Raw genomic sequence first — 89,837 nt, 5'->3', positions numbered from 1 at the left:
CCGGCGGGATCTTCGGGGCCGGCGGCACCGGCGGTAGCGGCGGCTCCGGCCAACCCAATGGCGGAGCGGGCGGGGCCGGCGGCAACGCCGGAATGCTTGCCTTCGGAGCCGCCGGCGGAGCCGGCGGCAGCGGCGGGTCGAGCACCGAAACCGGTGGGGCCGGCGGTGCCGGCGGCAACGCAGGGTTCCTGTTTGGTTCCGGTGGCACCGGCGGCACCGGCGGGACGGGCGGCGCCGGCGGCAGCACTACACAGCAAGGGGGCGCCGGCGGGGCCGGCGGCAGTGCCGGCCTCCTCAGCGGCTCCGGTGGCGCGGGTGGCGCCGGCGGTGCCGGTAGCAACGAGAATGGCGCAGGTACCGGCGGTGTCGGCGGTAATGGCGGCAAAGCCGGGGTGAACGGCAACGGCGGTGACGGCGGCGCCGGCGGCAGCGGCGGACAGACGACCGGCACCGGCGGCAACGGCGGCAACGGCGGCAACGGCGTTTTCATCGGCGACGGCGGCAACGGCGGTAACGGTGGAACCGGCAACACCGCGGGTAAGGCCGGCAAGGGCGGCACCAGCGGGGTCCTGATCGGCGAAGACGGGATCACCGGCTTGGTGCAGTAGCCGACACTTCCCTAGCGGCCGGCCCCGCGCGCGCAACCGCGCGCGCGGCGCCGGCGAAAGCGACGGCCACCTCGACGGTGACCACGACGTCAAGCGCGTCCACCACACACCGCGTGGCGAAGACCCGCATCTGTCGACCCACGGCCGCCGCGCGGTCGCAGGCCGGCGTCGGGCCGTGCGGCAGCCACGCCGCGGCGGCCAGTGCGGCAAGGTCGGCGGCCGCCTGCGCACGGTGACGAGCCACCACCGCCGCACCCAGATGCGCACCGGCCGCGGTGGTGCACAGCAACACCGCGACCATGGCGGCCGCCAACACCGTGACCGAACCCCGCTCACCGCGGCTCCGCAACAGAGATGGCGTCGGCGCCGATATCCAAGCCAGGCAACAGGTTTGAATGCGCGATAACGCTGGCGACCAGGAACTGGCCATCCCGGTGCAGCTGCACCCGGGCCGCTGGTGGCGCGATTCGCCGTGCCACCTCGACAGCCACGCGTTCGTCGCCGCGCGCGGCCAGCCGGGCCGCCTCGCGGGCGGCGTCGATACATCGCACCTGCATCGACACCGCAGTGATTCCGGCCAGACACAGCACCAGAACCACCACCAGCGTGGCGATCGCCAGCGCCGCCTCAACGGTGCTCGAGCCGGCACTCGACGCTAGACCTTGGTCGACAGCGCGCGACCGATGATGTGGTTCAACGCCGAGACAATGGAATCGCCGGTGACGACCGTGTAGAGGATCGCGCCGAAGGCCGCCGCCGCAATGGTGCCGATAGCATATTCGACGGTGGACATGCCGGACTCGTCGGTGGCCAGCAGCGTCATGCGCGTCACCAGCACCTGAAACATGTTGCGCATCAATGGTTCCCCTCTGTTGTGAGCTCATAGCAGCCCTGACTGAAAAACTCGGCCGGCCAGTCCGGCCACCACCGGAACAATCCCCAGGCAGACGAACGCCGGCAAGAAGCACACCCCGAGCGGACCGGCGATCAGGACCCCGGCGCGCTCGGCTGCCGCGGCGGCCGCATGCGCGGCGTCCTGGCGGGACTGAGCGGCCAGCTCGATCACGCCGTCGGCCAGCGCCGCACCTGAAGAGGCCGATCGCCGCGCCAGGCGCAGCAGTGCCTCGGTCTGAGCGTCGATCCGATCGGCCGGCAAGTCCGGCGGTGCCGACCAGGCGACGCCGGGCTCGGCACCAAGCACCAGCAAGTCGGCAGCCCTTGACAAGACCCGGCCCAGCCGCGGTGGCGCGGACACGGCGGTCGCAGTCGCGGCTGTCGCGACCGCCATTCCGGCCGTCAGGCACACGGCTAGCACGTCCAGGCTGGAAGCAACTCCGAGCGGGTCCGGGCCGGGCTTGGGCATTGGGCGCCTCCGGCGTGCTGACACCGGCATTCGGGCGCGGGCCCGCGCCAGCGAGGGCCCGGCACCGATCCATAGTGCCGCCGCCAGCAGCAGTGCCGCGGCGTTCACGGCGCGACCCGATCGGTTATCCGGTCTGACCACAGCAGCCCGCAACAGGCCAGCACCACGCCGGTCACCAGCAGCCAGCCACCCGCGTGGCCATGCAACAGGAAGCTCAGCGGACGCGCTCCGATCAGTTGCCCGAGCAGAACTCCGAGCAGCGGCAGCCCGGCCAGGATGGCCGCAGTGGCACGCGGGCCGGCCATCCCCGCGGCCAACTTATCCGAAAACCGTTGCCGCGCAGCGATATCGCGCTGCGCGGCGCGCATCAGGGTGGATATCGCCAAGCCGTGGTCGCTGGCCAGCTGCCAGCAGACCGCGAGCCGCTCCCACTGCGCGGGAAGGGCCGACGACAACGCCGCCGCGCGCAACCCGCCGCTGACATCTGCGCCCAACCTGGCGCGCGCCGCCACCGCACGCAGGGCGGCCGCAACAGAGCCCTCGGTCTCGTCGGCGGCAACGCTGAACGCCTGCACCGGATGGGCACCGACGCGCAACTCCCCGACCAACACGTCGAGGGCCGATTCCAGCGCCTGTCCCTCCTGCGTTGCGTGCCTGGCCCGGCGGCGACGCCGGTAACGCAGAGTCACCGTCGCGCCTACGATCAACACCGCCAAAACCGTCGCCAACGGCATCCACACGACTGCGCCGACCAACACGCACACGCAACAGCACACACTCCAGCGCGTGCCGGGCAGCCAAACCAAACGACGAACGGCCGGCGTGAGCCGCCGTCCCGGCGACGAGGGCAGCACCAGCAGTGCCAACGACAACATCAGCGCGCCACCGTTCATGCCGGCAACCGGCTTCGCAGCAGCTGGCGCAGATCCGTGGCGTGCGCGGTCAGCCCGTCGTCGGCGTGCCATGCGGTGACGGCGTGGACCAGCCCGCTTTCGGCTTGGCGCAGCAACGCGATCTCATCGAGCCGACGCCGTCCTTCCCGGTCGCGCACGACGTGCAGCAGCACTTGGACCGCCGCTGCGAGCTGACTGTGCAGTGCCGCCCGATCGAGTCCGCCGAGTGCGCCCAGCGCCTCCAGCCGAGCCGGGACTTCGCCCGGACTGTTGGCGTGCACGGTGCCCGCGCCGCCCTGGTGTCCGGTGTTCAGCGCCGCCAGCAGATCAACCACCTCGGCTCCTCTGACCTCCCCGACCACGATCCGGTCGGGCCGCATCCGCAACGCCTGCCGAACCAGCTGGCGCACTGTCACCTCACCCACGCCTTCGACGTTGGCGCCCCGCGCGACCAGCTTGATCAAATGCGGATGACGGGGCGCCAGCTCCGCGGCATCCTCGACGCACACGATTCGCTCGGCCGCCGAGACGGCTCCCAGCATCGCCGCCAACAAAGTTGTCTTTCCGGCCCCGGTTCCGCCGCACACCAAAAATGCCAGCCGCGCGCAGATGATGTCGGCCACCAACTCGGCGGCCTGCGGCGCGATCGCGCCCGCTGCAGCCAGGGCCGTCAAGTCCTGCGTGGCCGGCCGTAGCACCCGTAGCGACAGGCAAGTGCCTTCGGCTGCCACCGGCGGCAGGACCGCGTGCAACCGCACCGCGAACCCCCCGGCACCGATCCCGCTCAGCTGGCCGTCCACCCAGGGTTGCGCGTCGTCGAGGCGCCGGCCGGCCGCCAGCGCCAGCCGCTGGGCCAGCCGTCGCACCGCCGCCTCGTCGGCAAACCGAATCTGGCTGCGCCGCAACCCGTTTCCATCGTCAACCCACACCGCGTCGGGTGCGGTCACCAGCACGTCAGTGGTGTCGTCTGCGCACAGCAGCGGTTCGAGAATGCCGGCGCCGGTCAATTCCGTCTGCAGCACCCGCAGGTTGGCCAGCACCTCGGTGTCGCCGAGGATGCCGCCGGACTCGGCCCGAATCGCGGCCGCGACAACGTTTGGCCGCAGCGGGCCGGATTCGGCTGCCAGCCGCTCGCGAACGCGGTCGATCAGCGAGCCGGTCATGCCGCCCTACTTTGCGGGCGCGCGACTGGATGGGCTCCTAACACTTCGAGCACCCGGCGGGCCGCACCTGCCATCGCCGATCGCCGGCGTAGCCGCAGCCCACCGTGCTCTAGCTGCTCAGCGAGCCGCGGCTGGGCGCGCATCGATGCCAGCAGTGGCACACCGGCGATATCGGCAACCTCCGCCGCCCGCAACCCGCCGGGCGACGGTCCTCGCACCACCAGCCCGAGGTTGGGATTAATGGCTGCCAGCACCGGAGCGATCGTGGCCGTGGCCGCGCAAGCCCGCACATCGCACGGACTGACCAGAACGACAAGATCGGCCACATCCAGCGCGGCCACGGTCGCATCAGTGAGCCGACGCGGAAGATCACAGACCACTACCACTCCCCCGCGGCGACCGGCATCGAGCACCGCAGCCACCGGCGCCGGATCCAGCTCATGGCCATTCCTGGTGCCCGAGAGCACACTGATGCCGCGGTGTCGTGGCAGCGCCTCGCGCACGGCCGACCAAGTCAGCCGTCCGCCCTGTAATACCAGGTCAGGCCACCGCAAACCGGGGCTTGCCTCTCCTCCCACCAGCAGGTCGATGCCGCCGCCCCAGGGATCGAGATCCAGCAGCAGAGCGTCGGTAGCGACCTGCGCCTGGGCGACTGCGAACAACGACGCCCCGGCCCCGCCGCATCCGCCGATGACGGCGACGGCGCGGCCGTGCGGTCTATCGTCGCGCGCCGACTCGACGGCTTCGGCAAGCTCTCGGATCAAGTCATGCTCTTGGGCGGGCAGCCGCAAGACGTGCTGGGCGCCAATCGCAATGGCCGCCGCCCAGGTCGCCGGCGCGGTTTCGGTTCCGGTGAGCACGCTGACGTGACCACGCCGCGGCAGCGCGAGCCGGCCGCAGCGATCCGCCGCCGCTTCGTCAAGCACGACTGCCGCGGCGGCCGCCCACGTCTTGCGGCTCACCGAGCTGTTTGCTCCGGTGTGGACCACCCGTATTCCGACGGCTGCAGCCACCCGGTCCAAGTCATCACGCACATCGGGATCGGCGAGAATTGCGAGCACGCCCGAGGCCGCCCAGCCGCTGCGAGAAGACCCAGAAATAGTGGTCACGCATCTACGGTGCGACGCCAGGCTGTGGGACGAAAGTGCCAAAGGCAGAATTGTGGATAGAGACGCAACTGTGCACAATCGCCGTCGGTCAGCGGTGCGGCTGTGCAAAAGCGGCAGACTCCCGCAACGCGCGCGGAGACCCGCTAACCATGCTTACGGGGAGGATAATTTACCCCACAAAAGGGACGACCCCCGCCAGGGGGGGAGGAGGCGAGGGTCGTCGTGTATCAGCCCCGGGGGGTCGGGCTGATACACCCTCGGCTCAAGGCCGAGTAATGCTTACTATACACATGACAGTGCGGGCTCACGCAAGTATTGCGAACAAGAAAAGTACAGCTTGAGCCGTGTAAATGCCCCCGACGGGGCCGCCGCAACGGTGTCCGGGCGGCCATTTGGGGACCAGAATGCCGGGCGTACCAGACCTGCGACCTATGCTGGAACGGTGACCGTCTCCGACTCGGCCGCGCACCAGCAAACCATACCGGAAGCATCGGGAGCAAATGCTCCACATGCCCGGACCGCGGCCTTCTTCGACCTCGACAAGACCATCATTGCCAAGTCCAGCACTCTGGCTTTCAGCAAACCCTTCTTTGCTCAGGGACTGCTCAACCGCCGTGCCGTGTTGAAGTCCAGCTATGCACAGTTCATCTTTCTGCTCTCCGGCGCCGATCATGACCAGATGGACCGGATGCGCACGCACTTGGCCAATATGTGCACCGGGTGGGATGTCGAACAGGTGAAGTCGATCGTCAACGAGACGCTGCACGACATCGTGACTCCCCTGGTATTCGCCGAAGCCGCCGACCTCATCGCCGGCCACAAATTGTGCGGGCGCGATGTCGTGGTGGTATCCGCCTCGGGCGAGGAGATCGTCGCCCCCATTGCTCGCGCATTGGGCGCTACCCACGCCATGGCGACACGAATGGTGGTCGAGGACGGTAAGTACACCGGCGAGGTCGCTTTCTACTGCTACGGCGAAAACAAGGTCCAAGCGATCCGTGAGCTGGCGGCCCGAGAGGGCTATCCGCTGGAACACTGCTACGCCTACTCCGACTCGATCACCGATCTGCCGATGCTTGAGTCCGTCGGCCACCCCTCGGTGGTCAACCCCGATCGCGGGTTGCGCAAGGAGGCCGTTGAGCGAGGCTGGCCCGTGCTGTCGTTCTCCCGGCCGGTGTCACTACGCGATCGCATCCCGGCGCCCTCGGGTGCTGCGATCGCCACCACCGCCGCGGTGGGTATCACGGCGCTGGCCGCCGGTGCGGTCACCTATACGCTGCTGCGTCGCTTCATGTTCTAGCCGGAGCGTTTGAGCCGGGGCGTTCTAGCACCGGCGTCCCAACGTCTCGAATCCCGGCAGCAAACGACGGACGCGCGCAATCCGAAGTCGTTTCAGAACTTTCGCAGAATTAGGCCTTGCTGTGTCTGGGGTCTAGTAGTACAAAGGAACCACGGAAGCCCGGTGAGGCCAAGGTCGATCCGGAAGAGAAGGTTCGTTCTCCCGACCCGGGCACCCAGCACGGTTCCCGGCACCCACGCGGAGTCATAGCCGCGATAATGGCAGAAGTGTTGCGGGCCTGCGTAATTGCGAACAACGGATGGCGTCGACGGCCCTTTGGGTGGGGCTGCAGTCGGAAGTATCGCAAACGCGCCGAGGCCACCCACGCAGCCCACATAAATGCACGCTTGGTACCCGAGAACCGTGTTGGCGGGCGGTGATCCGAAATTTTCGGATCGCCGCCCGCTTCGCATTTCCGGAACGACTAATTTCGCGGGCTCCCAGCTACCGACTCGGCAATCGCGAGAGCCTCCTGGGCACCGGCCTGCAGCCCCCGGCAGCACAGCAGCAGCCAGGCCGCCACCCCATCGGGCGTGCCCTCTGCGAAACGGCGCGCGCACTCGCGGTAGTCCGCCGGCTGGCGCATCCAACGAACCTCGGGCACACCCAGTCCGTGCGGATCCAGACCGCTGGCGATGGTCACCAAACGCGAGACGGCGCGCGCCACCACGCCGTCGGCGCTACCAAACGCCTTCAGCGCCAACAACTCTCCGTGTGCGACGGCGGCAACCACGGGCGCCGATGCCTGCGTAGGTCGGGTGAGCACGTCCGCCAGCAGCTCTAACCGCGGTCCGATTGCGGGGTCGGCGCGCGGCCGGCCGAGCGCGTCGTCGTCGGCGAGATCCGCCGCGGCCAGCACGTGCAGACGTGCGAGCGCCTGCAACGGCGCACGCCGCCAAACCCCCACCAACGGCCCGCCGCCGCCTTCCAGCGCCTGTGCCACTCGCAGCGCGCCACCGAACACCGGCTCGCTGACGACGCCGGCGTCGGCCAAGTCGTCCAATCGCACCGGGCCACCGTCCAGCACCGACGACGCCCGCGCGGCACGCAGCGCCGCCTCGGCGGCCGTCACCGGCCAGCCCCGCAGGTTGGCCTTGTGCCGATGCGCTCGCCCGAGCGCTTCGCGGGCCCGGTCGCTGGCTTCGGCGACGCCGGGCAGCTCCATCAGCGGAGCCAGTGGATCAGCCGTCACGAGTTGCCAACTTAGCGCCGTCCCGCTCGCGCGCCGGGAATGGCTTCCAGCAACTGTTGGGTGTACTCGTGCCGGGGCCGGGTGAAGACCTCTTCGGTGGGTGCCTGCTCGACGGCCCGGCCGGCGCGCATCACCAGCACGTCGTCAGAGATCTGCCGGATCACTGCAAGGTCGTGGCTGATGAACAGGTACGTTAGGCCGAGGCTGGCCTGCAGTTCGGCGAGCAAATCCAGGATCTGCGCCTGCACCAGCACGTCGAGCGCCGAGACCGCCTCGTCGCACACCAGCATTTCCGGCCGCAGCGCCAGCGCCCGGGCGATCGCAACCCGCTGCCGCTGCCCCCCTGAGAGCTCCCGGGGCAGCCGGTCCAGCACCGAGGTCGGCAGCGCGACCTGATCGATCAGCTCATGCACCGCATTCCGGCGCTGACGGCGATCGCCTACCCGATGGATGCGTAACGGCTCCTCGATGGCCCGGAACACCGAGTACATGGGGTCCAGGCTGCGGTAGGGGTTCTGGAACACCGGCTGGACCCGCCGGCGGAAGGCCAGCGCCTTGTCCCGGCTCAGCTCTTGCACGATCTGATCGCCGCCGAAAACCACGGTGCCCGACGTCGGTTGCAGCAGGCCCAGCACCATGCGCGCCAAGGTTGATTTTCCCGAACCCGACTCCCCCACGATGGCCAGGGTGCTGGCCCTTCGCAATTGAAATGACACCCCGTCGACAGCCCGAAAATCCGCCCGGCGCCAGGGTGCACCCCGCGACTCCCGGTAAACCTTGGTCAGATCCGACACGACCAGCAGGTCATCGGCTTCCGTGGTGGCGCGGGCCGCAGGTTTGCGACGGACGGCCAGCGAGGGCGCCGCGGCCACCAGTCTGCGGGTGTACTCGTGCTGCGGGTCCTTCAGAATCGATTGCGCGGCACCGGATTCCACCACCTCTCCGCGATGGATGACCACGACAGACTCGGCACGTTCGGCAGCCAGCGCCAAATCGTGGGTGATGAGCAGCAGCGCGGTGCCCAATTCGTCGGTGAGCTGCTGCAGATGGTCGAGGACCTGACGCTGCACGGTCACGTCCAGCGCCGAGGTCGGCTCATCGGCGATCAGCAGGCGCGGGCGTCCCGCCAGCCCGATGGCGATCAACGCGCGCTGACACATGCCGCCGGACAGCTGGTGTGGATATCGCCCGGCCTGCTTGGCCGGATCGGGCATACCGGCCTCGACAAGCAGCTGTACTGCCCGTCGCCGCACATCGCGGCCATCGGTGCCCCACGGTCGCGACCTCCAGCGCCCGGCTCCGCCGCGCTTGCGATCGATCCTGTTGGCCCGCAACGCTTCCCGGATTTGGAACCCGACCTTCCATACCGGGTTGAGATTGGTCATCGGGTCCTGGGGTACGTAGCCGATCTCCCGGCCCCTCAGCGACCGCAGTAACCGCTGATCGGCTGACGCGATGTCGCGCCCGGCAAATGTGATGCGCCCGGACGTGATTCGCCCGCCGGGTGCGAGTAGGCCGAGAATCGCCGCGGCCGTGGTGGACTTTCCAGAGCCGGACTCGCCGACCACCGCGACGGTCTGACCACGAAGCACCGTCAGATCCACGCCGCGCACCACCGGCTCGTTGGCGCCGAATCTGACTTCCAGGCCCTCGACCGACAAGAGCGGGGTCTGCGCGGCAGGTATGTTCATGCCCGCCACGCCCGCGACGCCGGGTCCAGGGCGTCGCGCAGAGCATCGCCCATCATCATGAACGCCAGCACCGTAATCGCCAGGGCGCCAGCGGGATAGAACAGAATCGGTGAACCCGCCCGCAGCCTGGTCTGCGCGATATTGATGTCGCCGCCCCAGGACACCACCGACGGAGGCAGCCCGACGCCAAGGTAGGACAGGGTGGCCTCGGTGACGATGAAGATGCCCAGGGCAATGGTGGCCACAGCGATCACCGGACCGATGGCATTGGGCACCGCGTGCCGCACCAGAATCTGAAACCTGCTCAACCCCAAAGCTTTAGCCGCCAATATATAATCACTTGCGCGCACCTCGAGCACCGAACTGCGCGCGATCCTGGCGACCTGGGGCCAGCCGAACAAAGCCAGGATGGCAATCACGGTCCACACGGTGCGGTGGTGCATGACCTGCATCAGCACTATTGCGGCCAGCAACAACGGTAATGCAAAGAACACGTCGGTGATGCGCGACACCACCGCGTCCACCCAGCCACCGTAGAAGCCGGCCACCGCCCCCAGCGCCCCGCCGACGACGAACGCCGCGAACGTCGCCCCCAGCCCGACCGCGACCGAGGCCCGGGCCCCATAGACGGTGCGCGCGTAAATGTCGTGACCCTGTAGGTCGGTACCGAACCAGTGCGCCGACGACGGCGAAAGCATGCTCTGGGCGGGATCCGCATAGTGTGGGTCGACTCCGGTGAACAACGCCGGGAACGCAGCGAGCACCAGAATGAAAAGGATCATCGCAGCCGCGACAATGAACTTCGGGCGCCTATGCATAGCGAATCCTGGGATCTAGCAAGGCATACAACAGGTCGACCAACAGGTTGGTGATCAGGTAGATCACCACCAGTACGGTCACGATCGACACCACCGTCGGCGCCTCCTGCCGGGTAACCGCCTGGTAAAGCACACCGCCGACGCCGTGGATGTTGAAAATGCCTTCGGTCACGATGGCCCCACCCATCAACGCCCCGAGATCGGCACCCAGAAAGGTCACCACGGGGATCAGCGAGTTGCGCAGGATATGTACGGTCACCACCCGCGGCCGAGCCAATCCTTTGGCGGTGGCGGTCCGGACATAGTCGGCGTGCGTATTGGCGGCCACGGCCGACCGCGTCAGCCGCACGACGTAGGCGAATGACACCGCACCCAAGACGATTCCGGGCAGCAGCAGCCGGGCGAAAGTGGCGTGCCCGCCCACCGTGACCGGTGCCAGGCCCAAGCGCACCCCGAACACGAATTGCGCCAGAAAACCCAGCACGAAGATGGGGATGGCGATGATGACGAGCCCGGCGATGAGAACCGTGGCATCGAAGATGCCGCCCTGCCGCAGCCCGGCGATCACGCCGAAGCCGATGCCCAGCACCGCCTCGACCGCCAGGGCGATCAGCGCCAGCCTGAGGGTTACCGGAAAAGCATGCGCCAGTACGGAACTCACCGGCAAGCCGGAGTAGGCCCGGCCCAGGTCGCCGTGTAGCAGACCCCCCAGATAGCGCAGGTATTGCAGCAGGAACGGGTCATCGAGGTGATACCGGGCTCGCAACCCAGCGGCCACCGCCGGACTGAGCGGCCGGTCCCCCGCCATCGCCGCCACCGGATCACCGGGAAGTAGAAAGACCATGCCGTAGATCAGCAGTGTGGCCCCAAAGAAGACCGGCACCATCACCGCGATCCGGCGCACCACATACCAACCCATCTCAGGCCTTGATGATGTTCTCGTAATCGGGCAGCCCGTTCCAGGTGACCTGAACGTTGCTGACCTCGGTCGACCATCCGACGACGGAGATGTTGTCCCACAGCGGAACAATGGGCATGTCGTGCAGAAGGATTCGCTGTGCGACGTTGGCCAGTGCATCGGCCTCGGGCAAACTGGGCGCAGCCTCGGCGGCGGCCAGCGCGGCGTCGAACTCGGGATTGGAGTAGCCGACGTCATTGGAGCCCGCTCCGGTGGCGAAGATCGGGGCGAGGAACTCGATCATCGAGGGATAGTCACCCTGCCAGCCCGCGCGAAATGCCGTGTCGATGGTGCGGTTGGTGATCTGGGTGCGCAAGGCGGCGAAGGTGGGCTGCGGCGCGCCGGCCGCGTCGATGCCCAGCACGTTCTTGATGCTATTGGCCACCGCGTCCACCCACTCCTGATGCCCGCTGTCGGCGTTGTAGGCGATCGCGTACCTGCCACTCCACGCTGAAATGGCATCGGCTTGCGCCCAGAGTTGCCGGGCCCGTGCGGGATCGAAGTCCAACGCGTCGCTACCGGCTAGGTGCCGGTCGAATCCAGGCAGCGAGCGGGCGGTGAAATCGCGTGCGGGACTGCGGCTTCCATTAAAAATTTGCTGGCATATCTGCGGCCGGTTGATGGCCGCAGAAATCGCCAGCCGGCGCAGCCGACCCTCCTCGCCACCGAAATGCGGTAGCCGCAACGGGGTGTCGAGCGACTGGTTGACCGCGGCGGGCCCGCTTGCGGCGTTGCCCCCCAGATCGCGCTTGTATACGGTCAACGCGCTCGATGGAATCGTGTCCAGCACATCGAGATTGCCGGACAGCAGATCCGCATAGGCGGTGTCCAGGTTGGCGTAGAACTCGAACCGCAGGCCCTTGTTGTGGGGTTGACGAGTGCCGTGGTAGTCGGGGTTGGGCACCAGATCGATCTTGACGTTGTGTTCCCATGCCGGTCCGGCGGCGCCGTTGTCCAGTTTGTACGGGCCGTTGCCGATCGGGTTGCGGCCAAACGCCGCCATGTCCCGAAAAGCCACGTCCGGCAGGGGATAGAACGCGGAAAACCCCAGTCGCAAAGTGAAGTCGATGGTCGGCGCCTTGAGCCGTACGGCGAATTGCAGGTCATTGATTACCCGCAACCCGGACATGGTGGTCGGCGTCTTCGCACTCGGCGTACCGGCCACCGCGTCGAATCCCTCGATTGGACTGAAAAACTGTTGTTGCAGTTGGGCATTGGCGCTCAGCGCCCCATAGTTCCACGCGTCGACGAACGAACGGGCCGTCACCGGTGAGCCGTCGGTGAATTTCCAGCCGCGTTGCAAAGTGATCCGGTAGTTGACGTTATCGGCGGTCTCGATCGACTGCGCGACCTCCAGCGACGGCCGGCCGGCGGCGTCATAGGCCATCAGGCCGGCGAACAGCCGGTCGACGATGCGACCACCGTTGCTGTCGTTGGTATTGGCCGGGATCAGCGGGTTGGGCGGTTCGCCGCCGTTGACCAGCACCAGGTCGGGGCTCAGCACACCGCCGCCGCACGCGGCCACCGGCGCGACCGCCAGTAAGCCGGCAGCCAGCACTGCCAGCACGGCCCGCATCCGACGCATGACAGCGACCATAGATGCTGCTGACATCCTTGCTGCTGGGCCTACCGGGATAATCGTCTCCGTGACCCGAACCGCAATTCCCGTAGTGGTGGCCGCCGCCACTCTTGCCCTGCTGAGCCCGCCGGCCCGCGCCGACGAAGCACTTCCCTGCGCGCCTGATCAGGTCGCGATCAGCGCCGGCCAGCCCGAGGCCGGTGTGGGGCATCGTGCGGTGCCGCTGACGCTCAGCCTCATCGACGGCGCTGCGGCGTGCACGCTCACCGGCTATCCGAAGGTCGACTCGGGTGCCGGCGGACCGCTCATTCACGCTAAGCCCACGCTGCGCGGCTACCTGGGCGGACTGCCGTCCGGCACCGATACACCGCCCACGGTTACCTTGACCGCAACCCAGCAGGCTCAGGCCATCGTCGAGGGCATGGCGATCGACGGCGGCGGAAACCCGTGCCCCAGCTACACCGATCTGCTGGTCACTCTCCCCGGTACCACCGGGGCGATCACGGTGCCTACCGACATCGACGTCTGCCAACTGCAGGTCCACCCGGTCACCGACGCTTCCTGATAGCGCGGACTCATATCGCGTTTCAAGTCGGACTATGGGAAGCCGCGGCGGTGCTGGCGTGACGCGTGTTACCGCAGGCGCGCTAGGCTGCGACGAGTGAGCCAGAGCACTCCCGAAGTCCCGTCGTCGTACCCGCCGCCGGACCGATTCGCTGAGCAAGCCAACGCGGGCAACGAGCTGTATCGCGAAGCCGAAGACGACCGGCTGGCCTTTTGGGCCAAGCAGGCCGATCGGTTGTCCTGGGCGGCGCCATTCACGGAGGTACTCGACTGGTCGGAGGCGCCGTTCGCGAAGTGGTTCGTCGGCGGCAAGCTCAATGTCGCCTATAACTGCGTGGACCGGCATGTCGAAGCCGGCCACGGCGATCGGGTCGCCATTCACTGGGAGGGCGAGCCAGAAGGCCACCACCGCACCCTGACCTATGCCGATCTGCAGACCGAGGTGGCTAAGGCCGCCAATGCGCTGACCGATCTCGGTCTGGTCGCCGGTGACCGCGTCGCCATCTACCTACCGTTGATTCCCGAAGCCGTGATCGCCATGTTGGCCTGCGCGCGGCTGGGGATCATGCACAGCGTGGTGTTCGGCGGTTTCACCGCGAAGGCGTTGCGGGCCCGTATCGCCGACGCCGAAGCGAAACTGCTGATCACCGCCGACGGCCAATTCCGGCGCGGCAAGCCCGCGCCGCTGAAAGACGCGGCCGACGAGGCCGTCTCGGATCCCGAAAGTCCCGTCGAGCACGTTCTTGTGGTGCGACGCACCGGTATTGACGTGTCCTGGAACGACGAGCGCGACCTGTGGTGGCACGACATCGTCGACTCCGCATCACCCGAACACGCCCCGGAGCCATTCGACGCCGAGCAGCCGCTGTTCCTGCTGTACACCTCGGGCACGACCGGCAAGCCCAAGGGCATCGTCCACAGCAGCGGCGGCTATCTGACCCAGTCCTGCTACACCGTCCACACCATCTTCGACGTCAAGCCCGACTCCGATGTGTTCTGGTGCACCGCCGACATCGGCTGGGTCACCGGCCACACCTACGGCGTCTACGGCCCGTTGGCCAACGGCATCACCGAAGTGCTGTATGAGGGCACCCCCAGCACCCCCGACGAGCACCGGCATTTCCAGATCATCGAAAAGTACGGTGTGACAATTTATTACACCGCTCCCACGCTGATCCGGACGTTCATGAAGTGGGGCCGCGAGATTCCCGACGCGCACGATTTGTCCAGCCTGCGACTGCTCGGCTCGGTCGGCGAACCGATCAACCCCGAGGCCTGGCGCTGGTATCGGGAGGTGTTCGGCGCCAACCAGGTTCCCGTGGTGGACACCTGGTGGCAGACCGAGACGGGCTCGGCGATGATCTCGCCGCTGCCCGGAGTCGCTGCGGCAAAACCAGGTTCGGCGATGGCGGCGCTGCCGGGGATCTCAGCCAAGATCGTCGACGACCACGGCGACCCGCTCGAACCAGATCCCAACGAGAAGGGCGAGCACATCACCGGCTACCTGGTGCTGGACCAGCCCTGGCCGTCGATGCTGCGCGGAATCTGGGGCGACCCCGAGCGATACAAGGAAACCTACTGGTCCAAGTACGCCGACAAGGGCTACTACTTCGCCGGCGACGGCGCCCGCTTCGATCCCGACGGCGCGATCTGGGTTTTGGGCCGCATAGACGACGTGATGAACGTCTCCGGGCACCGGATCTCCACTGCCGAAGTGGAATCGGCTCTCGTCGGCCACTCCGGCGTGGCCGAAGCGGCCGTCGTCGGGGTTACCGATGACACCACCGGTCAGGCGATTTGCGCCTTCGTCGTACTGTGCGACCACGATGACGCACACGAAGGGACCCTTGACGAACTGAGAACCCATGTGGCCCAGGAGATCTCACCGATCGCCAAGCCGCGCGAAATCCACATCGTGCCCGAGCTGCCCAAGACCCGCAGTGGCAAGATCATGCGCCGGCTATTGCGCGACGTCGCCGAAAACCGTGAACTGGGCGACACCTCGACGCTGCTGGACCCCAACGTGTTCGACGCGATCCGGGCCGCTCAGTAACTGACGCAGTAGCTCACGCGGCGATCGCAAGCGCGGCGGAGCCGGGCGCGGCGGGTCGCCGCCAAAGTTAGGCGATCGGGACGAATCCCGAACCGGGACGGTTCTTTTCGCTGATATCGGCGAGGTCGGCGTTGATCGACATCACCACCGCCGGCGTGTGCAGCGGAATGTACTTGGTGACGCAGCTGGGCAGGTTTTCGCTGAATGCGCCGTGAATCATCCCGACCAGCTGATTGTCGACCGTCACCGGCGCACCCGAGTCGCCCGGGCCGCCGCAGACCTGCATCAGGATGCTGCCCGGATCCTGGCCGGGCCCCCAGGTGACGCCGCACGAGTTGCCGGTGGTGCGGCCCTGTTTGCAGGCGATCTGGCCGAACGTCGGATCCGGGCCGATGCCGTCGATGGCAAAGCCGTTGAAGTTGTTGACCGGCGCTACCAGCGCCGGATCGAACTTGATCACCGCGTAGTCGAGTAGGTCGTTACCGGCGACCATCGTTCCCACCGTGCCCTTGTTCTGCGCGGCCTCGGCGGCGACGGGCGCGCCCGGTCCCCCGCAGTGCGCAGAGGAGAACCCGATGAGGTCGCCATTCTTGTCGTGGCCGATCGCGGTCAGGGTGCACAGGGTGCCGCCATTGACGACGATGCCGGCACCACCGCCCAACGGGACCTTGTCATCGGCAACCGCGCTAGTGGCGGGCAGGAATACCAGTGCCATGAGCACGGCCACGATCGCCGCGGGTAAGCGGCGGAGCGCCGTCTGCAAAGTGATACTCCCGTCGAGTGGTGGGACGAATGATGGGAACAGCCTGAGCACAGATGCGCCAGTCTAAAGGATCACTGTGTATGGTCTGGCACCCTGCAAATGGCCGCGACCGTCAATTTAGAAGGGACTTCGGCTGGCCTCGTACGGCCGCAGACCGCATGGCAACATAAACCGCGACGACTGCGTACCGCGGGCAGTTAAATCGAGAGGACCGTCTGTGAGCAAACCTGATCGCAAGAACGGTGTGCCCAGCACGCTGACCACGATTCCGCTTACCGACCCGCACGCCGGGCCTGCCGAACCGTCGATCGGTGACTTGATCAAAGACGCCACGACTCAGATGTCGACCCTGGTACGCGCCGAGGTCGAACTGGCCCGCGCCGAGATCACCCGCGATGTCAAGAAGGGTCTGACCGGCAGCGTTTTCTTCATCTCCGCGCTGGTGATCCTCTTTTACTCCACCTTCTTTTTCTTCTTCTTCCTCGCCGAATTGCTCGACACCTGGATCTGGCGCTGGGTGGCCTTTCTGATCGTCTTCGCGATCATGGTCGTGGTCACCATCCTGCTCGCCCTGTTAGGTTTCCTGAAAGTCCGCCGGATCCGGGGACCGCGCCAGACCATCGAATCGGTCAAGGAAACCCGCGACGCGCTCACCCCCGGCCATGACAAGGCCGGGCCGCCCAAGGTCACGGCCGACGGCGGCAGGGCGCCTGCCGATCCTTCGGGCTGGTAAATGCCGGCACCAGATCCGTCGATGGCCCGCATCGACGGTCCATGGCGACATCTGGATGTACACGCCAACGGCATCCGGTTTCACGTGGTCGAGGCGGTGCAGCCCGACCTCGATGCAACCACACCCGCGACATCGCGGCCGCTGGTCATCCTGCTGCACGGTTTCGGTTCGTTCTGGTGGTCCTGGCGTCACCAGTTGCGCGCACTGACCGGTGCTCGCGTGGTCGCGGTCGACCTGCGCGGCTACGGCGGCAGCGACAAACCGCCGCGTGGCTACGACGGCTGGACGCTGGCCGGAGATACGGCCGGGCTCATTCGCGCGCTCGGGCACTCGTCGGCCACGCTGGTCGGCCATGCCGACGGCGGACTGGCCTGTTGGACCACCGCGGTGCTGCATTCGCGGCTGGTACGCGCCATTGCGCTGATCAGTTCGCCGCACCCGGCGGCGCTGCGCCGATCCACCCTGACCCGCCGCGATCAAAGCCGGGCTCTGCTGCCGACGCTATTGCGCTACCAGGTGCCCATCTGGCCCGAACGCCTGCTCACCCGGCACAACGCGACCGAGATCGAACGCTTGGTGCGCAGCCGAAGTTCGGCGAAATGGGCTGCCTCCGAAGACTTTTCGCAGAGCACCGGCTATCTTCGCCAGGCCATCCAGATCCCGGGAGCCGCACACTGCGCGCTGGAGTACCAGCGCTGGGCAGTGCGCAGCCAGCTGCGTGGCGAAGGCCGCCGCTTCATGCGATCGATGATCAAGCAGCTCGGCATTCCGTTGTTACACCTGCGCGGTGATGCCGACCCCTACGTGTTGGCCGCCGCGGTCGAGCGTACCCAGCGCTACGCGCCGCACGGACGCTACATATCCGTTGCCGGCGCAGGACATTTCAGCCATGAAGAGCTGCCCGACGACATCAATCGGCATCTGATGCGCTTTTTCGAGCAGGTGCACCAAAACCGGCTCAGCTGACGCAGGCGCCGGTGCCCACCTGCTGGGTGGCCCCGATCTTGGAAAGCTGGCTGGCCACTTCGCCGGCCGTCAGGACGAACCCGGTGTCGGCGTCGTCGACGGCGGCGCCGAACACTACGCCGAGCACCTGGCCGTTGAGGTCGATCAACGGACCGCCCGAATCACCTTGCTCCACATTGGCCCTGATGGTGTAGACGTCGCGGGTGACCGCCTGCGGGTTGCGATAGATGTCGGGGCCGCTGAGCCTGATGGCCTCGCGAATCCGGGCCGGAGTGGCCGTGAAGTTGCCGCCGCCGGGGTAGCCCATCACCACGACGTTGGTACCCGTTTTCGCCTCGCCCTCGGCGAACGTCAGCGGCGCCGGCGGCAGGTTGGGGACGGCCAGGATGGCGATGTCGACCGCCGGATCGTAGGACACCACCAAAGCGTCGAAGGGCTTGCCGCTGGCGTACACCGAGACGCTGTTGGAGCCGGCCACCACGTGGGCGTTAGTCATCACCCGGTCCGGCGCTATGACGAATCCGCTGCCTTCCAGCACCTTCTGGCAGCTCGGCGCCAGGCTGCGGACCTTGACGACGCTCGGCGCGGTCGCGGTCACCACCGGGTTGCTGGCCAGCTCGGGATCCGGGGAGGCGACCGGGATTACCGGAGTGCGACTGAACGGCTCCAAAACTGCTGGTAGGCCGGAGGTGTTCAGCAGGGCCGACAGCCGCTTGGGCACCGTTTTCAGCCAGGTCGGCGCCACCTCGTTGACCTGGGCGAGGACCCGCGAACCGCGGACGGCGTTGGCAAGCTCGGGTTGATCCTTCGACTGGGTCAGCGGGGTGGCCAACAGCCAGGCCGCGGTCAGCACCACCACCAGCTGCACCCCGACGCCGATGATCGAATCGATCACCCGGACCGGCCGGTTGCGGATCGCGCCGCGCACCGCCCGTCCCAGCACGACGCCGGCCACCTCGCCCACCACGACCAGCGCCAGGATCAAAAACAACGCAGTGAACAACTTGGCCCGCGGCGCAGCGATGTGACTGACGATGTGCGGGGCCAGCAGGACTCCGGCCACCGCGCCCAGCAGCACACCGGCAAACGAGAGCGTGGAACCCAGAGCTCCGGAACGCCAGCCGGAGATGGCCGCGATGAAGGCGACCGCCAGTACCGCGATGTCCAGCCACTGCGACGGCGTCATCGAGTTCATCGCAACCCACCACCGTCGCCGACCAGTGTCATCGCCTCGTCCAGCTCACGGACGTCGCCGGTGTCCCAGGGCTGGGCCCAGCCCGCGACGTCGAGCACCGCAGAAATCACTTGGCCAGTGAATCCCCATACCAGCATTTGGTTCAGCAGAAACGCCGGTCCGGCCCAGCGGCGGGTGAGGGTGCCGCGATAGACCATCAGCCGGTTGGCCGGGTTGATGAAGGCGCGCACCGGAACCCGCGCCACGATTGCGGTCTCTGCCTGGTTGACGACGTTCACCGGGCCGGGATCCGGTGAATACGCCAACACCGGAACGACATGGAACCGGGATGGCGCGATGAACGTCCGCTCCATGGTGGCCAGCGGATGCAGCTTTGCGACATCGATTCCGGTTTCTTCGTAGGCTTCCCGCAGGGCGGTCGCGACGGGCCCTTCATCGCCGGGATCGGATGCGCCACCGGGGAAGGCGGCTTGGCCGGCGTGGTGGCGCAATGTCGAAGCCCGCACGGTCAGCAGCAGGTCGGCGTCGTCGGGGACGCCACCGTCGCCCGGGGCGTCCTGCGGACCCGAGAACAGCACCAGCACCGCGGCTTCGCGGCCGCCGCCGCTGACGGCGGCCGTGGCGCGCGCGGCGGTCACCATGGCCAGCACATCAGCGGGCAGCCGGCGCCGGAATGCATCGGGTATCTGGTCGACGTTGTCAACCAGCGGCCGCAACCAGGGCGGGCCCAGATCAGGAGTCAGCGCAACGGCAGCACTCACCGCCGCCTCCTCCCTGAGATCCCTGGGATCCTTCAATTGCCCGGCTCGCTACCAACCGCAACCGCGATCTCGTCGGCACTGCCGAAGGCTCGTGGCAGGGTTTTGGCCACGCTACCGTCCGGCCGCAGCAGCACGGTCGCGGGCATCACGTTTGCGACCCGCAGCGCCGCCGCAACCTTGCGTCGGCCGTCCTGCAGGGTTGGCAACCGGACACCGAGTTCGGCCAACCGCAGCAAGGCGGCCGTCTCGTTCTCGTCCTGATGCACCGTCACCACCATTACCTCTGAGCCCACCCGACGTTGATACTCGGCCATCGCGGGCAGTTCGGCCGTGCACGGCGCGCACCAATACGCCCAAAGGTTGAGGACCACCCAGCGTCCGGTCAGCGCTTGCGCCACATCAACCACCGAACCGTCAGCTGCGCACTCCACCACCACACCGCTCAGTGGTCCAGGCCCCGGACCCTGGCCGGTGGGGCACGGCGGCAGATCCGCACGCTGCCGCGGCCCGGCAAGCGCTGCCGCCGTATCGGCATCGCGGTGTTCGCGCGCGGCGGGCGCCTGGGTGGCGGCGCCGGGCGCGTCGGAGTCGCGCAACTGGGCAGCCAGGGCCACGATCAGGGCGGCCACCACCGCCAGGACCGCGATCGTCCAGCGAGTTCGCCCGTTCAGCTTCCTCATTGCGCCGGGCTCGAACGTGAAACTGGCCGCACGCTCGCGCTCCAGCGTGCGGCCTTCTTCACACTCGCGCCGCTCAGCAATTACAGCCCTGCCAGGGCCAATAGGTGCTCGGTTTCCGGCCCCTGGACCAGGGGCGCGGCCAGCAACGGATCGGTGGGGCCAAGTCCGTAGGAGGGGCAATCTTTGGCGAGCACACATATCCCGCAAGCCGGCTTGCGGGCGTGGCACACCCGACGGCCGTGGAAGATGACACGGTGGCTCAGCAAGGTCCACTCCTTGCGTTCGATCAGTTCGCCCACCGCGTGCTCGACCTTGACCGGGTCCTCTTCCGCGGTCCAACGCCAGCGCCGCACCAACCGTCCGAAATGGGTGTCAACGGTGATTCCGGGGATGTCGAAGGCGTTGCCCAGGATGACGTTGGCGGTCTTGCGTCCGACGCCGGGCAGCGTTACCAGTTCCGCCATGGTGGCCGGTACCTCGCCGTCGAACCGCTCGACCAGCGCCTGCCCCAGACCGATGAGGGACGACGCCTTGTTTCGGTAGAAGCCGGTCGGCCTGATCAGCTCTTCCAGCTCGGTGCGGTCCGCCTGCGCGTAGTCCAGCGCCGTTTTGTATCGCACGAACAATGCCGGCGTCGTCAGGTTCACCCGCTTGTCGGTGCTCTGCGCCGAAAGAATGGTGGCCACCGCGAGCTCGAGCGGATTGGTGAAGTCGAGCTCGCAGTACACGTGTGGAAACGCCTGCGCCAGTGCACGATTCATCCGCCGCGCCCGTCGCACCAGGCCGGTTCGGGTCTCCGTGGACCAGCGGGCTGCGACTTCAGGTCCGGGAATGGCCGGCTTCGGCTTCGAACGTCCGGACGATTTTGCCGCTGTCACCTACGACAGAGTACTGATTTCGTGATCTCGCCGAGACCTCGTGTTGATTCAAAGCCATGTTTACTCTCCTTGTGTCATGGTTGCTGGTTGCCTGCATTCCGGCGTTGCTGATGCTGGCGACGCTCGGGCTGGGGCGGCTGGAAAAGACACTTGGCCGCGATACCGTGACGGCGCGCGACGTCGCCGAATTCCTTGACCAGGCCGAGCCAGTGGACGTACGTACGCTGGCCAGGGAGGGAATGCCGGAGGCTCTGGACTACCTGCACCGGCGTCAGGCCCTTGGCCTGGCGGTGGCCCGGTCCCCGGAGCCGCCCATCGGGCGGCACCATGTCGAGGCGTTCTTTGCCAGCGAGGTCACCACCCGCGTCGAGGTGGCCCTGCCGAACCGGGCGCACAGGCACGCCCGGCCCAATCCGCAATTTGGCGCGACTCGACACATTAATCGTGTCTAGCGTTGGCAGGTCGCACCGATTGGCCTACCTTTAGACTCGTCACGGTCAAAAGCTTGGCCTGCCCGTATCAATTCGTTGGAAAAGTGAAGAGGCAACGTGGACGAGATCCTGGCAAGGGCAGGAATCTTCCAGGGGGTTGAACCCGGCGCGGTCGCCGCACTGACCAAACAACTGCAGCCGGTCGACTTCCCCCGTGGACACACGGTTTTCGCTGAGGGTGAGCCGGGCGATCGGCTCTACATCATCGTTGCGGGGAAGGTGAAGATCGGCCGCAGGTCACCGGACGGCCGGGAGAACCTGTTGACCATCATGGGTCCGTCAGACATGTTCGGCGAGTTGTCCATCTTCGACCCGGGGCCGCGGACGTCCAGCGCGACCACCATCACCGAGGTGCGAGCCGTTTCGATGGACCGCGACGCGCTGCGGGCCTGGATCGCCGACCGCCCCGAGATCGCCGAGCAGCTGCTGCGGGTGTTGGCCCGCCGGCTGCGGCGAACCAACAACAATCTGGCCGACCTGATCTTCACCGACGTGCCCGGCCGAGTGGCCAAGCAGCTGCTGCAGCTGGCACAGCGGTTCGGCACGCAAGAGGGTGGCGCCATGCGGGTGACGCACGACCTGACTCAGGAGGAGATCGCGCAACTGGTGGGCGCTTCCCGGGAGACGGTGAACAAGGCGCTGGCCGATTTCGCCCACCGCGGCTGGATACGGCTGGAGGGCAAGAGCGTGCTCATCTCCGACTCGGAGCGCCTGGCCCGCCGAGCGCGTTAACGCGCCGAGCGCGTTAACGCGCCGAGCGCTACTGATCCCGCAAGTAGTTGAGCTGCACCTGGACCGACCATTCGGCTGCGTCCCACAGCTTTTCGTCGACGTCGACGTAGACGTGTTCGACTATCCGGCGCGCGCTGACGTCCTCGCCGAGATCCCTTAGCGCAGAGCGCACCTGCTCGAGCCGCTCATGCCGGTGCATCAGGTACCCCTGCGTTACGGCGTCCAGGTCGGGGAGCTCCGGCCCGTGGCCGGGCAATACCGCCCGCTTGCCGAGACCACGCAGCCGGTGCAGTGACTCCAGGTAGTCGCCAAGGCTGCCGTCTTCCTTATCCATGACGGTGGTGCCGCGGCCCAGCACTGTGTCGGCCGTCAGCACCGCGTCGTCGAGCAGAAAGGACAACGAGTCGGCGGTGTGGCCAGGAGTCGACATCACTTTGATCTTCAGGCCGGCCGCGTCGATCACCTCGCCGTCGACCAGCTCACCGCCGAGACCGCGCAAGAAGCCGCTGCCCGCCGACCGCACCGTCGCCCCGGTCGCCTCGACCAGCTTGTCGATGGCGTCGGTGTGGTCGCCATGGCGGTGGCTGATCAACACCAGCACGATCCGTCCCAGCGCGGCCACCCGTGCGATGTGCTCGTCGTCGTCCGGCCCAGGATCCACAATCACCAGCTCGTCGCTGCGCGGCCCGCGCAGCACCCAAGTATTCGTGCCCTCCAGCGTCATCAGGCCGGGGTTTTCGGCCAGCAGCACCGACACGGTGTCCGTGACCGGCCGCAATTGCCCGTATGCGGGATGCGCCAGCTCGGCCACGATCGTCAGCCGACCTCCACGATCAGCTCGACTTCCACCGGGGCGTCCAGCGGTAGCTCGGACACGCCGACGGCCGACCGCGCGTGCGCGCCCTTATCGCCGAACACCTCAGCCAACAGGTCGGAGGCCCCGTTGATCACACTCGGCTGACCATTGAAGCCGGGCGCGGAGGCAACGAAACCAACCACTTTGACCACCTGGGTCACCGAGTCCAGACCTACCAGCGAGTCGATAGCCGCCAACGCGTTGAGCGCGCACAGTCGCGCCAGAGCTTTTCCGTCCTCCAGGCTGATGTCGGCACCCACCTTGCCGGTCTGTGCGAGCTTTCCGGCCTCGAACGGCAACTGGCCCGCGGTATACACGAGGTTGCCCGTGCGTACCGCTGGAACATAGGCCGCCAGCGGCGCCACCACTTGTGGCAACGCGATACCGAGTTCGCTCAACCGGGCCTGGATATCGCTCACTTCGGGCGCTTCAGGTAAGCAACGTGCTGCTCACCGGTCGGGCCGGGCAGCACCGCCACCAACTCCCACCCGTCGGCGCCCCACTGATCGAGGATCTGTTTGGTGGCGTGCGTAAGCAGCGGAACCGTGGCGTATTCCCATGCGGTGGGTTGGGTCATGACGCGAAGCTTATCCGTCGGGGAGCTAGAGCTAGCATGCGATGGTGGCAAACACTTCTAGCGGCGGTAGTTCCGTCGGCTGGCCATCGCGCCTATCCAAGGCCCGCCTGCATTTTGTGACCGGCAAAGGCGGGACCGGGAAATCGACTATCGCAGCGGCCCTCGCGCTGACGCTGGCAGCGGGCGGCCGCAAAGTGCTTCTGGTGGAAGTTGAAGGGCGCCAAGGGATTGCGCAACTATTCGATGTTCCGCCGCTGCCGTATCAGGAACTCAAGATCGCGACGGCCGAGCGGGGCGGACAGGTCAACGCGCTCGCGATCGACATCGAGGCCGCGTTTCTGGAATACCTCGACATGTTCTACAACCTGGGTATAGCGGGCCGGGCAATGCGCCGCATCGGAGCGATCGAATTCGCGACGACGATCGCGCCCGGTCTGCGCGACGTACTGCTCACCGGAAAGATCAAAGAGACGGTGATCCGCGTCGACAAGAACAAGCTGCCCGTTTACGACGCGATCGTCGTCGATGCGCCACCGACGGGGCGCATCGCGCGGTTCTTGGACGTCACCAAGGCGGTGTCGGACCTGGCCAAGGGCGGTCCTGTGCATTCACAGGCCGAGGGCGTGGTCCGGTTGCTGCATTCCGACCAGACCGCCATCCACCTGGTGACCCTGCTGGAAGCGCTGCCGGTACAGGAAACGCTGGAAGCCATCGAGGAGCTGTCAGACATGGACCTGCCGATCGGCAGTGTGATCGTGAACCGCAATATTCCGACCTACCTCGCGCCTGACGATTTAGCGAAGGCCGCCGAAGGCGATGTCGATGCGGACTCGGTGCGGGCCGGATTGGCAACAGCCGGCATCGAGCTCAGCGACGCCGACTTCGCCGGTCTGCTGACCGAGACCATCGAGCATGCCACCCGGATCGCCGCTCGCGCCGAGACCGCGCAGCAGCTCGACGCGCTGCAGGTACCTCGACTGGAATTGCCGACCATCTCCGACGGCGTCGACCTCGGCAGCCTTTACGAACTTTCGGAATCGCTGGCACACCAGGGGGTTCGATGAGCGTCACGCCGAAAACCCTTGATATGGCCGCTATCCTCGCCGATACATCCAACCGGGTGGTGGTCTGTTGCGGCGCCGGCGGTGTAGGCAAGACCACCACCGCGGCGGCGATTGCATTGCGTGCCGCCGAATATGGGCGCACCGTAGTGGTTTTGACCATCGACCCAGCCAAGCGACTGGCACAAGCGTTGGGGGTCAACGATCTTGGCAACGCACCGCAACGAGTGCCGTTGGCGCCAGAGGTTCCAGGCGAGCTGCACGCGATGATGCTTGACATGCGCCGCACGTTCGACGAGATGGTGGTCCAGTACTCCGGATCCGATCGGGCGCAATCGATTCTGGACAACCAGTTCTATCAGACCGTCGCCACGTCGCTCGCCGGAACGCAAGAGTACATGGCCATGGAGAAGCTGGGGCAGCTGCTGAGTCAAGACCGTTGGGACCTGGTTGTGGTCGATACCCCTCCGTCCCGCAATGCTTTGGACTTCTTGGACGCGCCAAAGCGATTGGGTAGCTTCATGGACAGCCGGCTGTGGCGGCTGCTGCTCGCCCCCGGTCGCGGCATTGGGCGATTAGTCACCGGCGCAATGGGGTTGGCCATGAAAGCCATGTCGACAATTCTCGGTTCGCAGATGTTGGCCGATGCCGCGGCATTCGTGCAGTCGCTGGATGCCACGTTCGGCGGTTTCCGCGAAAAGGCGGATCGCACGTATGCGTTGTTGAAGCGGCGCGGCACCCAGTTCGTGGTGGTTTCGGCGGCCGAACCCGACGCACTGCGCGAGGCGTCGTTCTTCGTGGATCGGCTGTCCCAGGAGGGGATGCCGCTGGCGGGGCTCGTCTTGAACCGGACCCATCCGCCGTTGTGCGCGTTGCCCGTCGAGCGGGCCATCGACGCCACCGAGACGCTGGAGTCCGAAGGCGCCGGCTCGGAAGCCGCGTCACTGGCGGCAGCCGTGCTGCGGATTCATGCCGACCGCGGACAGACCGCCAAGCGGGAGATCCGGCTGCTGTCCCGGTTCACCGGGGCCAACCCGCATGTGCCGGTTGTCGGGGTGCCGTCGTTGCCGTTTGACGTCTCCGATTTGGAGGCGCTGCGGGCCCTTGCTGACCAGATCACCTCGGTCGGAGATGAAGCGGCCCGCGCAGCGGCCCGCCGCTGATCACATCAGTCACACCAGCATCGCGGCGAGGCTCCACACCCAAATTCCAAACGCGATAACGCCGGCGATATCAGCGGGGCCGGGTACCGGGGTCCGAAGGTTGGGATATGGCCTGGTGCCACACGTGGTAGGCACTGAGGGTGACCCCCGAACCGCCGCTGCTGCTGGTACTGGATCTGGCAGGCACCTTTGTTTTCGGCTTGAACGGGGCAATGACGGCGGTGCGCGCGGCACGGCTGGACGTGGTGGGCGTGGTGACCCTGGGCATGATGACCGCGTTGGGCGGCGGTGTCGTCCGCGACTTGATCATCGGTGCGGTACCGCCGGCAACGTTTCGTGACTGGCGCTACTTCACACTGGCCTTCGCCGGTGGGCTGATCGCATTCGCGCTCAGCCGCAAGCTTTCCCGGCTGGAGACACCCATCGTGGTGCTGGACGCGATCGGCCTCAGTGTGTTCGCGGTTATCGGCGCGAATAAGGCAATGACGTTCGGGCTCGGGATCGCACCGGCGATCCTGCTGGGTGTGGTCACCGCCGTCGGCGGGGGAACGCTGCGGGACACGCTGGTCGGGCAGATCCCGACCGTACTGCGCAGCGAACTGTACGCAATCCCGGCGCTGGTGGCCTCCGCCATCACCGTTGCGGCGATCAGGCTGGGATGTTATGGACTCCCAGCCGCGCTGGCAGCCGCGGGGGTTTGCTTCATCATCCGGATGGTCGGCGTTCGATTCGGCCTGAACGCGCCGAGCCCGCCCGGCTCCCAAGCTGATTAACGAAAAGTGCCACGCAACGGTGGCTGAGGAATTAATGTATTCCACACGCGCCAGTCCCTATCGGGCACAAGGCAATTAGATTTTTACTGGCGGTCGTCGTAACAGAAATGTAATGACGAGGGCCGTCCCCGGGCCCCCAACTACCCGCTGCGGCGCTTGCGCTTGTCGAAGTAGTCCGACCAGGAGACGACCTCGGGATGCTGCTTGAGCAGAGCCCTGCGCTGACGCTCGGTCATGCCACCCCAGACACCGAACTCCACCTTGTTGTCCAGTGCGTCGGCACCGCATTCCTGCATCACCGGGCAGTGCCGGCAGATCACCGCGGCCTTACGCTGTGCAGCCCCACGGACGAACAATTCGTCCGGGTCGGTGGCCCGGCAGAGGGCCTTGGACACCCAGGTAATGCGCTCTTCGGCCTCGACGCTGCGAAGAGGCGTTTGCGCGGCCATTAGGTTCGTCCTTCTAGCAGCCGGACGTGTTCCTGACACGAGCTGATCCCTTCCTCCCGGTCGCTAATCGCGACCGCCCTCCTCGGGTCCCAGCCGATGTTGCGATTCTCGCCACACTATGCACATCGCTGTTACCTGAATCTCACTGCCTATACAAGTTAGGTGTTCAGGTGGCAATTGCGCAACAGTCCGATAACGGTTTTTCTGGTACGGGCGTCCAGTCTTAGACCAATCTGCCGGGAGAAACACCTGTTGTTGGTCCGGTTTAGTGGCCCTGACCAGTGACGCAGCCGCAAATTTCTGCTATGGGCCCTCAGCACGCAGGATGGCACCTTAAGAAAAGATTTTTTTTGGCGCAGCGGCGCGGGGGGGTGACAGAGGGTCGCTACTGTAGTACGCATGTCCGAGCGCCCCCCAGCCGTTATCACTCTGCTGAAGCTCGCTGGGTGTTGTCTGCTCGCCAGCGTCGTGGCCGCGGCGCTGATGTTCCCCTTCGCCGGCGGCCTCGGCCTGATGTCCAATCGCGCCTCAGAGGTTGTCGCCAACGGCTCGGCCCAGCTGCTCGAAGGGGAAGTCCCGGCAGTCTCGACCATGGTCGACGCCAAGGGCAACGTCATCGCGTGGCTTTACTCTCAGCGCCGTTTCGAAGTGCCGTCGGACAAGATCGCCAACACCATGAAGCTGGCGATCGTCTCGATCGAGGACAAACGGTTCGCCGACCACAACGGCGTCGACTGGAAAGGCACCCTGACCGGCCTGGCCGGCTACGCCTCCGGCGACGTCGACACCCGCGGCGGCTCAACAATCGAGCAGCAATACATAAAGAATTACCAACTGCTGGTGACGGCTCAGACTGACGCCGAAAAGCGCGCGGCCGTCGAGACCACCCCGGCGCGCAAGCTGCGTGAGATTCGGATGGCGCTCACGCTGGACAAGACCTTCACCAAACCCGAGATCCTGACCCGCTACCTGAACCTGGTGTCCTTCGGCAACAACTCGTTCGGTGTGCAGGACGCCGCGCAAACCTACTTCGGCGTGAACGCGATCGACCTGAACTGGCAGCAGGCGGCCCTGCTGGCCGGCATGGTGCAGTCCACCAGCACGCTCAACCCGTATACCAACCCAGAAGGCGCGCTGGCCCGGCGAAACTTGGTGCTGGACACCATGATCGAGAACATCCCGCAGGAAGCCGACGCGTTGCGCGCCGCCAAGACGCAACCGCTGGGGATCTTGCCGCAGCCCAACGAGCTGCCGAGGGGCTGTATCGCCGCAGGTGACCGCGCTTTCTTCTGTGACTACGTCCAGGAATACCTGTCGCGCGCCGGTATTAGTAAGGAACAGGTTGCCCGCGGCGGCTACCTCATCCGCACTAATCTGGACCCCGACGTCCAGATTCCGGTCAAGACGGCCATCGACAAATTCGCCAGCCCGACGCTGGCCGGCATCTCCAGCGTGATGAGCGTGATCCTGCCCGGAAAGGATTCGCACAAGGTCGTCGCGATGGCCAGTAACCGCAAGTACGGGCTGGACACCGAGGCCGGCGAAACGATGCGCCCACAGCCTTTCTCCCTCGTCGGCGACGGCGCCGGTTCGGTCTTCAAGATCTTCACCACGGCGGCCGCCCTGGATATGGGCATGGGCATCAACGCCAACCTCGACGTGCCGGCCCGGTTCCAGGCCAAGGGCATGGGTAGCGGTGGAGCCAAGGGCTGTCCCAAGGACACCTGGTGCGTCATCAACGCCGGGAACTACCGGGGATCGATGAGCGTGACTGACGCGCTCGCCACCTCGCCCAACACCGCGTTCGCCAAGCTGATCCAGCAGGTCGGCGTGACGCGCACGGTGGACATGGCGATCAAACTCGGCCTGCGGTCCTACGCCAATCCCGGCACTGCCCGCGACTACAACCCGGACAGCAACGAGAGCCTGGCCGACTTCGTCAAACGGCAGAACATCGGGTCGTTCACCCTCGGCCCGATCGAGGTCAATGCGCTGGAACTGTCGAATGTCGCGGCGACGCTCGCCTCCGGCGGCGTCTGGTGCCCGCCCAACCCCATCGACAAACTGATCGACCGCAACGGCAACGAGGTCGCCGTCACCACCGAGACCTGCGATCAGGTGGTCCCAACGGGTCTGGCCAACACCCTGGCCAACGCCATGAGCAAGGACGCGGTGGGATCCGGCACGGCCGCGGGTTCGGCGGGCGCCGCGGGCTGGGACCTGCCGATGTCGGGCAAGACGGGCACCACCGAGGCCCACCGCTCCTCCGGCTTCGTCGGCTTCACCAACCATTACGCGGCGGCCAACTACATCTACGACGACTCGACCTCGCCGACCGATCTGTGCTCAGCCCCGCTGCGCCACTGCGGCGACGGCGACCTCTACGGCGGCAACGAGCCGGCCCGCACCTGGTTCACCGCGATGAAGCCGATTGCCAAGAACTTCGGCGACATCGCATTGCCGCCGACCGACCCGCGCTATGTCGACGGCTCGCCGGGTTCCCGGGTGCCCAGCGTGGCCGGTCTGGACATAGACCTGGCGCGCCAGCGCCTCAAGGACGCCGGTTTCCAGGTCGCCGACCAACCCAACTCGGTCAACAGCACCGCCAAGTACGGCGAGGTCGTCGGCACCTCACCCAGCGGCCAGACGATCCCGGGATCCATCATCACCATCCAAATCAGTAACGGCATCCCGCCGCCACCGCCGCCGCCGCCGGAGGGTGCGCCGCCGGTGCCGATCGGATCACAGGTAGTCGAGATTCCCGGCCTGCCGCCGATCACCATTCCGCTGCTGGCACCGCCCCCGCCACCGCCTCCGCCCTAAACCGGAAGCGGCCCCGGAAGAGGCGGAGAACGCGCGGTCACCCGCCAAACGGCAGTAGGCTGCCTGGCATGGCTGATGTTCGTCCAATGGCCCCTTTCCTGTTACGCACCGGTGCCGTCGCCCTCGGCTCGGCGATCGCCGGCGTCGGTTATGCAGCGTTCGTCGAACGCAACGCGTTCGTGCTGCGCGAGGTGACGATGCCGGTCCTGTCGCCGGGTTCGACGCCGCTGCGGGTGCTGCATATCAGCGACCTGCATATGCTGCCCAACCAGCGCCGCAAGCAGGCCTGGCTGCGCGAGCTGGCCAGCTGGGAGCCCGACCTGGTGGTCAACACCGGCGATAACCTGGCCCACCCCAAGGCGGTGCCCGCCGTCGTGCAGACGCTGGGCGACCTGCTGTCGCGACCGGGCGTCTTCGTCTTCGGCAGCAACGACTACTTCGGGCCACGCCTGAAGAACCCGCTGAACTACTTGACCAACCCCGATCACCGGACCAAGGGCGAGCCGTTGCCCTGGCAGGACCTGCGGGCAGCGTTCACCGAGCGCGGCTGGCTCGACCTCACCCATACCCGCCGCGAATTCGAGGTGGCCGGGCTGCACATCGCGGCCGCAGGCGTCGACGACCCGCACATCGACCGCGACCGGTACGACACCATCGCCGGACCGGCCAGTCCGGCGGCCAATCTTCGGCTGGGCCTGACCCACTCACCCGAACCGCGGGTGCTCGATCGCTTCGCCGCCGACGGCTACCAGCTGGTGATGGCCGGCCACACGCACGGCGGACAGCTGTGCCTGCCGTTCTACGGCGCCCTGGTGACCAACTGCGGCCTGGACCGCTCGCGCGCCAAGGGAGCGTCGCAATGGGGCGCGAACATGCGGTTGCACGTCTCGGCCGGGATAGGTACCTCACCGTTCGCGCCGGTGCGGTTCTGCTGCCGGCCGGAGGCAACCTTGCTGACGCTCATCGCGACGCCCATGGGGGGCCGTGATTCCAGCAGCAACCTGGGCCGCTCACAGCCGACAGCTTCGGTGCGTTGAGCGATCGGACCCGCATAGCGGTCCGCAGCCAGTCCCGCAGCTGGACGGACAACGCGATCCGGCTGATCGAGGCTGATGCACGCCGCAGTGCCGATACCCATTTGTTGCGCTACCCGCTGCCCGCGGCCTGGTGCAACGACGCCGGCGTCGAGCTCTATCTGAAAGACGAGACGACGCACATCACCGGCAGCCTCAAGCACCGGCTGGCGCGGTCGCTGTTCCTGTATGCGCTGTGTAACGGGTGGATCGGTGAGGGTACGACGGTGGTCGAGGCGTCGTCGGGCTCGACGGCGATCTCCGAGGCTTACTTCGCGGCCATACTCGGTCTGCCGTTCATCGCCGTAATGCCTGCCACTACCAGTGCCACCAAGATCGCGCTCATCGAATCCCAAGGTGGCCGTTGCCATTTCGTGGAGAAGTCGAGCCAGGTGTACGCCGAGGCCGCGCGCCTGGCGGAGGAGACCGGCGGGCACTACCTGGACCAGTTCACCAACGCCGAGCGCGCCACCGACTGGCGCGGCAACAACAACATCGCGGAGTCGATGTTCATGCAGATGCGCGAGGAGAAACACCCGATCCCCGACTGGATCGTCGTGGGTGCGGGCACCGGCGGAACGAGCGCCACCATCGGCCGCTACATCCGCTACCGACGGCACGCGACCCGGTTGTGTGTGGTCGACCCGGAGAATTCCGCGTTTTTCCCCGCCTATGCCGAAAACCGATACGACCTCGTCATATCGGCATCGTCGCGTATCGAGGGCATCGGGCGCCCGCGCGTCGAACCGTCGTTCCTGCCCCAGGTCGTCGATCGCATGGTGTCGGTGCCCGACGGGGCGTCGATTGCCGCCGCTCGCCACCTCAGCGCCGTACTGGGCCGGCGGGTGGGGCCGTCGACGGGCACCAACGTGTGGGGGGCTTTCGGCCTGCTCGCCGAGATGATGGCCAAGGGCCGCAGCGGTTCGGTGGTCACCCTGCTCGCCGACAGCGGTGATCGCTACTCCGACACTTATTACTGCGACGAGTGGGTCAGCGCTCAGGGGATCGATCCGGCCGGCGCGGCACAGTCGCTGCTTGAATTTGAACGCTCCGGCACCTGGAACTGAGGCGCGACCTGCGGTTTGGCTAGTCGACCGGCCGGTGCGATAGGCTGTCGAAGCTTCAAGCGGGGTGTGGCGCAGCTTGGTAGCGCGCTTCGTTCGGGACGAAGAGGCCGTGGGTTCGAATCCCGCCACCCCGACTCAGAAACGGCTGGTAACAGCCGTACAGAGCAAGTCTGGGCTGTGTGCTTCCGGACTACAGCGTCAGGGCATCGCCTCGGCCCACGCGGTATGTCCCTCGAAGCCAAGTGATCTGGACACGTCGCGGTAGCGATCTCTGAATTGCGCGTAGCCCTCGGCGTCGCCCTGAGCGCGCGCCAGGAGTGCGTGTAGCCGCAGCAGCCAGACGTCGCGTATCACCAGCCCCTCATCGGCTGGCGCGGCCGCTAACCGCTCGATTGCGGCTTCGGCTTCGGCTACGTAATCGTCGGCGCCGCGGTCGAGCAGTGTCTCGACCAGAACGCCGGTCGCGGGAATGCCCCACGCCAGCAGCTGTCCGCCGCGGAACAGATGGTCAACGGCGGCGCGCGCCAGTGGTATGGCGCCATCGCGATCTTCACGCCGAGCCCGCTCACGTGCCAAGTAGAGATTGATCATCGGCACCTCGGCCAGGTTGTGCCCGCCGCGCACGAACACCTCACCAACCTCGGCCAGCAGCTGGTGTCCGCGGTCACGCTCCGCATCAGTGTCGCGGTGGATCAGCGCCATGCCCATCGTCGCCCGCGCATTCGACACCGCGAGATCGTCGCCGGATCGTTCGGCGATCCGTACGGCATCCTCGATCTCGCGCACCGCGGAATCGTCGGGCCGCAGCGCGCCCGTCGCTATTCCCGGAAAATAGGCGTAGGCGACGACCATGGCGTAGGACAGGGAGTCGACGCTGCGGGCCATGGCCAGGCCCTGCCGCAGGTCGTCGTGCCATCCAGGACGACCCAGGAAATACCGGCCGACACCGCGCATGGTGAAGGCGAGCGCTAGCGGAGACCCGACAATGAAGTTGCCTTTCGCCGGGTCACCGTCGGCCAGGTCGATGACCGTTTGTGACCACCGCTCCACGTCATGGGCCTCGATGCGTTCCGCCTTGGCGTAAATCGCCGGCACTGACAGGCCCACGGTGAAGGCCGCATCGCCGATCGACTCGATGAGGGCCCAGGCTTCGGTTGCCAGCTGCGACGCCTCACGCATCCGGTCCCGATACGCGTGATCCATTACCAGCCCTGCCATGGCGATGGCCAGTGAGGCCTTGTCCCCGGCGGCCGCACACAACTCCCGCAGTTCGTCAAAGCGGTCACCGGCAACATTCACGTGGACTCGCCAGGCGATCCCGCACAGCATGGTCCGCGGAACGATGCGCAGGGCAGCCCGGCTGGGGTCGTTGGCGGGTAATGCGTCGGCGATCGTTTGGGCGCGTTCCCAACTTTGTCGCGCCGCGGTGACGTCGCGGTTGGTCGCCCACGTAGCCGCGCGCATGTGCCAGCCGTAGGCGGCGTGCCCATCACCGGCGGCCTCCAGATGTTCGGCAATCAAGGCCGCATTTTCATCAGCCGAGGCTGGGTCACGCACTTCGATCGCGGCTGCCACGCGCCGGTGTAGTTCGGCCCGATCCGATTTGAGCTGTGACTCATAGGCCACCGTGCGAATCAGCGGATGGTGAAACCCGTACTCGGGATCTCCGGTGAACCTCACCTGATCGATGAGTTCGGCCGTCAGGAGGTCCTCGACAACGGGTTCAATACCAAGCGTTTTCAGCAGGTCCGGGCTGAACTTGGAGCCGATGACCGCCGCCGCGCCGAGGGTGCGTTTCGCTTTGGGGTTCAGCCGGTCGATGCGGGCCGCGATGGTGGCCTGCACGGTTGCGGGCATGCTGACGTCAGCCACATCGGCCATCAACAGGTAGGCGCCGCGGTGGCCGCTCAGTACACCGCGCTCGCCCAGCTCACGGACTATCTCCTCGGCGAAAAACGGGTTACCGGCAGCCCGTTCGGCGATCATGGTCGCCAACGCCCCGACCGAGGGGTCCGGCCCGAGCAGCTCCGAGACCAACGCTGCGGTCTCTGAATCGCTCAGCGCCGCAAGGGCGATGCTCGGAGCACCGGGCACATTGCGCAACGCGCCGCGATATTCGGGGCGGTAGCTAATCAGCACCAGCGAGTGCGTCTGCGGGATCACCGCCACAAAGTCGGCAACCATCGATTCGCTGACCTCGTCGATCCAGTGCACGTCCTCAATGATGTAGACCAACGGGGTTTGGCGGGCCAGCGACGCCGCATTGATCAGCGCAGTCAACCGGCGGCGTCGCGCATCCGGATCGATTTTGGGCAGCTCCACCTCGGGATCGGCGATCCCCACCAGGTCATCGAATAGCAACACGTCCTCGGGATCGGCATCGGGGATTTCGGCTCGCACCTGCGCACGGGCGGCCGAGGCGTCCAGATCAGCCACCCTGGTGGCGGCACGCAGCAACTGCGCCACGACGTAGAACGGGACGTCACTGGCGTGCGATTCGCACACTGCGCTGAATACCTCGATGCCCCTGGCCGCTGCCATTGCGGCAACCTCACGCACCAGGCGGCTCTTGCCGATGCCCGCTGAGCCGGCCACGCCCACCACCGCGCCGTGGCCCTCGATGGCGCGCTCCAGCAAGCCTTCAACGGCGGACATCTCCCAGCGCCGGCCAACCAGAGTCGCCTCGGCACGCCCGGCAACGCGATGTCGGTTGCCCATGCCCAACAGCCGACGAGCGGGCACCGGTTCCTGGGCACCCTTGATCCGAACCAAGTCCGGCTCGCCGAGCTCGGCCGCGCCCTCAACGAGGCGCGCCGTGGACGCGCTGAGCATCACCCCACCCGGCGGTGCCACCGATTCCATCCGCTGCGCCATGCCGACTTGTTCGCCCACGGCGGCGTAGCCGAACTTGCCCGAACCCAGGCCGCCTGCCGTCACCTCACCGGAGTTCAGCCCGACCCGCAACAGCAACTCGATACCGTCGCGCTCGCCGACATCGGCGGCAAGCCGCTTCGCCTCCTCCTGAATGCCCAAGGCGGCAAGGCAGGCACGAACGGCGTGGTCTTCCAATGCGACCGGCGCGCCGAACACCGCCATGATCCCGTCGCCGGTGAACTGTGTCACCGTGCTGCCGTAACGCTGCACCACCGTCGCACAGCGTTCGGCGAGGTCGGTCATGATCTCGCGCAGCCGCTCCGCACCGACCGCGGCGGCGATGTCCATCGAGTGAACCACGTCCACGAACAGCACTGTGACTTGCTTGTACTCCGCACGGGTGTCCTGCTCCGTGACGGGTGTACCGCAGCCGTCACAGAATCGCGCACCCTCACGCGCCTCGATGCCACACTTGCGGCACGCGATCGCTGCGGTCATGAGACCCTCCGCCGCTCGTGGACCCCAGCATTCGCAAGGGGTTCTCAAAGGATTCTCAAAGAATAGGCCGGTGGAGGGCCCAAAGGTCAATCATCGCAACGATCAGCGCCATATCCGTCAGCCGCACGGGCGCACGAACTATGGCGTGCGCTAGAACCAGACCCTGCGGCCGGCCACCGGTCGGCCGACGGCGCCCAGGATCCACAGGATCACACCGACGATGATCAAGATGCCGCCGATTGTGTACAGGATGCTCAGGCTGGTGAAATACCCGATCACTAGCAGGATGATGCCCAAGATAATCATGGCGCCCCCTCTGTTGAACGCTGTCTAATAGCTGGTCAAGATCGGGGTACCCCGTCCAGCCGCGTCCAACCGCTTACCCGAGGTGCCAGCGAGTCAGCGCGAAGAACAGGGCGATCCATACACCGGACACCGCCAGGCCGGCGATCGCCAGTCCACGGCCCTTTTCCTGGGAGTCCATCTGGACCAGTGCGGCGATGCCGAGGATCACGCTCAACCACACCGCCCCGACGATGCCGAAGGCCAGCGCTGCCCTGGCGTAGACGTGGGCCGAGTCCGCCGGCACGGCGCGCGCAATGGGCCCGGTCTGGTAAGTGGTGGTCATCGGCCTACTCCCTTTCGTCGTGGACGGTCGTCAAAGAGGTTCCCGGCCGCGGCTTGGAAGGTTCTAAAAGGATTCTTGGAGCCGCTGACGGAGGCGAAAGCGCACCCTGGTGCCACCCCGGGGCGCCAGCATGATGGAGCGTCGCACGATGCGCTCGGGCGCTTCGTCGACAGCGCTGAATTCGCCCTCGCGCAACAACACGTGCAGCACGGTGATGAGTTCTCGCATCGAGAACGCAGCACCGAGGCAGCGTTTGACCCCACCGCCGAACGGGACCCATGCGTAGGTCTGCGGCCGGGTACCAAGGAATCGCTCGGGGCGGAACTCGTTGGGGTGCGGGTAGATATCGCCGTTGCGGTTGATGGCGATGATATGGACGACGATCCGCGTGCCGGCCTCGATGCGGTAACCGCCGATGACGCAGGGTTTGGCGGCCACCCGTGCGGTGAAGGGTGCGGGCGGCCGAACCCGCAAGGTCTCGTCGATCACCGCCGTGGTAAAGGCTTCTTCGCCGCTCACGGCCTCCTCGCGCACCCGCTGCAGGGCATCGGGATGGTGCAGCAGCAGATCGAATACCCAGGCCAGCGTGGTCGCGGTGGTTTCGTGGCCGGCCAGCATCAATGTGATCAGATCATCGCGAATCTCGCTGTCGGACAGTCCTTTTCCGTCGTCGCCGCGCGCGCACATCAGCAACGCCAGAATGTCGCGTTGCCCGGACAACCCCGGATCGCTGCGACGTTGCGCGATCAACGGCATCACCACGTCGTCGATCTCGGCGTTGGCCTGGGCCCGCTGCGGCCAGACCCGCAACGTGCCCAAGCGGCGCAGGGCATAGCGAACCGTCAATTGCTCTGAGACACCGAGGTTTAACAGTCGCTCGAAGGGCCGGCCCAAGCGCCGCACCTCATCCGGGTCGTCGACGCCGAAGATGACTTTGACGATGACGTCGAGCATCAGCGACCGCGCGGCCGCCAGCATCTCGAACGGCCGGTCAACCGGCCATGTGCGCATCGCCGCACGAGTTGACTCCTCGATTATCGGCACATAACCGCTCAGCGCGGCGCCGTGCAGCGGGGGCGTCAGCAGCTTGCGCCGTCGCAGATGTTCTGGCTCCTCCTGCACGAACATCGACCCGGATCCATAGATCGCCGCCGCGGGCCCCACCCCGGCGCCGCCCAGCAGGACATCGGCCGGAGCAGTGAAAACCTCCTTGACCAACCCCGGGTCGGACACGATCGCAACATCACCCAGGCTGAGGATCGGCATCGTCATGATCGGCCCATACCGACGGATCAACCGCAGCATCCGGCGCTCGCCACCCACCAGGTAGGCCACCGCATAGGCTGCCGCGAAGGCGGCGCGCAGCCCGTGCGGAGCCGGTAAGCCGGGCGGACGCCGCGAATCGGGAAGCGTCACAACAAGTGACGGTACTGCAGCAGACCCCGCCCTAGACGCAGTCGGCGCAGATCATGCGCCCTCCACTGGAGCTGCGCAGCCGGCTGCGATGCTGCACGAGGTAGCAGCACGAGCAGGTGAACTCGTCGGAGCGTTGGGGTATCACGGCAACCGTCAGTTCTTCACCGGACAGGTCGGCGCCGGGCAGGTCGAAGAACGGGGTGTCATTGGGATCATCGTCGATGACTGCGGTGGTCAGCTTGGGCAAGTTGGGCGTAAGTTCGCGCATGACCGACTTGTCCCCTTGGTCGGCGTCGGACACGCGGCGTGCGTCGTAATCGCTAACGGTCGACATGGTGGTTCCTTCCTGCTGACTCACCGGGTCAGTGGTCAACCCGTGGGTCAGTCAGTACCCCGTTAACGCGCAGGCCACACCTATCAACGTTAAGAAATCCCACACACGCTCAGCACGCTTGCGCCAAGTGCCGATGCGGCTACTCTGACGGATTTAGCGGACGCGCTCAGCGCGCGGTGAATCGCAGCCCGTGCCAGCTGCTCGAAAACGAACCGACGGACACCGCTTCATGGGCCACCCGGCGCTGGCTGTGCGATACCCACGCCAGCCCGAACCACGGCGACATGACGGCCAGCACCAGCGAAACACCGGCCACGGCAGCATGGCCGGTAGCCAGCGCTATCAGTCCCACTACCAGGCCGATCGCCCAGACACCCGCCGCAATCAAACCGGGGATACTGACGCCACTCTGGTCGGACTCGCCGGCGGCTACGCCATTTGCGGTGTAATGCATGGTCACTCCCAGCGAGACGATCAGGATGCGGGCCGACGGCGTCGGCGCATGGCAGTCACTGTATCCCACAGACATTATTTCTGCTATCAGTTATTTTGCCCGACTTCCCAGCAACTGCCTGGCGCTTACCCGATCGCCACCCGGCCCAAACGGGGCGACACCCGCAATGCATAACCCCCGACCAGCACGGGTACTAGAGGGCGGTGAGTGACACCGCGCTGCTGGTCATCGACATGTTCAATGACTACGACCATCCCGACGCCGAACAGCTGGCCAACAGTGTGGCTGCCATCATCGATCCGCTGGTCGCCCTGATCAAAGATGCCGACGGCCGCGACGACGTCGACGTCATCTACGTCAACGACAACCGCGGCGACTTCACCGCCGACCATCACGCCATCATTTCGGCGGCGCTGGACGGTGAACACCCCGAGCTGGTCGAGCCATTGGTGCCACAACCGGGCAGTCGGATAATCACCAAGGTCCGCCACAGCGTCTTCTATTCGACCGCCCTGGACTACCTGCTGGACCGCCTCGAGGCCAAGCGCCTCGTGCTGGCCGGACAGGTGACCGAGCAGTGCATCCTCTACAGCGCCCTCGACGGCTACCTGCGCCACTACGAGGTCGTGGTCCCGCCCGATGCGGTCGCGCACATCGACGAGGAGCTGGGGGCGGCGGCGCTGAAGATGATGGAACGCAACATGAGCGCCGAATTGCTGCCGACCGCGCACTGCCTGCGCTGAGACTTACCGACAAGGAAGGTGCCCGATGACCGAACGCAAGCCTGAGAAAGCGGAGTCCGATGTGGAATCCGAGCGGCACGAATCGAAGTCGCGCGAGGGTCGCGAAGAGTACGTCGGACGCACCGCGGCCGACGACGCCTTCGACGCCGGCCAAACCGGGGCCGAGGCGCGCAGCCAGGACGGCTGATCTCAGCGGTGCAGGTCGACGGCGAGCGGCCGATGATCTGAGATCGGCATCAGCTCGGCCGCCGTCGCACCCGCGCGCAGGTCCCGGTCGTCGGTCAGGATGTGGTCGAGCTGACGGTCGGGGGCCTGCGCGGGAAACGTTGTCGCGGTGGCCAGCGCACGCATACCCGACCAGCGGCGGACGGCCGCGGGCGTGAGGTTCAGGTCCCCGGTGAGCACTCGCGGGCCGGGGAGCCCGCGCAGGGCGTGCACCAGTCGGCGCAGCTGCCGCCGGTTCCAGCCCGGCACGAACGACAAGTGGGTATTAGCGACCGTCATCGGGCCCAGCGGGGTCTGCAACCGCGCGATGACCGCCGTCCGCGGCTCCTCGTCGACGACCATCACCTTGTCGGGCCCGGGCAGATACATCGGGAACCGCATGGGGATCCGCGGTAACCGCACCACCTGCCAACTGGACGCCGGGAAGCGCGACAGCAACGCTATTCCGTAGCCCGCGGTGCCGGGTTGCTCACTGCCGGTGGCCGCCATCCAGGTCGCCCCGGGAGTCCCTGATATCGCGGCGACGAACCGGTGCTCGACGGCACCCATGGCTTCGGCGGCCGCCGCGGTGAGATCTGCCCGACCCGACCGCGGCTGGTCGCAGTCCACCTCTTGTAGGGCCAGCACGTCGGGGTCCAGCAGTCGCACGGCATCGCAGAGCCGCTGCAGGTCCACTCCGTTGCCTACGGTACGACCGTGCAGGATGTTGAAGGTCGCCACCCGCATGGCTAGCCAGCCTTAGTTGCGCCGTCCGGCCAGGCGGCCCAGCTCGGCCAAATCCCGCTCAGCGTGGCTTTGCCGTATGTAAATGCTCAGGTCGGCCACCCGCTGTGCGTGCCGGCCGTCTTCGGTCAAGGGGCCCGGCCCCAGTGCCCGGCCGGTGCGGGTAATCGCCTCGTCGACCGCGTTTTCCACCACGGCGCGCACCCGTCGAGCTAGCAATTGAGCGGTACCGGTCCGATCGAACGGGTCGGCGTCGATCTGCTCTGCCGCGCGGGCGAGCATCGCCTCGCCGGCGGTCAGTGCGGCGTCGACGGCCCCCAGGTGCGCGAGCGCGTACGCGTCAGCCGATTCGCTTCCCGCGCACCGATACAGCGGATCGGCGACTCGTCGTGCGCCTCCGAGCCAGCACGCGGCGACGCCGACCGCACCGTGCCAGAACCCGGGCCGGCTCGTGTAGTCGCCGGGGTCACCGACCAGGACCGCGAGCGCGTTGGTGAACTGCACCGGCCGGGTGTCGCTGCCTGCCATGCCGGAGTTCCACCAGGTGCTCGGCAGCGGTTTGATGCCAGGGTCGGTGACGGTCAGCGCGAACAGACCCCGCTCGTCGCGATGACCGCCGATAAACGCGCTCACCAGCGCGTGGGAGCAGAATCCGGCTCCCGAACACCACACCTTTGTGCCGGTGAGGGTGAACGCGTCGCCGCTGAGGTGGGTAGCCGTAAGCACGGCGTCCGGGGATTCGGCGGCCCAGACGCCCCAAAGTTGCTCAGAACTTGGTGGTTTGCCGCCCAATTCGTTCAGGATTGCGACGGCATCGACATGTGCTTCGGCAATGCGGGCCGCCGAAATGTCCTCATGGGCCAACTCGGCCAGTTGTTGCAAACGCTTTCCGGTGCACCCCGAAGCGGGCAGCGGCAAGTCCAGTCGGCCTGTGTCCAGCCAATGCCGCACCAATCCTGCCGTCATGCGGACCTCGTTCCCGGGCCGGCCGGCAAATCAGTGTGCGCCGAAATCATCGCGGCAACCTGGTCGTAGGAAAGCGACACTGCGGTTGACATGGGCTGTTAATTGCCCGGTTTCGCCACGCACTAAACGATTGTCCGCCGCTCTTCGGATAGTCAGGTTGCCATCAGCAAAGGCTGGGTATGCCCTAGCCAACATGACTGCCACGTCAACAACGGCCCCAGCCGTGGACACCGACACGCGCTGTACGCAGCTACGCGAAACGCTGCGTATCGCCGCGTCGGCTTTCAAAGAGCACGGACCACGGTTCGCTTTGGCGGGCAGCTACGCGCTGTGGGCTTATGGCGCACCAGAACCCAACCACGATGTCGATTTCGTGGTCGCCGAGTCCGACGTGCCGGCCGCTGTGGCCACACTTGAAAAGACGGGATTCCGGATCGAACGTCCACCCGAAGATTGGCTGTTCAAGGCGTGCAGCGGCGACACAGTGGTCGACGTGCTGCACCGAGTCAATGGATTGATCGTCGAGCCCACCACCCTGGATTGCGCCGAAGTTCGCGTTGTGCAAGCGATTTCGATGCCGGTGTTTCCGCCGACTACGGTGTTCATTCAGAAATTGCGTGCTCTTACCGAGCACTATTGTGACTTCGCCAAACTGCTTCCCGCGGCACGGGCGATCCGAGAACAACTGGACTGGGATCGGATCGCGGTCGCGACCGGCGACAGCGATTTCGCCGTCGCGTTTCTGGTGTTGGCCGACAGGCTTGGGCTGCGGCGGTGAATAAAAGGCCCCAAGGCGGGTACCGCACTGCACTATGGAATCCCATCCCAGCCGGGACGAAGAGCTCAAGAACGTCGTCGACGAGCTTCAGGACGGCGTCATCGAAGAACGCCGGGAGCAGAACGTACCCGGAAACGTGGCCGAGCGCCAACAACAAGCCCGCACGGAAGTGTCCGAGCAGGAACCTCCGGACTGACCTGCAGGACTGAGTGAAATCAACTCGAATTGTAAAGCCCCGCAGCGCAAAAGCGCTGCGGGGCTCCGGTGAGGGCTCGACTAGATAGCGCCACCCCGGGCGTTGGTCGTGTTGGGAATTGGTCCGGCGCTTGGGCGTACATCGCCGCGGCGCTTCAAGCCCGCGAGGCCCAGCAGGCCGAGCAGGCCGGCAAGTCCCCACAGTCCGGTGTTGTCGTCATTGTTGTTGTTATTGTTCGTGCCGTTATCGGCCAGCGTCGTCGTCGTAGAAGCTGGGGTTGGCGCATCAGTCGTAGCGTTGGCAATGCCAGCGCCACCGAATAGCAGTGCGCCGGTGGCAGAAATCACTGCAATGGTCCTACGCATTGTTCCTCCAAATTTTTTGCGGTCGTCAAAATAGACATGACCAATCGGGAGAAGGACCAGTGTGCTCTAGTCCCTCGCGAGCGCGACGCGAATCCAGGGCATCTGCCCCGTACCGCCGCCGCAGTAGGCTTACCCGGGCTGCTATCGCGGAAACATCTTCGGACACTTGCATTTCGCGGTGTGCCGCTGCGCCTCAGTGATTGCGCAGTTTGGCGACCAGTTTCCCTTTCGTCAGGCTCGAATAGCCGGACATGCCGAGTTCCTTGGCTCGCTTCTTCAGTTGCGGCACGGTCCAGTCCTCGTAGGAACCTGACTTGCCGCCCTTGCGTCCGACTTTGGACTTTCCCTGACCGGCCGCTGCGTTGGAGATTCGCGCTGCCTTCTCCTTGGAGTCGCCCTTCTTCCGTAAGTCTTCGTACAGCTTTTCGTTCTTGATCGATGAATTCGGCACGGTGGCCACCTCCTATCCGTGATGCAATGCCGCAGCCAGAGTGCCCGGTTTGGTACACACCAAACCGGGCAGGACCAGCGCCCAGGTGCCGCGTGACATCACACGGCCTCTCCGGTCGGCGAAATAATCTGCCGGACAGGACCTTTCACGTGATCGGAGATCAATCGCCCGGCCAGTGCGGTCACCGCGTCCGTTGCCCAGGCCGCCAGCCCCTGCTTGTCGTTGCACGTGAGCGCCTCGAATGCTTGGCGGGCGACGTTGGCCGGCTCACTGTCGGCTGCGCGTCGCACCAAAGCGATTAGCAAGTCGGTGAAGCTGGCGGCATCGTCTGCTCGGGGCATCAGCGCGGTGATCTTGACCCCCGAGTCCCGCACCTCGTCCTGCAGCGTCGCGGCGAACGCCTGCAGGAAAGCTGCACTGGCCGAGTACACCGCCGCATCCAGGCCCGGCATCGGGGCACCCGGCGATGCCGTCAAGATGATCCCGCCGCCGCCACACACCTCCATCTGACCGGCCTGCAGCCGGGCCAGCAGCATGGTCCCGCGCACGCTGGCGTCCACCACATCCAGCGCGCAATCGAGCGTACCGTCCAGGCATAACGAGTCCCCCACCGATGTGGTGAGGGCGGCTGCGCTGACGGGTCGACGCGCGGCCATTACACGCCGGTGCAACAGGTACGCGTTGTCGGCACAACACAAATCGACCTGCACGGCTTGAACGTCGGTACCGAAGACACTGAGCGCGGCTGCCGCGGTGTGTATTTCGTCGTAGCCGTCGGCCACGACCAGGTCATAGCCGCGTCTGGCGAACTGTTCGGCCAAGGCGAAACCCACGCCACAGCTGGCACCGGTGATCAACGCAAAGCTGGCTGTCATTAGCAGTCCTTAGTTTCGTGTCGCAGCGCGGTGCTACCCAAGCGCCGTTCCCGTCAAACATTTCCGTGACCGCGACTGCGGATGTTTTCGCAAAGTGGCTAAGGCACGGAGCCGGTATCGCCTTCCCGTTTCATGCCACGCGAACCGGGAACACACAGCCGCGAAGGAAAACGACAACGAACGGAAAAAGTGATGAGCGACGACAAGAGTGGTCCCGCAGAAGGCGCAAAAGGCGTTGTTGAGGGCGTCAAGGGTAAGGCCAAGGAAGCTGTGGGCACTGTTACCGGCAGCGACGACCTGGTCAATGAAGGCGAGGCGCAGCAGGACAAGGCGGATGCCCAGCGTGATGCCGCCAAGAAAGAGGCACAAGCCGAATCAGCGCGCGGCGGCGCCGAAGCCGCCGAAGAGCGGCAGAAGTCCAACCAGTAGACAACCAATAATCGTTGACCTCCCCTCCTGCGGCCCCGGCCCATCGCCGGGGCCGCAGGAGCGTCAAACCCGCTCGCCACGCCGTGTCCCGGGTAGATGAGTCTCCCAGCGCGCACCGCCGCCGCATCGGGGCTACCCTCGCCGCCGATCTCTCGGCATCGACGTCGAAGATCGAATCACGCTCGATCACAAGCGGTTTCATGATTACTGTGCCGAAAGCAGTACGTCGTCGAGCGCCATGCAAAGCCCGTGAAACAGCATTGAGGTGTAGTTCATTGAACGGTGGCCGCTATCGAGGCGTCCGCACAGAACGTCTCCCCATGTCCGTAGTCATTGGCGATGTATCGACGTGTAATGCGCAGTAGAACAACAGTATTCGCGACACACGGAACGGCCGGCCGCCGCCGAACGCCACCTCGCCAGCTGTCAAGCCCAGCCTGATAGCCGATTGACCTTCAGGCTGGTGCGGCCTACCACCTCACACAACGCGACGAAGTGCGCTTCGATGAGGGCGTCCTCCTCTGCTCCGCACCGCGCCGAGCAGTTCGGTATTGCTGACCGCGCCCTAACAGGGATGACCGGCACCGGGCAAACCCGGGCCCGGCTGGCTCGGCACGGCGCCGAAAATCGTGTTGGCAATTCGCTAAGCGGTCTTTCTGTACCGATTTCTCGACTTCTGTGCGCACGTGGTACTACCCAGCACCGCGGCGGTTACCTAACCTGGAAGAGGGTATTGCGAAATGATGATGCAGGCGGCCAACTGGCACGACCTTCGCGGAGTGGTAGCCATCGGGGCTTCCGCTGGTGGCGTCGAAGCGGTGTCGAATTTGGCCGCGGGACTATCGCCGGATCTGCCCTACGCCTATTTGGTGACTTTGCACCTTCCTCCGAGTGCACCCAGTGCCCTGGCCCGTATCATCGACCGCAACGGGCCGCTGCCCGCCGTCACCGCCAAAAACGGCGCCCCGCTGGAACCGGCACACATCTACGTGGCCAGTCCAGACCGCCATCTGCTGGTTGCTGACCATCGTGTGGTGTTGTCGCAGGGGCCGACCGAGAATGGACACCGACCGGCCATCAACGCCTTGTTTCGTTCGGTGGCATTGTCTTTCGGGCCGCGCGCGATTGGCGTGTTGCTCTCCGGTGTTCTTCACGACGGGGTGTTGGGGCTGTCGGCGATTCGTTCCCGCGGTGGCTATGCGATCGGCCAGTCACCCAATGACGCCCTTTTCCCGGCCATGCCGATTAACGCCCAGAACGCGGGTGTATTGAACCGCATGGCCGCGGCAGCCGATGTTGGCGCGGTGCTCAAGGAGCTGTCGCATCGAGAATTAGAGGAGCCGGAGGTGGAGCCAGATGACGCGATGGAGTTGGAGAATCGAATCGCCATGACAACTCGCTTCTCCACCGCATTCGATACCCAGGAATTGGGTCCGGCGTCGGGATATACCTGCCCGGATTGCAACGGGTCGCTGGTTGTGGTCGGCGAAAGCAACTTTCGGTGCCGCGTCGGTCACGCCTGGACCCCGGACGCACTGCTGGCCGCGCGCGACAACGAAGTAGAGGGCGCGCTCTGGGTCGCACTGCGCAGCCTGCAGGAGAAGGCCAAACTGTCGCGCCAACTGGCCGATAAAGCCGGCCCCGGCACGCTCTTTCAGCGCTACACGGAGTTGGCAGAGGAAACCGAATGCGCATTGAGCATACTGAGCGAACGGCTGGCGGCCGGTGGACCTCGTCGGGGTGATGCAGTTGGTTGACCCCGTCCCCACGATGCGGATCGACATCGAACGCCAGCACCGGGTGTCGACCCTGACCGCCGATGGTGTGCTGGACAGCTCGACCTACCGAAGCTTGCGGGACGCCGTGATCAAGGCTGCTCTTGACGAGCCGCGAGCAGTGATCGTGGACGTGAACCGGCTGTCGGTGGCGTCGGACTCGGCGTGGGTGGTCTTCACCAGCGCCCGCTGGCATGTCAGCATCTGGCCAGACGTGCCGATCTTGCTGGTCTCGAGCGATGCAAAGCGCCGCCGCGCCATCGCCTCGTGTGGCGTATCCCGCTATGTGCCGGTGCATCCCACTCGAGAATCGGCGCTGTACGCCGTCGACGATGCGCCGTTAGCGCTTCGGCGACGGGCGCGCATCGAGCTTCCGGCTATCAGGTCCGGCGTCTCCCTGGCGCGCGCTGTGATCGCCGACTGGCTGACCGGATGGAATCAGCAACACCTGATTCCGGTCGCCGGCACCGTGGCGACGATATTCATCGAAAATGTTCTCGAGCACACCGGCAGCACGCCGGTGCTGGTGGTGGAGAGCTACCAAGACGAGGTCACTATCGCCGTGGAGGATGGCAGCCCGCAACCGGCCGCCCGCCACGAGGACGCCCACCACGGCACCGAGATACTGTCTGGCCTGGCAATCGTTTCCGCCCTTTGTCGCGCCTGGGGCAGCACACCGACACCGGCGGGCAAGACGGTCTGGGGGCTGGTCGGTCCCGAAAATCGGCTCTAACGTTCGCTAGTAGTGTTCGAATCTCGGCAATACGAGCGAATGGCAGCTGCATGAATAACCCGACCGACGAGTCCTTCGAGGCTCTGTTGCGCTACATGCGGGATTCCCGCGGCTTCGACTTCACCGGCTACAAGCGGACATCGCTGATGCGCCGGGTGCGTCACCGAATGGACCACGCCGGATACTCCTCGTTCGAGGAATATCTCGATGTCCTGCAGGCCAGCTCGGACGAATTCGCCGCGCTGTTCAACACGATCTTGATAAACGTCACGGCCTTCTTTCGCGACCCCGAGGCATGGGATTTCGTCAGCACCGACGTCGTTCCGCGGATGCTGGCCGAGCGCGGCCCCAACGACCCGCTCCGGGTGTGGAGCGCGGGATGCGCTTCGGGCCAGGAGGCCTACACGTTGGCCATGCTGTTGGCCGAAGCCCTTGGTCCCGACCCGTTTCGGCAACGGGTCAAGATCTACGCCACCGACATCGACGAAGAGGCGCTCGCCGAGGCGCGCACCGCCTCCTACGACGCCAGGGCCGTCGAATCCGTGCCCGCCGATATGTTGGCCCGGTACTTCGAACAAGTCAACGGCCGCTACATATTTCACAAAGATCTGCGGCGTGCGGTCATATTCGGGCGCAACGACTTGGTCAAAGATGCGCCGATCTCCCGTGTCGACCTGCTGGTGTGCCGCAATACACTGATGTATCTCAACGCCGAGACACAGCGAAATGTGTTGGGCCGCTTGCATTTTGCGCTCGCACCGCAGGGCACGCTGTTCCTCGGGCACGCCGAGATGTTGTTGAGTCACAGCGACCGGTTCACTCCGCTGAACCTGAAGAACCGCATTTTCCGCAAGTCCGCGGGCTCCCAGGCGGGCACCGAACGCTACGACCCGGCTGCGGCGTTCTACGACCGCCACGCTGACTTGCCGGGTCTAACCACCGTGCGCGAGTTAGCTTTTCGTGCTAGCCCCGTGGCGCAGATCGTGGTCACCGGGGAGGATACCGTAGCAATGATCAATCAACAGGCCGAGAGCCTGTTCGGTCTTTCAGCGCGCGACATCGGACGGCTGCTGCGCGATCTCGAGGTGTCCTATCGGCCGGTGGAATTGCGCGCGTACTTAGAGCAGGCAAAGGTGGAGCGGCGGTCCGCGCGAATTCAGGATGTCAAATGGCAACGGCCGGGCACCGAAACCGTGTGGTTCGAAATACACGTCAATCCGCTCATCGACGCCGACAACGGCCTGCTCGGCGTATCGATCGTGTTCTTCGACGTCACCGCGACACGCGCGCTGCTGGACAAGGTCGTGCAAACCAACCGGCAGCTCGAGGCGGCCTACGAAGAACTGCAATCGACCAACGAGGAACTCGAAACCACCAACGAAGAGCTGCAGTCCACCGTGGAGGAACTCGAGACCACCAACGAGGAACTGCAGTCCACCAACGAAGAACTCGAGACCATGAACGAGGAGCTGCAGTCCACCAACGACGAACTGCACACCATCAACGACACCTTGCGCGAACGCAGCCTGGAGCTCGACGATGCGAAGAACTTCCTGGATTCGCTGATCAACTCGGTCCACCTGGGCATGGTCGTGGTGGACCGGGAAATGCGGGTGATCGTGTGGAATCGGGGCTGCGAGGAGCTATGGGGCCTGCGCGCCGACGAGACCACAGGTTCGCCGTTCGCGGCGCTAGACATCGGACTGCCGATGGAGACGGTGCGGCCATTGATCGGGAATGCCTTCGTCGATCCGGACAGCTCGGGTGAAGCGACGGTGGACGCCGTCAACCGGCGCGGACGTCGAGCTCAGGTACGCGTTACCTGCTCGCCTTTCCGCTCGAATGCAGACTGCGTTGGCGGAGCGCTGTTGCTGATGGAGGTTGTCGGCTAAGTAGCGATTGTCAGCCCCGACAACCTCGCCGCATGCTCGGCCGCCTCGCGATGTGCTTGCTGCGCGCGGCGCAACGATTCTTCGGCCCGACGTCGCGCCATCGCGACGCTCTCCTCGGTGGCCCCGATTCCTGCCGCAAGTTCGGCGCGCCTGCGTTGAAGTTCGGCCCCACGGACGCGGGCGGCTTCGGCGCGGGACGCAGCACTGGTGACAGTGCGGCTGGGCGGCGGCGTCAAGCTGTTCGTGTCGTTGGCGGTCGCGGTGTACCTCGGGCCGTCCAACACAAGGTTGAGCAGGACGCGGCCAATGTGGTTGAGCGGAAGCACCAGGGCGGCGCCGGCCTCGGCGGCCGCGGTCGGCATGGAGGGATACGCGGCAGACTCCGGGCTTTGGGCAATGACAAGCGCGCCGGCTCGCTTCATCGCGGCGGTGCCCTGGGCGCCGTCCCGCCCGGTGCCAGAAAGCACCACGGCTACCGCACGTGATCCATACGACCTCGCGAGCGACGCCAGCAATACATCAAAGTGTTGGCGGAAAGGCGCGTCGAGCTGATGCAGGGAGTAACAGCCATCCGGTGTCAGCTCCAGCTGCATTCCGGGCGGGCAGGCGACGACCTGTCCCGGACGAACCGACTGCCCGTCAATCACCCAGCTGACCGAGTGCCCAGTTCGCCTGGCCAGAATCTCGGGCAACACGCTGTTAGGGCCGCCAAGGTGTTGCTGCACGACGATGGCCGCGGGAAAGTCCGTCGGCACGTCACGCAGCACAGTCGCCAGTGCGTCCAATCCGCCTGCCGACGCGAGCAGCGCCACCACCTCAACGGCCGGCCCCTGTACCTCCCTGGCCATCTACCAAGTGTCCACCCATCGACGGCCAGGTCCTAGCCCTCGTTTGGTAGCCAGTGAACGAAGAAGGTCCGGTAAACGAAGTGCTGCTCGCCCGGCGTTTCGCCGTCCGGGCGGCGCGGGTAACCGAATCGGCACGGGGTCTGGCTTGCGCGGAAGGATTCGGGGGTCTCAGCAGAGGAGCCGAAGTGAGAATCGCAATAGTCAGCGGCGACGACGTCAGTGCCAGAGACCGTGCCGATGTCGGCAACGGGGGCTGCAATCAGCTCTGTGGCGCGTTGGCTGCCCATGGACACGACGTGACCGCCTACGTGCGCCGGTCGAATCGGCGCCCCACGGACGTGGGCGCCGAAACCGGCTACCACATGGTGCCGGTGTGCGCCGGGCCCGCCGAGGCACTGTCTCCCCCGCAGGTGCTGCCCTACGTCGGCGATTGGGCTGCCGAACTGGCCAGTGCATGGGTATCTGACCCGCCCGACGTCGTGCATGCATTCGGGTGGCTGGGTGGTATGGCCGCTCAACTGGCCGCTCGGGAGCAGGGTTTGCCGACCGTACAAAGCTTTTACGGCCTCGCTTCGACAATGCCCGGCGATCCCGGTGCCGGTCGGTACCCCGAGCAGTTGCGCTTAGAGCCCCTGCTGGCCCGCAACGCCACCTGGGCGACCGGCGGCAGCAGCGACGAAGTCGATGCTCTGGCCAGAATGCGTCGCGGCCGCGCCGGACTGTCGATCTTGGCCACGGGTGTCGACGTCGAACGTTATACGCCGGTGGGTCCCGCACTGGCCCGCACCGACATGCATCGAATCGTGTGTGCCGCGCCGAATCCGTCGCCCTGCGATGGATTCGACCAGACGATACGCGCGCTACCCAAGCTTGCGGGCACCGAGGTGATCATCGCGGAAACCGCCGCCGCCGACCCCCTCCAGGACACCGACCAAGGTGGGGGAAGAGCCGAACTTGAGGGCCTGGCGACGCAGCTGGGGGTGAGCGACCGCGTCCGCTTCCTGGGTACCGTTGCCGCCGATGAGCTGCCGTCGGTGCTGCGGTCCGCCGATGTGGTGACGTGCACTCCGCGGCAGTCGCCGCGTGCGACGACGGCGTTGCAGGCCATGGCCAGCGGAGTGGCCGTGGTGGCGGTGTCTGTGGGGGCTTTGGCCGATACCGTGGTTCACCCGGTCACCGGGCTGCTCGTGCGCCCCGACCAGCCGGCTGAGCTGATCAGTGCGTTGAAAACGCTTCAGGAACAAAGCTTTCGGCGTGAAGGAATGGGCGCCACCGGGCGGTTGCGGGCGGAGTCGCGCTACGCGTGGAGCCGCCTTGCACTGGACACACTGCACATCTACGACCGGGTTGATTCGCTACGCCAATCGCGAGTGGTGGCCGGCACGGGGTAACCTTCGGCCAGGCCCACTACGATCGTGATTAACCATGGCAACTGTTATCGGCGACACCGCTGCCGCGCTGGCTCCTGGGGTGCGGGGCCCGATCCGGACCGCCCGCCCAAGTTCTAACCAGCAGTCGACGACACTCGCCCGCGAGGCATTGCGCCACGAACAGTTCCACACCGCCGACCCCGATGCCGCCCAGCGGTTCTTTGCCGCGGCGTACCGTCCAGGTTGGCGCACCGGCCGGCTGATGAAGGGTTCGGCTGTTACACACCGGCGCTGCGCGGCCGATGTGATCACCATCGACGAGGTGGTGATCCAGGGCCGATTCGATTGCGATATTCGAGCCGCTGATTCGGTCTTGGTAATTCAGCCGCGGGTGGGGTCACTGACTATCACCGGTGACCGCGTGGTCGCGGCGGACGCTCCGGTGTTGGCCGCCGATGGCATTGAACGCCTACTACAGGTCAATAGCGCGAGCTTCCATGTCGTGTGCATCGAGCCGGGGCTGTTGCGTAAGGTCGCCGCCGCTGGCCACACACCATTGCCGCAGCAGATTCAGTTCCTCAGTTCCCGGCCGCGTTCGGACGCGGCGGTGCGCGCGTGGCGTGCTGCGCTTGACTACGTGACCGACAGTTTTGCGTCCGCAGAGACCGCCAAGCACCCGCGGATCGTAGCCGCGGCGGGGCAACTGCTGGCTGCCGCGGTGCTGGAATGCTTTCCGTCCAACGCGACCGCCGGGCAGGACCGGCTGAGCGACCCGTTGGTTCCCAAGGCCGTCCGCACCGCGTTGTCGTTCATCCATCGCCACGCAGGCAGTGACATCGGCGTCAAGGATGTCGCCGCCGAGGTTCATCTGACGCCGCGGGCGGTGCAGTACCTCTTTCGGCAGCAGCTCGACACCACCCCAACCGAATACCTGCGCCGGGTCCGGCTACACCGGGCCCATCAGGATCTGCTGTCCGGCCACCGAACCAACACCAGCGTTGGGGAGATCGCCCAGCGCTGGGGCTTCGCCCACACCGGCCGGTTCGCTGTGCTGTATCGCCAGACCTATGGAGAGAGCCCGCACACCACACTCAAGCACCATGAGTTAACCGCTGGGCTGCATACTGACACTCTGCGCAGTGTGTAGTAGCCGGTTTACCGCGTCGGTGGCGTCTTCGCACAGCGCTTTGCGACCGGCGGCGTGGGCCACAATGCGTTCGGCCAGTACCCGGACCTTGATGTTCGATTGTTGAGACAACTTAGCCAGCAGTTCGAATGCGGAATCGGCATTGAGTCCGTACCGCAACATCAAAACCCCCATTGCCTGGTTGATCACCGCTCGACGCGCGCTAACCGCTTCGATTGCGTCGGTCATCCGCATCTGTAGATCGGCCTCGGCTTGTTCGGTGATGTCGACATAAAACCCGGCCGTGCCGCCGAACTCGCCACGCTCGTCGTACCAGGGGTTGCCCACCACGATCACCAGGTGCACCGCTCCGCCGGTATCGACGATGCGGCACCGGTTGCCGCACGCCGCCCCATGCCGGCGCACCCACTCAACGAGTTGGGTCACCACGGGCTTTTCATCGGGATGTTTGTGCGTAAGCAGCAGGTCGGTGGTCGGCACCACGCGCCCGGGCTCATAGCCGTGCATCTGGGCGACCTCATCCGACCACTCCCAGTGGTCGTCACTTGCGACGTACCGGAAGCTGCCCACCCGTGGCCAGCGATTCCCCCGGCGCACCGAACTATCGCGCACCATTTAAATGTATTCCGGCAAGCGGCTGGTCGCACCGTTCGTTCGCATCACGGACAGTAAGCCCGAAAACGAAGTCATGCCGATCTGGGCAACGCCGGTGAGTCAGAAGCGTTCTCGCCCTTTGCCATTCGCCGAATCAACAACCGAGTGGCCTTCTCCAGCCTCTCCTGCGCGTCATTCGGGTGGCGCGCGCGGGCGGCCCGCCGCACCGCCGCGGCGATCGTCAAGCCCCGTTCGTAACCGGTGACCACGCGCGGATCCACATAGGAGCCCCGCGCCACCGCCGGCGTATTTCCCAGTTCCTGGGCGACTTCGCGCATTACCGCTGCCGCAACACGTTTGGCCACCCGTTGCGACACGGCCGGATCCGCTTCGGCGAACGCGGCGGCGGCCAGCACCGTGCCGTGCCAGGTCCGCAGATCCTTGACGCTGTACTCGTCGCCGACGAGTTCCTTGAACCGGGCATTGAGGTCGTCGGCGCGAATGTCGGTCCATCCAGATTCCTTGCGACACACTAGAAGTCGTTCGGTGCGCTCGGTTCGGCGCAATAGCGCGCGGACCACCCCCGCCACTGCGGGGTCTTCGATCTCCCAGGTGCGCCGGACCCCGCTCTTGGCAGGAAAGTCGAACGCGACCGCGCTGCGGCGCACACTCACGTGCTCACAGAGCAACGTGGAAAGGCCATATGACTCGTTTTCGTCGGCGTATTGCTCACCGCCGGCCCGGAAGTAGCCCTGATCCAGCAGATGCAGCGCCAGTGCCAGTACCCGATCGCGGGTAAGTCCGCGGCCGGCAAGGTCTTTCGCGATCTGCTCCCGCCACGCCGGCAACCCTTTGGACAGCTCAAGCACTCGGTCGAATTTCTCCTCGGCGCGCTCCTGCTGCCAGGCCGGGTGATAGAGGTACTGGCGGCGCCCGGCCGCGTCGGTGCCGACGGCTTGGATGTGACCGTTGCGGTACGGGGAAATCCACACCTTTTTCCAGGCCGGCGGGATCACGAGATCTTTGATCCGGCCGACGGTTTGGTCATCGGCGAGCAGGTCACCATCGGGCCAGTAATAGGCAAAACCCTTGCCGCGGCGCTTTCGTGAAATGCCGGGCTTGCTCAGATCGCTGCGTCGTAGTCGCATGACGACGGAATTACCCGCGCGGCCAAATGCTTACACCCGCGAGTTACGGCTTGGGCAGCTCGAGATTGCGGGTGCGCAGCCACAGCGGTACCACCATCCAGAACAAGGTGAACAATGCCAGAGCGCAGGCACCGGCGACGATGCCCGCGATATGCCCGGACACTGCATCGAAGATGATCGTCGTCACGCCCGTCATCGCCAGACCGAGCAGCACCAGCCCGCCGTATGCGCAGCGGTGTGCCGCCGAAACCAGCACGAGGAGGCGGTGCCGGCGAAACAGCAGCCGGTGCATACCGACCGGTGCGATCAGCGCCACCGTCGCACCCACCGAGCAGCCCACCGTCACCAGATACACCGTGCGCATGGCGCCACCCAAAACGTTGAAGCGCTGCTGGAAGGGCAGTGTCAACAGGAATCCGGTCAGCAGCTGAACACCGGTTTGGGTCACCCGCAGCTCCTGCAGCAGGCTGGTCCAGTTGCGGTCGAGGCGCTCGACTTCGGTTTCGCCGCCCCGCTTGTGATAGTCCCACGACTGGTCGTTTTCCGGATGGTCGACATCCATGATCGTGATCATCGCATTGATGACGCGTGCTGAACGGCAAACGGCCCGCCACTTCGTTGTGTCGGGCCGTTTGGTCTATCGCGAGGCTGAATCAGCCGGCCATGAACTCGTGGTAGGCCGATTCCAGGTTCGGCGGCAGGGCCGCCACATTGCACTGCCGCTCGGTGTCACCGATCGGCGCCAGAATCCCGCGCAGGTCGTAGTACTCATTGGGGTGCGAGGTGAAGTAGCCGCGAATGTTGGCGGCCGCGTCGCCACGTGGCTGGCCGTAGGCGGCGGTGACCACCTGGCTGGCCCCCGGGTGGCTGGCCAGGTACTGCTGGGCCGCGCCGGTCACCGACGAAACGGTGGCGTGCACACCCTCCGGGCTGCAGTCGGGCGCTGCCGCGGCCGACGGTGCGCCGATAATGCCGATAGCGAGTCCTCCGAGCAGACAACCGGCGCCCACGCCGATACTGCTGAATTTCATGATGATTGATCCTTCGGATAAGCGAATTGATCGCGAATTAGTCCCAAGGGGCTCCCGATCCCCCGAATCCAAAGTAGCCGAGGCGAAAGGGGCAGCCGGGGTGCAGCGGCCGCTGTTCGCCGTCAACGAACAGGCGCTTTTGTTAAGTGCGTGACAGGAGCAACTCGAGTGACACAGTTAGCTAAGCAAACTACTAGGCCTGGGCGCCGATGATGAGGATTCTCAGAGATCCCTGGACGTTCTTAAGGAATCGTGATCGTGATTCGTGACGGAACCGTTATCTCTAGGCGCTGGGGGCCGGTGGTGACACGATATCGATGTGGATACCAGCCAGCACGTGTGGAGCAAACCCGCCGCTATGGCCATCCCGGCGGAGGGCTATTTCGAACTGCAGCGCGGCCGTTACGGCCCGGTTTTTCCCCGGACTCCGGCTTGCTATGGGTTCTCGATCATCGCCAAGGTCAAGCCGGGACGCGAGGAGGCAATTCGTGAGCACGGCAAGGTGATCGAAGCCGCCATCGCCGCCGACCCCGAACTGCTCGCCCCGCTTCGGCTGCACTATCTGCGCTGGCTACTCTTCGATGTCGGATTCGGGCTGCATTTTCAGTATCAGGGCATCTTCGACACCGATTTCGACAAGTACACCGAAGATGCGGTCAAGCTGTTCTCCCTGTCGGGCGTCAGCACGGTGTTCACCAACCTGGAGGGCTTCCCCGAGGACTGGCAGACCAACCCCGAGGCATTCGTCAGGTTCGTGCGCGAGCACCAGTTCCCCAGCTTCCTCGAGTACGGCGAGTACCCCTACGTCACAGCCGACGAGATCAAGAAGGCGCTGCGCCTGAAGGCCTCGTTCTCCGAGATGCTGGACCAGATGCAGTGATCGGCGCTGCCGCATGCTTGATCTAGACAACATCCAGCACATCATCGTCACGCGCACACCCGCGATGACCGGGCGCTATGAGTTCCTCTCGTTCGATGACCCTGCGGGAGGGCGGGCCTGGTTGTCCGAATTGGTGGACAAGGTCCAGTCGGCGGCCGACGCCCGAAGGACGATGGACAGCAACGACCGCTGGATCACGCTGGCGTTCACCTGGAACGGCCTGCGGGCACTGGGCGTCTCCGAAGACGCGCTGGCCACCTTTCCCGACGAATTCCGGGAAGGCATGGTCGCCCGCGCCGATATCCTGGGCGACACCGGGGCAAACCACCCCGACAACTGGGTGGGCGGACTGGCCGGCGACGAACTGCACGCGATCGCAATCCTGTTCGCCCGCAACGATACTGAACACCGGCGCTGCACTGCCTTGCATGCCGATCTGGTGACCCGCTGCTCCGGCGTTCGGGTGTTGTCCTTCCTCGATCTGAACGCGACGCCGCCGTTCAACTATGCGCACGACCATTTCGGGTTTCGGGACCGGTTGTCGCAACCCGTGATCGAAGGGTCCGGCGAAGAACCGACACCGGGCTCGGGAGGGCCGCTGAAGGCCGGCGAGTTCATCCTTGGCTATCCCGACGAAGATGGTGTGGTTCCGAAACTGCCGCAGCCCGAGGCGTTGTCGCGCAATGGCAGCTATATGGCCTACCGGCGGCTGCGCGAACACGTCGGGCTCTTTCGCAGCTACCTGGCCGAGCAGGCCGCGACATCAGACGAGCAGGAATTGCTCGCGGCCAAGCTGATGGGCAGGTGGCGAAGCGGGGCGCCGCTGGCTCTGGCGCCGCAGCGCGACGACCCGGAACTGGGCGCAGATGCTTTGCGTAACAACGACTTCGACTACCGGAATATGGATCCCGTCGGCTATGCGGTACCCCTGGGATCCCATATCCGGCGGCTCAACCCACGCGACACCGCGCCCAATATGAATCGGCGCCGGATGATCCGGCGCGGGGCTACCTACGGAACACAGCTTCCCGACGGCGCGCCTGACGACGGCGCCGATCGCGGGATCGCGGCATTCATCATCTGCGCCAGCCTCATTCGGCAATTCGAGTTCGCACAGAACGTCTGGATCAACGACCGCAACTTTCACGAGCTGGGCAACGAACGCGACCCCTTCTGCGGAACACAGGACGGCACACTGGAATACAAGATTCCCAAACGCCCCATCCGCAAGACGCTCAAGGGCCTGCCCGCCTTCACCACCCTGACCGGCGGCGCATACTTCTTTCTGCCCGGACTCAACGGCCTCAGATACCTGGCGGGTACACCATGAACGCGCGCACCTACAACCAGGATCATCTGGCCCGCAGACACACGCCAGGCCGCCGTCGCATCAGCATCTACTGGACCTGGAGCTATCCCTGGGAATCGCAACGTGATCCGGCCGCCATGGACAATCGGTTCTCCACCATCACCGAGGTCCGCAGGGCGGCCTGGCCCAATTACGAAACCCCCGAATGGGATGCGGCGCATTTTCTGCAGGGCATCGCCGGGACGCTGGAGCTATTTCACCGCTCGACACTGGACTTCCAGAAGCTCGCCGGCGAGGTCACCGGCCACCCGGTCGCCGTCTTCCCGCGCATCGACCAGGCGGGCTATCGGCTGCCGATCGACGAGCGGGTGCTGGCCGACACCGACACCCTGATGGTGTTCGGTCTCGACCACGTGCTCGGACAGGACAAGGCGCAGCCCGGGGAAGTAGCGGCAATTCAGGCGTGGCTGCAGCGCGAAGGCACGTGTCTGCTGCTCGCCCCGCATCACGATGTCGGATTCACCGACGACCAACGGCAGCGTCAGGTCGAGTACCTGCATCACGGCGACCCCTTGGTCCCGCGCCAGCAGCGCTTCAGCCAATACACGCGTTCGCTGATGACGGCGCTAGAAGTGCCGGTCTACAACAAATGGGGTCTGCGTCCGGCGGTTATCGGCTCCGGGGCCGGCGGCAACCAAATAGCGCCGCTCACGGGTTTCCCGGATCTGGATACGCCACGGCTGCTCGACAATGTCACGACCTTTAACTTTCACCCGCATCTGCCGCATTACGAATTGACGGCACCGCAAACCGACGCGCTGCGCGTGCTGGCCCGCCAGCGCATCGATCCGACTCGTCCCCATCCGTTCACCGACGCGGGCAATTCCGAATTCAATGCGCTGGTCTGGATGCCGCCGACGGATCAGCGCGCTGGCGACATCGTGCTGGTCGATTCGACGAATTTCACGACGCTCTTCGGCGGCACCGAAAGTCTGGTGAACTTCTGGCGGAATCTGTCGCTAATGCCTTTCAGCGGTTGAGCTTGCCGTCCCGCACGCCGGTCAGGGCGTCATCGAGCGTCGGATACAGCGGGAAGGTCTTGTCCAATCCGGTCAGATGTATCGGCCTTCTCGTCGCCGGACCGCGCGCAACCACCCCGAACTCAGCGGTGCTACCGAGTTTCTCGTAAGTCGCGGCGAGAATCTTCAGGCCCACCGAGCCGAGGAACTCCACCGCGGACAAGTCGATAACCAGCGCTGTCAGATCGTCGGCTATCACTCCGCCGATGGCTTCCTCAAGGGCCGGCGCGGTGACCAAGTCAATTTCACCGCCGATACTGAGGACCTTGACCCCCTCGTGGTCCTCGACCGTGGCGGTGATCGAATCAGGAGCTGACAATGGCGATCCTTTGTCTGAGCCGTCAGTGTGCTGCAAGCCTAACCCCCATGCGAACTGCGAGAAAGAATAAGACCTCAACACGTCCAACCGGCCGACTCGCGTTAGTCTCGCCATAGGACTCGCGCTCGGTGCAGAGCGCGGTGCAGCAGCGGGAGGTCTAGATGTCAGATTCGCCGTCAGATTTCAGCATTACCAGCGCCGCCGCGCAGACGCTCAACATCTCCAGCGAGGGTTTGCTGCCACAACTCGTTCAGCACCTGCGCCGCAATCGAACCGCACTGCGCGAAGAGTGGGCCCGCAGAATCACCGACGCGGAACTGCTCACCGCAATGACGCCCGAAGAGCTCTTCTCCGAGGCGACCGCCGTCTACGACAACTACGTCGAGGTGCTCGAGACCGGTAGCGTCGAGGCGTTGCAGGCCTACGCGCGCGACCTGTCCGAACGCATCATCCCCCGTGGCGTGGAAACCGACGAGGTCGTCGGCATCGTGCTACTGCTGCGTGACGTTCTGGCCCGATCGTTGTTCGAGAAGTACCAAGCCGAGTTCGGGATGCTGAACCGGGTGCTGGACGCTTATGAACCGGCGGCCAACCGCATCGCCAACACCGTGGCCGTCAGCTTCGTGCAGGAACGCGAGCGCATCATCCGCCAGCAGCAGGAGGCCATCCGCGAGCTGTCGACGCCGGTGCTGCAGGTGCGTGAGCAGCTGCTGATTCTGCCGATCATCGGGGTGCTGGACAGCCAGCGTGCTCGTCAGGTCACCGAGCAACTGTTGCGCGCCATTCGCGCCAACCGCGCCAAGGTGGTCGTCATCGACATCACCGGTGTGCCCACCATCGACTCCACGGTGGCCAACCACCTGGTGCAGACGGTCGATGCCTCCGGGTTGATGGGTGCCAGCGTGATCATCACCGGCCTATCGTCTGAGATCGCCTTGACACTGGTCACGATCGGGCTGGACCTGTCGAAGATGAACGCCGTCGGCGACTTGCAAGGCGGTATCGAAGAAGCCGAGCGCCTGCTGGGCTACGAAGTCACCCGCACCGGCGAATAAAGGAACGCGACCGCACCGACCAACGCGAGCACACCATGCCAGTACCAATCTTGAAGCAAGGCGCCTTTCTCATCGCGTCGGTGCAGGCTGCGCTCACCGACTCCGACACCGAACGGCTCCGGTACGAACTCATGGAGCGCGTCAGCCGGTTCCGGGCGCAGGGCATCATCGTCGACGTCACCGCCATCGACGTGATGGACTCGTTCGCGGCCCGGTCGCTGCGCACCATCGCCCACATGACCCGGCTACGCGGTGCCGAGACGGTGATCGTGGGGCTGCAACCAGAGGTGGCCTTCGCGATGGTTCAACTGGGCTTGACATTCGACGACATGAATACCGCGCTGGACCTGGAAGAGGGCATTGCCCTGCTCAATCGCCAACCGGGAGCAGGCAAATCAGCGATCGGGCGCGACGGTGCCGGATGACATTGTGGTCGTCATAGGCAATCCCGACGACATTGTCGCCGCCCGCAAAGCCGGACATCAGCTCGCGCTGGATCTTGGCTTTTCGCTGACCGATGTCACCATGATCGCCACCGCGATCTCCGAAGTCGCCCGCAACATCACCAGTTACGCTGGGCGCGGCGAGGTTTCGGTCGGGGTTGGAGACCGCGAGGGACGCAAGGCGCTGGTGGTGCGCGCCGAGGACGACGGTCCCGGCATCGCCGATATCGAGCGTGCACTCGAAGACGGGTATTCCACCGGCCGCGGCCTCGGGCTCGGCCTGCCCGGCGCCCGGCGCCTGATGGACCGGCTGATCGTGAAATCCGCACTGGGTCAAGGGACGATCATCGAAATGTGGAAGTGGGTGCCGGCCCGTGCGTGATCACGGCAAGCTGGGGCCGATCGAGTGGGCGATCGCGAGTCGCCCACGACCGGGCGAGCTTGTCTGCGGCGACCAGGCGATCGCGGTGGGCGTCGACGACACTTCCGCGCTGTTCGGGGTGCTCGACGGGCTCGGGCACGGACCGGCCGCCGCAACCGCCGCGCTGACCGCCTTGGACGCACTCCGCAGCGCCCGCAGCGAACGGGTCGAGGTACTGATCCAGCTTTGCCACCGCATGCTCGGCGGCACCCGGGGTGTGGCAATGACCCTGGCGCGCATCGAGTTCGACACCGGACGGCTGAGCTGGACCGGAATCGGAAACGTCACCGCCAACCTGGTGGCCAAAGCGGCAACCGGCATCCAGCTCCGCTCCTCAGCCCGCCTCACCGGCGGAATAGTCGGCTATCGAATTCCGGAAATCACACCCGCACAAGTGGTTTCGACGCGCACCGGCGATCTGATGGTAATAGCCAGCGATGGCATCACCGAGGACCACCTCGACCACATCGACTTCGCCGCCTCGGCAGTAGACATCGCCGACCACATACTGACCAAGCACGCCAAGGAGACCGACGACGCACTGGTGCTCGCCGCGCGTCACCGAGGCAGCTCGAGATGACCAACACAGACGAATTCCGCGATCAGTACATCGCTACGCTCAACGCCTACCTCGAGGCGCGCGGTGAGGACTATTTGGCCGCCGGCCACGAACTGGGCCGGCGAGCGCTGCAGGAACAGATCAGCATCCTCGACATCATCGAGGCTCACTTCCATACGGTTGACAACCTTGCTAAGACTGCTCAGGTCGATGCGCCTGCGGCGCTGGAATTCCTGCTGCAGACGTTGGCCGCACTCGATGTCGCAACCCGCGGATTCCTCGACGGCACCCGCCGATACGCCGAAGAGCGGGCCCGCGCCGAGGATCTCGCCGATCGCGACAAGTTCCGCACCGCCCTGGTCAATTCCCTGCAGGAGGGGTTTTTCGTCGCCGACCACGACGGCGCAGTGGTCGAGATAAACAACGCCTTCGCCGAGATACTCGGCTATTCCGCGGAGGATCTGCCCTACGAATGGCCACACCCGTGGCTGGTCGACAAGACGACCGCGATGCAGGAACAGCAGCGGGTTCGGCGGGAGGGCAGCTCCCAATACGAGACACCGATCCGGCATCGCGACGGCCATCTGGCCTGGGTCACGGTGAGTATCAACGCGGTCACCGGGCCCGGCGCAGATCTCGACGTTTACGTGGGAACCGTTCGCGACATCACCGCCGAACGCGCCTTCGCCGCACGCGAAAGCGCGGTGCTGCGGCTTGCCACGGCAGTCGGCGTCGCCAAGAGCGTGGCAGAGGTTCTGTCGATCACGCTCGACGAGTGCCGGGCGGCGGTCGATGTAAGTCGGGTGGTTTTGGCCGTGTGGCCGCCAGGCGACGGCGAGCCGACTGTCCAGATAGCTGACGAGCCCGCCGAATCGCCGTGGCGAACCCTGGATCCGTTGCTGCGTCAGACATTCCAAGACGCGCGCCATCAGCTGCCGCTGACGGCAAGGACGGTCGAGTGGCCGGAAGCTGCGGGTAAGGCCAAGGGCCTGGTCGCGGTGCTGTCGGGCACCGGTGATGTGGCGCTGTGGCTAGAGCTTGGGGTACCGCGCTGGGTGACCGCCGAGGACCGGCTGCTGGTCACCGTGCTCATCGGGCACTTGAGCCTGGCGATCCAGCATGTCCGCCAGTTCGAGAGCGCCCGCGTGACCTCGCTCACCTTGCAACGTGCGCTGCTGCCACCGATGGAACCGCCGCCGGGCTTCGCCGTTCGCTACGAGCCCGCCGTTCCACCGCTGGAGATTGGCGGCGACTGGTATGACGTGTTGCCTATCGACGATCACCGGATCGGCATCGTGGTGGGCGACTGCGTGGGCCGGGGATTGCCCGCCGCGGCCATCATGGGCCAGCTGCGCAGCTCGGCCCGCGCGCTGCTGATCACCGGCGCAAAGCCCGCGCTATTACTCGAACAGCTCGACGCGGCCGCGTCGCTCATTCCAGATGCGTACTGCACCACCGTTTTTCTGGCCATTCTGGACACCCGGTCGGGAGTGTTGGAATACAGCAATGCCGGGCACATGCCTGCCGTGCTCGCGGGTGCTGGGACCGGGGCTGGGACGCAGCTGCTGACCGATGCATCGTCGGTGCCACTTGCCGTGCGCCGCAACGAGACTCGGCCACAAGCGGCTAGGACGCTGCGGCCCGGCTCAACGCTGATGTTGTTCACCGATGGGCTGGTGGAGCGTAAACACGAGTCGATCGACAAGGGCCTGGACCGCGTCGCGGAGGTTTTGTTGGAAAGCAATGACTTGCCGATCAGCGATGTCGCCGATGCGGTGCTGAACCAATTGGCTCCGCTGGGTGGCTATGACGACGACGTCGCCATGGTGGTATACAGACACCAACTGGCACCGCTTCGTATTGAAACCGACGCTCATGCAGAGCAATTGGCGCCGCTGCGGCGTGAGCTCACCTCATGGCTCAAGGCAGCCGAAGTCCCGGAGGCACAGGCGACCGATATCGTGCTCGTCATCAGCGAGGCCTGCACCAATTGCGTCGAGCACGCCTATCGCGGACACGAAGTCGGCACCATGCTGCTCGAGGCCACGGCCGTCGACGGCGAGATCCGCGCGCGAATCGTGGATTCCGGTTCGTGGAAGACACCCGCCGTCAATCCGGGCAACAGCGGCCGCGGCCTGCCCCTGATCAGGGCGATGAGCGACACGGTGGAGGTCGAAAATTCCTCGAATGGAACCACCATCGACGTGACTTTCCGGGTGGCGGGTTCCACCGTCCCGGCAGTTTGATCGGGTGCAGGAGGGGTACACACGGACGTGACTCGCGCATCGATCTCAATAGAGCCTGCCCTGCCGGAGGGATACGGGCCGCTGTCGATCGCCGTCCGCCACGCGCTGAACGGGCCCGCCCCGCATGACCAGTTCGCCCGCATCGCCGCTCCGGTACGCGACGTCGATCCCTATGGCCTTGATCTGCAGCTGGCCCTATACATGTGCTACGAGCTGCACTATCGCGGGTTTTCCGGGGTGGATCCGACCTGGGAGTGGAATCCCGCGCTGCTGCAGTTGCGCGCCGAACTCGAGCGGGCCTTCCTGGCCGCCGTACACCGCGATGTCGGACCCGTCGAAGCCCACCATACGGCGGAAGCCGAAATGGCAACGCTCTCAATCGAGCCCGCCGATGGGACCGGCCCGTCCTACCACTTGCGCGATACCGGCACGTGGGAACAGATGCGCGAATACCTGGTGCACCGATCGCTGTATCACCTCAAGGAGGGCGATCCGCATGCGTGGGCGATTCCACGCCTGATCGGGGGCGCAAAAGCCGCGTTCGTCGCGGTTGAGTTCGACGAATACGGCGCCGGCCACGGTTCCCGGATACACCAGCAGCTTTTCGCCAATCTGCTGGACGCCGCAGGCCTGGATTCGAACTATCTGGCGTATCTGGACATCGTGCCCGCCGAATCGCTGGCAGTGGTGAACATCATGTCGATGTTCGGCCTGCACCGTAATTTGCGCGGCGCCGCAATCGGACACTTCGCGGCCACCGAAATCACCTCGCCCCCTGGATCACGGCGCATGGTCGATGCCCTGCGCCGGCTGAACGCACCACAGGACTGCGTCACGTTCTACAGCGAGCACGTCGAGGCCGACGCGGTGCACGAACAAGTGGTGCGCCGCAACGTGGTGGGCGATCTGGTGGCCCGAGAACCACAGCTCGAACCCGACGTGGTGTTCGGTATGCGCGCCCACGCCGTCGTGGAAAACCGCCTGGGAGACCACATGATTCGGTCGTGGCAGGCGGGGCGTTCGTCGTTACGGGAGTCCGCGCTTTAGCCTTTTCGGGACTTGTTCGAGGTCGGCCGGCAACGGCGATGGCTGGTGTCGCACAGCGGGTATTCTTTGCTGCGACGGCAGGTGCAGATTGCGACCATGAACCGGTCGGACTCAATGACTTTGCCGTCGGGCATCTCGATTTGCACCGGTCCGGAAACCAGGATCGGGCCGTTGGGAACCACCTGAACCCGGGTAGTGGTCATGGTTTGTCCGCGCGTATCACCACAAGTTCCTCCTCGCGACAGCCGCGAGCCAGTCGGCCGGTTTCTTCCAGCCATTCTGCGCGCGCTGACAGCACCGGGCCAAAGGGTATCCACTGGGTCGCAATCACCTCGGCGTCCATGCCACCGCCCCGCAGGGCGTCCAGCGACCGCTGCACACCGGCGAACGCGGACTGGACCAACAGCATGGTTCCGTTGTCCCGCAACAGTTTCGATGCCGACTCACACAGCGGATCCAGGATCATCCGCCCGTCCGTCCCGGCGTTCCAGGCCCACGAGGGGCCTGGTGTTTCGAGATGTTCGTCGGGCGGCGTGGGCACGTAAGGCGGGTTGGACACCACCACGTCGAACGGGGCGCAATTCAGTGCGGCAATCCAAGATCCCCGACGGACATCGACATCGACACCGGCGACGGCAGCGTTGCTGCGGGAGCTCCGCACCGCGTGCGGACAGATGTCGAACGCGGTGACACTGGCGCACCCGAGTTCGGCGGCCGCGATCGCGACGAAGCCGCTTCCCGTGCACAGGTCGAGCACTCGCCTGCCGGTGATGACGGCGGTGCGTTCCATCGTGTCAACGAGCAGGCGTGAATCCTCTTGCGGCAAATACACCTTGTCTTGCTGGTCCCGCGACCAGGTGGCGTCCGTGATTGGATACGTCGAAGTCAACGCGGGCCTTTCGCCATTCCGCCGTGGCGGTCACGGCTTGGCCTGTCTAATGCCCGCAAACCGATGGGTTGAAACCGAATCCAGCGTGTGAATGATGTCGCTGCTAGCCACTAGTGGTACGAGCGTATTGATGGATGATCTCCTGACAGAAGGCCGGAAGATCGGCCGGCGAACGGCTGGTGATCAGATTGCCGTCGACCACGACTTCCTCGTCCAGCACGTGGGCACCCGCGTTGCGCAGGTCGGTGCGAATGCTTGGATAGCAGGTCATCTTTCGCCCGGCAACCACACCGGCCTCCACCAGCGTCCACGGGCCGTGACAGATCGCGGCAACCGGCTTGTTGGAGTCGACGAAATCACGTACGAACGACACCGCTGACTTGTCTTTACGCAACTTGTCCGGGTTCACGGTGCCCCCCGGGAGCAGCAGACCGTCGAACTCGTCGACCGTGGCCTCAGATACCTTGCGATCGACGGCAAATGTCCCGGCCGGCTCGAGATCGTGATTGCGCGCCTGGATTTCGCCCGCTTCCAGGGACAGCACCTCGACTTGGGCGCCCGCGCGGCTCAGCGCCTCGCGCGGCTGCTCCAGTTCGACCTTCTCCACACCGTCGGCAGCCAGGATTGCAATCTTTCTGCCTTGCAATTCACTCATCGTTGTGCTCCTCTACGGATTGAGAACGACTTTAGTGCAGCTGTCCTGCTTGTGTTTGAAGATCTCGTATCCGTGCGGCGCCTGGTCGAGCTGCAAGTGGTGGCTGATGATCACCGTCGGGTCGATCTCGCCCTTGCGGATCCGGTCCAGCAGGGGACGCATGTAACGCTGCACGTGGCACTGGCCGGCTTTGATGGTCAGGGAGCGGTTCATCAGCGCGCCGATCGGAAATTTGTCCATCATGCCGCCGTAGACTCCGACGATGGAAACAGTGCCGCCGTTGCGGCAGCTCATCAAGGCTTCCCGAAGTGCATGGGGCCGTTCGGTTTCCAATCGCACGGCTTGTTTGACCCGGTCGTAGGCATCGACCACCGTGGTGCCGTTGCGGGCCTCCATACCCACCGCGTCGATACAGTGATCCGGCCCGCGCCCGGCCGTCATATCCCGCAGCTCGCCGAGCACCGACGTGTCGGCGAAATTGATCGTCGTCGCGCCGATGTTTCGGGCCAACTCCAGCCGATACGGAACCTGGTCGATGGCAATGACTTTGGCTGCCCCGAGCAGGTAGGCGCTCATTATCGCGAACAGGCCCACCGGCCCGGCTCCCCATACCGCCACGATGTCACCGGATTTGATGTCACACATCTCGGCGCCCATGTAGCCGGTCGGCAGGATGTCGGACAAGAACAGTGCCTGATCGTCGGTCAGGTCGTCTTCGATCTTGAGCGGACCTACGTCGGCGAACGGGACGCGCGCGTATTCGGCCTGTCCCCCAGCGAAACCGCCGAGCATGTGCGAATAGCCGAACAACCCCGCCGGGGAATGGCCCATGAGTTTCTCGGCCATGCCGGCGTTGGGATTGGAGTTCTCGCACAGCGAATATAGCTGTCGTTCACAGGCTGAGCAGGCGCCACAGGCGATCGGGAACGGCACCACGACCCGGTCACCGACCGCCAAATTGCCTACCCCCCTGCCGACTTCGACGACTTCGCCCATGAACTCGTGGCCGAGGACATCGCCGTGCTTCACGGTGGGGATGTAGCCGTCGTAGAGATGCAGATCCGAACCACAGATCGCCGTCGAGGTGATGCGGACGATTGCGTCGCGATCGTTGAGGATGGTTGGGTCTGGAACCGTTTGCACCTCAACGCTGTTGCGTCCCGCCCACACGGTGGCCTTCATGCGCTCACTCCCTTCGGGTTTGCGGGTTGCGCTGTCTGCTGGTGCATCTGGCTTAATGAGGTGGTGCCTTCCGGCGATCCGTCGGACCGCAGCACCTGGCCCGTTTCCAGAATCTGCTTGAACCGCCGCAGGTCGTCGTTGACTTGTTGCTCGGGCGACTCACCCAGCAGCGTGGACGCCACTTTGCCCAGCGCACCGCCGGGCAACTGGTAGCCGATCGTGACCCGAACCTCGGTGCCCTTGCCGGAATTGTCGGGGGCGAAGTCGACCGATCCGCCGTTCTCAATTCCTGAGCCGGGCAGCGATTGCCACGCGATCCGCTTACCCGGCTGGTCTTCGGTGATCTGGGCGTCCCATTGCACGGGCTGCCCCACCGGCGCGTTCGCCACCCAGTGGGACCGGCCGTCGCCATCGGCGGTCACCGACTTGAGGTGGTACATGAAGCTGGGCAGGTTCTCTACATTGCGCCAGAAGCTGTAAACGTCCTCGGGCGAACGCTGTACGGTGATCGCCGCCCGCAGCGCTTGATGCCGCCGGTTGTTCGCATGGCGCGCCTTTGCCTGGTTGCCCGTGGTGCGCAGCGCAGCGTATAGATCGGCCGCACCAATCCCGGTCAGCGCGATCGCGGAGATGATGCCGCGCCTACGCTGCCCGGGCCGGCGCCGGGCTACGCCTGCGGCCAGCACTGCGATATCCAGCACGTCACCGGCGACTCTGGTCCACACCAACTTCTCCGAGCCGAGCAATAACGCTGCCGCGTGGCCACACTCGCGCACACCCAATGCCCGGATGACTGCGCGCGACCGGCGCGTCTGGTCAACGCCCGACAACGCCGCGACTTTTGCCGGAGCCAGCACTTCGGTCAGGCCCAGGCCCAGGCTGGCAACCCCGAGTCCTTTCACCAGAGTCCCGGTTCTGCTTTCTGCAGCCTCGTTCATAGCCAAACTCCTTTACACCGCCGGATATACGCGGGCGGCAATTCCGGCGGCCTGCTTTGGTAGCCGATTACCAGCGGGTCCGACCCACCGCGTTAATCGGTTCAATACCCGTGCGACGGCCAGCCAAACGTGTCAGTTAGCCGCCGAACGCAATGCTTGCAGCAAGGGTTCGGCCGCCTCCTTAAGGAACAGATCCTGGGCCTGACCGCCGATTTGGACTAGGGCGATATCGGTGAATCCGCTTTCCCAGTAAGGCCGTACGGCTTCCACGATCGCGTCCAGGTCCGGTCCGCAGGGGATGCTTTCCGCGACGTCTTCGGGACGCACGAACTGCGTGGCGCCGGCAAAGCCCGCCGGCGTCGGCAAGTCCGCATTGACCGCCCAGCCGCCGCCGAACCAGCGGAACTGATCGTGCGCCCGCTCGATCGCAGTGTCGCGGTCGGGATCCCAGCACACCGGTATCTGCCCGACGACCCGTCCCCCGCCGGCCATGCCGGAGGCTTGCCGCGCCGCATGCCACCCGTCGACCAACTCGCCATCGGGCTGCACGGCGACCAGGTGATCGGCGAGTTTGCCGAACTTTTCGATCCCATTGCTCCCGCTCATCGCTACCGCGATGCCGACTGGAATCTCCGGGATGTCCCACAGCCGCGCCGAATCCACCTGGAAATAGTCGCCGCGCCAGCTCACCAGCCGGCCACCGAACAGTTCCCGGATGATCTTGATGGCTTCGCGCAGCATGTCCTGCCTGCGTTCGATGACCGGCCAAGCTTTGCAGACCACATGCTCGTTGAGGTTCTCGCCGCTGCCCAGACCGAGGGTGAACCGCCCGTCGGCCAGGATCTGCACGGTCGCCGCCTGCTGCGCGACGATGGCAGGGTGATAGCGCATCGTCGGGCAGGTCACGTAGGTGTAGAGGTCCACCTTTTCGGTCGCATGCGCCACCGCACCCAACACCGCCCACGCGTTCGGGGCGTGCCCCTGCGAACTCAGCCAGGGCGAGAAATGATCGCTGCAGACCTCGAAGTCAAAGCCGTGCTCTTCGGCCGAAAGTGCGTCACGCACAAGGTCTTTCGGACCGCTCTGCTCCGTCATCAGGGTGTAGCCGAACCGGGTCATACCAACCCGGGTACCCAGGTACGGCGAGGTTAAAGCCGGTCTTTGACCGCGGCGGACAACCGCGCCCCGTCCGCCTTGCCCTCGGCGATCACGGTGGCCGCCCTCATGACCTGTCCCATCTGTTTCATGCCGGGGCGCTCCCCGATTTGCTCGGCCACCTGGGCGATGGCGGTGTCCACGACGTCGGCGACCTCGGCATCGGTGAGCGGTGTCGGCAGATACTCGTCGATGATCCGCGCCTCGGCGTGCTCGGTGGCAGCAAGTTCGCCGCGGCCATTCTGGGTGTAGATCTCGGCGGCCTCGGCGCGTTTGCGCGATTCCCTGGCCAGTACCTTGAGCACCTCTTCGTCGGTGAGTTCCTTGGCCTGCTTTCCGGATACCTCCTCGGTCTGGATCGCGGCCAGCAGCATGCGTAACGTCGCAGTGCGCAATTTGTCCTGCGCCTTCATCGCCTCGGTCAGGTCCGACCGGAGCCGGGATTTGAGTTCCGCCATTGCACGGACCCTACGCGCCTTACGTTGTGAAATTGCCCAACCGCCGACAGGATGGACGCCATGACGAATGACGACAGCCGCCACACCTGGTGAGCACGCTGCCGCCTGGTTATCCGGTAGAGCCACCGCCCGGGCCGGCTGGGTATCCCCCGGTCGGTTACCCGCCGTTGGGGTACGGCACACCACCGGGTTATGGCCCTTACGGCCCGCCACCTGGGTACGGACCTTACGTTCCGCCGCCCGGTTACGGCGCCCCGCCCGGTTACGGACCCCCGCTTGCCCCGGGCGCCGCCAAACCCGGGATCATCCCCCTTCGCCCGCTGACCTTGAGCGACATCTTCAACGGCGCCGTCGGCTATGTTCGCGCCAACCCGAAGGCGACGCTGGGCTTGACCGCCATCGTGGTGGTGATCATTCAACTGGTCACGCTGGCCGCCACGCTGGGCCCGTTGGCCGCGTACGGCAAATTCTCGACGGCCGATCCCCAGGAGCTCAACGGCGGCGTGATCGGCGCGTGGGCGGCGTCGATCGGTGGTGGTCTGTTGCTCAGCTGGCTGGGCGGCATGCTGCTGAGCGGAATGCTCACCGTGATCGTCGGGCGGGCCGTCTTCGGATCGCCGATCACCATCAGCGAGGCATGGGCCAAGGTGCGCGGACGGCTGTTGGCTTTGCTCGGTCTGGCGCTGCTCGAAGGTGTGGGCGTGGTGGCGCTGATCGGGCTGGTGATCGTGATCTTGGTCGGCGTAGCCGCCGTGGCCAACGGCGCTGCGGCAGTGCTTCTCGGTTTTCCGCTGCTACTGCTGGTGGGGTTGTTACTGGCCTATCTGTACACCTCGCTGTTGTTTGCCCCGGTGCTGATCGTCCTGGAGCGGCTGCCGGTGACCGAGGCGATCATCCGGTCGTTCGCGCTGGTGCGGGGCGGCTTCTGGCGGGTGTTCGGCATCCGCGTGCTGACCGGGCTGGTGGTGGGGCTGGTCGGGGGCGCGATTTCGGCCCCGTTCAGCTTCGTCGGCCAGATACTGGTGGGTGTCGCCGGGTCGACCACCATGCTGCTCGTCGGTACCACGCTGTCGTCGATCGGCGGGGCGATCAGCCAGATCATCACCGCTCCGTTTACCGCCGGAGTTGTGGTCTTGCTGTACACCGATCGGCGCATGCGTGCCGAGGCTTTCGACCTGGTCCTGCAGACCGGTGCCCTGAGCGGGCCAGCCGCCGTCGAGTCCACCGACAACCTGTGGCTCACGCGGCCTTTCTAAGCGACCTGAGGACTGATTGACGGTGCCCTCCATCGACATCGACCGCGATGCCGCGCACGAGGCCGCGCAGCGGGAACTCAACAAACCGATCTACCCGAAAGACTCGTTGACCAAAGAGATCATCGACTGGTTCAACGAGCTGCTGTATCGACTGCTGGAGAAGGCCGCCTCGGTAGACGGAGGGTGGCTGACCATCGCCGCGGTGCTCACGGTGACGGCGATCGTAGTGGCCGTCGCCGTGTATATCGCCCGCCGCACCATGCGCACCAACCGCGGGGGTGATTACGAGCTTTTCGGGGCCGGCCAGCTCACCGCTGCCCAGCATCGAGCGACAGCGGAAAGCTATGCCGCCGAGGGGAATTGGGCCGCGGCGATTCGGCACCGACTGCGCGCTGTCGCTCGTCAGCTGGAGGAGACCGGGGTGCTAACCCCGGTTCCCGGCCGCACCGCCAATGAGCTGGCCACCGACGCGGGCGAGGCGCTGCCGCACCTGAGAGGCGAATTGGCCCGCGCGGCAACGGCATTCAACGACGTCACCTACGGCGAGCGGCCCGGAACCCCGGAGGCCTACCGGATGATCGCCGACCTCGACGACCACATCCGCTCACGTGCCACCGGACCCGCAACGGTGGGCGAACCCGCCGCGCTCGAATCATGGGCGCAGGTCCGATGACTTCCACCGGATTAGCCCCTGCCCCGCCGCGCCAGCGCCGGCCGTGGCGCGCGATTCTGCTCGCGCTTGCCGCCATCACAATCGTGGCCTCGATCACCACCTATCTGACGGCACCGCGGCCCGGCGGCACCATGGATCCCGAATCAACCAGCTCCGCGGGAGCCCACGCGCTGGTGACATTGCTGCGCGAGGGCGGTGTCGAGGTGGTGGTCGCACACACCATCGCCGATGTCGAGGGCGCGGCGCGGTCCGGCTCGCAGTTATTGGTGGCCCAGACTCAGTATCTGACCGACAACGCGCTGCTGGACCGGCTGGCGAAGGTTCCCGGTGACCTGTTTCTCGTAGAACCCACATCCCGGACCCGCAACGCGCTGACGCCGGGTCTGCGCATCGGAAAGGCCGGGCCGTTCGACAGCCAGCCGGATTGCCAGCTGCGCGAGGCCACCCGGGCCGGAAAAGTGAAATTCGGGCCCACCGACACCTATCGGGCCAAAGGCGAGCTCGATTTGATCAGCTGTTACGAGGGCGCACTGGTCCGCTTTCGCGACGACGGCCGAACCATCACCGTGGTCGGCAGCAGCGACTTCATGACCAACGACGGACTGTTGCAGGAGGGCAACGCCGCGCTGGCGATGAACCTCGCCGGCGCCCAGCCCCGGCTGGTCTGGTACGCGCCCGACCGCATTGAGGGTGAAAAGTCTTCTCCCTCTTCCATTTACGACCTGATTCCGGCGAACGTAACCTGGATCGTCTGGCAGCTGTGGCTGGTGGTGATCCTGGTAGCGCTCTGGAAAGGCCGGCGGATCGGCCCCCTGGTGGCTGAGGAACTGCCCGTCGTGGTCCGCGCGTCGGAAACCGTCGAGGGCCGCGGCCGGCTCTACCGGTCCCGCCGGGCCCGCGATCGCGCGGCGCAAGCACTGCGCACTGCCACATTGCAGCGGCTGGTGCCGCGGCTCGGCATCGGCGCGAACGCCGCGCCGCCGGCGGTGGTCATGACCGTGGCCCAGCGCTGGGGGCACCACCCGCTTGCGGGGGACGGGGCCGACCCGGAGTTCGTCCGCTACCACCTGTTCGGCCCGCCCCCGGCGACCGACAACGACCTGCTACAACTTGCCCGTGCGCTCGACGACATCGAAAGGCAGGTCACCCACTCGTGACACAGTCCCCTGATAGTCCCCAAGCCGACTCGGCCCGTGCGGCATTGCTGGCGTTACGCACCGAGATCGCCAAGGCCGTCGTCGGGCAGGAGGGCGTCGTCAGCGGGCTGGTGATCGCGCTGCTGTGCCGCGGCCACGTCCTCTTGGAAGGTGTTCCGGGAGTAGCGAAGACGCTGATGATCCGGGCCATGTCGGCCGCGTTGCAGCTGGAGTTCAAGCGGGTGCAATTCACCCCTGACCTGATGCCCGGCGATGTCACCGGATCGCTGGTCTACGACACCCGCACCGCAGCGTTCACGTTCCGGCCGGGTCCGGTGTTCACCAATCTGCTGCTGGCCGATGAAATCAACCGAACCCCACCCAAAACGCAGGCCGCGCTGCTCGAGGCGATGGAGGAGCGGCAGGTCAGCGTCGACGGTGAACCCAAGCCGCTGCCCGACCCGTTCATCGTCGCCGCGACCCAGAACCCGATCGAATACGAAGGCACTTATCAACTGCCGGAGGCCCAACTCGACCGCTTCCTACTCAAGCTGAATGTGACGCTGCCGGCACGTGACGCCGAGATCGCCATCCTGAGCCGCCACGCGCACGGCTTCGATCCGCGCGATCTGTCGGCGATCAAGCCGGTGGCCGGACCTGCTGACCTGGCGGCCGGTCGCGAGGCGGTGAGTCAGGTGCTGGTCGCCGATGAGGTGCTGGGCTACATCGTCGACGTTGTCGGGGCCACCCGCTCCTCCCCCGCGCTGCAGCTCGGCGTGTCACCGCGCGGGGCAACCGCGTTGCTGGGCACCGCCCGCTCGTGGGCATGGTTGTCCGGGCGCAACTACGTCACCCCCGACGACGTGAAGGCGATGGCCCGCCCGACGTTGCGGCACCGGGTGATGCTGCGTCCGGAGGCCGAACTCGAAGGTGCCACACCCGACGGGGTGCTGGACGGAATATTGGCGTCGGTTCCGGTGCCCCGCTAGATGATCCTCACCGGACGTACCGGCCTGCTGGCGCTGATCTGCGTCCTGCCGATCGCGCTATCCCCCTGGCCGGCAAGTACTTTCGGGTTGCTGCTCGCTGGGCTGGTTTTGGCCGTGGTCGTCGACGTCGTGCTGGCAGCCAGTCCGCGCCGGTTGCGGTTTACCCGTTCCCCAGATGGTTCGGCCCGGCTGGGGCAGCCGGTAGATGCGTCCCTGATCATTCACAACGACGGGCGCCGCCGGTTGCGCGGCCGGGTCCGCGACGCCTGGCCGCCGAGTGCACGCGCGCAACCGCGCACCCATCCGGTGCGGATCGCCGCCGGGCAACATCAGCTTGTGGTCACCGCGCTACAGCCGGTTCGCCGCGGTGACCAGCGCGCGGCCGCGGTGACGGCCCGGTCGCTGGGTCCGCTGGGGTTGGCGGGACGGCAGAAGTCCGTCGCCGTGCCCGGTCAGGTCCGGGTACTGCCGCCGTTTCTTTCGCGCAAGCATCTCCCGTCGCGACTGGCCAGACTGCGCGAGATCGACGGGTTGTTGCCCACGCTGATCCGCGGCCAGGGCACCGAATTCGACTCGCTGCGCGAGTATGTCGTCGGCGACGACGTCCGCTCGATCGACTGGCGGGCAACGGCTCGTCGCTCTGATGTGATGGTGCGTACGTGGCGCCCCGAGCGCGACCGCCGCGTGGTGATCGTGCTGGACACCGGCCGGATGGCCGCGGGAAGGGTCGGTATCGATCCGACGGCCGCCGATCCCGCGGGCTGGCCCCGGCTGGACTGGTTCATGGATGCCGCGCTGCTGTTGGCCGCGCTGGCGTCGCGGGCCGGCGATCACGTCGACTTTCTGGCCCACGACCGGGTGAACCGGGCCGCCGTGTTCGGCGCGTCGCGAACCGAGCTGCTGGCCCAGCTGGTCGGCGCCATGGCTCCACTGCAACCGGCCCTGGTCGAATCCGATTGGCGTGCAATGGTTGCCAACATACTGCGGCGGACGCGGCGGCGGTCGCTGGTGGTTTTGCTGACCGATCTGAACGCGACCGCGCTCGACGAGGGCCTGCTGCCGGTGCTGCCACAGTTGTCGGCCAAACACCATGTGTTGGTCGCCGCGGTGGCCGATCCGCGGGTGGACCAGCTGGCGGCTGGGCGTTCCGATGCGGCCGCGGTTTACGACGCGGCGGCCGCCGAACGGTCACGCAATGACCGCCGCGCTATTGCCACGCGCCTGCGCATGAGTGGGGTCGACGTGGTTGATGCGCCGCCTACCGAGATTGCACCCGCACTCGCCGACCGCTATCTGGCGATGAAAGCGACTGGCCGGCTTTAACTTTCCGGTTCGCCGAATGTGAACTCCACGACGCCGTGCGGCGTGTCGCGTCGTGTGGTTCACAGTCGCGGCTAACCGGTGGGCACCACGTCCGGTGCGTCCTCGATATCACCGGTCTCTCCGGCTTTCACGGCGCGACGGCCGAAGTACACGACGTAGGCCAGAAACGCCGCTTCCGCGAGGACACCGATGCTGATCCGGACGAAGGTCGGCAACGGCGACGGCGTCACGATCGCCTCGATCAACCCCGACACCAGCAACACCGCTACCAACCCGACGGCGACCGAAACCACGCCCCGGCCCTGCTCGGCAAGGACCTGTCCGCGCGGGCGGTCACCCGGCGATATCACCGACCACCCCAGCCGCATCCCGACCGCGCCGGCCAGGAACACCGCCGTCAGCTCCAGCAGCCCGTGCGGCAGCAGCAGGCCCAGGAGCAAGCCGCCCTTGCCGGCCTGGAACATCAGGCCGCCGATCACACCCACATTGGCTGCGTTTTCGAAGAGCACGAACGGAATTGGCAAGCCCAGCAGCACGGCCATTCCAATGCATTTGGCGGCTACCCAGGAGTTGTTCACCCAGACCTGCAGGGCGAACGCCGCGGCCGGATGCGCGCTGTAATACGACTGCACGTCGTGGTTGACCAGTTCGTCTATGTCCGTTGGGGTTCCGACGAGGGACTGCACTTCGGGGCTGTTGGCCACCCAGCCGCCGATCAGCACGGTGACCGCGAAGAACGCCAGCGCCGTAGCCAACCACCATCGCCAGGACCGGTAGGCGACCACCGGGAAGGAGACCGTCCAGAAACGAACGAACGTACTGCTCAGCGGGGCGTGTGCACCGGTGACCGCCGAGCGGGCGCGCGCTACCAGGCTCGACAGCCGGCCGATCAACAGCGAATCCGAGGACACCGAGCGCAGCATCGACAGATGCGTGGACACCCGTTGGTAGAGCTCGACGAGTTCGTCGACTTCGGCGCCGCTGAGCGAGCGGCGCTTCTTGATCAGCTGATCGAGCCGGTCCCAGGTGCCGCGGTGGGTCAGCAAGAACGCATCGACGTCCACCCTGCGCAGCCTACCCAAGCCTGTACCGTTCCCAGGTATGTCGGAGGTGGTGACCGGGGACGCGGTGGTGCTGGATGTCCAGATCGCCCAGTTACCGGTGCGAGCGGTGAGCGCGATCATCGACATCGTCGTCATATTCGTCGGCTACTTCCTGGGACTGATGCTCTGGGCGACCTCCCTGGGGCAGTTGGACGAAGCGTTGACCGTTGCGTTTCTGATCATCTTCACGGTGCTGGCGATGGTCGGCTACCCGCTCGCGATCGAGACGGCAACACGGGGACGCTCCATCGGCAAAATGGTGATGGGACTGCGCGTGGTGTCCGACGACGGTGGCCCGGAACGCTTCCGCCAGGCGCTATTTCGGGCGCTGGCCTCGGTGATCGAGATCTGGATGATGCTGGGGAGCCCGGCGGTGATCTGTAGCCTGCTGTCGCCGAAGGGCAAGCGCGTCGGTGATCTGTTCGCCGGCACGGTCGTCGTCAGCGAACGCGGTCCCCGGTTGGGCCCGCCGCCGGTGATGCCGCCGGCGCTCGCGTGGTGGGCGTCGTCGCTACAGCTGTCCGGGCTGACGGCGGGCCAGGCCGAGGTTGCGCGCCAATTTCTCTCCCGCGCAACACAACTCGACCCTGCGTTGCGCGAGCAGATGGCCTACCGGATCGCCGGCGACGTGCTGTCGCGCATCGCTCCGCCGCCACCGCCGGGCGTTCCGCCGCAACTGATCCTTGCCGCGGTGCTGGCCGAACGACACCGGCGCGAGTTGGCGCGGCTGCGCCCGATGGGTCCGGGTATCACGCCCGGACCGCCGCCGGGAATGCCGCCGGGGCCGGGCTACTGGCCGCCCCCGCAGCAGCCGGCTCCCTGGCCGCAGCAGCCTCAAGCCAGCACGCCGCCGCCGGAGGCCGGAGGGTTTTCACCGCCGAGCTAGCTGGCGATGGCTATTGCGCGACCGTGAGCACCAGGATGGCGACGTCGGCGACCAAGAGCGCCCAGCCGACCAGCGGGACCACAATTCCGGCCCGGCGCCGCGCGGTGAAGACCGACGCGGCGATAACTATTAAGGCGATCACGGGCGGGCCGTAGAACAAGACGTCGAAGTTGATTCCGCCGCCCAGGTTGGGGCATCGGCTCTGCGTGCACGAATCGGTACTCATCACGGCGCCCAGCGCGAAGAGCATCACGATCGCCGCCCCTGGCACCGTCAGCAGCGCCATCACCCAGTTGACCCAGATGCGCGTCTTGCTGCCGCCGCCAGGTGCGCCGTATCTCCGTTGGCTCGCGCTGCCGGGGCCGGTCTCGATGGTCCGACGATTTCCGTTCATTGCTCAGGTGCTACCCGGCCAGAGGTGGACGCAAACAGGAGAAATTTGGCCGGGGGCGTAGTCCGGCGCGTTGCATCTCGTTAGTTTTCGATATATCGTGATACAAAGTGATATGCCAGAGCTGCTCAATAGGCGGCTCCTCAACAGACTTAGGAACAGACATGAACTTCACCCCTCCCAATGGACCTTTCGGCGGCCGGGGCCGGCCGGGCTTCGGCTTGCCTGGTTTCGGCTTCGCGCCGGGACCAGCGCAGATGCGCGCCCTGCACGGTGCCAAGCGCCACGCACGACGGGAATTCTTCGAGCACCTCCGCGACCACGCGGCCGACCAGGACGCACCCTTCGGATTCGGCCCGGGCTTCGGGCCTGGCGGTGGCCCTGGATGGGGCCCCGGCTTCGGGTTCGGCCCCGGCGGCCCGCGTGGCGGCTGGCGCCGGGGCGGCGGACGCGGCCGCCGCGGCGACGTGCGCGCGGCCATCCTGGTGCTGCTCAGCGAGAAGCCGATGCACGGCTACGAGATGATCCAGCAGATCGCCGACCGCAGCAACGGAATCTGGAAGCCCAGCCCCGGCTCGGTGTACCCGACGCTGCAGCTCCTCGACGACGAAGGCCTGATCACCGCCGGCGAAAGCGACGGCAGCAAGAAGCTATTCCAGCTGACCGACGAGGGTCGAGCGGCAGCCGAGAAGATCGAAACCCCGCCGTGGGACGAGATCGCCGAGGGCGTCGACCCGGGCCACATCAACCTGCGCACCGCCGCCCGCCAACTCTTCGGCGCGGTCGCGCAGTCGGCACACACCGCCAACTCCGAGCAGCGGCAGCGCATCGTCGACATCCTCAACAATGCCCGCCGGGAGATCTACGGCATCCTCGGCGAGGACTAAGGACTGAGCACCGAATCCGCCGCCATGACGTGTTCGGCACAGTCGACTCGTAGGTCAGAGACCGACATCGGCGTGTCGTAGAACTTGCAGCGATAGCTTCGTGGCCCGGCGTCGCCGGTCTCCAGTTGCGCACAGGTGGTGCAGGCGCGCACGACCGGAAGTAGTTGGGCGTCATGCAGTTTCGCGATCACCAGCAGGAGGCTGTCGAGCAGCTGCTCGGCTTCTACCCGGTCGAGCTTCGAGGTCGCGATCTCCGCGGGCGCCGTCCAGCGCGACAGTGTCGCCGCGGACTTGCGGCCGGCTTGGGTCAGCACCAGGTCGTGGCGGCGCCCGTCGCGTGGATCCCGGCGGCGCACCACCAGGCCCTTGCGGATCAAAGCGGCGACGGCGTCGCTGACGGTGGGATCGGCGACGTTTAGTTCGCGGGCCAGTGCGGTGCTGCGCGCGGCGGGCGGTGGCCCGACCAAGAGCCAGATCAGCACCCGCATCTGGGTCGTCGATAGGTCATGGGCCTCGGCAACGCGCCGCGCCAGCACGTTCAAGGCCTCTCCCGCCCGGTCTAGTGCCGCGACGATCTTCGAGTCAAGACTACGGTGACGTGCTTCGTCGGGCTTCAGAGCGCACCTTCTCCAATCGTTTGCTGTCCGTGGCGTCCGCATCGGATCGTAACCCCGGCGTACCCCGCGCCCATGGGTGTGAATCAGGCTGAGCGCAATACTTAGGAGTCCTCGGGGGTTTGCGTCATCATGAAGACCGCTCACGTCATCCACGCAGCTCATCAGGGCTGAGATGGCAGCCAATGACGGACCAAGGACAACGCAAGGACGACTGATGCCCAAACTCGCTCGCAGTGACTGGTACGACCTCGCCCGTGATACCAACTGGACCTTCCGCTACGTCACAGAGGACGAAGTGTTTCCTGAGGAGCTGTCGGGCACGCACCGCGTCTCCGCTGAAGGGTGGCTCAAATGGGACGAGCCGTACAAGATCGGCTACCGCGAGTACGTCCACAACCAGGTCACCAAGGACACCACGACGTACTCGTTGAAGAACGCCATCGGGCGCTCCAAGTTGTTCGAGCAACTCGATCCCGGCTGGAAATCGGTGATCGTCGCGCACTACGGCGCCATCTCGATGCCCGAGTACCTGGCGTCCATCGGTGAAGCCCGGATGGGGCGGTTCGGCCGTTCCGCGGCCTGGCGCAACACCGCGACATTCGGCACTCTCGACGAGGTCCGCCACGGTCAGATCCAAACGTTCTTCCCGTACGGACTGCTCGACAAGGAGCCCCGCGGCGACTGGGCCCTCAAGGCATTCCACACGAACAACTGGATCGTGCTAGCGGTGCGCTATCTGTTCGACGACATGTTCGTGGCCAACGACGCTTTGTCGATCGCGTTGCAGTTGACCTTCACCTTGGAGACCGGCTTCACCAACCTGCAGTTCCTCGGCATGGCCGCCGACGCCATCGACGTGGGCGACCTGGAATTCGGCGCACTGATCAGCTCGATTCAGACCGACGAGGCACGCCATGCCCAGCAGGGTGAACCGACGATCAAGGTGCTGATCGACAACGGCGAAGCACAGTGGGGCCAGTTCCTCATCGACCACATGTTCTGGCGGTCGTGGCGCATCTTCGCGCTGCTGACCGGTCTGTCGATGGACTACTACACACCGCTGGAGAGCCGGCGAATGAGCTTCAAGGAATTCATCGAGGACTGGGTGGTCAAGCAGTTCGCCGACCAGTTCCGCGACTACGGCCTCGAGTTTCCTTGGTACTGGGACGAATTCATCAACGAGTTGACCTGGTATCACCACGCCATCCACCTCGGGGTGTGGTACTACCGGCCTACTGTGTGGTGGAATCCCGACGCCGGCGTGTCGCAGGCCGAGCGGCTGTGGCTGGAGGAGAAATACCCTGGCTGGAACCGGGACTTCGGCAAGCACTGGGACGTCATCACCGAGAACGTCCGCAACGGCGACATCGCCGCCACCCTGCCCGAAACGCTGCCGATCACCTGCAATCTGTGCCAGCTGCCGGTGGTTCGCGCCGCGGGTGTAATCGTCGGCGCGCACACCGATCCCGCGCCGCTGACGCATGTGCACAACGGCCGCAAGTACTTGTTCTGCTCGGAGCCGTGCCGGTGGATCTTCGCCCAGCGGCCGGACCGGTTCGCCGGCCACCAGTCGCTGATCGACCGGGTGCTCTCCGGAGAGATCAGCCCGCCGGATCTGGGGACGGTGCTGCAGTACTTCGGGTTATCGGCCGAGGAGCAGGGACAGGACGCCGACGGATATGCGTGGGCGCAGAACGGATCGAAGGGCTGAGGATCATGGCGCTGCTTCCACTGACCGCCTTATTCGAGGGCGACATACTCGAACTGCTGATCCCCGTTGACGACGCCGACACCGTCGAGACCGTGGGGGCGGCGATTGCACACCATGTCGTCGGACACCGCGTCGCCAAACGCGACGCGCCAATACGGTTGCGCCACAACGGGAAAGTGCTCGACCCGCAAGCGGGTATCGCTGCGGCCGGGGTGGGGCCGCTGGACCATGTCGAGGCGTTCTATGACTAGCACCGAGACGTGGATTCCGGTGGCCACCATCGATGATCTGTGGGAAGGCGAGGTCGGCGAGTTCTATGTCGGCGATCGGTCCATCCTGCTCGCGCATCTGCGCAACGGCGAGATCCGCGCATATGACGGCCTGTGCCCACACGCGGGTTTCCCGCTGGCCGACGGCGACGTCGAGGACGGCGTGCTGACGTGCGCGGCGCACAGCTGGGAATTCGATCTGACCACCGGCGGCGGCGTCAATCCCGCCGGCTGCCGGCTGCACAGTCACCCGGTGCGACGCGACGGCGACCAGATCGCCGTATCGCTCACCGAAGAAGGGAGCCAGTAGTGACCGCAACCGCCGAACAGGCCAAGCTCGTCGGTCCCGTGGTACGGGGCTTCGATCCCGACATCGTCGCGGCGCTCACCGACGCCATCCGCACCGACAACCCCGACGTCGTGCTCGTCATCGAAGACCACGCCGGCTATGTGCGCATCCACGCCCCGCGATTCTTACGGGTCACCCGTACCAGCCTGGAATCGGCTGCGGGACAGACATTTCCACTCGCCTCACTGGAGCCGGCGCTGGTGGCGTTTGCCGGGCGGATGCGCTATGTCGGCGACGACGAACTGCACTGGTACCTGGACCGGAAGGACTGACACGTGACCACCGCAACGCCTCGACGGCTCAAGACCTGGAGCATCGCCGGCGATACCCGCCGCAAACCGACCGAGTATGAGGCCGTCACCGGCCAATTCCACTACCACTTCAACCGCAAGCCCGCTCCGTTCGATCTCGACCCGGACAGCGCGATCAACAAGTGGTACCTAAAGCACCGCGAGGGCTCACCCCTGCAAGCCGATGACTGGGAGGGTTTCCGCGATCCGGCCGCGCTGAACTACCGCCGCTACATCGCGCTGCAACACGACCGCGAGATCTATGCCGAGGGCGTGGTCGACCATTACGAGGCACTGGACCACGATGCAGGGCTGGACCCCACGTGGGTCGAGACGCTCAACCGCAGCTACGTTCCCGCGCGCTACCTGTTCCACGTCCTGCAGATCACCAGCCTCTACGTCGGCCAATTGGCGCCCAGCGCCTACATCACCAACGCGGCTTTCTTCCAGGCCGCCGACGAACTACGGGCGCTGCAGTGGATCGCCTACCGGGCCAAGTCACTTTCGCTTGCCCATGGCACGCACCTGGCCAATACCGAAGCAACGCGGCGGATCTGGGAGACCGACGACGTGTGGCAGCCCGCCCGCGAAACGCTGGAGCGCCTGCTGCTCGCCTACGACTGGGGCGAGGCGTTTGTCGCGCTGAACCTCGTCGTCAAGCCGGCGCTCGACGCACTGTTCAAAGAGGCGTTCGTCGATCTGGCCATCGCCAATGGGGACGGCCTGACCGCCGCCCTGTTGCAGGAGTCGCGCGTCGACACCACCCGCAGCCAGGCCTACAGCGCCGCCCTGGCTCGCTATGCGCTGGCCGCTAACCCCGGCAACCGCGGGGTCATCGACGGCTGGCAGACAAAGTGGCGTCCGCTGGCCGACCGCGCGGTCGGCGGCCTGGCCGCGGCCTTCACCGATCCCGCCTCGGCTCGCGACCGCGTCACCGGCTCGGTCGCGGCGTTCACCGCGCAATGGGCGGAGTGAAGGGCGACCTCCCGGCGAGCGCAAGAACGCGATCGCGGTTCTCTGGTACCACCGAATTGCGGTGAACGGTCGCGCTGGGTGACGATGTGCTCGCTGAATATCATTCAGACAAGTAACTAGCCGTACCGCTGTACCCCCGCGGACGAATCAGGGGACGCCTGAGCGATGGACGCCGAGACCGAACACGATTTGATCAAAGAAAACCTGCTCATCGAAGGGCTGCAAGACTGGATCTACTTGAGCTGGGTCCACGGACAGTTTCTTTCTGAGGCCAGCCCGAAGAGACCGCCGCAAGAGGTGCAGCAGCTGACGCTGGACATGATTCGAGAACTGGTTAGCGAGCGCCTGTTTGAACTGGGAGTGCCCGCAGGGGGTCGACGAAATCATCACTTCGAACCATGGGATATGCCGCTCGACGAAGCCATGGCCAAGATCGAAGAGGCCTACGTTGCGAACTACGACGACCGGCGGGGATGGCGAACCATGTGCTGGCTCAACCTCACCGACAAAGGCAAGGAACTAGCCCTGGAGCTGTACCACGCGGACGAACCAGGGGACGCCTGAGCGATGGACGATAGGGCATTACAACAGTGGGTTAAGGAAGGCTTGCTAATCGAGGGACTGCAGGACTGGAGCTCCCTCAGCGACGTTCATGGGGCGTACCTCGCGCGTTGCAGGCCGCGACGACCGGAGCACGAGGTGCAGCAACTGGCGTTGAACATGATCCGCGAGCTGGTCAACGAGGGACTTTTCGACATAGGTTCGATCGAAGGAACTAGGCGACATCCCTACTTTGAGCCTTGGAATCTGCCACTCGACGAAGCCATGGCCAAGATCGAAGACGCCTACATTAACCATTTCGACGACCCATGGGGCTGGCAAACCATGTGCTGGCTCAACCCCACCGACAAAGGTAAGGAGCTAGCCCTGAAGCTGTACCACGCGGACGAACCGGAGTCGTAAGTAACTCGTCACCGTGCGATTTGCCCGCTGGGATTTAGTCCGCCGGCTAGCAGAGCGCCGAGAAGGGCAACTCCGGCGAGTGCCGCCGATCCAGCTACTTTTCCGCCCTCAGCCAGATCGTGAGCCAAGTTAGGCAGCGGCAACGATCCACCCGGCATAGGAGTCGGGCCAGGCGGCGCGGGCAGTGCCGGAGCATCCGGGACGTCCAGCGGTGCGATCGGAAGCGGAGCGCTGGGTGCCACCTGAAACCCCGGCGGTGACGAATTCTGTAACCAGGAGGGCAGCGTCATCGGGTCGAGAACTTGCGTCGATGGAAGTGCGGCGGGTGGATGACCCACCTGTGCTGGAGGCAGTGGCAATGGGAGCGGGTGCGTGGCGGGCGGCAGCAGTGGTGGCGGACTAATGAGCGGCCAAGAGTAAGGGGTGTGGATCTTCTGCTTTACTCCGTCTGGGTACAAGACGTCGAGGGTGTCACCCCAGCCGTCGCTGCTTTGCCGTATCCCAATCTGAGTGCCATCGGGTAGCACTCGCACTTTCCCCTTGTAACTCGGCGGGCCGGGCGCATCCACGGCATTGCGTGTGAGGTAGTCCCACGCGCGCTTGATAGTTGCCGTATCCCATAGCTCCTTAACCTCTGGCTCCTTGCCCACACCGTTAGGTCCACGCCGTCCGCCGTTTTGCAGCGGATCCAAAACGCGCCGGACGTCGTCAGCGCTATTAACGGGCGGCAGCGGACCCGGCTCCGGGTCGGGCGGAATGGGTTGTGGCGGCTTTTCTTTCCACCTGTTGTCGACGAGCTGGATCGTGGGCGCCGGTTGAAAAATAAGATCGTCAATCCCTTTGGTAGCGGCGGCAATTCGCAGACTCAGCTGTTCATCGCCGGCCACCAATGCCGCCACCCGATGGCGAATGAAGGACGCATGTCCTTGCGCAGCGGCACGACGCGCCGCCCGAAGCTGCGGATCGCGCGAGCGATCGGTGACGGAGTAGTCCTCCCCCACGTCGAATCCGTCAGCCCGTGCCTCATCGACTGCTTCAAGCACACCGCCTCGGTACGCCTTCAACTGCTCTTCACCCCGACGGGCAATCGAGGCGGCCTCGTGTAGACAAGCCGACGCGCGGCGGACCGCCACCATGTCGGCGTAGGCGCGCTCTTGCGCGGCGCCGGCGGCCCGACCCGTCCACGGCGTGCCACCAGGGTTCGACATGCCGCCATGGACCCCGGTGAAAGCCTTTTCCCACAACGTCGCGGTGTGCGTCCAATACCCGGCCGCCTCACCCAGATACGTGGCGTTCAAACCTTGAACTTGCGACAGCGATGGCAACGTCGCGCCCGACATCAGCAGACCCGCAACAGGGCCGCCGAACGAACCTCGTTCTCGGCATAGCCGCTAGCGGCTGTGTCCAAAGCCACGGCCGTCGCCTGTATACGCGCCACGCACCTATCCCCGGCCGCCGCTACTAGCGCGTGCGAAGCACCGACCGCCGCCTGGCTTGCCAGCCATGCCGAACCCGCTCCGGTCGGCGCGGCGTTGCCAGCGAGTTCACCCGCCAACGCTGCACACCGCACGGCTTCTGCGCCTAGACCACCACCGCTGACCTGCAGTTCGTTGTCCATCGCGGGCAGTGTAATGACGTGAACCCACGCCCACACTTCACCGCGAATCTGCTATGAGACGTCGACCCAATCCAGGGTGCGCTGGACGGCCTTGCGCCAGCCGGCATAACCCGCGGCACGCTGCTCGTCGTCCCACGTCGGTGTCCAGCGCTTGTCCTCTTGCCAGTTGGCCCGCAGGTCGGACGGGCCCGCCCAGAAACCCACCGCCAAGCCCGCGGCATACGCCGCGCCCAGCGCGGTGGTCTCGGCGACCACCGGCCGCACCACGTCCACACCCAGCACGTCGGCCTGGATCTGCATGCACAGGTCGTTGCCGGTGATGCCACCGTCGACCTTCAAGACCTCCAGCCGGACGCCGGAGTCGGCTTCCATCGCGTCCACCACGTCGCGGCTCTGGTAGCAGATCGCCTCCAGCGTCGCGCGTGCCACGTGCGCGTTGGTATTGAACCGGGACAGCCCCACGATCGCGCCGCGTGCATCGGATCGCCAGTACGGGGCGAACAGCCCCGAGAACGCCGGTACGAAGTACACCCCGCCGTTGTCGTCGACCTGCCGGGCCAGTGACTCGCTTTGGGCCGCGCCACTGATGATGCCCAACTGGTCACGCAGCCACTGCACCGCCGAACCCGTCACCGCGATCGAACCCTCAAGGGCGTAAACGGGTTTGGCGTCACCGAACTGATAGCAGACGGTGGTCAGCAGACCGTTGTCGGAGCGCACGATCGTCTCGCCGGTGTTCAGCAACAAGAAGTTGCCGGTGCCGTAGGTGTTCTTCGCTTCGCCGGCGTCCAGACACACCTGGCCGACCATCGCCGCATGCTGGTCACCGAGCATCCCGGTGATCGGCACTTCGCCGCCGACGGGCCCGGCGTCCGAGGTGACCCCGTAAGGCCGCAGCGGCGACGACGGCTCGATCGCGGGCAGCATCTGGCGGGGGATGTCGAAGAACGACAACAGCTCGTCGTCCCAGTCCAGCGTCTCCAGGTCCATCAGCATGGTCCGGCTGGCATTGGTGACATCGGTGACATGCACGCCCCCGCGCGGACCCCCGGTCAAATTCCACAACACCCAGGTGTCGGTGGTGCCGAAGAGCGCATCGCCGCTTTCTGCGGCCGCGCGCACGCCATCGACGTTTTCCAGGATCCACTGCAGCTTGCCGCCGGAGAAATAGGTCGCCGGCGGCAACCCCGCCTTGCGCCGGATCACCTCGCCGCGGCCATCGCGGTCCAGCGCCGACGCGATGCGGTCGGTGCGGGTGTCCTGCCAGACGATCGCGTTGTAGTACGGGCGGCCGGTCCGCTTGTTCCACACCAGCGTCGTCTCACGCTGATTGGTGATACCCAGCGCCGCAATGTCTTTCGTTGACAGGTTGCTCGCGTTGAGTACCGACATCAACACCGACGCGGTGCGCTCCCAGATTTCGACCGGATTGTGCTCCACCCACCCGGCCTGGGGCAGGATCTGCTCGTGTTCGAGCTGATGGCGGGCCACCTCGGCACCTTCGTGATCGAAGATCATGCAGCGCGTGCTGGTCGTACCCTGGTCGATGGCTGCTACGAATTCGGGCGACTGGCCCACTTGGTCTCCTAAACCGTGACATCGGACACTGCAGGTTACCCGGGTCAAACTTGCGTAGTCGACGGTAAACCTGTTCCATCGGCTTTGTGGGCGAAGAGGTCAAGCGCACCACGTATAACCGCGCACATCGGCGGGAATACCGGCGCAAGGTGCGGCAGTGCTTGGACGTCTTCGAGGCGATGCTGGCGCAATGCAGTTTCGATTCCGATCAGCCGCTTACCGGCATGGAGATCGAATGCAACCTCGTCGACGCCGACTACCAGCCCGCCATGTCGAACCGCTACGTGCTGGACGCAATCGGCGATCCGGCGTATCAGACCGAATTGGGTGCCTACAACATCGAATTCAATGTGCCGCCGCGACCACTGCCCGGCCACACCGCTTTGGACCTGGAAAAGGAAGTCCGCGCCAGCCTCAACGACGCCGAAACCAAAGCCGGCGCCAGCGGATCGCACATCGTGATGATCGGAATTCTGCCCACCCTGATGCCCAAGCATCTGAGCGAGGGCTGGATGAGCGAGTCGACGCGCTATACCGCACTCAACGAATCGATCTTCAGCGCGCGCGGTGAAGACATCCCGATCAACATCTCCGGCCCCGAGCCGCTGAGTTGGCAGGCCGCGTCCATTGCACCCGAATCCGCCTGCACCAGTATGCAATTGCATCTGCAGCTGGCTCCGGCGGATTTTGCGGCCTACTGGAACGCCGCTCAAGTGCTGGCCGGACCGCAGCTGGCATTGGCCGCCAACTCGCCCTACTTCTTCGGCCACCAGCTGTGGGCGGAGACCCGGATCGAACTGTTCACCCAGTCCACCGACACCCGGCCCGAGGAACTCAAGACTCAGGGCGTGCGCCCCAGGGTCTGGTTCGGTGAACGGTGGATCGACTCGGTTCTCGACCTGTTTCAAGAGAACGTCCGCTATTTCCCATCGCTGCTGCCCGAGGTGTCCGAGGAGGATCCGGCCGCCGAGCTCGCGGCCGGACGCACCCCTCATCTCTCCGAATTGCGGCTGCACAACGGGACGGTGTACCGGTGGAACAGGCCGGTATACGACGTCGTCGACGGGCGCCCGCATCTGCGATTGGAGAACCGCGTGCTACCGGCCGGGCCAACCGTTGTCGACATGCTGGCGAATTCCGCCTTCTACTTCGGGCTGGTGCACAGCCTGTCGCACGCAGAAGAGCCGCTGTGGTCGAAGATGCATTTCGCCGCGGCGCGCGCCAATTTCCTGGCCGCAGCGAAGTACGGCATCGATGCCCGGCTGCATTGGCCGGGTCTGGATGAGATGACCACCCAGGATCTGGTGTTGCGCATCTTGCTGCCGATGGCACACGAGGGATTGCGGCAACGAGGCGTCGACACCGAGGTGCGCGATCGGTTTCTGGGCGTCATCGAGGGCCGCGTCCAGGCCGGGCGCAACGGCGCAAGCTGGCAGGTGTCCACCGTGCAGGCCCTGGAAGAGAGCGGTCTGAGCCGGCCGGCCGCCCTGGCGGGCATGCTGCGCCGCTACTGCGAGCACATGCACGCCAATGAACCCGTGCATACCTGGCCCCGGTAAGCCGCGGGTACGTTGGGACACATGACATCTGAGGTTATGGACTGGGACGGGGTATACAAGCAGCAAGGTGTCTTCCAAGGCCCGCCCCCCTGGAACATCGGAGAGCCGCAACCCGAGCTGGCTGGCTTGGTCGCGGCCGGAAAGGTTCGCAGCGACGTGCTGGACGCCGGCTGCGGCTACGCCGAGTTGTCGTTGGCCCTGGCTGCCGACGGCTACACCGTGGTGGGCGTCGACATCACCCCCACGGCAATTGCGGCGGCCACTCAGGCCGCCCAGGAGCGCGGCCTGAGCAACGCCACCTTTGAGCAGGCCGACATCACGGCGCTCTCCGGTTATGACGGCCGCTTTGCCACCGTTATCGACAGCACCCTGTTCCATTCGCTGCCCGTCGAGGGCCGCGACGGCTATTTGAGCTCGGTGCACCGGGCGGCCGCCCCGGGCGCCAGCTTCTACGTGCTGGTCTTCGCAAAGGGCGCTTTCCCGGCGGCAATGGAGGCCAAGCCGAATGAGGTCGACGAGGACGAATTGCGCACGGCGGTAAGCAAGTACTGGGAAATAGACGAGATCCGGCCGGCCTTCATTCACGCCAATCCCATCGTCATGCCGCCCGAGGTTAGCGGTGGGATCGAATTTCCACCGCACGACCACGACGATAAGGGCCGGGTGAAGTTTCCGGCCTATTTGTTGACCGCTCATAAGGTCGGCTGAACCCAAATTCGTGGCCAAGGCGCGGACGCGAAATCGTTAGGGCGATAACGCTTTCACCGGTTCGTCGGTTCCGGTTGAAAGTGCTTCGGTAGGGATTTATTACCCGCATAATGCCGATGTACTAAACGGAATTTTCTGCGGTTGGGTGGAGGCGCGCGATGTCGTTTGTGGTGGCAGATCCGGGCCTATTGACAGCGACGGCTGCGGATTTGGCAGGGATCGGTTCGGCGATCAGTTCCGCCAATGCCGCCGCGGCGTTTCCAACCACCGGGATGCTGGCCGCAGCTGCCGATGAGGTGTCGGCGGCCGTAGTGGCGCTGTTCGGCGCCCACGGTCAGGCCTATCAGGCATTCGCCGCGCAGACGGCGGCGTTTCACACCCGGTTGGTCGCCGCGCTCAACGCGGGTGCGGGTGCGTACGCCATCGCCGAGGCGGCTAACGCTTCGCCGTTGCAGGCCGTCGAGCAGCAACTATTGGCCGCGGTCAACGCGCCCAGCCAGATGTTCATGGGCCGCGCGCTGATCGGTGAAGGGGCCAACGGCACCGCAGCCAACCCCAACGGCGGGGCTGCAGGCTTGTTGTACGGCAATGGTGGCAACGGCTACAGCTACACCAACGGCGTCATTAGCCAGCCGGGTGGTGCCGGCGGCGCCGCAGGATTGATCGGCAACGGAGGGGCCGGCGGCAATGGCTGGCTGAGTGGGGCCGGCGGGGCCGGCGGCCACGGCGGCTGGCTGAGCGGCAACGGCGGCGCCGGCGGTAACGGCGGGGCCGGCGCGTCTGGGCTGGTGGGCTTCAACGGGATCAATGGCGGCTCCGGCGGTGCCGGGGGTGCCGCCGGGCTTTGGGGAACGGGCGGCGCTGGCGGCACAGGCGGCCTGGGCGGGGCGCCCAGCGGCTTCGACAGCATGGACACCATCTATAGCTCCTACGGAGGCACTGGCGGCAATGGCGGCGCCGGCGGGGCCGGCGGCTCGCTCTACGGCCACGGCGGGGCCGGCGGCGCGGGCGGGGCCGGCGGCGACGCCAGCGTTACCACCTCCACCCTGGCGGGTGG

General features: G+C 65.7%; 100 protein-coding genes, 1 tRNA gene and 1 pseudogene. 51 read left to right on the top strand and 51 right to left on the bottom strand.

Features of this window, described 5'->3' with window-relative positions:
- A pseudogene (locus tag AWC27_RS30935) lies at positions 1 to 608 on the top strand (hypothetical protein); the annotation flags it as partial.
- On the opposite strand, the gene AWC27_RS10325 reads toward AWC27_RS30935, so the two are convergent.
- The 7 genes from AWC27_RS10325 to ssd are packed head-to-tail and all read right to left on the bottom strand — an operon-like array spanning position 589 to position 5,079.
- Entirely contained in the window at positions 589 to 957 is a 369-nt protein-coding gene (locus AWC27_RS10325; protein WP_342744544.1) for an Rv3654c family TadE-like protein, read from the bottom strand. The pseudogene AWC27_RS30935 and the gene AWC27_RS10325 sit on opposite strands and share 20 nt — an antisense overlap.
- On the bottom strand, positions 941 to 1,228 hold the full coding sequence (locus AWC27_RS10320; RefSeq protein WP_085670405.1) for a TadE family type IV pilus minor pilin: 288 nt from the start codon (positions 1,226 to 1,228) through the stop codon (positions 941 to 943). The genes AWC27_RS10325 and AWC27_RS10320 overlap by 17 nt, the downstream gene beginning before the upstream one ends.
- Before the next feature lie 35 nt (positions 1,229 to 1,263).
- The gene (locus tag AWC27_RS10315; RefSeq protein ID WP_085670389.1) at positions 1,264 to 1,464 is read right to left on the bottom strand and encodes a DUF4244 domain-containing protein; all 201 of its coding nucleotides are present in this window, start codon (positions 1,462 to 1,464) and stop codon (positions 1,264 to 1,266) included.
- A gap of 24 nt (positions 1,465 to 1,488) precedes the next feature.
- Positions 1,489 to 2,079, bottom strand: a complete 591-nt coding sequence (locus AWC27_RS10310; protein ID WP_211281600.1) for a type II secretion system F family protein — start codon at positions 2,077 to 2,079, stop codon at positions 1,489 to 1,491.
- Entirely contained in the window at positions 2,076 to 2,864 is a 789-nt protein-coding gene (locus AWC27_RS10305) for a type II secretion system F family protein (protein WP_085670388.1), read from the bottom strand. The genes AWC27_RS10310 and AWC27_RS10305 overlap by 4 nt, the downstream gene beginning before the upstream one ends.
- The gene (locus tag AWC27_RS10300; RefSeq protein ID WP_085670387.1) at positions 2,861 to 4,027 is read right to left on the bottom strand and encodes a TadA family conjugal transfer-associated ATPase; all 1,167 of its coding nucleotides are present in this window, start codon (positions 4,025 to 4,027) and stop codon (positions 2,861 to 2,863) included. The genes AWC27_RS10305 and AWC27_RS10300 overlap by 4 nt, the downstream gene beginning before the upstream one ends.
- Positions 4,024 to 5,079 carry a septum site-determining protein Ssd gene (ssd, locus tag AWC27_RS10295; RefSeq protein ID WP_085670403.1) on the bottom strand — a complete coding sequence of 352 codons (1,056 nt, stop codon included), beginning with the start codon at positions 5,077 to 5,079 and terminating at the stop codon, positions 4,024 to 4,026. Before ssd ends, AWC27_RS10300 begins: the two co-directional genes overlap by 4 nt.
- Before the next feature lie 499 nt (positions 5,080 to 5,578).
- Here ssd and AWC27_RS10290 point away from each other — a divergent pair, with 499 nt between their 5' ends.
- A complete protein-coding gene (locus AWC27_RS10290) occupies positions 5,579 to 6,436 on the top strand; it encodes an HAD-IB family hydrolase (RefSeq protein ID WP_085670386.1) in 858 nt (285 codons plus the stop codon).
- Positions 6,437 to 6,899: 463 nt separating this feature from the next.
- Here AWC27_RS10290 and AWC27_RS10280 read toward each other — a convergent pair whose 3' ends face one another.
- Genes AWC27_RS10280 through AWC27_RS10260 form a run of 5 tightly spaced genes read right to left on the bottom strand, consistent with a single transcriptional unit; the run spans position 6,900 to position 12,731 of the window.
- Positions 6,900 to 7,667, bottom strand: a complete 768-nt coding sequence (locus tag AWC27_RS10280; RefSeq protein WP_085670385.1) for an oxidoreductase — start codon at positions 7,665 to 7,667, stop codon at positions 6,900 to 6,902.
- Positions 7,668 to 7,678: 11 nt separating this feature from the next.
- Positions 7,679 to 9,358, bottom strand: a complete 1,680-nt coding sequence (locus AWC27_RS10275; RefSeq protein ID WP_085670402.1) for a dipeptide ABC transporter ATP-binding protein — start codon at positions 9,356 to 9,358, stop codon at positions 7,679 to 7,681.
- Positions 9,355 to 10,176: an ABC transporter permease gene (locus AWC27_RS10270; protein WP_085670384.1), complete on the bottom strand. Its 822-nt coding sequence runs from the start codon at positions 10,174 to 10,176 to the stop codon at positions 9,355 to 9,357. The genes AWC27_RS10275 and AWC27_RS10270 overlap by 4 nt, the downstream gene beginning before the upstream one ends.
- Positions 10,169 to 11,095, bottom strand: a complete 927-nt coding sequence (locus tag AWC27_RS10265; protein WP_085670383.1) for an ABC transporter permease — start codon at positions 11,093 to 11,095, stop codon at positions 10,169 to 10,171. Before AWC27_RS10265 ends, AWC27_RS10270 begins: the two co-directional genes overlap by 8 nt.
- Position 11,096: 1 nt before the next feature.
- A complete protein-coding gene (locus AWC27_RS10260; protein ID WP_139836881.1) occupies positions 11,097 to 12,731 on the bottom strand; it encodes a peptide ABC transporter substrate-binding protein in 1,635 nt (544 codons plus the stop codon).
- A 49-nt stretch (positions 12,732 to 12,780) separates the two neighbouring features.
- Here AWC27_RS10260 and AWC27_RS10255 point away from each other — a divergent pair, with 49 nt between their 5' ends.
- Together AWC27_RS10255 and acs are read left to right on the top strand one after the other, a co-directional pair.
- On the top strand, positions 12,781 to 13,278 hold the full coding sequence (locus AWC27_RS10255; RefSeq protein ID WP_245846978.1) for a DUF4232 domain-containing protein: 498 nt from the start codon (positions 12,781 to 12,783) through the stop codon (positions 13,276 to 13,278).
- Positions 13,279 to 13,374: 96 nt separating this feature from the next.
- The gene (acs, locus tag AWC27_RS10250; protein WP_085670380.1) at positions 13,375 to 15,330 is read left to right on the top strand and encodes an acetate--CoA ligase; all 1,956 of its coding nucleotides are present in this window, start codon (positions 13,375 to 13,377) and stop codon (positions 15,328 to 15,330) included.
- A gap of 67 nt (positions 15,331 to 15,397) precedes the next feature.
- On the opposite strand, the gene AWC27_RS10245 is transcribed toward acs, so the two are convergent.
- Positions 15,398 to 16,093: a S1 family peptidase gene (locus tag AWC27_RS10245; RefSeq protein WP_085670379.1), complete on the bottom strand. Its 696-nt coding sequence runs from the start codon at positions 16,091 to 16,093 to the stop codon at positions 15,398 to 15,400.
- Positions 16,094 to 16,310: 217 nt separating this feature from the next.
- Here AWC27_RS10245 and AWC27_RS10240 point away from each other — a divergent pair, with 217 nt between their 5' ends.
- A complete protein-coding gene (locus tag AWC27_RS10240) occupies positions 16,311 to 16,826 on the top strand; it encodes a phage holin family protein (RefSeq protein WP_085670378.1) in 516 nt (171 codons plus the stop codon).
- Complete coding sequence (locus AWC27_RS10235; protein ID WP_085670377.1) at positions 16,827 to 17,792, top strand: alpha/beta fold hydrolase; 966 nt, start codon at positions 16,827 to 16,829, stop codon at positions 17,790 to 17,792.
- Here the strand turns inward: AWC27_RS10235 and marP are convergent.
- The 4 genes from marP to nth form a co-directional block, all read right to left on the bottom strand.
- A complete protein-coding gene (marP, locus tag AWC27_RS10230) occupies positions 17,785 to 18,978 on the bottom strand; it encodes an acid resistance serine protease MarP (protein WP_139836888.1) in 1,194 nt (397 codons plus the stop codon). The two genes, AWC27_RS10235 and marP, sit on opposite strands and share 8 nt — an antisense overlap.
- A gap of 5 nt (positions 18,979 to 18,983) precedes the next feature.
- Positions 18,984 to 19,784 carry an NUDIX hydrolase gene (locus AWC27_RS10225; protein WP_211281598.1) on the bottom strand — a complete coding sequence of 267 codons (801 nt, stop codon included), beginning with the start codon at positions 19,782 to 19,784 and terminating at the stop codon, positions 18,984 to 18,986.
- On the bottom strand, positions 19,781 to 20,428 hold the full coding sequence (locus tag AWC27_RS10220) for a TlpA family protein disulfide reductase (RefSeq protein WP_085670374.1): 648 nt from the start codon (positions 20,426 to 20,428) through the stop codon (positions 19,781 to 19,783). Before AWC27_RS10220 ends, AWC27_RS10225 begins: the two co-directional genes overlap by 4 nt.
- Positions 20,429 to 20,508: 80 nt before the next feature.
- The gene (gene nth / locus AWC27_RS10215; protein ID WP_139836887.1) at positions 20,509 to 21,189 is read right to left on the bottom strand and encodes an endonuclease III; all 681 of its coding nucleotides are present in this window, start codon (positions 21,187 to 21,189) and stop codon (positions 20,509 to 20,511) included.
- A gap of 173 nt (positions 21,190 to 21,362) precedes the next feature.
- On the opposite strand from nth, the gene AWC27_RS10210 reads away from it, so the two are divergent.
- Together AWC27_RS10210 and crp are read left to right on the top strand one after the other, a co-directional pair.
- Complete coding sequence (locus AWC27_RS10210; RefSeq protein ID WP_085670373.1) at positions 21,363 to 21,758, top strand: hypothetical protein; 396 nt, start codon at positions 21,363 to 21,365, stop codon at positions 21,756 to 21,758.
- 96 nt (positions 21,759 to 21,854) lie between these two features.
- Positions 21,855 to 22,529 carry a cAMP-activated global transcriptional regulator CRP gene (gene crp, locus AWC27_RS10205; RefSeq protein WP_012396681.1) on the top strand — a complete coding sequence of 225 codons (675 nt, stop codon included), beginning with the start codon at positions 21,855 to 21,857 and terminating at the stop codon, positions 22,527 to 22,529.
- A 28-nt stretch (positions 22,530 to 22,557) separates the two neighbouring features.
- Here the strand turns inward: crp and AWC27_RS10200 are convergent, their stop codons facing one another.
- Genes AWC27_RS10200 through sp36 form a run of 3 tightly spaced genes read right to left on the bottom strand, consistent with a single transcriptional unit; the run spans position 22,558 to position 23,962 of the window.
- Positions 22,558 to 23,349, bottom strand: coding sequence for an MBL fold metallo-hydrolase (locus AWC27_RS10200; protein WP_085670372.1), 792 nt, complete (start codon positions 23,347 to 23,349; stop codon positions 22,558 to 22,560).
- A complete protein-coding gene (locus AWC27_RS10195) occupies positions 23,346 to 23,795 on the bottom strand; it encodes a RidA family protein (protein ID WP_139836886.1) in 450 nt (149 codons plus the stop codon). The genes AWC27_RS10200 and AWC27_RS10195 overlap by 4 nt, the downstream gene beginning before the upstream one ends.
- Before the next feature lie 5 nt (positions 23,796 to 23,800).
- Positions 23,801 to 23,962: a Sp36 family protein gene (gene sp36 / locus AWC27_RS30020; RefSeq protein ID WP_003419736.1), complete on the bottom strand. Its 162-nt coding sequence runs from the start codon at positions 23,960 to 23,962 to the stop codon at positions 23,801 to 23,803.
- A 41-nt stretch (positions 23,963 to 24,003) separates the two neighbouring features.
- Between sp36 and bagA the strand changes: the two genes are divergently transcribed.
- The 3 genes from bagA to AWC27_RS10180 all read left to right on the top strand — a co-directional run bounded on the left by bagA (position 24,004) and on the right by AWC27_RS10180 (position 26,959).
- Positions 24,004 to 25,026 (top strand): ATPase BagA, encoded by a 1,023-nt coding sequence (bagA, locus tag AWC27_RS10190; protein WP_085670370.1) that lies wholly within the window; start codon positions 24,004 to 24,006, stop codon positions 25,024 to 25,026.
- On the top strand, positions 25,023 to 26,186 hold the full coding sequence (bagB, locus tag AWC27_RS10185; RefSeq protein WP_085670369.1) for an ATPase BagB: 1,164 nt from the start codon (positions 25,023 to 25,025) through the stop codon (positions 26,184 to 26,186). Before bagA ends, bagB begins: the two co-directional genes overlap by 4 nt.
- Before the next feature lie 140 nt (positions 26,187 to 26,326).
- Positions 26,327 to 26,959, top strand: coding sequence for a trimeric intracellular cation channel family protein (locus tag AWC27_RS10180; RefSeq protein ID WP_085670368.1), 633 nt, complete (start codon positions 26,327 to 26,329; stop codon positions 26,957 to 26,959).
- A gap of 140 nt (positions 26,960 to 27,099) precedes the next feature.
- Here AWC27_RS10180 and AWC27_RS10175 read toward each other — a convergent pair whose 3' ends face one another.
- Positions 27,100 to 27,447 carry a WhiB family transcriptional regulator gene (locus AWC27_RS10175; RefSeq protein WP_085670367.1) on the bottom strand — a complete coding sequence of 116 codons (348 nt, stop codon included), beginning with the start codon at positions 27,445 to 27,447 and terminating at the stop codon, positions 27,100 to 27,102.
- Positions 27,448 to 27,807: 360 nt separating this feature from the next.
- Between AWC27_RS10175 and ponA2 the strand changes: the two genes are divergently transcribed.
- From ponA2 to AWC27_RS10155, 4 genes are all read left to right on the top strand, one after another.
- Complete coding sequence (gene ponA2, locus AWC27_RS10170) at positions 27,808 to 30,231, top strand: transglycosylase/D,D-transpeptidase PonA2 (RefSeq protein ID WP_085670366.1); 2,424 nt, start codon at positions 27,808 to 27,810, stop codon at positions 30,229 to 30,231.
- Positions 30,232 to 30,317: 86 nt separating this feature from the next.
- The gene (locus AWC27_RS10165) at positions 30,318 to 31,268 is read left to right on the top strand and encodes a metallophosphoesterase (RefSeq protein ID WP_139836884.1); all 951 of its coding nucleotides are present in this window, start codon (positions 30,318 to 30,320) and stop codon (positions 31,266 to 31,268) included.
- Entirely contained in the window at positions 31,265 to 32,371 is a 1,107-nt protein-coding gene (gene cds1 / locus AWC27_RS10160; protein ID WP_085670364.1) for an L-cysteine desulfhydrase Cds1, read from the top strand. Before AWC27_RS10165 ends, cds1 begins: the two co-directional genes overlap by 4 nt.
- A gap of 60 nt (positions 32,372 to 32,431) precedes the next feature.
- Positions 32,432 to 32,505 (top strand) — tRNA-Pro (locus AWC27_RS10155).
- A gap of 64 nt (positions 32,506 to 32,569) precedes the next feature.
- On the opposite strand, the gene AWC27_RS10150 is transcribed toward AWC27_RS10155, so the two are convergent.
- The 6 genes from AWC27_RS10150 to AWC27_RS10130 form a co-directional block, all read right to left on the bottom strand.
- The gene (locus tag AWC27_RS10150) at positions 32,570 to 35,743 is read right to left on the bottom strand and encodes an ATP-binding protein (protein WP_085670363.1); all 3,174 of its coding nucleotides are present in this window, start codon (positions 35,741 to 35,743) and stop codon (positions 32,570 to 32,572) included.
- Positions 35,744 to 35,893: 150 nt separating this feature from the next.
- On the bottom strand, positions 35,894 to 36,049 hold the full coding sequence (locus AWC27_RS30015) for a hypothetical protein (protein WP_139801919.1): 156 nt from the start codon (positions 36,047 to 36,049) through the stop codon (positions 35,894 to 35,896).
- A gap of 73 nt (positions 36,050 to 36,122) precedes the next feature.
- On the bottom strand, positions 36,123 to 36,371 hold the full coding sequence (locus AWC27_RS10145) for a DUF4190 domain-containing protein (protein ID WP_085670362.1): 249 nt from the start codon (positions 36,369 to 36,371) through the stop codon (positions 36,123 to 36,125).
- Between the two features lie 63 nt (positions 36,372 to 36,434).
- On the bottom strand, positions 36,435 to 37,787 hold the full coding sequence (locus AWC27_RS10140; protein WP_139836880.1) for a cytochrome P450: 1,353 nt from the start codon (positions 37,785 to 37,787) through the stop codon (positions 36,435 to 36,437).
- 31 nt (positions 37,788 to 37,818) lie between these two features.
- Positions 37,819 to 38,121 carry a DUF4193 domain-containing protein gene (locus tag AWC27_RS10135; protein WP_085670399.1) on the bottom strand — a complete coding sequence of 101 codons (303 nt, stop codon included), beginning with the start codon at positions 38,119 to 38,121 and terminating at the stop codon, positions 37,819 to 37,821.
- 166 nt (positions 38,122 to 38,287) lie between these two features.
- Positions 38,288 to 38,650 carry a hypothetical protein gene (locus tag AWC27_RS10130; RefSeq protein WP_245846975.1) on the bottom strand — a complete coding sequence of 121 codons (363 nt, stop codon included), beginning with the start codon at positions 38,648 to 38,650 and terminating at the stop codon, positions 38,288 to 38,290.
- 128 nt (positions 38,651 to 38,778) lie between these two features.
- On the opposite strand from AWC27_RS10130, the gene AWC27_RS10125 reads away from it, so the two are divergent.
- Together AWC27_RS10125 and AWC27_RS30930 are read left to right on the top strand one after the other, a co-directional pair.
- Complete coding sequence (locus tag AWC27_RS10125; RefSeq protein ID WP_085670361.1) at positions 38,779 to 39,318, top strand: cysteine hydrolase family protein; 540 nt, start codon at positions 38,779 to 38,781, stop codon at positions 39,316 to 39,318.
- Between the two features lie 25 nt (positions 39,319 to 39,343).
- The gene (locus AWC27_RS30930; protein ID WP_169726749.1) at positions 39,344 to 39,505 is read left to right on the top strand and encodes a hypothetical protein; all 162 of its coding nucleotides are present in this window, start codon (positions 39,344 to 39,346) and stop codon (positions 39,503 to 39,505) included.
- 2 nt (positions 39,506 to 39,507) lie between these two features.
- On the opposite strand, the gene AWC27_RS10120 is transcribed toward AWC27_RS30930, so the two are convergent.
- Together AWC27_RS10120 and AWC27_RS10115 are read right to left on the bottom strand one after the other, a co-directional pair.
- Positions 39,508 to 40,269 carry an endonuclease/exonuclease/phosphatase family protein gene (locus AWC27_RS10120; RefSeq protein ID WP_085670360.1) on the bottom strand — a complete coding sequence of 254 codons (762 nt, stop codon included), beginning with the start codon at positions 40,267 to 40,269 and terminating at the stop codon, positions 39,508 to 39,510.
- Positions 40,270 to 40,281: 12 nt separating this feature from the next.
- The gene (locus AWC27_RS10115) at positions 40,282 to 41,232 is read right to left on the bottom strand and encodes an acyl-CoA dehydrogenase family protein (protein ID WP_085670359.1); all 951 of its coding nucleotides are present in this window, start codon (positions 41,230 to 41,232) and stop codon (positions 40,282 to 40,284) included.
- 193 nt (positions 41,233 to 41,425) lie between these two features.
- Here AWC27_RS10115 and AWC27_RS10110 point away from each other — a divergent pair, with 193 nt between their 5' ends.
- Positions 41,426 to 42,010: a nucleotidyltransferase family protein gene (locus AWC27_RS10110; RefSeq protein ID WP_085670358.1), complete on the top strand. Its 585-nt coding sequence runs from the start codon at positions 41,426 to 41,428 to the stop codon at positions 42,008 to 42,010.
- 34 nt (positions 42,011 to 42,044) lie between these two features.
- Entirely contained in the window at positions 42,045 to 42,206 is a 162-nt protein-coding gene (locus AWC27_RS30925; protein WP_169726748.1) for a hypothetical protein, read from the top strand.
- 80 nt (positions 42,207 to 42,286) lie between these two features.
- Here the strand turns inward: AWC27_RS30925 and AWC27_RS10105 are convergent, their stop codons facing one another.
- From AWC27_RS10105 to AWC27_RS10095, 3 genes are all read right to left on the bottom strand, one after another.
- Positions 42,287 to 42,571 carry a WGxxGxxG family protein gene (locus tag AWC27_RS10105; protein WP_085670357.1) on the bottom strand — a complete coding sequence of 95 codons (285 nt, stop codon included), beginning with the start codon at positions 42,569 to 42,571 and terminating at the stop codon, positions 42,287 to 42,289.
- 193 nt (positions 42,572 to 42,764) lie between these two features.
- Positions 42,765 to 43,022 (bottom strand): DUF7218 family protein, encoded by a 258-nt coding sequence (locus AWC27_RS10100; RefSeq protein WP_085670397.1) that lies wholly within the window; start codon positions 43,020 to 43,022, stop codon positions 42,765 to 42,767.
- Between the two features lie 98 nt (positions 43,023 to 43,120).
- Positions 43,121 to 43,897, bottom strand: a complete 777-nt coding sequence (locus AWC27_RS10095) for an SDR family NAD(P)-dependent oxidoreductase (RefSeq protein WP_085670356.1) — start codon at positions 43,895 to 43,897, stop codon at positions 43,121 to 43,123.
- 192 nt (positions 43,898 to 44,089) lie between these two features.
- Between AWC27_RS10095 and mbp1 the strand changes: the two genes are divergently transcribed.
- The 4 genes from mbp1 to AWC27_RS10075 all read left to right on the top strand — a co-directional run bounded on the left by mbp1 (position 44,090) and on the right by AWC27_RS10075 (position 48,726).
- A complete protein-coding gene (mbp1, locus tag AWC27_RS10090) occupies positions 44,090 to 44,326 on the top strand; it encodes a microaggregate-binding protein 1 (protein ID WP_085670355.1) in 237 nt (78 codons plus the stop codon).
- A gap of 740 nt (positions 44,327 to 45,066) precedes the next feature.
- The gene (locus AWC27_RS10085; protein WP_085670354.1) at positions 45,067 to 46,083 is read left to right on the top strand and encodes a chemotaxis protein CheB; all 1,017 of its coding nucleotides are present in this window, start codon (positions 45,067 to 45,069) and stop codon (positions 46,081 to 46,083) included.
- Positions 46,084 to 46,096: 13 nt separating this feature from the next.
- Positions 46,097 to 46,834 (top strand): STAS domain-containing protein, encoded by a 738-nt coding sequence (locus tag AWC27_RS10080; RefSeq protein ID WP_085670396.1) that lies wholly within the window; start codon positions 46,097 to 46,099, stop codon positions 46,832 to 46,834.
- A 50-nt stretch (positions 46,835 to 46,884) separates the two neighbouring features.
- Positions 46,885 to 48,726: a CheR family methyltransferase gene (locus AWC27_RS10075; RefSeq protein ID WP_085670353.1), complete on the top strand. Its 1,842-nt coding sequence runs from the start codon at positions 46,885 to 46,887 to the stop codon at positions 48,724 to 48,726.
- On the opposite strand, the gene AWC27_RS10070 is transcribed toward AWC27_RS10075, so the two are convergent.
- Positions 48,723 to 49,574 carry a chemotaxis protein CheB gene (locus AWC27_RS10070; RefSeq protein WP_085670352.1) on the bottom strand — a complete coding sequence of 284 codons (852 nt, stop codon included), beginning with the start codon at positions 49,572 to 49,574 and terminating at the stop codon, positions 48,723 to 48,725. The genes AWC27_RS10075 and AWC27_RS10070 overlap by 4 nt on opposite strands.
- A 185-nt stretch (positions 49,575 to 49,759) precedes the next feature.
- On the opposite strand from AWC27_RS10070, the gene AWC27_RS10065 reads away from it, so the two are divergent.
- Both AWC27_RS10065 and AWC27_RS10060 read left to right on the top strand, forming a co-directional pair.
- On the top strand, positions 49,760 to 50,965 hold the full coding sequence (locus AWC27_RS10065) for a glycosyltransferase (protein ID WP_085670395.1): 1,206 nt from the start codon (positions 49,760 to 49,762) through the stop codon (positions 50,963 to 50,965).
- Positions 50,966 to 50,999: 34 nt separating this feature from the next.
- Positions 51,000 to 52,091 (top strand): helix-turn-helix transcriptional regulator, encoded by a 1,092-nt coding sequence (locus AWC27_RS10060; RefSeq protein ID WP_245846973.1) that lies wholly within the window; start codon positions 51,000 to 51,002, stop codon positions 52,089 to 52,091.
- On the opposite strand, the gene AWC27_RS10055 is transcribed toward AWC27_RS10060, so the two are convergent.
- The 4 genes from AWC27_RS10055 to AWC27_RS10040 form a co-directional block, all read right to left on the bottom strand.
- On the bottom strand, positions 52,050 to 52,703 hold the full coding sequence (locus AWC27_RS10055) for an ANTAR domain-containing protein (protein ID WP_245846970.1): 654 nt from the start codon (positions 52,701 to 52,703) through the stop codon (positions 52,050 to 52,052). The two genes, AWC27_RS10060 and AWC27_RS10055, sit on opposite strands and share 42 nt — an antisense overlap.
- Before the next feature lie 74 nt (positions 52,704 to 52,777).
- The gene (locus AWC27_RS10050) at positions 52,778 to 53,833 is read right to left on the bottom strand and encodes a DNA topoisomerase IB (RefSeq protein WP_085670350.1); all 1,056 of its coding nucleotides are present in this window, start codon (positions 53,831 to 53,833) and stop codon (positions 52,778 to 52,780) included.
- 43 nt (positions 53,834 to 53,876) lie between these two features.
- Positions 53,877 to 54,395: a DUF6328 family protein gene (locus AWC27_RS10045; protein ID WP_085670393.1), complete on the bottom strand. Its 519-nt coding sequence runs from the start codon at positions 54,393 to 54,395 to the stop codon at positions 53,877 to 53,879.
- Between the two features lie 91 nt (positions 54,396 to 54,486).
- Positions 54,487 to 54,864 (bottom strand): heme-binding protein, encoded by a 378-nt coding sequence (locus AWC27_RS10040; protein ID WP_085670349.1) that lies wholly within the window; start codon positions 54,862 to 54,864, stop codon positions 54,487 to 54,489.
- 358 nt (positions 54,865 to 55,222) lie between these two features.
- Between AWC27_RS10040 and AWC27_RS10035 the strand changes: the two genes are divergently transcribed.
- The 3 genes from AWC27_RS10035 to AWC27_RS10025 are packed head-to-tail and all read left to right on the top strand — an operon-like array spanning position 55,223 to position 58,093.
- Positions 55,223 to 55,744: a hypothetical protein gene (locus AWC27_RS10035; RefSeq protein WP_085670392.1), complete on the top strand. Its 522-nt coding sequence runs from the start codon at positions 55,223 to 55,225 to the stop codon at positions 55,742 to 55,744.
- A gap of 13 nt (positions 55,745 to 55,757) precedes the next feature.
- Positions 55,758 to 57,074: a Dyp-type peroxidase gene (locus tag AWC27_RS10030; RefSeq protein WP_085670348.1), complete on the top strand. Its 1,317-nt coding sequence runs from the start codon at positions 55,758 to 55,760 to the stop codon at positions 57,072 to 57,074.
- Entirely contained in the window at positions 57,071 to 58,093 is a 1,023-nt protein-coding gene (locus AWC27_RS10025) for a hypothetical protein (protein WP_085670347.1), read from the top strand. The genes AWC27_RS10030 and AWC27_RS10025 overlap by 4 nt, the downstream gene beginning before the upstream one ends.
- On the opposite strand, the gene AWC27_RS10020 is transcribed toward AWC27_RS10025, so the two are convergent.
- Positions 58,083 to 58,451, bottom strand: a complete 369-nt coding sequence (locus AWC27_RS10020) for an STAS domain-containing protein (protein ID WP_139801860.1) — start codon at positions 58,449 to 58,451, stop codon at positions 58,083 to 58,085. The two genes, AWC27_RS10025 and AWC27_RS10020, sit on opposite strands and share 11 nt — an antisense overlap.
- Before the next feature lie 161 nt (positions 58,452 to 58,612).
- Between AWC27_RS10020 and AWC27_RS10015 the strand changes: the two genes are divergently transcribed.
- Genes AWC27_RS10015 through AWC27_RS09990 form a run of 6 tightly spaced genes read left to right on the top strand, consistent with a single transcriptional unit; the run spans position 58,613 to position 64,222 of the window.
- Positions 58,613 to 59,506, top strand: a complete 894-nt coding sequence (locus AWC27_RS10015) for an STAS domain-containing protein (protein WP_085670345.1) — start codon at positions 58,613 to 58,615, stop codon at positions 59,504 to 59,506.
- 35 nt (positions 59,507 to 59,541) lie between these two features.
- Positions 59,542 to 59,931 carry an STAS domain-containing protein gene (locus tag AWC27_RS10010; RefSeq protein ID WP_083115569.1) on the top strand — a complete coding sequence of 130 codons (390 nt, stop codon included), beginning with the start codon at positions 59,542 to 59,544 and terminating at the stop codon, positions 59,929 to 59,931.
- Positions 59,921 to 60,331: an ATP-binding protein gene (locus AWC27_RS10005; RefSeq protein WP_139801859.1), complete on the top strand. Its 411-nt coding sequence runs from the start codon at positions 59,921 to 59,923 to the stop codon at positions 60,329 to 60,331. Before AWC27_RS10010 ends, AWC27_RS10005 begins: the two co-directional genes overlap by 11 nt.
- Entirely contained in the window at positions 60,324 to 60,950 is a 627-nt protein-coding gene (locus tag AWC27_RS10000) for a SpoIIE family protein phosphatase (RefSeq protein WP_085670344.1), read from the top strand. The genes AWC27_RS10005 and AWC27_RS10000 overlap by 8 nt, the downstream gene beginning before the upstream one ends.
- Positions 60,947 to 63,175 carry a SpoIIE family protein phosphatase gene (locus AWC27_RS09995; protein WP_085670343.1) on the top strand — a complete coding sequence of 743 codons (2,229 nt, stop codon included), beginning with the start codon at positions 60,947 to 60,949 and terminating at the stop codon, positions 63,173 to 63,175. The genes AWC27_RS10000 and AWC27_RS09995 overlap by 4 nt, the downstream gene beginning before the upstream one ends.
- 27 nt (positions 63,176 to 63,202) lie before the next feature.
- Positions 63,203 to 64,222 carry an iron-containing redox enzyme family protein gene (locus AWC27_RS09990; protein WP_085670342.1) on the top strand — a complete coding sequence of 340 codons (1,020 nt, stop codon included), beginning with the start codon at positions 63,203 to 63,205 and terminating at the stop codon, positions 64,220 to 64,222.
- On the opposite strand, the gene AWC27_RS09985 is transcribed toward AWC27_RS09990, so the two are convergent.
- From AWC27_RS09985 to AWC27_RS09955, 7 genes are all read right to left on the bottom strand, one after another.
- Positions 64,219 to 64,425, bottom strand: a complete 207-nt coding sequence (locus AWC27_RS09985) for a CDGSH iron-sulfur domain-containing protein (protein ID WP_085670341.1) — start codon at positions 64,423 to 64,425, stop codon at positions 64,219 to 64,221. The two genes, AWC27_RS09990 and AWC27_RS09985, sit on opposite strands and share 4 nt — an antisense overlap.
- Positions 64,422 to 65,111, bottom strand: coding sequence for a HemK2/MTQ2 family protein methyltransferase (locus tag AWC27_RS09980; protein ID WP_085670340.1), 690 nt, complete (start codon positions 65,109 to 65,111; stop codon positions 64,422 to 64,424). The genes AWC27_RS09985 and AWC27_RS09980 overlap by 4 nt, the downstream gene beginning before the upstream one ends.
- A 103-nt stretch (positions 65,112 to 65,214) precedes the next feature.
- Complete coding sequence (locus AWC27_RS09975; RefSeq protein WP_085670339.1) at positions 65,215 to 65,766, bottom strand: type 1 glutamine amidotransferase domain-containing protein; 552 nt, start codon at positions 65,764 to 65,766, stop codon at positions 65,215 to 65,217.
- A 12-nt stretch (positions 65,767 to 65,778) separates the two neighbouring features.
- Entirely contained in the window at positions 65,779 to 66,948 is a 1,170-nt protein-coding gene (locus AWC27_RS09970) for a zinc-dependent alcohol dehydrogenase (protein WP_085670338.1), read from the bottom strand.
- Positions 66,945 to 67,886 (bottom strand): SRPBCC family protein, encoded by a 942-nt coding sequence (locus AWC27_RS09965; RefSeq protein WP_085670337.1) that lies wholly within the window; start codon positions 67,884 to 67,886, stop codon positions 66,945 to 66,947. Before AWC27_RS09965 ends, AWC27_RS09970 begins: the two co-directional genes overlap by 4 nt.
- 132 nt (positions 67,887 to 68,018) lie before the next feature.
- A complete protein-coding gene (locus AWC27_RS09960; RefSeq protein WP_085670336.1) occupies positions 68,019 to 69,005 on the bottom strand; it encodes an LLM class F420-dependent oxidoreductase in 987 nt (328 codons plus the stop codon).
- Positions 69,006 to 69,034: 29 nt separating this feature from the next.
- Positions 69,035 to 69,499: a GatB/YqeY domain-containing protein gene (locus tag AWC27_RS09955; RefSeq protein ID WP_085670335.1), complete on the bottom strand. Its 465-nt coding sequence runs from the start codon at positions 69,497 to 69,499 to the stop codon at positions 69,035 to 69,037.
- Between the two features lie 89 nt (positions 69,500 to 69,588).
- Here AWC27_RS09955 and AWC27_RS09950 point away from each other — a divergent pair, with 89 nt between their 5' ends.
- Genes AWC27_RS09950 through AWC27_RS09930 form a run of 5 tightly spaced genes read left to right on the top strand, consistent with a single transcriptional unit; the run spans position 69,589 to position 74,876 of the window.
- Complete coding sequence (locus AWC27_RS09950; RefSeq protein WP_085670334.1) at positions 69,589 to 70,755, top strand: DUF7847 domain-containing protein; 1,167 nt, start codon at positions 69,589 to 69,591, stop codon at positions 70,753 to 70,755.
- Between the two features lie 22 nt (positions 70,756 to 70,777).
- Positions 70,778 to 71,428: a DUF4129 domain-containing protein gene (locus AWC27_RS09945; protein ID WP_085670333.1), complete on the top strand. Its 651-nt coding sequence runs from the start codon at positions 70,778 to 70,780 to the stop codon at positions 71,426 to 71,428.
- Entirely contained in the window at positions 71,410 to 72,585 is a 1,176-nt protein-coding gene (locus tag AWC27_RS09940) for a DUF4350 domain-containing protein (protein WP_085670332.1), read from the top strand. The genes AWC27_RS09945 and AWC27_RS09940 overlap by 19 nt, the downstream gene beginning before the upstream one ends.
- Positions 72,582 to 73,553, top strand: a complete 972-nt coding sequence (locus AWC27_RS09935) for an AAA family ATPase (RefSeq protein ID WP_085670331.1) — start codon at positions 72,582 to 72,584, stop codon at positions 73,551 to 73,553. Before AWC27_RS09940 ends, AWC27_RS09935 begins: the two co-directional genes overlap by 4 nt.
- The gene (locus AWC27_RS09930) at positions 73,554 to 74,876 is read left to right on the top strand and encodes a DUF58 domain-containing protein (RefSeq protein WP_085670330.1); all 1,323 of its coding nucleotides are present in this window, start codon (positions 73,554 to 73,556) and stop codon (positions 74,874 to 74,876) included.
- A 71-nt stretch (positions 74,877 to 74,947) separates the two neighbouring features.
- On the opposite strand, the gene AWC27_RS09925 is transcribed toward AWC27_RS09930, so the two are convergent.
- Positions 74,948 to 75,940: a stage II sporulation protein M gene (locus AWC27_RS09925; RefSeq protein WP_085670329.1), complete on the bottom strand. Its 993-nt coding sequence runs from the start codon at positions 75,938 to 75,940 to the stop codon at positions 74,948 to 74,950.
- 37 nt (positions 75,941 to 75,977) lie between these two features.
- Here AWC27_RS09925 and AWC27_RS09920 point away from each other — a divergent pair, with 37 nt between their 5' ends.
- A complete protein-coding gene (locus AWC27_RS09920) occupies positions 75,978 to 76,865 on the top strand; it encodes an RDD family protein (protein WP_085670328.1) in 888 nt (295 codons plus the stop codon).
- Positions 76,866 to 76,875: 10 nt separating this feature from the next.
- Here the strand turns inward: AWC27_RS09920 and AWC27_RS09915 are convergent, their stop codons facing one another.
- Positions 76,876 to 77,259: a hypothetical protein gene (locus AWC27_RS09915; RefSeq protein WP_085670327.1), complete on the bottom strand. Its 384-nt coding sequence runs from the start codon at positions 77,257 to 77,259 to the stop codon at positions 76,876 to 76,878.
- Between the two features lie 161 nt (positions 77,260 to 77,420).
- Between AWC27_RS09915 and AWC27_RS09910 the strand changes: the two genes are divergently transcribed.
- Positions 77,421 to 78,143, top strand: a complete 723-nt coding sequence (locus AWC27_RS09910; protein WP_085670326.1) for a PadR family transcriptional regulator — start codon at positions 77,421 to 77,423, stop codon at positions 78,141 to 78,143.
- Here the strand turns inward: AWC27_RS09910 and AWC27_RS09905 are convergent.
- Entirely contained in the window at positions 78,140 to 78,679 is a 540-nt protein-coding gene (locus tag AWC27_RS09905; RefSeq protein ID WP_211281601.1) for a MarR family winged helix-turn-helix transcriptional regulator, read from the bottom strand. The genes AWC27_RS09910 and AWC27_RS09905 overlap by 4 nt on opposite strands.
- A gap of 295 nt (positions 78,680 to 78,974) precedes the next feature.
- Between AWC27_RS09905 and AWC27_RS09900 the strand changes: the two genes are divergently transcribed.
- The 7 genes from AWC27_RS09900 (at position 78,975) to AWC27_RS09870 (ending at position 83,317) form a co-directional block, all read left to right on the top strand.
- The gene (locus tag AWC27_RS09900) at positions 78,975 to 80,471 is read left to right on the top strand and encodes an aromatic/alkene/methane monooxygenase hydroxylase/oxygenase subunit alpha (RefSeq protein ID WP_085670324.1); all 1,497 of its coding nucleotides are present in this window, start codon (positions 78,975 to 78,977) and stop codon (positions 80,469 to 80,471) included.
- A gap of 5 nt (positions 80,472 to 80,476) precedes the next feature.
- A complete protein-coding gene (locus AWC27_RS09895; protein WP_085670391.1) occupies positions 80,477 to 80,722 on the top strand; it encodes a toluene-4-monooxygenase system B family protein in 246 nt (81 codons plus the stop codon).
- Positions 80,715 to 81,050, top strand: a complete 336-nt coding sequence (locus AWC27_RS09890; RefSeq protein WP_085670323.1) for a Rieske 2Fe-2S domain-containing protein — start codon at positions 80,715 to 80,717, stop codon at positions 81,048 to 81,050. The genes AWC27_RS09895 and AWC27_RS09890 overlap by 8 nt, the downstream gene beginning before the upstream one ends.
- The gene (locus AWC27_RS09885; protein ID WP_085670322.1) at positions 81,050 to 81,361 is read left to right on the top strand and encodes an MmoB/DmpM family protein; all 312 of its coding nucleotides are present in this window, start codon (positions 81,050 to 81,052) and stop codon (positions 81,359 to 81,361) included. Before AWC27_RS09890 ends, AWC27_RS09885 begins: the two co-directional genes overlap by 1 nt.
- Positions 81,362 to 81,364: 3 nt before the next feature.
- On the top strand, positions 81,365 to 82,354 hold the full coding sequence (locus AWC27_RS09880; protein ID WP_085670321.1) for an aromatic/alkene monooxygenase hydroxylase subunit beta: 990 nt from the start codon (positions 81,365 to 81,367) through the stop codon (positions 82,352 to 82,354).
- A 165-nt stretch (positions 82,355 to 82,519) separates the two neighbouring features.
- Complete coding sequence (locus AWC27_RS09875) at positions 82,520 to 82,918, top strand: hypothetical protein (RefSeq protein ID WP_085670320.1); 399 nt, start codon at positions 82,520 to 82,522, stop codon at positions 82,916 to 82,918.
- Between the two features lie 135 nt (positions 82,919 to 83,053).
- On the top strand, positions 83,054 to 83,317 hold the full coding sequence (locus AWC27_RS09870) for a hypothetical protein (protein ID WP_245846959.1): 264 nt from the start codon (positions 83,054 to 83,056) through the stop codon (positions 83,315 to 83,317).
- Positions 83,318 to 83,325: 8 nt separating this feature from the next.
- Here AWC27_RS09870 and AWC27_RS09865 read toward each other — a convergent pair whose 3' ends face one another.
- From AWC27_RS09865 to glpK, 3 genes are read right to left on the bottom strand one after another with little or no spacing between them, the layout of a single operon-like run.
- Entirely contained in the window at positions 83,326 to 84,615 is a 1,290-nt protein-coding gene (locus tag AWC27_RS09865; RefSeq protein WP_139836879.1) for a hypothetical protein, read from the bottom strand.
- 41 nt (positions 84,616 to 84,656) lie between these two features.
- Complete coding sequence (locus tag AWC27_RS09860; protein ID WP_139836878.1) at positions 84,657 to 84,935, bottom strand: hypothetical protein; 279 nt, start codon at positions 84,933 to 84,935, stop codon at positions 84,657 to 84,659.
- Positions 84,936 to 84,986: 51 nt separating this feature from the next.
- The gene (glpK, locus tag AWC27_RS09855; RefSeq protein WP_085670316.1) at positions 84,987 to 86,513 is read right to left on the bottom strand and encodes a glycerol kinase GlpK; all 1,527 of its coding nucleotides are present in this window, start codon (positions 86,511 to 86,513) and stop codon (positions 84,987 to 84,989) included.
- 86 nt (positions 86,514 to 86,599) lie between these two features.
- Between glpK and AWC27_RS09850 the strand changes: the two genes are divergently transcribed.
- The 3 genes from AWC27_RS09850 to AWC27_RS09840 form a co-directional block, all read left to right on the top strand.
- Positions 86,600 to 88,072: a glutamate-cysteine ligase family protein gene (locus tag AWC27_RS09850; protein ID WP_085670315.1), complete on the top strand. Its 1,473-nt coding sequence runs from the start codon at positions 86,600 to 86,602 to the stop codon at positions 88,070 to 88,072.
- Positions 88,073 to 88,093: 21 nt separating this feature from the next.
- Complete coding sequence (locus AWC27_RS09845; protein WP_085670314.1) at positions 88,094 to 88,780, top strand: class I SAM-dependent methyltransferase; 687 nt, start codon at positions 88,094 to 88,096, stop codon at positions 88,778 to 88,780.
- 158 nt (positions 88,781 to 88,938) lie between these two features.
- The coding region (locus AWC27_RS09840) for a PE domain-containing protein (RefSeq protein WP_139836877.1) at positions 88,939 to 89,837 on the top strand (899 nt) is incomplete at its 3' end.

This window comes from Mycobacterium szulgai (genome assembly GCF_002116635.1).
Classification (GTDB): Bacteria; Actinomycetota; Actinomycetes; order Mycobacteriales; family Mycobacteriaceae; genus Mycobacterium; species Mycobacterium szulgai.
This window is presented reverse-complemented; position numbering and strand designations above follow the sequence as displayed.

Bases quoted from the DNA above. Each gene is read 5' to 3' on its own strand.
- AWC27_RS10315 (WP_085670389.1), bottom strand. From the start codon at position 1,464: ATGCGCAACATGTTTCAGGTGCTGGTGACGCGCATGACGCTGCTGGCC.
- AWC27_RS10305 (WP_085670388.1), bottom strand. From the start codon at position 2,864: ATGAACGGTGGCGCGCTGATGTTGTCGTTGGCACTGCTGGTGCTGCCC.
- AWC27_RS10300 (WP_085670387.1), bottom strand. From the start codon at position 4,027: ATGACCGGCTCGCTGATCGACCGCGTTCGCGAGCGGCTGGCAGCCGAA.
- AWC27_RS10275 (WP_085670402.1), bottom strand. From the start codon at position 9,358: ATGAACATACCTGCCGCGCAGACCCCGCTCTTGTCGGTCGAGGGCCTG.
- AWC27_RS10270 (WP_085670384.1), bottom strand. From the start codon at position 10,176: ATGCATAGGCGCCCGAAGTTCATTGTCGCGGCTGCGATGATCCTTTTC.
- AWC27_RS10265 (WP_085670383.1), bottom strand. From the start codon at position 11,095: ATGGGTTGGTATGTGGTGCGCCGGATCGCGGTGATGGTGCCGGTCTTC.
- AWC27_RS10260 (WP_139836881.1), bottom strand. From the start codon at position 12,731: ATGGTCGCTGTCATGCGTCGGATGCGGGCCGTGCTGGCAGTGCTGGCT.
- AWC27_RS10235 (WP_085670377.1), top strand. From the start codon at position 16,827: ATGCCGGCACCAGATCCGTCGATGGCCCGCATCGACGGTCCATGGCGA.
- marP (WP_139836888.1), bottom strand. From the start codon at position 18,978: ATGACGCCGTCGCAGTGGCTGGACATCGCGGTACTGGCGGTCGCCTTC.
- AWC27_RS10220 (WP_085670374.1), bottom strand. From the start codon at position 20,428: ATGAGGAAGCTGAACGGGCGAACTCGCTGGACGATCGCGGTCCTGGCG.
- nth (WP_139836887.1), bottom strand. From the start codon at position 21,189: ATGAATCGTGCACTGGCGCAGGCGTTTCCACACGTGTACTGCGAGCTC.
- AWC27_RS10210 (WP_085670373.1), top strand. From the start codon at position 21,363: ATGTTTACTCTCCTTGTGTCATGGTTGCTGGTTGCCTGCATTCCGGCG.
- sp36 (WP_003419736.1), bottom strand. From the start codon at position 23,962: ATGACCCAACCCACCGCATGGGAATACGCCACGGTTCCGCTGCTTACG.
- bagA (WP_085670370.1), top strand. From the start codon at position 24,004: ATGGTGGCAAACACTTCTAGCGGCGGTAGTTCCGTCGGCTGGCCATCG.
- bagB (WP_085670369.1), top strand. From the start codon at position 25,023: ATGAGCGTCACGCCGAAAACCCTTGATATGGCCGCTATCCTCGCCGAT.
- ponA2 (WP_085670366.1), top strand. From the start codon at position 27,808: ATGTCCGAGCGCCCCCCAGCCGTTATCACTCTGCTGAAGCTCGCTGGG.
- AWC27_RS10165 (WP_139836884.1), top strand. From the start codon at position 30,318: ATGGCCCCTTTCCTGTTACGCACCGGTGCCGTCGCCCTCGGCTCGGCG.
- AWC27_RS10150 (WP_085670363.1), bottom strand. From the start codon at position 35,743: ATGACCGCAGCGATCGCGTGCCGCAAGTGTGGCATCGAGGCGCGTGAG.
- AWC27_RS30015 (WP_139801919.1), bottom strand. From the start codon at position 36,049: ATGATTATCTTGGGCATCATCCTGCTAGTGATCGGGTATTTCACCAGC.
- AWC27_RS10145 (WP_085670362.1), bottom strand. From the start codon at position 36,371: ATGACCACCACTTACCAGACCGGGCCCATTGCGCGCGCCGTGCCGGCG.
- AWC27_RS10135 (WP_085670399.1), bottom strand. From the start codon at position 38,121: ATGTCGACCGTTAGCGATTACGACGCACGCCGCGTGTCCGACGCCGAC.
- AWC27_RS10130 (WP_245846975.1), bottom strand. From the start codon at position 38,650: ATGTCTGTGGGATACAGTGACTGCCATGCGCCGACGCCGTCGGCCCGC.
- AWC27_RS30930 (WP_169726749.1), top strand. From the start codon at position 39,344: ATGACCGAACGCAAGCCTGAGAAAGCGGAGTCCGATGTGGAATCCGAG.
- AWC27_RS10120 (WP_085670360.1), bottom strand. From the start codon at position 40,269: ATGCGGGTGGCGACCTTCAACATCCTGCACGGTCGTACCGTAGGCAAC.
- AWC27_RS10115 (WP_085670359.1), bottom strand. From the start codon at position 41,232: ATGACGGCAGGATTGGTGCGGCATTGGCTGGACACAGGCCGACTGGAC.
- AWC27_RS10110 (WP_085670358.1), top strand. From the start codon at position 41,426: ATGACTGCCACGTCAACAACGGCCCCAGCCGTGGACACCGACACGCGC.
- AWC27_RS30925 (WP_169726748.1), top strand. From the start codon at position 42,045: ATGGAATCCCATCCCAGCCGGGACGAAGAGCTCAAGAACGTCGTCGAC.
- AWC27_RS10105 (WP_085670357.1), bottom strand. From the start codon at position 42,571: ATGCGTAGGACCATTGCAGTGATTTCTGCCACCGGCGCACTGCTATTC.
- AWC27_RS10095 (WP_085670356.1), bottom strand. From the start codon at position 43,897: ATGACAGCCAGCTTTGCGTTGATCACCGGTGCCAGCTGTGGCGTGGGT.
- mbp1 (WP_085670355.1), top strand. From the start codon at position 44,090: ATGAGCGACGACAAGAGTGGTCCCGCAGAAGGCGCAAAAGGCGTTGTT.
- AWC27_RS10085 (WP_085670354.1), top strand. From the start codon at position 45,067: ATGATGATGCAGGCGGCCAACTGGCACGACCTTCGCGGAGTGGTAGCC.
- AWC27_RS10080 (WP_085670396.1), top strand. From the start codon at position 46,097: ATGCGGATCGACATCGAACGCCAGCACCGGGTGTCGACCCTGACCGCC.
- AWC27_RS10075 (WP_085670353.1), top strand. From the start codon at position 46,885: ATGAATAACCCGACCGACGAGTCCTTCGAGGCTCTGTTGCGCTACATG.
- AWC27_RS10070 (WP_085670352.1), bottom strand. From the start codon at position 49,574: ATGGCCAGGGAGGTACAGGGGCCGGCCGTTGAGGTGGTGGCGCTGCTC.
- AWC27_RS10060 (WP_245846973.1), top strand. From the start codon at position 51,000: ATGGCAACTGTTATCGGCGACACCGCTGCCGCGCTGGCTCCTGGGGTG.
- AWC27_RS10050 (WP_085670350.1), bottom strand. From the start codon at position 53,833: ATGCGACTACGACGCAGCGATCTGAGCAAGCCCGGCATTTCACGAAAG.
- AWC27_RS10045 (WP_085670393.1), bottom strand. From the start codon at position 54,395: ATGGATGTCGACCATCCGGAAAACGACCAGTCGTGGGACTATCACAAG.
- AWC27_RS10040 (WP_085670349.1), bottom strand. From the start codon at position 54,864: ATGAAATTCAGCAGTATCGGCGTGGGCGCCGGTTGTCTGCTCGGAGGA.
- AWC27_RS10035 (WP_085670392.1), top strand. From the start codon at position 55,223: ATGGCCATCCCGGCGGAGGGCTATTTCGAACTGCAGCGCGGCCGTTAC.
- AWC27_RS10030 (WP_085670348.1), top strand. From the start codon at position 55,758: ATGCTTGATCTAGACAACATCCAGCACATCATCGTCACGCGCACACCC.
- AWC27_RS10025 (WP_085670347.1), top strand. From the start codon at position 57,071: ATGAACGCGCGCACCTACAACCAGGATCATCTGGCCCGCAGACACACG.
- AWC27_RS10015 (WP_085670345.1), top strand. From the start codon at position 58,613: ATGTCAGATTCGCCGTCAGATTTCAGCATTACCAGCGCCGCCGCGCAG.
- AWC27_RS10010 (WP_083115569.1), top strand. From the start codon at position 59,542: ATGCCAGTACCAATCTTGAAGCAAGGCGCCTTTCTCATCGCGTCGGTG.
- AWC27_RS09995 (WP_085670343.1), top strand. From the start codon at position 60,947: ATGACCAACACAGACGAATTCCGCGATCAGTACATCGCTACGCTCAAC.
- AWC27_RS09985 (WP_085670341.1), bottom strand. From the start codon at position 64,425: ATGACCACTACCCGGGTTCAGGTGGTTCCCAACGGCCCGATCCTGGTT.
- AWC27_RS09975 (WP_085670339.1), bottom strand. From the start codon at position 65,766: ATGAGTGAATTGCAAGGCAGAAAGATTGCAATCCTGGCTGCCGACGGT.
- AWC27_RS09970 (WP_085670338.1), bottom strand. From the start codon at position 66,948: ATGAAGGCCACCGTGTGGGCGGGACGCAACAGCGTTGAGGTGCAAACG.
- AWC27_RS09965 (WP_085670337.1), bottom strand. From the start codon at position 67,886: ATGAACGAGGCTGCAGAAAGCAGAACCGGGACTCTGGTGAAAGGACTC.
- AWC27_RS09960 (WP_085670336.1), bottom strand. From the start codon at position 69,005: ATGACCCGGTTCGGCTACACCCTGATGACGGAGCAGAGCGGTCCGAAA.
- AWC27_RS09955 (WP_085670335.1), bottom strand. From the start codon at position 69,499: ATGGCGGAACTCAAATCCCGGCTCCGGTCGGACCTGACCGAGGCGATG.
- AWC27_RS09940 (WP_085670332.1), top strand. From the start codon at position 71,410: ATGGGCGCAGGTCCGATGACTTCCACCGGATTAGCCCCTGCCCCGCCG.
- AWC27_RS09930 (WP_085670330.1), top strand. From the start codon at position 73,554: ATGATCCTCACCGGACGTACCGGCCTGCTGGCGCTGATCTGCGTCCTG.
- AWC27_RS09920 (WP_085670328.1), top strand. From the start codon at position 75,978: ATGTCGGAGGTGGTGACCGGGGACGCGGTGGTGCTGGATGTCCAGATC.
- AWC27_RS09915 (WP_085670327.1), bottom strand. From the start codon at position 77,259: ATGAACGGAAATCGTCGGACCATCGAGACCGGCCCCGGCAGCGCGAGC.
- AWC27_RS09910 (WP_085670326.1), top strand. From the start codon at position 77,421: ATGAACTTCACCCCTCCCAATGGACCTTTCGGCGGCCGGGGCCGGCCG.
- AWC27_RS09900 (WP_085670324.1), top strand. From the start codon at position 78,975: ATGCCCAAACTCGCTCGCAGTGACTGGTACGACCTCGCCCGTGATACC.
- AWC27_RS09895 (WP_085670391.1), top strand. From the start codon at position 80,477: ATGGCGCTGCTTCCACTGACCGCCTTATTCGAGGGCGACATACTCGAA.
- AWC27_RS09890 (WP_085670323.1), top strand. From the start codon at position 80,715: ATGACTAGCACCGAGACGTGGATTCCGGTGGCCACCATCGATGATCTG.
- AWC27_RS09875 (WP_085670320.1), top strand. From the start codon at position 82,520: ATGGACGCCGAGACCGAACACGATTTGATCAAAGAAAACCTGCTCATC.
- AWC27_RS09860 (WP_139836878.1), bottom strand. From the start codon at position 84,935: ATGGACAACGAACTGCAGGTCAGCGGTGGTGGTCTAGGCGCAGAAGCC.
- AWC27_RS09845 (WP_085670314.1), top strand. From the start codon at position 88,094: ATGACATCTGAGGTTATGGACTGGGACGGGGTATACAAGCAGCAAGGT.